The organism is Ruegeria sp. AU67 (genome assembly GCF_900312795.1).
Classification (GTDB): domain Bacteria; phylum Pseudomonadota; class Alphaproteobacteria; order Rhodobacterales; family Rhodobacteraceae; genus Ruegeria; species Ruegeria atlantica.
This window is the reverse complement of the sequence record NZ_OMPH01000026.1, coordinates 1-115,343: the sequence shown is the minus strand read 5'-3', so window position 1 is coordinate 115,343 and position 115,343 is coordinate 1. Positions and strand designations below refer to the sequence as shown.

The following is a 115,343-nucleotide window of genomic DNA, read 5'->3' as shown; positions in this document are numbered from 1 at the left end:
CCCGAAGTCTTTGGAAAAGCGCTGGAATACCTGACCTGACAAGTCGTTTAGGCTGGGGCAACCTGACATTTGGGCGTATGACGCCAGGGGATTGAGTCGTGCAGATCGCAGACATTGGAAACGTTCAAATCCACTATCGGGTCGATGGTGATCCAGACGGCGCGCCGATTGTGTTTGCCAATTCATTGGGAACCGACCTGCGGCTGTGGGACGATTTGCTGCCGCACCTGCCTGCCGGGCTGCGCATCATCCGATTTGATAAGCGCGGGCACGGCCTGTCCTCTCGACCACCGGCACCTTATTCGATGGGCGCCCTCGTGCGCGATACGGAAGGTCTGCTTGATTTCCTGGAGGTGCGCGATTGCGTGTTTGTCGGCCTTTCAATCGGCGGGTTGATCGGGCAAGGACTGGCCGTAAAACGTCTGGATCAGGTTCGCGCCTTGGTGCTGTCCAACACGGCAGCCAAGATCGGTATTCCTTCGATCTGGCAGGACCGCATGGACGCGGTACAAAAGGGCGGGATCGAAGCCCTAGCGGATGCCACCATGGAGCGCTGGTTTTCAAAGGCGTTTCGCGCATCACCCGAGCATCTGATTTGGCGTAACATGATGGTGCGCCAGCCAGTGGATGGCTATCTGGGCTGCTGCGCGGCAATCTCTGGCACAGACTTCTACACCCCCACCAGTGGCCTACGCCTGCCGACCCTTGGCATCGCCGGCAGCGAGGACGGATCGACCCCACCGGATCTTGTGCGGGAAACCGTTGACTTGATCCCCGGCTCTCGGTTCGAGCTGATGCGACGCGCTGGGCACTTGCCTTGTGTGGAACAGCCGGCAGAATACGCGGCATTGCTGCACAGCTTTCTGACGGAAATCGGACATGTTTGAAGGAGCCTTGGTTTGGCCGATCTTCTGTTAGTCCATGGGTCCTGCCACGGTGCCTGGTGTTGGCGCGACCTTATCCCGGCGTTGGAAGCGCTGGGGCATGAGGTACGTGCCATTGACCTGCCCAGCCACGGATCGGATCCGACGCCCGTTGCCGATGTGACGCTGGACAGCTGTCGCGACACAATTTTGGGTGCGACCTCGCCCAATACAATCATTGTCGGTCATTCCTGGGGTGGCTACCCGATCAGTGCCGCAGCCGAAGCCGCACCGGAGGCCATGCGCGCCCTTGTCTACCTTGCCGCCTACGTCCCGCAGGATGGTCTTTCGATGGTTGAAATGCGCAAACGATCACCCCGGCAGACAATCCATGATGCGGTCGAAAAATCAACCGACGGCCTTTCGTATACGGTTGTACCAAGCAAGGTGCATGACCTGTTTTACCACGACTGCCCACCGGAAACTGTGCCATTCGCGTTTGCGCGGCTTTGCCCGCAAGCCATCGCACCACAGGACACCCCCTTGCCCCTGACCGGCAAATTCGACCGTGTTCCCAGGGCCTACATCCGGACTACCGATGACCGGACGATCCCGACCGAATACCAGGAACAAATGAGCCGCAGCGCCCCCGAAGCGATGCGGCATACGATTGGCACGTCGCATTCCCCATTCTTTGCACAACCGCAAAAACTGGCTGAATTGTTGGACAAAATCGCAAAAGACCTGCCAGGGTCACAAGTCTGAGCGCATCCCTTTCAACCCGCATCGTCTGCGGATAAGGTCCGCCCAAATTATCATCCTTGCGGTTCAAATGCGTCTTCCCTTTTTCTTCGTCCTTCTCACGGTCATGATCGACGCCATGGGCATCGGCCTTGTCCTGCCTATCATGCCGGAACTGATCGTCGAGGTTCAGGGCGGCACATTGGCGACAGCTGCGATCTGGGGTGGCATCCTCAGCACCGCGTTTGCCGCCATGCAATTTGTGTTCGGACCGGTTCTGGGTAACCTTTCGGATGCTTACGGGCGACGGGTGGTATTGCTGGTCTCGCTGTTCGTCATGTCACTGGACTATGTTGTCATGGCGCTTGCGGGCAGCATCTGGTTGCTGTTGGCCGGACGCATCGTCGGAGGCATTACGGCTGCCACGCATGCAACGGCGGCGGCCTTCATGGCGGATGTGTCGAAACCCCACGAAAAGGCTGCAAACTTTGGCCTATTGGGCGCAGCATTTGGCGTCGGGTTTGTCTTTGGCCCAGTACTTGGAGGGCTGCTGAGCGAATATGGCACACGTGCACCGTTTTGGGCTGCGGCGGGTTTGTCTGCCCTGGCCTTCGTCATCGGTGTATGTGTCATGCCCGAGACGGTCACCGACAAGACGCGCCGGGCCTTCAGCCTGAGGCGGGCAAACCCAGTGAACTCGTTGCGCGCGATTGCCGCGTTGCCCGGGATCCGGCCGATGCTGTGGGTCTATCTCCTGTACTCAATATCGATCTATGTCTACCCGGCAATTTGGGCGTATTTCACAACCGAACGGTTCGGCTGGTCACCACAAATGATCGGCCTGTCACTAGGCGTCTACGGGATCGGCATGGCGGCCGTTCAGGGCGGCCTGATCCGTCCCGCAACCAAGTATTTGGGGGAACGCGTCACAATCATCTACGGCATGGGGTTCGAGCTGTTTAGCTTTTTTCTTCTGGCCTTCCTGACCAATGGGATCATTGCCTTGATGCTGATCCCGATCACCGCCATCGGAGCGGTTGTGACCCCTGCCCTGCAGGCCCTGATGTCGCGCAAGACGCCCGACTCGCAACAGGGTGAACTGCAGGGTGTACTGACATCCTTGCACGCTTTGTCGATGGTCATCGCACCGTTGCTCATGACCAGCGTGTTCGCCCAGTTCATCAAGCCCGACGCGGCGATCTACTTGCCGGGCGCACCATTCCTCTTGGCATTCGTCATGATGGTGATCTGTCTTCTTGTGTTTTCCCGTTCACGTGGGGTCATGGCATAACTACGACATCCCTTTGACGGATTCTGCCTTGCAGTGCCCCCATAAGCGCGCCACCGTGGCGCAAAGCGAGAGAGGGACAGCATGCAAACCATCAAAGCCGCCGTTTGCCGGGCGTTCGGCGAACCTCTGGTCATCGAAGACATTCAAATCGCACCGCCCAAGTCAGATGAGGTCGAGGTGACGTTGGATGCAGTGGCAATTTGCCATTCGGACATATCATTTGCTGGTGGTGCGTGGGGCGGACACCTTCCTGCCGTCTACGGGCACGAGGCTGCGGGCATTATCACAGCGGTCGGAGACTCGGCAGGTGAATTTCAGGTCGGGGACCCGGTTGTCGTTACCCTGATCCGGGCATGTGGCTCGTGCCCATCTTGCGCGGGGGGGAAACCAACTGTCTGCGAAACGCCTTATGACAAGGTCAACGGGCCGTTGCGCACAGCAGATGGCGGACCACTGGAGCAGGCAATGGCCTGCGGAGCTTTTGCAGAAAAAGTTGTGGTAAGCCACCGGCAGATTGTCAAAATACCACAGACGTTGCCCAAAGACGTTGCCAGCCTGCTGTCCTGCGGTGTGATCACGGGCGTCGGCGCCGCCGTCAATGCCGCCGGGCTGCGGCCCGGTCAGGATGTGGTGGTGATCGGTGCTGGAGGTGTCGGGCTGAACGCAATTCAGGGCGCCCGCATCGCCGGTGCACGCCGCATTGTGGCCGTGGATATGACCGAAGAGAAGCTGGCCATTGCCAAGGAATTTGGCGCGACTCACGGCGTTTTGGCCGATCAGAAAGCGCCCTGGAAGGCCGCCTACAAGGCGCTTGGGGGTCGCGGCGCAGATGCCGTTTTGATCACCGTCGGCGCGATTCCTGCCTACGACCAAGCCCCTCGTTATTTGGGTCCGGGTGGTAAGGCGGTAATGATCGGAATGCCCCACTCAGGGGATATGGCAAGCTACGAGCCGGTAGTTCTGGCGGCGCTGGGTCAGGGTTTGATCGGATCAAAAATGGGCGATGTTGTCATCCAGCGGGATATTCCGTGGATGATCGACCTTTATGATCAGGGACGCCTGAAACTGGATGAACTGATCTCGGGCCGGTGGTCGCTGTCGCAGATCAACGAAGCGATCGAGGACACCAAAACCGGATCCGCCAAGCGTAACGTGATCGTTTTCGACAGGGATTAACCCGGCAGGGCAGGAGACCACCTGATGAAACTGCAAGACCTCGACATCATTGTCACCGCCCCTCCTGCGCCCGGATGGGGCGGGCGGTATTGGATCCTGGTCAAAGTCACGACCGATACTGGGATCACGGGCTGGGGGGAATGCTATGCATCCTCGGTTGGCCCCGAGGCGATGCGCCATGTCATTCGGGACGTGTTTGAACGGCACATGCTGGGAGAGAACCCCGAAAACATCGAGCTGATGTTCCGCCGAGCATACTCCAGCGGGTTTACCCAGCGTCCCGATCTGACGGTCATGGGCGCGTTTTCCGGACTGGAAATCGCCTGCTGGGACATCCTGGGCAAGGATCGCGATCGCCCGGTCTACGCCTTGCTGGGCGGATTGGTGAACGAACGCATAAGGGCCTACACCTATCTGTATCCCCTGCCCCAACATAATCTGAACGATTTCTGGACGTCGCCTGAACAAGCGGGCGAATGTGCCGCCGAAATGGTCCGGCGCGGGTTCACAGCCGTCAAGTTCGACCCCGCCGGGCCTTACACTGTTCGGGGCGGGCACATGCCTGCGATGTCCGATATCTCGATGTCTATTGCGTTCTGCAAAGCGATCCGAGAGACCGTGGGCGACAAAGCCGACCTGCTGTTCGGCACCCACGGGCAATTCAACACCGCGGGCGCAATCCGGTTGGGTCAGGCGCTTGAACCCTATTCACCGCTTTGGTACGAGGAGCCGACCCCCCCGGACATGATCGAAGACATGGCCCGCGTCGCGCGAAACGTTCGGATCCCGGTCGCAACCGGTGAACGGATGACGACCAAGGCCGAATTCTCTGCCGTTTTGCGAGCTGGGGCGGCGGAGATCCTGCAACCCGCGCTGGGGCGTGCCGGCGGCATTTGGGAGATGAAGAAAGTGGCCGCCATCGCCGAGGTCTTCAACGCCCAGATGGCCCCACATTTGTACGCGGGTCCGGTTGAATGGGCCGCGAATATCCATCTAGCCGCGTCCATCCCCAACCTGCTGCTGCTTGAGACCATAGACACGGCGTTTCACGATCAACTCATCAACAGCTCCTTGCAGGTTGAGGCGGGATTTGTCCCTGCGCCGACCGCACCCGGCCTTGGTATCGAGGTGAACGAAGATCTTGCACGGGCGCACCCTTTCAACGGTGACGGCCTGCATCTGCAGATGCAGGAAGAGCCCTGTGATTACGTGAACGGAAACGCCTTTCAAGGTGGTGCCCCTGCAACCGAGGGGTGACAACCCAATAGGTCTTGGGGCACATTGACCCAACCAATAGGTGTTAAACAGGCCACGCGTGACACTCGAAGACGACCAAACCGAACAAACCGAAGCTGCGCTATCTGAAATGAAAGAAAGCGCGGCTCGGGCCTCTGCGTTTCTGAAAACGCTCGCGCATGAGGGTCGGTTGATGATCTTGTGCCATCTGGCCGACGGCGAAAAATCCGTGGGTGAGTTGGAGGCCTTGTTGCGTATCCGTCAGGCTGCAGTCAGTCAGATGCTGGCGCGCCTACGCGCTGAAAACATTGTTGCAACGCGCAGGGACGGAAAGTCCATCTATTACTCGCTGAACAACGACGGCGCGGCGCAGGTGATCGCTGTTCTTTACGATATGTTCTGCAGCCCCGACAGCGAATAACGCTTAGTTCGATACATAGCCCGCGATCACTTGCAACAGTTTGAACGCGGTTGCGGCGTCGTTTTCGACCACGGCCAGGAATTCTTCTTCACCAATACGCAGGCACGACAGTTCCGTTTCGGCGATCATGCTCAGCGCCCGAGGTTCCTTTCGGATCAGGCCCAACTCTCCGACCAGGGCACCGGGGCCGACCGTGGCAATCAACTGATCCACTCCGTCGGTTTGCGGAAGGTACAACCCGGCTTCCCCGTCCAGCACCACATAGGCACCGTCGGTTGGCTGATCGTCCTTAAGGAAAACAACCTCTCCTGCTTTGGCATCGAACCAGCGCGCGCCAAAGGCCAGCAGGCGCAGCTGTCGGCGGTCCAGCCCGGAAAACAGCGGTGTCTGTTCCAGCGCGCGCAGCTTGCGCGAGAGGTCAGCTGAGGCGGCACTGTCTTCTTCCACGTCCGCAGGTCCTTCATCCGAGACGACCCGACCTTGCCTGATTTCTACATACATGTCGAACACGCTCGGGTTTTCGAACTGGTCGTTCAGGTAGATCACTGTGGTATCCGGCAGCAGAGCGCGTAGATTTTTGTACACGGCGACTTTCGAGGCCATGTCATAACTGGCCAACGCGTCCTCAAGGATCAGAATATCCGGTTTCTTGATCGTCGCGCGCGTAAAGGACAGAGGTTCAGCAAAGACCGCTGGCAGGTTTTGGCCGCCAAGCGCCACCGGCACGTCATAGATCAGCTCAACTACCAACGGGCGCGCACCATTTTCGTTCAATACGTCCACGATCAGTTTGCGCGCCTCGTCCGAACGGGCGCCGCCGATCTGACTGACCTTTCCAAACAGGGCGTTCTCCAGAACTGTCAATCCGGGCGCGAATTTCGTTTTGTCCAAGGGCACAAATACATCCAGCAACCGCTCCAGCAGCTTTTCGGAATGGCTATGCCGCAGCTCAAGAATTCGGTCCTTTAGATCATCTGTAAACGCCGGGCCAATCTGTTCTGCCGATATCACGAACGGAACGGCCAGCAGGTTTGCCAGCTGTTCATCATTCAGCCCCGATACGCCCTCGTTCCGGGTCTTTTCGACCAGCTCGACCGCAGCCTCGTACGTTTGCGCCTCTAGTCCCAGTTTGCGAAACAGCGGGTGATCGGTGCCGTCCAGGCCAAAAATCTGGCGCAGCATTTCAATCACATCGCGTGTCAGGCTGACCAGTGTCTCGTCCAAACCAAATTCGCGCAACTGCTCAAGGAACACGGTCTGCTGCGCCAAAAGCTCTTGTGTGACGGGGACTTTGGGGGTGGCGAACAACAAGTTCTCCGCAACCGGCAAGGCAGGGTTATAGCGATTGCGGTCAAAGATCAGGGCCTGTTGCTCTAGCCCTGTTGCTTTCACCGCATCCTGAACCAAAGGTCGCAGTTCGACCAGTTTGTCGGCCAGCTCGGGATGCTCGGCGGCATCGAAGACCTGTTCGGCCCCGCGCAAAAACAGCGCCGCGCCGGAACCCATCCCGTCAATCAGTTTCAACCACCAGTCGCGCACCTCTTCAGCGCTGTCTAATCCCGCAGTCGTCGGGTCCAGCCAGTTTGCCTTGAAGGGGTCTGGGCTATTGCCGGCCCGCAACGTCTCATCATATCCGGGGTCGTTTGTTTCGGATGTCTGTGGCTTGAACCGCATCGGCATCATGACGTTGTCGCCCAGCGTACCTTGGAACATTACGGGTCGTGATGAAGCATACCCAATACGGGCGGCCACGACGCTTTGATGCAGCTCTGACAAACGGATTTCACCGATCCGAACCCGGCCCGAGCTGGGCAGAATTTCCCGCGTCAGCAACTCTGCCATAGCGCGGCGATCTTCTTCGCTGGGGGCAGCGATCCCGATGATTTTCCCGCTGGGAAAGGACAGGTCCAAATCATCCAGAACCTGGTTACCGTCCATATCGCGGACCGAGACATGGTCGAGCACGATGTCATCGTTCAGCCTTGGCGTGGCATCGGGTTCGCCATCGAACAGTTTTTCGTCATGCATTCCGGAAGGTGCAAATCGTTCCGTCACCACGTCCCAGCGCAGCGACATGTCCTGTGTCTGGTTATAATAGGTTAGCAGTTCCTTCCACGGTGAGCTGAGATCTTTATACGCAGCCAGGGCCGCAACCAGTGCACCAAGCGAAACCGAACCCTGCAGGACCAGAAGACCGCCAACCAAATAGAACAGGAACGGCGTCATCTGCGAGATGAAGTTGTTTATGAATTTCATAAAGAACTTCTTCTGGTAGATCTCGAACCGGATACCAAAAAGTCGCCCCAGCTGCTCAGACACCATCGCCCGGCGGTATCGCCACCCACCATTGGCACGCAACGTAGACGCGCCCGCCGCGTTCTCGCCGATTTGGGCGGCCAGTAGGCGAACCTCCTGAATGCGTTTTTTGTTCAGAAGGTTGATCTGACGCTGCAGTTTCGGAATCAGCCAGGCTTGCAGAGGGATCAACGCGACTGCCGCCAGCCCAAACCAGAAGCTTTGCAGAAAAAGGAAGGACAGGATGGTGATCATCTGACCCGCCTGCAAAACCGGTTGGCTGATCGCGTCCCCCATGAGCCCGCCCATCGGCTCGCTTTCGGCGGTGACCATCGACACCAGCTCACCTTGGCTGACGCGTTCGAAATAGGGTTGCGGGAAACGCAACGCGCGGCTGATCAGCACGTACCGGAAGCGGCGCAACATACGCTCGCTCAGCACGCCTTTCATTGTGTTGATGCGCATTTTCATCAGGCCATGCGCCAGCACCGCGATCAGAAACGCGATACACAGAATGATGAGGAATGTTGTCTGAGGCAGGCTATAACCCCAGACATCTACAACCGGGCTGGCCGCGCCAATCGCATCGTTGATGATGCGTTTGGGCAATTCGAGCGTCAGATAAAGTAGTGGAAACAACGTCGAGGTCACGGCCAGCAGAATCAACTGGTCGCGTTTTGAGTATTTCCAAATAAACTGGAAAATTGAACGTTCTATGGAACCTGCCCCTACTAAGGATCACCGAAACGATCTTGACGAAAGTGTCGTAAACCCAACACTCTGAATTTACCTTAGTCCAGCCAAAAGAGGCAAATAGTTTCCAATTTGATCAGTTAATTGCCGAGTGTGAACAAGTTCATTTGCGCAACCACAGATTAGTGCCTAGACTCCGTCTGGGACGATATCGGGAGGACTCATTTGACTGCCAGTATAGGCGCAGTGCTATTGATGCTCTGCTTGTTGCAGATCAAACATATGTTTGCGGATTTTTTTCTCCAGACTCCGAAAATGTTGGCAGGGCGCGGTGAGTATTTTCACGTGGGCCGTGCGCAGCATGCGGGCGTGCATGTCATGGGGTCAGTGATTGTCTTTTTAATTTTTGGCGCGCCGTGGTCGTTTATTTTGATCATTGCTGCACTGGAATGGATTGTTCACTTCAATATTGATTTCGCCAAAGCCAGCTATTCGGACAAAAAACAACTGATGCCGACGCAAGCCGCGTTTTGGCGGGCTGCGGGTCTGGACCAGTGTTTGCACAACCTGACTTACATCGCCATGGTCTGGGCCTGGGCTGAATTCGCGACCTGATCAGCGATTGCTTCAGGCGACGTATTCCAGGGATTGCGGACAATACGCGTCCAGCCACATTCGATCCAAATGGTCTATTCTAGCGGCGTCGAAACGTTCTTCTTCCTCCCAATAGCGACCAGACGAAACGAAGTAATTCAACTGTGCCTCTGCCTGCAGTGCCGCTTGCATACCCTTTGTCGAAAGCAGCCTGTCAGGCATTAGGGTGTCAGTCGTCACCGAAGGAAAGACCAGCCGGCTTTCACCCTGCGACAGTCGAACCACGCGGCAGTTCTGCGCGGCACCGAACAAAGCCAACCGGGCGGATTTTGCCTCGAGCGATCGCAGCGTCACATCAGCGCGCAAAGGGTCGGCTGCTCCGTTGCCGTAAAAATGGGTCTTGCCGGAATTCGGGTAAATCATGTCACAGCCAAAAAAGGCCAAGACGGCTGGCTGAAGCGCGGCCAAGGCCCAGTAACCAGCCGTAAACGCCATCGTGCCACCGGCATAGACAAATCCGCCAAACTTGTTTTGATGCGGAACGTATTCATCCGCCTCGACGATGCTTTGGCTGCGGACCAGTTCGTCCGGGCGATTGCAGATAGGGAAGTCCTCGGGATGGATGAGGAAATCCCAATCGTCGCGGATACGCCAGGCGTTGTTGATTGCAACGATGTGGGTAAACGGATCCCGCGACCACTCCCGAGCTGCAGCGGCGGCCGGTGCACTTCCAAGAATCAAAACGCGATGCGTCGGTTCGGCCATTCTGGGCCCTGCCCTTTTCCAATTCCCCGAAAGGATAGGGCGATTTTTTTCTTTAACTACCCCAGTACAGAAAAACTGCTTTCTTCGTTGATCGGGCGCTTGCGGGAATAGAACCCGACATCAATGCTCCGCCCGATATAGGGAAGTTCATATTGCAGCGGCTGCGCATCGTGATCCGCGCCGCCTTCACAATACGCGATCAGGGCCGTCATCATCTTGCCTGCGATCGGCGCGTTCTTGTACTGGTTCCCACTGGTCCCGCAGGCCATGTAAAACCCCGGCAGGCTGGATTTGTCATAGATCGGAATCCAGTCTGTGGATGCGTCATACAGGTCCACAACTCCGCGCGTTTTGGACGGGATGCCAAGACTTGGGACGCGCTGCGCGTATCGCATGGCCTGCGTTGTCCACTGGTCGGTGAAATCGTGGTTGTAATCCACATCATCCTCACACCACTGATGCGGGTCACATTCCGGATCTTCCGAGCCAACCAGAATGTGGTTGCCGTGTTCGGGCCGGCAGTAGCAGGCAATATCGCTGTCCGAGACAATCGTTCCATCGTTTTCGAAATCAAACCCCTCGGGTGCGGGGACGTGCACAACCTCTTGCCTCAACGGGCGGGTTTCGATCGTCATATCATCTAGGACACCCGCCATCTTGTTGATGATCGCCGAGCCGGGGCCCGCGACGTTCACAACGACTTTTGCGTGAATTTCTTCGCCCGAGGCAAGTTTAACACCCGAAACCCGACCGTCGCTGGACAATATCTCGACCACTTCGGCACCAGTGCGCACTTCTGCGCCATGCAGCTTGGCAGCATCCATCAAGTTCTGCGCGGACAAAGCCGGGTCGGTGACGTATCCCGCCTGCGGCCAGAAAACACCGCCCTGCATCTTGCGCCCGTTCGGATGCCCGAATTCCGGATCATCCATCCGGCGCGCCGGTGCGAAACTGTCCTGCGAGTAGATCGGCAAGCGCTCACCGACTTTGTCTGATGACCATTCTTCGAACGGGCAATCCAGATCGGCGCTGTTCTTCATGTGCTTTTCTAGCAAGCCATTGGCATCGGTCTTCATCACCAGACAGCCGGTTTCGCGGAATTGCGCCAGATTTGCATCCTCGGGCAGGCCGAGGTAGTCCGCCCAATCGCGCCAATAGTGGTAACCTTCCCACGCAAACGCCGTTCCATCGAAGGTCGAATAATGCATCCGAATAATCGCACATGACCCCGCGGTCGAACCGTGGCCAACCTGACTGTTTCGGTCCAGCGACAGGGTTTTCCAGCCTGCTTTGGCCATTTCAAAGGCGATGGCTGCGCCGATCACACCTGTTCCGATGATGATTGCGTCAGGTTGACTCATGAGGCTTCTCCCTTCCAATAGCGCATTGAATAGGCGCTGAATTCTTCGACTTCTTCGGTCTTGGGCTCAACCCCGGTGAAGACATAAAGGTAATGCGGAACCATTGCGATCCGCGTGGACATTGGCTCGTTCAGCTGTGCCAGATCATAACCGATCTGCATATAGTACAGCACGCGGGCACGCGTTTCGGCCTCGACTTCGGAATAGCCATAGCGCGCGAACATGGCGTGAAGCGCTTCGAGCCTGCGCGCATCCGATTGATCAAGCGCCCGGCGCACTTTGCCTGATTTGCGCGCCCAATCCCGGACGGCAAAATCCAACGCGGTATCGAACAGTTCAGTATTCACCACGCAACGATGCACGTTGCAAACGGCTGCGGTTATCGTATCCGCCGGGGCATTGGCCTGCGCGACCAAAGCCGCCGTATTCGTCGCATGCCAGCGCGCCAGCAGGGCATCCAAAAGCTCTTGCCGGGATTTGAAGTACCAATAGAAGGACGACCGCGACACAGCCATTCGTTCAGCCAGGTTCAGGACCTTGATCTGATCTACACCGTCCGAGATCAGGACATCCATAGCCACGTTCAGCCAGTCGTCACGCGTGACCTTGATATTGCCGACCAAAGGCTCGGCTTCGGGGTCGTCCCTGTGCAGGATAGGTTTCGTATTCATTCAACTCTCCGGCGGTGCGCCGCCTTCAGCGGTACGACGCGCGATAAAGTCCTGCAAGGCTCCGATACGGTCACTGTCACATGAAGGCGCTTTGAAGTCAGACAGAATACTCTTCCAAACCGCGGTCGCGCGATGATTGGCATCCATCGATCCGCGCTCTGTCCAGGTTCCGAAATTTGCGTAATCGTGCAAATGCGGTTCATAGAATTCGGTGTTGTACCGCTCCATCGTCTGGCTTGAGGCAAAGAAGTGCCCGCTGGGTTCGACTTCGCTCAGGGCGGTGTCGAAACCGATCTCGGCTGTACCTGCCTGCGCCCCTGCACAAAGCTCGGCCACCATGTTCAGGACCTCGGCGTCACAGATCATTTTCTCAAAAGAAACGGTTAAGCCACCCTCCAGCCAACCGGCCGAGTGAATGATTACCGTCGCCCCTGCCATCAGACAGCCCCAAAGACCAAACTGGTTTTCATTCGCTGCTTGAACATCGTTGATGTTCGACGCTGATCCGGCAGCCGACCGCCAAGGTAGGCCCAGATGCCGGGCCAATTGACCTGCGGCAAGCGAAGCCTGGAAATGTGAGGGTGTTCCAAATGCGGGCGCACCCGATTTCATATCCACGTTGCTGGTGAACGTGCCATAACACACCGGCGCACCCGGCTTGGTCAGCTGTGTCAGCGTCAGCGCCGCCAACGCCTCAGCATGTGAAAGTGTGATTGCGCCGGCCACGGTGATCGGGGCCATCGCGCCCATCAGAGTAAACGGCGTGATGATCGACATCTGTCCGTTGCGGGCGAAATCTATCAGCCCTTGCGCCATCGGTATGTCTAGCGTGCGCGGGCTGTTCGTATTGATGATCGTGTAGCAGTGTGCGCCCGCCTGAAACTCATCATCCGACAGCCCCCGCGCGATGGACAGCATTTCAAAGCAATCCATCACCTGCGGCGTCCCGCGTGAGAAAAAGAACGGGAACTTGTCGGTCAACTCCATCTGGGCCTGCGTCGTGAAGTAGTGGCGCAGGTTGGTTGGCACGTCCTGCGGTTCGACCTGAGGCGAGATCATCTGGAACACATCAAAATGGTGCGTCAGCTTGAGGAACTCCAGATAGTCCTGTCCAGTGGCCGGGCGGCGGCCGCGTTCAAGGTCCGTCGCGTTCGGTGCCCCTGCCCCCGGTTGAAACACCAGGCTGCCCAGTTCAAGGGTGAAGTCTCTGTGTCGCGCGCCTGCATGGCACGCAATCGACTTTGGTGCTGATGCGACGGCGGCTTCAACAATGTCGCGGCCGATGAAGACCATCTCGGCATCTTCATCCACCCGCGCGCCCGCTTTCGCAAAGAAACGCCGGGCTTCCGGAAGCAGGCATTTGACGCCCAACTCCTGAAGTGTTCGCGAGGCCGTTTCGTGCATATTTGCAATCTGGTCAGCCGGGAACACCTCCATCAACGGGAAGGGATTCTTCAACTGGCGATAATTCACGTCCCGACTGGGCGCAGAGGCGGCCTCGGCGCTTCGCCCGCGCCGTCGTCGCCCACGTTCGGATGTTTGTCCGATCATGCTTAGCCCCTCATCGCTTTGCCCTGCGGGTCGTAAGGTGAAGGCGCGACAACCCTCGCGGGCATCTCGACACCAACCACATGGACCGAAAGCTCTGTTCCGGGCGCGGCCTTGTCGCGATTGACCAGGGCCATTGCCAAAGACTTGCCGGTGTAGTGACCGTATCCGCCGGATGTCACAAAGCCGACACGCTCACCGCCAGCCCAAACGGGTTCATAACCGCTTGCATCCGCATCATCGGCGTCCACTTCCAGTGTCACCTGTATCTGCGCCGGACCGTTTCCGTCGCGCTCGGCCACAGCGGCCTCCTTGCCGACAAAATTCTTGTCCCAATCGATCCATCGATCCATGCCTGTCATTCCCGGCGTGTAAAGCTGCGTGAACTCTGCCGACCAGATGCCAAAACTCTTTTCAAGCCGCGTTGACAGCATCGCGTTGAAACCGCATTCGCGAATACCCTCATCCGCGCCAGCCTCCAACAGCATCCGCCGCAGTTTGATGTGATCGCCATAGCGGCAGTTGATCTCATACCCTTTCTCGCCGGTCACAGACATGCGGGCAACACGCGCGCGCACCAACCCGATGTCAAAATCTCTACAGCCCATGAATTTCAGACCCGAGATGTCCTGTTCAGCCAACTTTTCGACCACGGCTTGCGACTTGGGACCAACCACTGCAAACCCGCAATATTCCTCGCCCAGATCCTGTACATTAACGCCGTCAATCATGTGATCGTCAAACCAGCGCATGTGCCACGCCCGCAAGTAGTAGCTGCCCATGATCCACCAGGTTCCGTCGCCCCAGTTGAGCACCGTAAGATCTCCTTTGAGCCGCCCGTTCTCACCCAACATCGGCGCCAGCTTCGCCCGACCTGGCGCGGGCAGTTTTGAGGCCATGACTTTGTCCAGCCAAACCTCAGCATTCGGGCCACTCACCTCAAACCGTGAGAATCCCGAGATATCCATCAAGCCGACGCCTTCGCGGATTACCTTGCATTCGTCAGCTACGATATCGTGCGCATTCGACCGCTTGAGCGTCGGTGTTTCCTCGAACCCTTTCGGTGCAAAATACAGCGGCACTTCAAGATCCCAGCTGACGCCCCATTTGCAACCCGCATCCGTCATCGCGTCATGCGCTGGGGCCATTTTTAGCGGCCGCCCCGCGGGCAGTTGCTCGTTCGGGTAGGTCATTACAAAGCGGCGGGAATAAAACTGGCCCGTGGTTTCACGGATATACCGCTTGTTCTGCGCAAAATCGCCAAAGCGCGCCACGTCCATCGGCCAAGCATCCGCCTCGGGCTCGCCATGGATCATCCATTCAGCCAGCGTCTTGCCGACACCACCGCCCTGCAGAAAGCCTGCCATGACAGCACAGGCTGACCAATACCCGCGCTTGCCGGGAACCGGGCCGACCAGCGGGTTTCCGTCAGGCGCAAAGGTGAAAGCACCGTTTACCCATGTCTTGATGCCTACGTTCTGGATCGACGGATAGCGTTCAAAGCCAAGCGTCAGCTCATTCTCGATCCGGTCGAGCTGTTCCTGAAACAGCTCCTCACCATAATTCCATGGCGCACCGTCCATGGCCCAGTGTTCGTGATCGACTTCATAAATTCCGACCAGAACGCCTTTCTGATCTTGCCGCATATAGGTGAATCCTTCGAGGTCGACGGTCATCGGCATTTCGAATTCGGCTTCAGCGACCTCGGGGACTGTGTCGGTGATCAGGTAGTGGTGTTTCAGAGGAGACACCGGCAACTCCACCCCCGCCATACGCCCTACTTGCTTGGCCCAAAGGCCAGCGGCGTTAACCACGTGTTCACAAGTGATCGTGCCCTTGTCAGTGATGACCTGCCAGCCATCGTCGGTTTGGATCAGTTCTTCGACCTTGGTTTCTTCGTAATACTCTGCGCCCCTCTTTTTTGCCGCTGTCGCATAGGCCTGAACCGTGCCAGTCGTGTCGATATAGCCCTCGCGGTCCGCCCACATGGCCCCCAAAACGCCGTCGGTGGACATGATTGGGCAACGCCTTTGCGCCTCCTCCGGGCTCAGCAATTCGCAGTCATCAATGCCGATAGACTGGAAAATGCGATAATTCGCCTGCAACCACTCCCATCGCTCTGGCGTACCGGCCAATGTCAGACCACCGGTCATGTGCAACCCGATATTCTGACCAGACTCCTTTTCAATCTCGCTGAGCAGATCAATTGTATAGGCCTGTAGCGACGCCATGTTCGGATCGGCGTTTAGCGCGTGAATGCCCCCCGCTGCGTGCCAGGATGACCCCGAGGCCAGCCGCCGCCGTTCCAGCATAACCACATCTGTCCAGCCAAACTTGGCCAGATGATACAGAACCGAGGCGCCCACGACGCCGCCCCCGATGACCACAACGCGATACTGAGAATTCATCCTTCGCTCCCCTGCATGTCTCACGAGGGACGCTAGAGGCACTGTTCACATCTGTCTAGACATTTCTGTACAGTTCTGCGCCTACCAAGAAACCGCCTTGGTGCGGCAGTTTTCAAAGTTGTGCGCTGGGACGGGAAGCGATCTTATCAAACCACGCTAAAGTGGCTGTGTTTTCTTGCGGAATTCGCTTTTTGATCACGCGGGCAAAGTCAACGAAGACAAAGGTGGAAATGTCAGCCAGAGTGAAATCTGAACCTGCGATAAACGCGCTTTCGCTCAGTCGCTGTTCCAGAAGCGAAAAGAAATGGTCAACGCGCGTTGAACCGCGCTGCGCCAGTTCCGGGATTTGCGCGTGATTCACTGGGCCCGGAATTGCCCTGTCGGCAAAGGCTGGATGGGTATTGCGCAACGCCTCGGCTACGGGCATGCCGCCTTGCTGTTCGACAATGCTGTTCCACATCAGAACCTGCCCCTTTTCATCCGGAGTGCGGCCCATCAAAGGTGGCTCAGGAAACCGCGCCTCAAGATAGGCGGCGATCCCGAGATTCTCGGTTAGCGTGCTGCCCTCATCCGTCACCAACACGGGGACACTTGCGTTCGGGTTCACCGCGCGAAAGTCGTCGCTGAGTTGCTCGCCTTTGCCGATCGAGATTTCTCGGGTTTCGATATCCAAACCCTTTTCGGCAATGAACATGCGCGCGCGCCGCGGGTTGGGCGCCGTGGAACAATCATAAAAAAGCATCAGGTTCTCCCACCCTGTCAGCGGCGATAAATGAAACAGCGCCCCTCGACGGCCCCTTCAGGAAGGGAAACTTCGGTCAAGGTATCGAAATACATCCGGTCGCTGGACACCATCAAACCACCCTCGGCCAATAGCGGCTCAATCAGCGGTGAAACAAATCTGGCGAAGTCGTCGTTCTTTTTGCGGTTGTGGCCGCCCAGATCCGCGTGGATCAGACTGGCTGTGGCTCCGAACCGATCCACCGAGGCCGGTAGTGTTTCGCGCACATCCCCCAAAATCACCCGATCTTCGGGCGGCGTGGAATCCGGATGCGACGCCACGGCGCGCTCGAACACATAAACAGGTCGACCTGAGATATACTGCACCATGTGATGATAGGTGCGCCCATTGCCCAACCCCAGTTCGAACACTGGCCCAGGCATTCCTTTGGTTTCAGAGATGGCGAAATCCAGACAGGCCCGTTGGGACACCATACGGTCGATGAACAGATCCAGGCGGCTTTGGTTGTCGGGCACGGGGAAATCTCTCCTTGATATCAGTCAGCTCATGATTTGGGGCCGACACCACATGTGATGACAAATCCTCAAGGATTTGTGTAGGTAAATTGGCCTAAGTTTCACATTTTCGCGACAATTCGGCCCAAGAACGGGTTTGACTACACAGGCACAACCGCGCGAGACTAAGTCAAAAAACACAGGGAGTTGAATACGCCGATGTCGAACCACGGACGAACGGGTGGAAAACCCGCATGACTGCGTTGTTGTCCGTCAGAGACCTCAGCATCGGTTTTGGTGCGGGCGACTCAGTTGTCAAAGGTGTCAACTTTGATGTCGAGGCCGGGCAAACATTGGCTCTGGTTGGTGAATCCGGATCGGGAAAAACCATCTCGTGCCGGGCGGCCTTGCGCATTCTTCCACGTGCCGCGCAAATTCGCAGTGGAACGATTACCCTGAACGATTCGAAAGGCTTCGAGGATCTGACCAAGATCAGCGAGCGACAGATGCGTGACATTCGCGGCAATCGAATTTCGATGATTTTTCAGGAACCGATGCGATCGCTGTCCCCGTTGCACAAGATCGGCAATCAGGTCAGCGAGGTCTTGTGGCTGCATCGGAGCGCGTCCGAGGCGCAAGCTCGCAAAGAGGTCCTGACCCAATTCGAACGCGTGGGCTTTGCCGATCCGCAGCGCGCCTATGATTCTTACCCGTTCGAGTTGTCGGGCGGCATGCGCCAGCGCGCCATGATTGCGATGGCCATGGTTTCCAAGCCAGAACTGCTGATCGCGGACGAGCCGACGACCGCGTTGGACGTTACGACACAAGCGCAAGTGCTTGGTCTGATCAAAGAACTACAGCGCGAGACAGGAATGGCCCTGATCCTTGTGACGCACGATCTTGGTGTGGTTGCAAATATGGCAGAACAGGTCGTTGTCATGCACAAGGGTCGCGTGATGGAGGCAGGGGCAGCCGCCCCGATCCTAAGCGCCCCGGCGCACCCCTACACACAACAATTATTCAACGCGGCCCCTGCAATTCCCGACGAAGATTCGGTCGGGCTGCCTATGCCGGATGATGACCTCATTCTACAGATGAAGGGGGTGTCCAAGACCTACACTATGCGGTCCAGCAGGGGCTGGCAGGGGGACAAGCTGATCCATGCCTGCCGAGGTGTGGATCTGAAATTGGCCCGCGGCAAAACACTGGCAATCGTCGGCGAAAGTGGCTCGGGCAAAACAACGGCAGCGCGGATCGCCCTTGGCGCGGAACTGCCCGATCCGGGTGGCGAGGTTCTGTTTCGTACCGCTCCGGGCGAAGACCCGATCACTGTGCACCACATGAACCGCTCTCAGCGCACGGCCTTTCAACGAAAGGCGCAGATGGTGTTTCAGGACCCGTACAGCTCGCTCAGTCCGCGGATGCGCATTCAAGACGCGCTGACTGAGCCTTTGGAAATCCACTCCATTGGTTCGACCGCCGAACAGCGGGACAAAGCGGTCGAGATGCTGCAGCGTGTGGGACTGAATGGTGATATGCTCAAACGCTATCCACACGCCTTTTCCGGCGGACAACGGCAACGCCTGTCGATTGCGCGGGCAATGATGCTGGACCCTCAATTGATTGTCTGTGACGAGCCGACATCGGCACTGGATGTATCGGTTCAGGAACAGATCCTGACCTTGCTGGAAAACCTACAGGACCGGTTGAACCTGTCCTACCTGTTCATTTCTCACGACCTTGCGGTTGTGGCGCGCATTGCCGACGAAGTGGCCGTGATGCGCCGGGGTCTTGTCGTCGAACAGGCTCCGCCCGAGACGTTGTTTTACAACCCCCGACACCCTTACACCAAGGCGCTGATTGCCGCCCAACCAGAACCCGACATCAACCGGCCCATCGACCTTAAACTGGTTGCGTTGGGCGCTGGTTCACCAGACAGTTGGGATGACACCTTCCGATTTACGGACTCCGTGATACCCTCACTGGTAGAGATGGAGCCCGGCCATAAGGTACGATGCCATGTTTAAAACCACTCGCCCGCTTATTCTGGCTGCCACGTTGGCCGCCACTTTGGTCCTGCCCGCCACGGCAGGAACACCGACCCCTCAGGAAAGCGAATTCTGGAAAGCCGAGGTCAGCGCCGGGAACCTGCCGCCGGTCACAGAGCGCCTGCCAGCCGAACCTCTGATCGTGGATTTGGCAGCCAAAGGCCGCGAGTTTGGTGCCCCTGGCGGCACGCTTCGCACAATGGTGACCCGGTCAAAAGACATCCGCCAGATGGTCGTTTACGGGTATGCGCGATTGGTTGGGTTTGACGAAAACTACGAAATCGTCCCTGATCTGCTGGAGTCCTATGAAAACGAAGGTAATCGAAAGTTCACACTGCATCTGCGTGACGGGCACAAGTGGTCCGATGGATCACCGTTCACATCCGAAGACTTTCGTTATTGGTGGGAAGACGTTGCCAACAATGAAATGCTCAGCCCGTCTGGCCCACCTGATTTCCTGATTGTTGAAGGAAAAACGCCAACCGTGACCTACCCGGATGAGACAACTATTGTCTTTGAGTGGGAAGACCCAAATCCAGATTTTCTGCAATCGCTGGCCCAAGCGCGCCCGCCGTTCATCTACCGGCCGTCTGAATTCCTCAAACAGTATCACGAGAAATTCGCAGATGCCGAAGACCTCGCCTTTCAGGTCGAAGACGCGCGGGTTAAAAGCTGGGCGGCGCTGCACAACAAGCTGGATAACCTCTACAAGTTCGACAACCACGAATTGCCGACGCTGCAGCCTTGGCTGAATGCAAGTTCGGGCAAGAAGATCCGCCACAATTTCGTTCGCAACCCATATTACCACCGCATCGATTCCAACGGCGTTCAGTTGCCCTATATCGATGTCGTCGAGATGGAAATCGTCGCCGCAGGCTTGGTTGCGGCCAAGACCAATGCTGGCGAAACTGATCTGCAGGGGCGCGGTCTGGCATTTCGCGATGCATCTATCCTGAAAAAGGGCGAAGCCGGCGGGGACTACAAAACTCTGCTGTGGAAGACCGGTGTCGCATCGCAAATCGCGATCTACCCGAACCTGAACTACTCGGATGAAGTTTGGCGCGACGTTCTGCGCGATGTTCGTGTTCGCCGGGCGCTGTCCCTGGCCATCGACCGCAAAACCATCAATCAAGCGCTCTATTTCAAACTGGCCCATCCCGGTGCGATGTCCGTTTTACCCGCGTCTCCGTTCTATGACGAGGAAAACGCAAAAGCCTGGGCGCAGTATGACGTTCAGATGGCCAACGCCCTCCTGGACGAAGCTGGCCTGGCCGAGCGCGATAAAAACGGCATTCGCCTGCTGCCGGATGGGCGCCCGATGGAACTGATCATCGAAACCGCAGGAGAGCGGCAAGAGGTTGAGAACGCGCTTCAGATCGTCACCGATACATGGCGTGAAATTGGTGTGGACCTGATCATGCGCCCACTGGACCGGGACATTTTGCGCAACCGCGTTTTTGCTGGCAACACCATGGCCTCAGTTTGGTTCGGTTGGGATGACGGTATCCCGCAGGCGCACACTTCCCCTGCTTATTTGGCACCTACGGATCAGGTGTTTCTGGCCTGGCCCAAATGGGGACAATTTTACCAAACCGGCGGCGATGTTGGTGAAGCGCCTGACATGCCTGAGGCTGAACGTCTAATGCAGCTGGCCCATGATTGGGAGGTTGCTACCACCGACGAAGAGCGTTCGGCAGTCTGGTCAGAAATGCTGAGCATCCACGCTGATCAGCTTTTCGCCATCGGAATTCTGAACGGCGCACCGCAGCCCATCGTAGTGTCCAACCGTCTGCGCAACGTGCCCGAGCAAGGCATGTGGGCGTGGGAGCCCGGCGCACATTTTGGCATTCACCGCCCCGACGAATTCTTTTTCGCCGACTAATCAGGAGCAGCTAAATGGTAATGCTGCGCTATGCGGTGTATCGCTTTTTCACGATGCTGCTGACTTTGCTGGTGGTGTCGGTTCTGATCTTCGTGATCATCAACCTGCCACCCGGCGATTATCTGAGCAATCAGATCGCGGAATTGCAGGCCTCGGGCCAATCTGCCGGGGTCGCCAAGGCTGAATTCCTGCGCGCGGAATACGCCCTGGATCGCCCTATATGGGAACAGTACCTAGTCTGGATGGGCTTCTGGCCCGGACCGCACGGGTTTGAGGGCCTTCTTCAGGGCAATTACGGCTGGTCTTTTGAATTCGACCGCCCCGTGGCCGAGATCGTCGGCGATACCCTATGGCTGACTGTTGTGGTCAACCTGGCCGCTATCCTATTCGTTTATGCCGTTGCCCTACCGCTGGGCGTCCTCGCCGCAGCAAAATCGCGAACCTGGATTGACTATACGTCGGCCTTTGTTGGCTATCTTGGTTTGGCGACGCCCAACTTCCTGCTGGCACTGATCCTGTTCTATTACGGACACCGCTACTTCAACCTGCCCATCGGCGGCCTGATGGACCCATCCTTCGAAGGTCAGCCGATGAGCTGGGAAAAGCTGAAGTCCATTCTTGTCCACCTAATCGTACCGACTTTCGTCATTGGCACATCTGGCGCCTCTGCCATGATGCAGCGTCTGCGTGCGAACATGCTGGATGAACTGGGCAAACCTTATGTGGAAACGGCCATTGCCAAGGGTATGGCACCATCGCGAATGCTGACAAAGTACCCGCTGCGCGTGGCGTTCAACCCATTTGTTGCAGATATCGGGAACTTGCTGCCGTCGATGGTATCCGGATCGGTACTGGTCTCAGTCGTGCTTGGTCTGCAAACCATCGGCCCGACCTTGCTGACCGCACTCAAGACCCAGGACCAATTTCTGTCTGCCTTCATTCTGATGTTCGTGGCCTTGCTGACCCTGATCGGCACCATGATCTCTGATATCTTGCTGGTCATGCTGGACCCGCGCATTCGGTACGAGGGGCGTGAAGCGTGACCAAACACACCGACGGTCGCTTTGTCGACGATGCACCTTTCGACGCAGATGCCGCCCTGCAACAGTTAGAGCGCGCAGATCTGGACGCACCCAACTGGGTTCTGGTCTGGCGCAAGTTCAAAACCCATAAGCTGGGCTTGATTTCAGGCGTTTTCCTACTGTTCTGCTACCTGATGCTGCCCTTCGCTGGATTCATCGCCCCCTATGGCCCGAATGAACGAAACGGCGAACACCTTTACGCCCCACCGCAAAGCATCAATTGGTTCCACGATGGCTCCTTCATTGGCCCGTATGTCTATCCGATCGTGGCCGAAGCTGATCTTGAGACCTTTCAATGGAAATTTGTGCCCGACACGGAAGACCCTCGCCCGATCCGCTTTTTCTGCGAGGGGACCGAGTACAGGCTTGCAGGTCTTATAAAATCAGACACCCACCTGTTCTGCGCGCCAGAGGGCGCAACGCTGTTCCTATGGGGATCCGATCGTCTGGGCCGCGATGTGTTCAGCCGCATTCTATATGGCGCGCAGCTGTCGCTAACTGTCGGCCTGATCGGCATTTCGGTTTCGTTCACCCTTGGCATCTTTTTTGGATCAATCGCCGGGTATTTCGGCGGCAAAATCGATTGGGTCATCAACCGCGTGATCGAGGTCTTGCGCTCGCTACCTGAACTGCCGCTCTGGCTTGCCCTATCGGCGGCGGTGCCCTCAAACTGGAGCCCGGTTGCTGTTTTCTTCATCATCTCGATCATCCTCGGGATTCTCGATTGGCCCGGCCTCGCCCGTTCGGTACGCGCGAAATTCCTGTCCCTAAGGGAAGAGGAATACGTCCGCGCCGCCGAGATGATGGGCGCAAGCTCGGGTCGTGTCATTCGCAAGCACCTGCTGCCGAACTTCATGTCTCACCTGATCGCCTCGGCCACATTGTCGATACCGGCCATGATCCTCGGGGAAACCGCGCTCAGCTTCCTGGGCCTTGGCTTGCGGGCCCCGGCCGTCAGCTGGGGTGTAATGCTGAACGACGCGCAGAACCTGGCCTCGATCGAGATCTACCCCTGGACGGCAATCCCGATGCTGCCGATCATTGTTATTGTGCTGGCCTTCAATTTCCTGGGTGACGGGCTGCGTGACAGTCTGGATCCATACCAGCAATGAGCTTGATTTCAGCCCTTCCTGCAACCGACGGATACCGCAAAACGGGCACCGGGGCTTGGTCCAGCGTCTACGCGGTATCTGAACTGGCGACAGCAACCTTTGGCGCGGTGGGTCAGGAACTGGCTCGTCTGATGACGGCGCTGAACCTGTCGCCCAGTGCGCCGGATGTGTCTGTGGATCACCGGCTGGCCTCGCTTTGGTATCAATATTCCTTCAAGCCCAATGGTTGGGAGATGCCTAGTCTCTGGGATGCGGTCGCGGGGGATTACCAAACTGCGGATGGTTGGATCAGGCTGCACACCAACCTGCCCCGCCACCGGGCGGCGGCACTAAATGTTCTTGAAGTCAAAGCAGATCGGGACGCGGTCTCTCAGGCGGTCCGGCGATGGTCCGCCAGCGAGCTGGAATCGGCAATCGTGGCCCAGGGTGGCGTTTCCGCAGCCATGCGCAGCCGAGCAGTGTGGTTAGAGCATCCGCAAGGTCGGGCCGTGTCCCGCGATCCACTGATCGGTTGGCATAGCCCGCGACAGATCAAACTACGAGATCGATCCGAGGCCACGGCTGAGCGCCCTTTGGCAGGGCTGCGCGTCCTCGACCTGACGCGCGTGCTGGCTGGGCCGGTTTCAACGCGAACCCTCGCCGGTTTTGGTGCTGACGTTCTGCGTGTCGACCCGCCCGGTTGGGACGAGCCCGGTGTCATACCCGACATCTCTTTGGGTAAATCCTGCACTTACCTCGATCTGAAATCGCCGTCAGGTTTGGAAAAGCTACAAGAGTTATTTTCTCAGGCCGATGTGTTCGTCCACGGGTATCGCCCCGGTGCTTTGGATGCGCTCGGCCTGACCAGGGCCAAGCGCGATGAATTGGCCCCAAACCGGGTCGAAGTCACATTGGACGCTTATGGCTGGCAAGGCCCATGGGCCGCGCGGCGCGGGTTCGACAGCCTCGTTCAGATGAGCGCGGGTATAGCGGATGCAGGCCGTGACTGGGCAAATGCGGATAAACCAACACCATTGCCGGTTCAGGCGCTGGATCATGCAACCGGCTATCTGATGGCCGCCGCTGTGCTATCCGCCTTGGCCGAGGCCACCTCGGGGAATGCGATCATGCTGGGCCAGCTTTCTCTCGCGCGCACGGCCGAGTTGTTGGCCATTCTCGGCAAGTCCGACACGAAAGAGGTCATCACCGGTGCCAGTCCGTCAGACTACAGCCAAGCTCTCGAAGAATCTGGCTGGGGCACCGGTCACCGCCTGAAACCTGCTCTGACGGTGGGCGCCGCCAAGATGTTCTGGGACAAGCCTGCACCTAAACTAGGCACGTCGGCTCCGGTCTGGCCCACGGCCATCACCTGAGCCAACCGCCGCGCGGTACGCGCGGCCCGGCCCAACGCTTTGGGTCACGTCTCGCCAGAGACGTTACCCAAAGGGGCGGGAGACCCCCTCAGCGATCATCTCCACCCGGGCCGATATCGTCCAAATAGTCCTCGTCAATCGCAGCCTGCACAGCACCAGTGACAGCCTCTCGCTGCTTCGGTGTCAGATCTTCCGGCTCCTTGCCCTCGGCCAACCGTACCGTGACTTCACGGTGCGCGAACTTGATGCCTTCGCGGGCGAACAATTCCCGGATGTCCTGATAGACTTTCTTGCGCACCAGCCATTGATCGCCCGGCTTGGTCATGAACTTGACCCGAATGATCATCGCAGAGTCCTGCATTTCGATCACGCCCTGCGACTTCAGCGGTTGGATAAAGTTGTCGCCAATCACCGGATCATTCAGCAACTGTTGACCCAACTTCTTGATCAGCTTGCGCACCTTCTCGACATCGGTGTCATACGTCACCCGTAACGGCAGTTTCATGATCACCCAGTCGCGGGAATAGTTGGTTAGAACCTTGATCTCACCAAAGGGGATGGTGTTCAGCGCGCCGAGATGGTGACGCAGTTGGAACGACCGGACCGAGATCTTTTCTACCGTTCCCTTAACGTCGCCGATGTCGATGTATTCGCCCTTGCGGAACGCGTCATCCATCAGGAAGAACGCCCCCGAAAAGATATCGCGGACCAATGTCTGCGATCCAAAGCCCACGGCCAGGCCCACGACACCAGCACCCGCGAATAGCGGACTGACATTGATACCCAATTCCATCAGGGCAATCAGCGCTATGGTCACAACAACTACGGCCAGAATGGCCCCGCGGAACAAAGGCAACAATGTTGCAAGGCGGCTTTGCCCACCTTCTCCGCCTTCATCGCCCAGCTCAGCCTCACCACCGCCGTCGTCAATCTCCTGCGCGATCTTCGAGTCGATCCCGATGCGGAAAAAATGGAACAGGATATAGCCCATGAAGAGGATCACCATCACATCCAGCGCCCGCTCGATCGGCAAGTCCTCGCTCCAGCTGGCATCCGGATTCCAGATGACCACCAGCGCATATAGACCGACAACAAAAGCCAGAATACCGGCAACCCGCCGCGCCAGATCTTCGTAGGTCAGGATCGAGTGCTTGCGCATCTCGGCCTGCGGCGTTTCGATCGCTTCAACCTCGGCATCCGCCTCATCACCATCGGCATTCATCGCGTCCAGCTGGTTGTTGCGATTGAAATACCGTTCCAGAAGATAATTCATGGCCCCATAGGCAACCACGACCGACATGAAGATGGCATAGCTGCTGGCTACGATCGGGATCGAGTTTTGATTTTCCAGCACCAGGTCGACGGCCAGTTTGAACCAGCTGAACACCATGTACAGGATCAGCACCGGCGCCCATGCGAACGAGATCAGGCGCAGAATCCACGACACCTGATCCGGAGTTCGCCCGCCGCGAATAGCGTTCGAAATGGCGCGGGCATTGAACAGGATCATCAGGACATTGCCGATCGCGCCAAACATGGTCAGGCCGCCGTAGACCAAGGCGTAGACGTTATAGTTCAGCCCAAAATCAGCTACCCAAGTGGCAAAAAGCACCACGGTAATGTCGTAGGTCGCCAGCGCCGAAGCCCAAATGTACAGGCGTTTGGCGTCACGATCCGAGAAAGGTGGCAAGCGATATTGGCTCAGATACGGGGATAGAACCATGCGCCACAGATCAGACACGGTACGCGACAGGAAGAAGGCGGTAAAAATTGCTGTGACCGTGAACTGGATCGAGATGTCCTCAGCCTCGCCGAAAAACACAAAACCGACGATAAGCGCCATCACCATGGCAAAAATCGTGGCGCCTATCCCCATAAGGAACCGGAACACCAAAAACGGCATCTTCTCGCGATAGCCTTGTGGATCTTCCTTGGATCGCGCGACGACGATTCGCTTTGCGATACGCTTGCCGTAGATTTCAATCGACAACCATCGTCCGATCAAAAGGAAGAGAACATTCCAGAACAAGACCTCGACATAGGTCTGTATTCGGCCATCCGGGCTGGTCTGACGCAGGATGTATTGCACCTCGAAGATCGAATAAGGCAGCGCCTGAAGCCGTGAGTTCATCGAGTCGCGAAATCTGGAAAACCGCTCCTGCGCTTTCATAAGCTGCGAACCGTCGCCCATCGGATCCCCGGGTGCAGCCTCGGGGGTGACACTGTTTTGCTGGCCGGAAGACACGATTTGCCCGGCGCTGTCGATGACGATCACACTGGCCCCAGCTTCGGTCGCGGAGCGGATCGCCGTAGCCAGATCGCTGTCGCTGGCTGTTTCCGAGCTGCTGCCCCCGGCTGAGGGATACCCCGGTATGAGAGAGGTCTGCGCAACTGCACCGGTGACCAGCGCCAGAGTAAGGGACCAGATTACAAACGTTAATCCAGCCAGCAATGTTCGTGTCATCGGATATTTTTCCAGTTCGCCATTCGTAACACAGGTTATCGAAGCCCGGTGGCGGGTTCAAATATTCAACCCCCGCAGCCTCAACATCGTATCAAGCCGTGTTCCCCGCACCATGCTATGAACAGAAGTGTTTGCAACCCGGAAAAAACTGAATATGACCAACCTGACGCTGTCATCATGACGGATGGGCAGGAAATTTGATATAGAACAGGGCGCAGATGCGAAACCCACGGCTAAAATCGAAACAAGCCGGTAACGACTGGTGGGATCAGTGATTTTGCACGCGGCAAAAAAAATATATACGATACGGGTGCAAGCGCGCGGAGTTGCACCAGAACACTGAATTGGGCAAAGGCATGAGCCTAGGAAGACAAAACGATACAACCGGCCGTGCGCCGCGCATATTGTTCTACAGCCACGATACGTTCGGGTTGGGCCACCTGCGCCGATCCCGTGCACTGGCTGGTGCGATGACGCAGGCTGACCCATCGGCATCGGCGCTGATCCTGACCGGGTCACCCGTGGCCGGGCGGTTCACCTTTCCGCGTCGCGTCGACCACGTGCGTTTGCCAGGTGTGACCAAACGCGCCGATGGATCTTATGCATCCCAGACAATTGGAATGGGCATCGAGGAAGTGACTGAGTTGCGGGCGGGTCTGATCCAGACGGCGGTTCAGCAATTCGATCCTGACGTCCTTATCGTCGACAAGGAACCAACCGGTTTCCGCAGCGAGCTGTTGCCCACCCTGGAAAATTTGCTGCGGTCCCGCCGCACCAAAATGGTCCTGGGCCTGCGTGACGTTTTGGATGAACCCGAAGTGTTGGCCGCCGAGTGGGAGCGGAAAGAAGCCATTGCAGCAACCGAAAGGTTCTACGACGAAATCTGGGTGTACGGGCTGCGCTCGATCTATGATCCGACCGAGGGTCTGCCGCTCAGCCCTGCCACGCAGTCGCGCATCCATTGGACTGGTTATTTGCGCCGTGATCTTGGGCCGATAGGCGATCCGCCGGAACAACCTTACATCCTGATAACGCCGGGCGGCGGCGGTGACGGCAAAGCCATGGTGAACCAGGTTTTGTGCGCCTATGAAAAAGATCCCAACCTGTCACCGCGCGCTGTCCTTGTCTACGGCCCCTTCCTGTCGGGCGAGCTGCGCGACGATTTCGAAACCCGCGTTGCTGCGCTGAATGGTCGGGTCACGGCTGTTGGCTTTGAATCGCAGATCGAAACGCTGTTTGCCGGCGCTGCAGGTGTGGTCTGCATGGGCGGTTACAATACGTTCTGCGAGGTGCTCTCGTTCGACAAACGCGCCGTCATCGTTCCACGCACGACACCGCGGCTGGAACAGTGGATCCGCGCCTCACGCGCCGAAGGTCTGGGACTTGTCAGAATGCTGGACGAAAACCGTGACGGGTTAACGGCGGACGCGATGATTGAGGCTATTCGCAATCTGCCCGATCAGCCCTTGCCTTCTCAGGCAATCCGCGACGGCCTGCTGGATGGTCTGGACTATGTCACAAGCCGCGTGGACGCGCTGCTTGGTGGGGAACGGGAACGAGCCACCGGATGACTTCAGGAAAACCCAAGCTCGCGGTGCTGGTCAAAGGATGGCCGCGCCTTTCCGAGACGTTTATCGCACAGGAACTGGTCGCCTTGCAGGACGCAGGCCACAGCTTTGACATCTGGTCCCTGCGCCACCCGACCGACATCAAACGCCACCCGCTGCATGAGCGGTTTAAGGGGCAGGTCCACTACCTGCCCGAGTACCTGTGCGAAGAACCTGATCGCGTCTGGGCCGCGCGCCACATCGCGCAGACCCTGCCCGGCTATACCGAGGCTTATAAGGTCTGGCGCTCTGATCTGCGGCGCGACCCGACACAGAACCGCATCCGGCGTTTCGGGCAGGCCTGTGTTCTGGCCGCCGAGTTGCCCGGGGAAACGCAGGTGATGTATGCGCATTTCATGCACACGCCGTCGTCGGTCGCACGCTACGCCGCCATCATGCGCGGCCTGCCCTGGAGCTTTTCGGCACACGCCAAAGACATCTGGACGTCACCCGATTGGGAGAAAGCCGAAAAACTGCAGGCCAGCACGCATGGGGCCGCTTTTGGCGCAACCTGTACTGCCATTGGGGCGGAACACTTGCGCAGTTTGGCCGATGATCCGGCGCGGGTCGATCTGATCTATCATGGCTTGGACCTGAACCGTTTTCCCGACCCACCGACCCGCGCAGCTCGGGCACCGGATGGGCGGTTTCACATGCTCTCAGTCGGTCGTCTGGTCGAGAAAAAGGGCTTTGATCGCCTGATCGATGCGTTCGCCACGCTACCCAATTCGCTGGACTGGCACTGGACACATATTGGTGGCGGTGCGCTTGGTGATGCGCTGCGCGAACGGGCTGAGGCCCAAGGTATCGCGGACCGGATCACCTGGAAGGGCGCCTGTGACCAGCCCGAAGTGATCGAGGCGATGCGCGGCTCTGATCTGTTCGTGTTGCCCAGCCGGATCGCGGCTGACGGAGATCGCGACGGGTTGCCAAATGTTCTGATGGAGGCTGCGTCTCAACTGTTGCCGATCCTGTCGACACCGGTTTCCGCCATTCCGGAATTCATAAAAACCGGAACGCATGGCGTTTTGTCCGACGACAACCCGTCCGCACTTGCCAGCGCGATCACCGAAATGGCCGCCGCTCCAGAGCGTACTGCATCTATGGCCAACGCTGCCTATTCCCGCCTGATTGCCGAGTTCCGCATGGACCCCGGCATTGCCCTGTTGTCCAAACGGCTCAGCGCATTGGGCGCGGGCAAAGACTGATGGCCCGCGTCGCCTTTTTCTCACCGATGAAATCTCCGGACAGCCCGGTGCCATCGGGTGACAGGGAAATGGCGCGCAATCTGATCAGGGCGATCGGGGCGCAGGGCGACGAGGTCGATCTCGTATCGGACTTGCGCATTTACGACAAAACGGGCGATCCGGCGGTTCAACAACGTCTCTGTTCTGACGCCGATGCCGAAGCCCGGCGACTGATCGCGGACATGACCCACGACACGGATTTGTGGGTGACGTATCACAACTACTACAAGGCCCCCGATCTGCTGGGCCCTAAAGTGTGCGCCGCTCGGGGCATCCCCTATGTGCAATTGGAAAGTACCCGTGCGACCAGCAGGTTACGCGACCCATGGTCCGGCTTTGCGCAAGCCGCACATGATGCCTGCGACGCGGCGAACGTCATTTTTTACCACACGGCCAACGATCTAATCACGCTGGAACGTGAAAAATTCGAGGATCAGCGTCTGGTCGAATTGCCGCCCTTTTTGCCAATCTCGAGCCTGCCGCCCGCTTCCTCATGTGACGGGCCGATGCTGACGGTGGGAATGATGCGGCATGGTGACAAACTGGCGTCGTACCAACTGCTGGCGCAGGCGCTGTCGCATTTGAACGGGGATTGGGCTTTGGATATTGCAGGGGATGGACCTGCGCGGGCTGAGATCGAAGACCTTATGACACCGTTTGGCTCCAAGGTCCGGTTTCTGGGGCAACTGGATCGTGACGCCCTGCAAAACTTATACGCAAATGCGTCCATCTTGGTGTGGCCCGGCGTGAATGAGGCATTTGGCATGATTTACCTTGAGGCTCAGGCCAGCGGAGTTCCGGTTGTTGCGCAGAACAGGCCCGGTGTCCGCGATGTTCTGGCGCCGGCCGACTACCCCGAGGTCGAAGCAGGACCCGAAGCGCTTGCCGCCAGGCTACAGACGCTGCTTGGAGACCCTGCCCTGCGCCGTTCGCTTGGTACGACAGCCCGGGAATACGTGTCCAACCGCCACCTGATGCCCGCAGCAACCGAACGGTTCTGGCAGGCTGCGCGGCCTTTGATCGGAGGCACCGCATGAGCCAACTTGCTCTTTTGCGCCACGGCCACACCCATTGGAACCGCGCTGGCCGTATTCAGGGCCGCAGTGACATTCCGCTGGACGATGACGCGCGCACCGAACTGGCCGGATATGAATTGCCCGAGCCGTGGAACAAGGCAGCGCTCTGGTCCAGCCCCCTGCAGCGCGCCAGCGAAACCGCCGCATTGGTCGCGGGGCGGGAGCCTATGGTGTCTGAAGCCCTGACCGAGATGAACTGGGGCGATTGGGAGGGCAAGCGCGGCGTTGACCTGATTGCAGACGCAGACAGCGGATATCGCCATATCGAGGATTGGGGCTGGAACTATTGCCCGCCGAACGGCGAAAGCCCGGCGGAAGTCCGGGCGCGATTGCAACCCTGGCTGGACGGATTGCAGGGCGACACCGTCGCCGTGTGTCACATCGGGATCATGCGCGTCATTCTGGCCTCGGCCTGGGGATGGGACTTTGCCGGCACCGCCCCGTTCAAGATCAAACGCAACCGCCTTTATGTCATTGATCTGGATAATTTTCAGCCGCAACCCGAACCGGTTCGCCTGTTGCGACAAGGCCCCCGCGAATGAAGGTCATGATTGTTGTCACCCACCTGTTGGGCACCGGGCACCTGAGCCGCGCGTTGACGCTGGGCCGGGCCTTTGTCGCGGATGGGCATGATACCTTTGTGGTCTCTGGTGGGATGCCTGCTCCTCAATTGGACACGACCGGAATGACGTTGTTGGGACTGCCCCCTTTGCGCTCGGATGGCACTGATTTCACCCGTCTTTTGACACAAGCCGGAACGGTAGCGGATGGGGGGTATTTCGCGGCGCGCAAGACTGCTCTGGTTGAAGCAATTCGCAGCTTTGCACCGGATGTTCTGATCACCGAGCTTTATCCGTTTGGCCGCCGGTCCCTGGCAGGTGAGTTTTCAGCCGCGCTGGAGGCCGCCCGTGACATACGCCCGCGCCCGATAATTCTGGGATCGATCCGGGACATTCTGGCACCGCCGTCAAAACCCTCAAAGGCAGAGCGGGCGGAGCAGATTATTGCAGAGCATTACGACGGCATCCTTGTCCATTCGGACCAGAGCGTTGTGCCGTTGAACGTCAGTTGGCCTGTGTCCGAGCAGCTGGAGGGTCGCCTGTTTTACACGGGTTTCGTGGCTCCACTAGCCCCAACACCGCACGAGGATGCAACCGGCAAAGGCGAAGTGCTTGTCAGCGCAGGCGGCGGTTCGGTTGGGCAACCGATCTTTCACGCGGCCATCGAGGCCGCCCGAAAGATGTCCAACAGGCACTGGCGCCTGTTGGTCGGCGGACAGGATGCAAAGGCACGCATTACCGAATTGCGGAAGCAAGTGGCGGATGCCCCTGTCACTTTGGAACAAGTGCGGCCCGATTTTCGCCAGATGCTGCCCCACGTGGCGGCTTCGGTCAGCATGTGCGGCTACAATACAGCATTGGATATTCTGCAAGCAGGAACCCCTGCCGTGTTCATTCCATTTGATGATGGCAATGAGGTCGAGCAGAGCCTCCGCGCCCGCACCCTTGCGGAAATGCCCGCCATAGATGTCATCCCAAGCAAAGAATTGAACGGAGATCTACTGGCCCAGGCCGTGGGCCGCGTGATTTCATCGGAAACTCGTCCGGTCTCAGATCAGGGGTTCGATGGCGCAGCGCAATCCGTACGCATCGCCAAGGGTCTTTTGGAGCGCCGCGGATGAGTGTTGACTGGCGCAGTTTGACGGATGAGCTGGATATCTGGCTTCAACAAGGACTGTCACTGCCTTTGTGGTGGCGCGACGATGATGCGGTTTCCACAACGCCGCAGCTTGATCGCTTGACCGCGATGTCAGACCACCTTGGGGTGCCCGTTCATCTGGCGATCATCCCTCGCGATGCCCAAGATCTGCTGATCGAATATGTAACTTCCCGTCCAAACCTAATCCCGGTCGTGCACGGTTGGGCCCATCAGAACCACGCACCACCGGATGAAAAGAAATCCGAGTTCCGCCTGCACCGGCCCATGGACGATATTACTGGGGATATCGGTTCAGGGATATCGCGGCTGCGCACCCTGTTTGCAGATCGATTGTGCCCGATGTTCGTGCCGCCATGGAACCGCATAGCGCCAGAGGTGGTGCAGGAATTGCCCGCAGCGGGGTATCGCATCTTATCGACCGCCACGCCACGGTCCAGCCGGCAGGCAGCGCCTGGATTGGCCCAGATCAACACGCATCTGGATCCAATCGACTGGCGCGGATCACGCAGGCTGGCCGACCCGGACATGTTGATCGCGAAAACCACTCAGCTGCTGCAAGATCGCCGCGAGGGTCGCGCAGACAACGCCGAACCCTTTGGCATCTTGACCCACCATCTGGTTCATGATGAGGACATCTGGGCCTTTACCCACGACCTGCTGAACCGGCTGCTGAACGGTCCGGGCTTTGTCTGGTCAGCCCCCCAAACCGATTGAAAACGGAGATCTGAATGAGCCGACTGGATTCCATGCTGCGCCGCCTGACCGCACAACGTGACGGTTTGAATTGGGCTGTCGATCAAATCTCAGACACTGCGGGCGACGTGCTGGATATGGGCCTTGGAAACGGGCGCACTTATGATCACCTGCGGGAAATTCTGCCGGATCGAAGGATCTGGGTCATGGACCGCGTGCTGCAGTGCCATCCCTCAAGCACACCGCCAGCAGAGGATTTTTTGCAGGGTGAGGCCGAGCCGATGCTGCAGAAGCTGGCAGAAGGTGGACCCAGGATCGCTTTCGGTCACTACGATTTCGGGCGGGGAGTCAAGGAAGAGGACGTTGCCGAAGCCGCGCGCCTCAGCCCACTGATTGCGCAGGTGATGTTGCCCGGCGGACTGTTGATCTCGGGCCAACCGCTTGTCGGCTTTCAGCAGATCAGCGGCCCGGACACCATCGCACCGGACCGTTACTTGTTCTACAGGGCCTGATCAGGCCACGCGCCGTCCGCGCGACCAAACGCCATTCAACGCAGGGGTGCCTTCGCGCATCCGGAACCGGATGACGTCCGCCCGCGCGCCCGCCCGTAGCTCACCACGATCATCCAGCCCAACGACCTCTGCCGGTGTCTTTGTCACGGTTTTCAATCCGCGGGCAAAATCACCCCACATCTCGCCCAGTTTCACAGCAGACAGCAACAATGCGGATGGCACATAGTCCGAGGACAGTATGTCGAGATGGCCCAGCTGCGCCAGTTCATGCGCAGCGACATTGCCGGAATGCGACCCGCCCCGGATCACATTGGGTGCGCCCATCATCACCTTGATACCATGATCATGACAGGACTGCGCAGCCTCGACCGTAGTCGGGAACTCGGCAAGGGTGATCCCGTGACCGGCCGATACGCGCACCTGTTCGTCCGTCGTGTCATCATGGCTGGCCAGCATCGCACCAAACCGTTTGGCCGCTTTTACCGTCTCAACCTCGTGCAGATCACCATAGCGGTCGCGCATCGCCTTAAGGTCGGCCACGTGTTGCAGAAATCCATCTCCCTCAAGCCCCAGTTTGCCTTTCAGATACGCTTCCAGTTTCGACAAATCGCGGAACTGCCGTTGTCCGGGCGTGTGGTCCATGAGTGAGACCAGACCAACACGGTCTTCGGGCCCAAATTCGTTTAATTCTTCGGCCAGGGTTTCCGAGCAGACCTCGGCCCGCAGATGCAGAAAATGGCTGATCTTCAGCGCATCCTGTTCCCGCAACTGCCACAGCTCACGCGACAGACCGCGCGCATATTTGACATAGCGTTGCCCGGACGGGATCGAGCCTATCCGCATCGCGTCGAATACGGTCGTGATCCCGGTACTGGCCAGTTCGGCATCATGGGCCAAAATAGCGGCTGCATGAGGCCAGTCGACCTTGGGTCGCGGCTGAATGTGGCGCTCAAGGTTGTCGGTGTGAAGTTCGACCAGACCAGGGCAGACATAATCCCCTTCGCAGTCAATTGCGCCAGCGGGAACAGCCGGGCCGGTCGCGACCTCAGAAATCGTATCCCCCACAATCCGAAGGCTGCCCAAGACCGTCTTATCGGGAAGAACAAGCGTGGCATTGGCAAGTATCATTTCTTCTGTCATCTGAACTTCACAAGGTTTGAGCTATTTGGAAGGCCACGCATAGGAGGCCAATGTGACATTCACGCGATACGCGATCTATTTTGCGCCACCGGCCCAGGCCGAATGGACAATCTTTGCGACCCAATGGTTGGGCTGGGACATGGAAGCCGAAACTGAAGTTGCGCATCCTGTCATTGACGGCGTGGACGTCGCAGCCGCGACCGATGTTCCGCGCAAATATGGTCTTCACGCGACGTTGAAGCCGCCGTTTCGCCTGAACAAGGGGCAATCTCTGACCAACTTGCAAGATGCCTGCAAACGGATTGCCGGAACGCAACCGCCCGTCACGCTGGACGGGTTCGAGATCGCCCGGCTGGGTCGTTTTCTGGCCCTGCGGCCGGTAGGTAATACCGACGCGCTGAACGCGCTTGCAGCGGCTTGCGTCCGCGAGCCTGACAGCTTCCGCGCCCCCGCGCCCGCCGCGGAACTGGACCGCCGACGTGCCTCGGGCCTGACGCCGGAACAGGACGCCAACCTGCTGCGTTGGGGTTACCCTTACGTGATGGACACGTTCCGCTTTCACATCACCCTCAGCGGAAAACTGGACAAACCCACGCTGAAAACCGTGCAGGTCGCATTGGAGAACCATCTGGTCCCCCTGCTGCCCGCCCCCTGTCAGATCAAGGATTTGGCGCTTATGGGCGAAGCCGAAGATGGGAGGTTTCATCTGATCCATCGCTACGCCCTTTCCGGTTGAAGCCCGGCAAGGATCGCATCAATCGTGATTTCCAGCGGCCCGGAATTATCTACTTCGATCACACGGTTCAGTCCGTCGGGCAAGGGCATACCAGCCCGTCCCAGACGACGCACCTGATCAGAGGCGCTTTCCCGCCCGCGTACAGAGAGGCGCTGCGCCAACACCTCAGGGTCCGCTGTCAGCGAAATCACGATCAGGTCGCCAAAAACCACCTGCGCGTTCAACAAAACCGAACGGGACAGATTGACCAACAGCGCATTCGCCGTTTGCCGTTGGTCTTCGATTTCAATCGGGATGCCGTAGTGCAGCCCATGCGCGCTCCAGTGCAACGCAAAGGCTCCGTCCAGCACCATCTGCTCGAAGATTTCAATCGACACGCGATCAAAATCTTCGCCTTCTTCGCCTTCGGGGCGGGTTATCACCCGGCGAACCCGCAGGATACCTGACGACGCCGCGACCAACGCCTCCATGACGCTGTCTTTGCCGACACCTGACGGACCAACAACGGCTATGACCGGCGCAAGGCTCACGCGACCATCCCCGGGGTGAATTCAGACACGTTGATCTCGCGATCACAGACCCAGTTGCGCGCTTCGATATCGTGGAAAATGCCAACAATCGCCGCGCCGCGTTCTTTGGCCTCTTCGATCAAAGACAGCACCGTTTCGCGATTTTGCGCATCCAGTGAGGCAGTCGGTTCGTCCAACAGCATCGCAGGGTAATCATGCGCAAATCCACGTGCGATGTTCACCCGCTGCTGCTCACCGCCCGAAAAAGTGGTCGGGCTCAGGCTCCACAGTCTTTCGGGAATGTTCAACCGCCGCAACAAATCCGCCGCCTTGTCCAGCGCCGCTTGCTTGTCGCAGCCAACGGCCAACAGTGGCTCGGCCACCACCTCAACCGTCGGAACCCTGGGGACCAAGCGCAGGAACTGACTGACATAGCCAAGCGTCTCACGCCGCAAAGCCAGAATTTCGCGCGGTTCGGCCTTGGCAACGTCCAGATCACCGACAAGAACCTGTCCTGATGCGGCCAGATAATTCCCATAGATCACCCGCATCAGCGTTGATTTCCCTGCCCCCGAGGCTCCGGTCAGGGCGACGCATTCACCTGCGGCGACTTTCAGCGATGCACCCTGCATTACCGGAATTACGGCACTACCCTGATTGTGCAGGGTAAAACTCTTGCTGACATTGATAAGCTCAATCATAGCACTTCATCTTTTTCCAAATACTCAAACCTGCAGAACGCTGGACACGAGCAACTGCGTGTAGGCATGTTGCGGATCGTCCAGAACCTGATCGGTCAACCCGGCCTCAACCACTTGACCGCTTTTCATCACCATCAGTCGATCCGCCAGCAGGCGTACGACGGCGAGGTCATGGGTGACGATGATCGCGCTCAACCCCATCTCACGCACCAACCCGCGCAGCAGATCCAGCAGGCGCGCCTGAACGGAAACATCCAGCCCGCCCGTTGGTTCATCCATGAACACGAGGCGCGGCCCCGTGACCAGATTGCGGGCAATCTGCAATCGCTGCTGCATCCCGCCAGAAAAGGCCGACGGACGGTCATCCACACGAGATTCCTCAATCTCAACCCGGCCCAGCCAGTCGATCGCACGGTCCCGGATGTCGCCATAGTGACGATCCCCCACCGCCATCAGACGCTCACCAATATTGCCGCCAGCACTGACCGACATCCGCAGGCCATCGCGCGCATGCTGATGTACAAAGGCCCAGTCCGTACGGCTCAGCATCCGACGTTCCGGTTCGGACATGGTGACCGTATCCACTGGACCATCAGCGCGTGTTTCAAAAATCACCTGCCCTGCATCGGGTTCCAGATGACCGGCCATGCAATTCAACAGCGTCGACTTGCCCGATCCGCTTTCACCCACGATCCCCATTACTTCTCCAGGGAAGAGATCAAAACTCACATCCGAGCACCCAATCCGCGCGCCGTAGCGCTTTTCGATGCCTTTGACCTGCAATAGGGGGGTCATGCCGCATTCTCCTCGGCCAGTCGGCCAACATGGCCCGCCTCGCGGCGAGACCGGCAATAATCGGTGTCGGAACAGACGAACATCCGGTTGCCTGCATCATCCATGATCACTTCGTCGAGATAGCTATCCTCTGCCCCACAAAGATCGCATGGGTGATCGGCTTTGGTGGCCTCAAACGGGTAATCCTCGAAATCCAGACTGACGACCTTGGTATGCGGCGGAACCGCGTAAATCCGCTGTTCACGTCCCGCACCAAACAGCTGGATCGCGTCCATCTCAAGTTTTGGGTTGTCGAATTTCGGGATTGGCGACGGGTCCATCACATAGCGGTCCGACACTTTCACCGGATAGGCATATGCGGTCGAGATCGCGCCGTGCTGGCTGATGTCCTCGTACAGCTTCACATGCATTAGCCCATATTCTTCAAGGCTGTGCATCTTGCGCGTCTCGGTCTCACGCGGTTCCAGAAAGCGCAGAGGTTCCGGGATCGGCACCTGATAAACGATGATCTGGTCCTTGCGCAGCTTCGCCTCGGGGATGCGGTGGCGGGTCTGGATGACTGTGGCCTTTTCGGTTTCCTCGGTCGTTTCCACACCTGCCGTGTTCTCAAAGAACTTGCGGATCGACACAGCATTGGTGGTGTCATCGGCACCTTGATCGATCACTTTAAACGTGTCCTCGGGCGTCAATGTAGCGGCTGAAACCTGCACTCCACCGGTGCCCCAGCCATATGGCATCGGCATTTCACGGCTGGCAAAAGGGACCTGGTAACCGGGCACGGCCAGACCTTTCAGAATGGCGCGCCGGATCATTCGCTTGGTTTGTTCGTCCAAATATGCGAAGTTATACTCATTCATTTTGATGTATCACTTTGTTTTTGGTGTTTTTGTGGACGTATTTCTGTTGGGCGCATTGTTATTGGCGCTATTGATGTATCTTTTCTTTCACTCTCGTCATGCGAAGCGACGACGTCGTGCGCAAAAGCGGGATCCAAATGGCGAATGGAGTTCGGTTGGCGCGCGCACGGACTCGCCACCCGGTAGAAAACTGCGACGCCAATAAGGCGGGTTGGTATATCCCGCAGCTTGGCTTGCCGCCACGCATATGCGGGCGCTATCCAGTTCATTGATGCCCCCTTTCCCTTGGTTCGACTTTCATTCCGCAGCCTCTTTCGGCTTCATCCGTTCTTCGGCTTCGCGTCGTAGTTTGCGAACCAGTTCCAACTCGGACTGGAAATCCACGTAGTGCGGCAGCTTGATATGCTCGAGGAAACCCGTCGCTTGAATGTTATCCGCATGGCTGAGGACAAATTCCTCGTCTTGCGCGGGTGCGCCCAGATTATCTTCGCCCAACTCTTCCCATCGTAGTGCGCGGTCCACCAAAGCCATCGCGATGGATTTCCGTTCAGACTGACCAAACACCAAACCATAGCCACGGGTGAATTGCGGGGGTTCCGTCTTGGAACCTTTGAACTGGTTCACCGTCTCGCATTCGGTAAATTCGATTTCGCCGATGTCGATGGCGAAACCCAGTTCCGGGATGTCCATTTCCACTGCGACCTTACCGATCCGCAACTCACCGACGAATGCGTGGTTACGGGCGTAACCGCGTTGCGTTGAATAGGCCATGCCCAGTACAAACCCCTCATCCCCGCGGGTCAGGGATTGCAGACGCAGGGGCCGGTTCGACGGAAACTCCATCGGTTCGCGCGTCAGATCACCCGGGGTGGTGTCACTGGCGGGTTCATCCTGAATGATGTCCTCGCCCTTCAGGAACTCAGTGATATGCGGCGTCGCCTCGGCGCGGGGTTGCGCCGTAGGCGCAGCCGGAACCTCACCTTCTGCGGCCAGTTTGAAGTCCAGCAAGCGGTGTGTGTAATCAAAGGTTGGCCCCAGTACCTGCCCGCCCGGCGCATCCTTGAACGTGGCCGAAATCCGGCGATCACACGCCATCTCATCAGTCTTAACCGGTTTCGAATAGCCAAATCGCGGCAATGTCGTTCGGTAGGCTCGGATCAGAAAGATCGCTTCGATCAAATCACCGCGCGACTGCTTGATGGCCAGGGCCGCCAAATCGGGGTCGTACAAGGACCCCTCGGCCATCACCCGATTGACCGCCAGACCCAGCTGTTCCCGGATTTGGGCGATGCTCAGTTCGTCAATGTCGGTTGCGCCGCGTCTTTCTTCCGCCAACCAGGCATGTGCGTTTTCGATGGCCGTCTCGCCACCCTTGACTGCAACATACATTGCCTAGGCCTCCACACTGATTTGGGTACTGCGAGGCAGGGCCGCCACCCGGTCGCCGCAGGTAAAAAAGAAGTCACATCCAAGCGGGTACAAAGCCGCGTTGGCCTGCAATGCCTGGGCATCCGGCAAGGATAGCCGCGCAGTGTCTTTGATCCCCGGACCACTTAGAATAGCACCTGCTTGTTGCAGCGCGTCACATTCAACAATCAAGGTGGCCGAGCGATCCGGGTATTCTGCGGTACCGATTCGAAATGATCCCAGTGGGCTGAGCTCGGCCCAACTCCCTACGGCGAAATCTGCTACAGCAGCCTGTGAAATGGGCGCACCTGTGTGAAAGGTCAGCCACTCGCGCACCCCATCGGTGTTGAACGCGCCCGCCAGATGGATCTTTGTCTCGGGGTCACACAAAGTCAGCAGCAAGGTTCCCGCTGCGATCGACAGGGGCTTTGGCGGTTGCGCACCCTTCAGGTCACGGATTTCTCCGGGCTGGGCCATCACGGTCATGGCGGCGCGGAATGCATGCGCGGCCTGGACCGGTGCATTCTGAAAACCCCCAGAAAATTGGGTCTGTGCCGTCATGTGTCCTCTCCCCTTACCATGGTGAAAAACTCAACCTTCGTCGCTGCGGCTTTGGAGGCGCGATCTGTTCTGGCGGACTGCATCTGACCCTTGAGCGGCGCGATCACTTGGTCATGAACCGCACCCGCAGCCGAGGTCTGCATCAAGGCATCAATCAACGCGGCCGCCTGGGCCTTGGGCTTGGACCGGCCCTGCACGTATCCATGCCCAACCGTTCCGTCCTGCAGCACCAGAGAACACCGCGTAACGGTCATTTCGCCAATGTTGAACCGAGCGCCAGTGCCGCCAGTGCGCCCGCGCACCATTACACCTCCCACTTCGGGGCTGCGAAGCCATTCAAAGTTCGGGCGTGCCGCGTACTTGTCCCAAAGGGGCATCAGCGCGCTTTCAGGCGCACGCGCCAGCAGGCCCATCCAGTCCTGTCGCGTTGCTTTAGAATTATATGTTTGATCTGTCATCAAAGCCTCTTGGCCAGGTTGTCTACGTGATCTATACAACTAGACAAATACTACATCCCGCTGCTGTAGCTGGCAATCCGCAACCTTGTGAAGATTTGATGACATGAGAAAAACACCTGTCTGGAAAAGCATCGCTTTGAACCTGACATCCGACATTGCAGAAGGTCGGTACAACACCGGCGACCGGCTGCCGACCGAGGCACAACTGGCGGCAAAACACGGGGTCAACCGCCATACGGTACGGCGCGCGTTGTCGGATCTGGCGGACCAAGGTCTGGTGCATGCCCGTCGCGGCGCCGGTGTCTTTGTCGCAGCCCGTCCGACCGATTATGCCATCGGCAAGCGCGTCCGATACCACAAGAGCATCTCGGCCAGCGGTAAGATTCCTGGCAAAAAGATACTTACGCTCACAACGCGCGCCGCAGATGAAACAGAAGCAGAGGCCCTGGAGATCGCTTCCGGCGACCAGGTACACGTATATGACGGACTGTCTCTGGCGGATGGGCAGCCAATCGGGCTGTTCCAAAGTGTCTTTCCCGCGGACCGCTTGCCCGGCATTCTTGAGGCGCTATCCGAGACAGAATCGGTAACGAAGGCTTTGCAGCACTGCGGTGTTAAAGATTACACCCGCATCTCAACACGCCTGAATGCGCGCGCGGCGACGGCAACACAGGCCCTGCACCTGCGACTGACAGAAGGTGCGCCTGTTCTGTATTCCGTCGGCATAAACGCAGATCCCAATGGTCTGCCGGTTGAATTTGGGCGAACCGTATTTGCCGGAGATCAGGTCACCCTGACCCTGAACGAGGACTAGGCCACTGCAACCCTCCCGCCCGTCTCGGCCTCCTAAACGGAAGTCACATCCCGTTGGGCATTGTTCCAATCCCGCAAGGGTAGGTCCTTCATGCATTCGGCGACGTCGTTGTCGCGACGGTTGGCGCGTCAGCTCATGCTGGGTTCCAGATGGTGCTGACACAGGAACGTCAGCCATTTACGGCTGGTGAACCGGGAGCCTTAAACTGAGTGGGCGGTGACCTTGCTTGCGGGCTAAAGGTTTTGGAAAAGTACCATGCCGATCTCGATCTGGTCCTTGACCAAAACACAAGGACAGCCAATCGTGTGATCAAGCTCATTCAATTGGATGAGGCTCAGGCCCGATCCGAAGTTGGATCTCTGCGCGACACCTAAGAGGCCATCGAGGCCTTTCTGAAACGCCACCTGAGCGATGAGGAAGACCTTGCGGTTCCAATCATCCTGCACCACCGCCTAAGAGGATAAGGCCACGCATGACCGACCATTCCAAACAGGAAGATCAGGCCCATGCCTCAGAACGCCGCGCACGAGGAGAGTTCGTGCGCGGCGTCAGTGGATTCCGACATGCTATCGGCGATCCAGAGTTCCCGGCTGAACCGGGGCGCTATCACCTGTTTGTTGCGCTGAATTGCCCGTGGTGTCATCGGGTGACGCTGGCACGCAATGTGTTGGGTTTGCAGGACAGCATTTCGATGGATGTGGCCTTTCCCAATCGCACCACAGAATACGACCCAGAGGGTCCGAACAACTGGCAGTTCGCCCCCGAGCTTGTTGCTTCGGCAACTGGGGCGATGTTGCCTGAATGCACACTGGAAACCGCAACGGGACAAGGTTTCAGGTTGGTTCGCGAAATCTACCGGGCTGAAGGCTCAGAAGAACGTTCAGTTCCGATCCTGTATGACAAAATAGCCGGCCGTATCGTCAACAATGAAAGCGCCGAGATCATTCGAATGCTGAATGGCAATGCGGCGCTGCTGGGCAGCTCCTGCAATGAAGCCAACCGGCCCAACCTCTACCCGGATGATCCTGCGATCCGGGCTGAAATTGACGAACTGAACGTGCAAATCTACGTCGCAATCAACAACGGGGCATACAAGGCCGGGTTCTCGTCTGATCAAAACGTCTATGCCGCCAGTTTCGGGACTTACTTCAAAACATTGGCCCAGTTGGAAGACCGCTTGGCCAGCGATGGCAGACCTTTTCTGACCGGGGACCGATTTACAGAAGCCGATCTGCGCCTTTTCCCGACGCTCTACCGCCACGACCCGGTTTACTACCTGCGCATGAAGCTAAATGGCGCCAAGATCCTTGATTACCCGCACCTCTGGCGCTGGCTTTGTCGCGTCCATGACCTGCCCGGGGTGGCGAAAAGCAGTTCATTGGATCACTGTCGGCAAGGGTATTTCGGCCGAAGCTGGAACGGTGTCATTCCCGCAGGCCCATTCGTGCCGATGACGTACCCAAAAGCTTATGGCCATCCTGAACTGGCGATTCAGCACGGGGCTTCGTCGGTCATTCCCAAGACAAATGTTTAAAGCGCCGAAGCAGCGAACTTGGTATAAACTGGCACGAATTTTTCCAACCAAGAGAGGGATATTGCCATGGGAATTCGGCAGACTGAGGGACGCAAACGGCTTTATGATAGTGTTCTCGACACCGTAGGTGACACACCCTGTATCCGGATCAACAGGATCGCCCCATCACATGTCTCGGTCTATGTGAAATTCGAGGCTTTCAATCCCGCGGGTTCGGTCAAGGACCGTCTCGCGCTGAACATTATCGAGGCGGCGGAACGTGACGGGCGGCTGAAACCCGGTCAAACCGTCGTCGAGGCCACATCCGGCAACACCGGGATCGGCCTTGCGATGGTTTGTGCTGCCAAAGGGTATCCCCTGGTGTTGACCATGGCCGACAGCTTTTCGGTCGAGCGCCGCAAGCTGATGCGCTTTCTGGGGGCAAAGGTCGTGCTGACGCCGCGGGCGCAAAAGGGCTTTGGCATGTATGTCAAAGCCAAGGAACTGGCCGAACAGAATAGATGGTTTCTGGCCAGCCAGTTCGAGACGTCGGCAAATGCCGACATCCACGAGAACACAACTGCCCGAGAAATCATGGCAGATTTCGAAGGTGAGCGGCTGGACTACTGGGTCACCGGTTATGGCACCGGCGGGACCGTTTCCGGTGTCGCACGCGTTCTTCGTGCAGAGCGCCCCGGCACGAAAATTATCCTAACAGAACCCGCCAACGCGGCGATTGTGTCATCGGGTTATACAAACGCCCGCAACGAGGGTCACCAACCCACGGAAAGCCATCCGAATTTTGAACCTCACCCCATTCAGGGCTGGACCCCAGACTTTATCCCATGGGTTCTGCAAGAGGCGATCGACAAAGATTACTATGATGAATTGTTCCCTGTCCCCGGTGCCGAGGGGATTGAATGGTCCAGACGGCTGGCGTCGGAAGAAGGGATTTTTACGGGAATATCTGGTGGCTCGACGCTTGCTGTTGCTATGAAAGTGGCCGAGCAAGCGCCACAGGGATCCGTTTTTCTGGTAATGTTGCCAGACACGGGCGAGCGCTATCTCTCCACACCACTTTTCGACGGGATCGAAGAAGATATGACCGAAGACGAGCGCGTGATTTCGATGTCGACACCTTCGGCACAGATGGCCGCTGAATAGGCAAAGCACACTTCATCTGGACGCTTCTATGACTATGGCATTCGGGACGGTCTGCGCCCTGAATGCGCTTTTCGCAGCGCGCTCACAACCTTCGGAACACGCAGGTCAGTCTATAGTTGAATCCGCGCAAAAAGTCGTCATCCGAATGAATTCTCATCGTTAAATCAATTGTATATGTCGGGACGTTTCGCCGATTTTCGGGTTTGTAGCTTGACTCGACAACCCTCCCTTTGTGCATGATGGACGAATAAGCATCGTATTTTAGCTGCTTTTTCGAACGGTCTAAGTTCTCAGGAGGCGGACGATGGAAACAATTGTTAACGGCATTAACTCTATTCTTTGGAACTACGTCCTGATCTACGGGTTGCTCGGCGTCGGCATATTTTTCACCATTCGTCTGGGTGCGCTGCAGTTTCTACATTTCGGCGAGATGATCCGCGTCCTTACCTCGTCCAAATCCACTGACAAACGCGGAATTACACCGTTTCAGGCACTGACCGTTAGTCTGGCGTCACGCGTTGGCACCGGAAATCTGGCCGGTGTCGCCGTGGCTTTGACCCTGGGTGGCCCCGGCGCAATTTTCTGGATGTGGATCGTAGCCTTGGTCGGGATGGCCACGGCTTATTCCGAAAGCACTCTTGCGCAACTTTACAAGGTCACGTCTTCGAACGGGCGGTTCCGTGGCGGTCCTGCTTTTTACATGGCCAATGCCCTGAACGCGCCCTGGGCCGGGGTGATCTTTTCGATCTGCCTGATCGTCAGTTTCGGCCTGGTTTTTGTCGCCGTCCAATCCAACTCAATCGCTGAGGCGTTCGAAGGCGCGTTCGGGTTGAACAAATTGATTGCTGGTCTGGCGCTGGCGGCTGCCGCTGCTGTGGTCATCTTTGGCGGCATCCGAACCATTGCGCGATTTGCCGAAATCGTCGTGCCGCTCATGGCTGGGCTTTACCTGTTGCTGGCCTGTGTCGTCGTTGTTCTGAACCTTCCACAGGTGCCTGCAATGCTGTGGTCTATCGTTGCAGGGGCTTTTGGCCTTCAGGAAGCCGCAGGCGGCGTCACAGGTGGCGTGATGGCAGCAGCGCTCAATGGTATCAAGCGCGGGTTGTTTTCAAACGAAGCAGGCATGGGCTCGGCCCCCAATATTGCGGCTGTTGCCACACCGGCTCCGCACCACCCGTCGAGCCAGGGTTTGGTTCAGGCGTTTGGCTGTTTCGTGGATACGATACTGGTCGCCACCGCGACAGCATTGCTGATCCTGCTGTCTGGCGCCATCGAACCGGACGGGGCCACCGGTATGCGTCTAACTCAGGATGCGGCAGCGGTCCATCTGGGTGAGATCGGCCGCCATTTTATCGCAATCGCAATCGTGTTTTTTGGTTTTACGTCGATATTGGGCAATTACTCATACGCAGAAAACGCCATGACGTTTCTGAAGCTGGAAGGCAAAGTGCCTATCTACATCTTGCGCCTGGGTTGTCTTGCCATGGTCGTCTGGGGCGCGGTGCAAGCGGTCAGCACAGTGTTCAATTTTGCAGATGCAGCCATGGGCGTCATGGCAACCATCAACCTGGTCGCCATCGTGCTGCTGTCGGGCACGGTGTACAAACTGACCGTGGACTATTTCACACAGCGCAGACAGAATCTTGAGCCCCGCTTTGTGGCAAGCAAATTCCCTGAATTTGACAAAGGCGTAGATCACTCGGTCTGGACGGAGGAGGCACATGCCGAGCCCCAGCGTGATTGAAACCGGCGAATTGCAGGTCATTCTGGATGACATCGCCGATCGCGTGGCCGGCATGTCCGACCGCGGGAAGGTCGCCCAGTATATTCCCGAACTTGCCAGTGTTGACCTGAACCAGTTCGGCATCGCTGTCGCGCCCATTGACGGCGCGCCTGTTTCGGCCGGAAATGCGGACACGCTGTTTTCCATTCAAAGCATTTCCAAGGTTTTTTCCCTGACAGAGGCCCTGCAACATGTGGGCGCAACCCTTTGGCAACGTGTGGGGCGCGAACCTTCGGGCGATCCGTTTAATTCAATCGTCCAGCTCGAACATGAACGTGGAATTCCCAGAAACCCGTTTATTAACCCCGGCGCCATTGTCGTGGCCGACGTTCTGCTAGAAGACCGAAGCTCTGATGAGGCGGTCAACGATGTACTGAACCTTTGCCGGACGCTCGCAGAGGATGCGTCCATTCAAGTGGATAAAGCCGTTGCAGACTCCGAGATGCGGACAGGGTCCAGAAACAGGGCACTTGCGCATTTCATGAAAGCCGAGGGAAACCTAAAAGCGCCGGTCGAAGATGTTCTGTCGCTGTATTTCCGCCAATGCAGCATCGCCATGTCGTGTCGTCAGTTGGCGGTTGCGGGCCGCTATTTGGCCGCCGCAGGCCAGAACCCTGCAGACGGTTCAACCGTTCTGTCCGCGCAGCGCGCCCGCAGAGTGACTGCGCTGATGATGATGTGTGGATCTTATGACGCCTCGGGCGAGTTTGCATTCCGCGTTGGACTTCCCGCCAAAAGCGGTGTCGGAGGCGGCATCCTGTGTATCGTTCCTGGCGTCGCAGCGGTCACAGCATGGAGCCCGGGACTGGACGCAAAAGGCAACTCTCATTTGGCAAGCGTTGCATTTCAGGAACTGGTCCGCGCGACCGGATGGTCGGTGTTTGGGCCAAGTGTTTGATTGCCGAAACACACGGTTCACTCACGCCGCTTCTCTTGTACATTTCGCGTGGTTTTGGTCAACCTTCTGGGGTTCCTCCTGTCAGCCGCTAAGACACGTGGCATACGGCCGGCGTGTGACGGACTTTCCCAAGAAATCTAGTGGTTACCTCCACCCGGCTTTTGCGGCGTAGCGTTTCAACAGCAAATATAATAATGTTTCAATATGACAAACAGCCTGCGCCGTGGAGTCGGTATTCTGAAGGGGAGATTGGAATGAAATTGCAGTGTGTTTTTGTGTTGTCGATGGGCTTTGCTGCCTTATCGGCTGAAGCGCAGGAAAACCCAATTCAACACGATGCGGAATTCTATATCCTTCAAGCACAGCTTGGATCGCAATGGGCCCAAGATGACGCAGCCGTTGACCAAGCATTAGCTGCGTTTCGGGAAAGTAACGGTGGAAACCCTCCAAATATCGTCAGTGTGCTGATCGATGACTTGGGCTTTGGGGATATGGGCATCCCAGAGCTGAATGCAGTACGCGGGTATGAAACACCGAACATTAATGACTTCTCGGATCAGGCCATGCGGATGGTTCGGATGTACACCGAACCATCGTGCACGCCGACGCGCGTGGCACAAATGACCGGACGCCTGCCTGTCCGTATGGGTATGGGGAACACACAAGTTGATATTGCCGGAGAAGGCCTGCCGGGTGGCGAAATTACACTCGCTGAAGTGCTTAAGCAGGCCGGCTACTCCACGAGTCATGTTGGCAAATGGCATATGGGTGACATTTCAGAAAGCTGGGCAATGAATCAGGGGTTTGACTATGCCCAGCATGCGATTCATCAGCAGGGGCAGTTAACCATATTCCACGATGACGCGATTAAGGAGCAGGTTTCCGTAGCCATCAACGATTATGACGACAAGTATACTGTCGACAAGTGGTTCCGCCCCGACGCCTCGGCCATGATGACCGTGATTGAAGGCGAGGCCGGGGGTCCCATCCGCGAAATTAGGATGAAACCCGGCGAACGTTGGAACGCGGCCAAGTATGACGAGATGAACCAAGCCTTCCAAGACAAGACCATGCAAGAACTAGAGCGCTTGGCTGGTGGCGAGGATCAGTTCTTCCTGCAATACTGGCCGATGATCCCACTGGACAACACACGGACCGGCCGGACCGGACCAAAAAGCGCAAATGGCGGCCTTTATGTCGACAAAATGCAGCTACTTGACCAATGGCTTGGAGATCTCTTTGCCAAGATTGACGAGCTTGGATTGGCTGAGAACACCATCGTTATTGTAATGGGCGACAACGGCCATTTTACCAAATATTCACCGCAATCTGGGTTCACACCGATGATCTTCCGTGGCGGCAAGGCCGACACCACTGAAGGTGGCGTACGAGTTGACGCCTTTATCCGATGGCCCGGCATGATCGAAGCGGACGGGCTGCTCAACAGTATCATCCACGTCTCGGACCTTTATACCACCTTGTCGCGCTTTGCCGGTGCTGATGAGTTCATACCGCGCGACCGCCTGATTGACGGAGTGGATCAATCCGCTGCGCTACTTTTCGACGATGAATCCAAATCGCGTCGCGATCACGTGATCATCTATTCGGACAAAAAACCCGAGGCGATCGTCAAGGATCAGCTCAAACTCATCTTGCCGCCTCCGGGCAAGAACCCGATCGCGGCCAAGTTCTTTGACCTCTATCGAGATACTCGTGAAGAATTTTCAGTCTCGACCGAGGTTGGCGCATGGGGCGGCCAGGAATTTGTGCGCATCTTGGGTCGTCACATGGCACGAAAGGAAAAATTCCCGGATGTGCCTCCAGCATATGGCGCGCCCTACGAGGGGATCGAAAACACCCGCCCCGAAACCCAGCTAGCCGTCGACGCGTTTCTCATAAAACGCGCGGCACCACAGCAATAATCCCTGACCGCCCGCAGTTTTCCCGCAGGCGGCCTATTGGAACCCGAAAATAGGATAACCATATGGCAGGAAACATCATTTTCGCTCTGGGTTTAGTCGTTTCACTGGGTATCGGGCTCGTCTATTTCCGCGATCTTGGCGACATTTCGCAAATGGTGCTTAAGGTTAAACGCAAAAACATGATCCGGTTTATCCGGCACGAATACCGCCTGATCGCAGTGGGGTTGAGCGGATTTGCCATCGCTACGCTTGCGCATTTCATTCTGGGCGGCGGCCCGTTCTGGCTGTGGCTGGTCGCGACGCTACTGGTTCTTGTTCTGTATGGATTTCCCTATGTGTGGGTCCATCTGGGGCTGAGGAATCAACTCAACAATGCGGCCTTCTTTCCTATTGCCGAGGCGCAAAAATTCATCGGTCCAACCGCGCCGGTCATCGTTATTGAAAACAACGGCCATGCCCGGGCGCATCCCGATGCGCAAATCATGCGACCCCATTTGGCCGGCAATGCTGACGGGCTGGGTGGCGAAGATATCGTCATGACCTTTTGCGCGATGGCCAACCTTGGGCAAGGCTATGCCCCTCGCATCGAAGGCAACCGGCTGGATCTTGAAGTGCTGGCCCAACATGGCAACAACCTGATCCTGCGGGACAACGAAACCGGGGAACCCATCCAGCAGATCTATGGGTTTCGCGAGGCGGATCGCGATACTGGCGCGGATGGCCCCGCCTGCCCTGTTCGCCCCGAAGCAAAGATGCAGCCCTGGCCCACGTATCGGATGACGTTCCGCGGATTTCAAAAAGCGTTTCCCGATGGTGAGGTGTTTTTGAACACGCCCTCGCCGAACCCGTTTTTGCGGCTGCTGGATATGGTGACGGAAATTACGTTTGGCTGGGGGATCGCGCGCCAGCATCAGGAAGATGCGCCTGTCATGGACAACATGGACAGTGCGGACAATCGGCTTCCGAACAAGACCTATGTTTGGGGGATCACGATCGGCAATGATGCCGCCTGCTGGACCGATGATTTCGTGGTCGAGAATGACTGGATCGTAAACGCAAATGTCGGTGGGCGAGACGTGGTTGTCAGTCTGGACCCAAAGTACGAAAGCCTTGGCGTTTGGTACAATGACAAAGGCCAGCCCATCACCCGCTGCGATTTCTGGGGAATGTCGGATCAGGGAAAACTACAACGCGTCGAGACCCTGCGAGCCGGTGTTTTCTGGCATGTCTGGTCCGAGTTCTTTCCGGAAACCGATATCAACCGCATCGGTGCGCGCGTACAACAGTCTGGCGAAGCCGCTGAATGAGTGAGCAATCAGATCAGATTGCCAAATTGGTACAAACGGAGGATCAAAATGGTCTTTAAGAGGGTAATAACAACCGCTGCGTGGGCCGTGGCGACCTGGATTCCAATTACAACTGCCGCTGTGGCGCAGCAGTCCGATTGGTCCTATGAGGCAACAATATACCTGTTCATGCCTGAAACGGAGGTTACGCAGGAAACAGCCCGCGGCACCGTTGATGGAACGCTGAGTTTCTCTGACGCGCTAAAAAATCTCGATCTGGCGTTCATGGGCGTCTTTGGTGCATCGAACGGGCGCTGGTCACTGTTGGCCGACTACAACTATGTGGACGTCTCTTTCAGCAATGACACGCCCGGTCCGGCAAGTTCTGGTCTTGAAACCTCTCTCACAACGCAATTTTTCAGCGGTTATGTTGGGTACCGGGCTTATACTACAGATACGTCCTACGTGGACTTGGTCGGCGGTTTCCGCTGGTTTCGGACGCAGACCGATTTCACTGTCCTTCCTGGAGCAGCCCCGGGCCGGTCCGTCAGTGTCGATGAAAGCTGGACAGACCCGGTCATCGGCGTTCGAGCCCGCGTCGCTTTCAACGACAGGTGGTCTGGCACTGGCTTTTTTGATTACGGCGGCTTCAGCAGCGACAGCGAAACATGGCAGGTCTTGCTGACTGCGGATTATGAAATCAACGACAGGTGGGTGATCCGCGGCGGTTATCGCTATATCTCTTTCGATCACGAGATTGACGGCAACGATTTCACGTTCGAACAGTCCGGCCCCATGATTGGTGCGACTTATCGATTCTGAGGGGCTCTTTTAGCCCTTCAAACCTTACCCTATCCAAAGTCACTTAAACGACGGGGTGATCATGACCGCGTAATTGTCGGCCAGCATGGCGGCGTCTTCGCGGTTGAATTTGACTGATGAGAGCTTTCGCAGGTCGACTTGCGTGGGCCCGTCAAATAGCTTTGCAACATCGACGTTCATGTGCAGGTCCACATCGCCTTCAACAGCGATATCCGGTGGCAACTGGATATCGACCTCGCGCGCGTTTTCCGAAAACCCAACGTGATAGACCAACGGCGAGACTTCTTCACCAATGCGCAGCGTTCCTTCCATCACGACGAATTTATAGCCGACCTCCCAATTCCATGCCATTTGACTGTTGGGATCAAGATCCCCGCGCGCTTGGATCGAGCCATTGGCTTCTGGGTCTACGCCGATCATGAAGCGGATGTGTTCAATGCTGCCCAGAGGAATGTCGATCAGCCTGATCGAATGGGTTGTTTCCGGATTGTCGAACCGGAGCAGATGATAGCTGTCAGGCTGAGCAAAAAGTGCCCCACCCTGCGAGAGGGTCAGGTTGCTGAGGTGGAGCCGAAAGTCACGAACCCTGAACGTGCCGGGCCCGCCGGGGTTTTCGTACAAGAACTCATTAAATACCAACGGATCGTCACCCATCTTCGCGTGAAAGGTCAAAGTGATCGACGTGGTGCGCTGAGGACCAAGAACAAAGAACAGCGCTCCGCTAACGACCAACAGTATCGCAAGCCCCGTCATCCAAATACGCATCAGCTGTCTCCTCCGAAAGGATTGGAAAACTGTGTGTTTGTCAGAAAACCCTCATCCGTCAGCGTGTGCAAGAACGCGATGATGGACTGCACCTCACCGGGCGTCATCCGCAGGCCCACAGTGTTTTGCCCGGCCTCTGGCACGTTGTCGGCCTCAAGGATCAAAGGGCTGAGCGTATCGCTGACGACAATCCCGTCATTGTAGTGATCCATGACCTCTTCCAATGTCTCGAACCGACCATCATGCATGTAGGGCGCGGTTACGGCGATGTTGCGCAGTGTCGGCACTTTGAAGAAGCCCTTGTGCGCCGGATTGCCGGTCACGGCCATCAGGCCATCCGGCAGGTCGTCATCGGAATCCAGCCCATTGTTTGAGAACCCATCAAATGCGTCCCGAAACCCGGAAGTCAAAAACTGGCTGTGGCAGTCGATGCAGTTCCCACCACGCAATGAAACCTTGGTGTCCGGATGCGCCATGAATAGTTTGCGGCCATGTTCTTCCTGCGCGGTCAAACGCACTTCGCCACGCAGAAACCTGTCGTATTTTGACTCTGACGAAATCAACATTCGAATGAAGGTCGACAACGCCCGGGCCACGTTTTCGGCGCTGATCTCTCCGTATGCCTTGCGGAACATCCGTCGATAGTCGCGGGATGCCTGCAATTCTGTGACAAGCTCTCCTAGGTCCTGATCCATCTCGTCCGGGTGTTGAATCGGCATCAAAGCCTGCTCTTCCAACGACGTTGCGCGACCGTCCCAGAAGAACCGCTCTTGGCCCCAAAGAAGGTTGATCAAACTCATGGAGCTGAACTCCAGCTCTCCGCCAGACAATGCGGGCGACTTTGCCAGACCATCAGTGAAGGCAAGAGCCTGCATATGGCATGTCGCGCAGGACACCTGATTGTTGCCGGACAGGATCGGGTCGTAGAACAGGTGGCGCCCAAGGGCAAAGGCCTCTTCTGTCAGCGGGTTGTCCGGGGGCACAGCAAAACGTCCAAATACGAAGGGCGCCGAGAAGCCAGAAATCGGCGTTGCCGTGGGCCCGCGTGCGCGGTCCCAGAAGACCCACGCCGTCGCCGCGATCACCACGGCGACGGCCGCTGTCAAAAACACCCGAAGCATAACGCCCCCAGAGCATTAATGGTGGTGCACAAAACCCGAACCAAACAGCCCTTCAACGTTGTCCACGCCTTTGTTGTAGCGCTCCTTGAAATTGACCTCGGCGATACGTTCGCCGGTCTCAAGATCATGGATCGTGATCGTGTGTGCGTTCAGGTCGGCAATAAAATCCACATCCGTTGGGTCGTCATCAGCGGCGTTGCCCAGATTGAGCAGGTTATTTTGAACGGCGATCAGGTCTCGGCCCGAAGCGGACGTGAAAAAGATCATGTGATGTGCACCCGGATCGGCAACGATGTCCGGCCCGCTGGACACAAGCTCGGGCAGTGCGGCCATTTCATAGCGCTTCACAACACCCGGTAATCCATGAGAGATGAACAGTTCATCTTCAGTGCCATAGAACTCGAGCGGAACAGCGGTTTCATTGGCCACGCCACTATATATGACTTCGGCTTCTCCAAAGGTTTTGGAACCGGCGTCATAGGGGATTTTCCAGGTCTCGAATCCGAACATCGTATTGGCCAGAATGGCTGGTTCAATGTCGGCATGCATGTCAGGTCGTGCGAACAGCACCTCGACAGGTGACGACGGAAAATCCAACGGCTTTTCGTTTTCGACCACGATGTTTTGGATGGGTTCAAGCGTGTTGAGGTCTATGATCGTCAACACATTTCCAACGCCAGTCGTCATATCGGGATGTATCGTCGAGGTGACCACCATGCGGTCGTCGAACGCAGATATCCCGTGTGGGTACATGATATATGGCTCACCCTCGCCGACTTGGCTTTTGCGTGCTTCGATAATTTTGACCACCTCGTTGGTCTGAGTGTCGAAAACACCAACCGAGCCGCCATCATCGCCTCCAGTGCCACCCATGAAGGTCACGAACATATACTCCTGCCCCTTCGACGTGGCCCACATGATGTCCTCGCCAACAATCTGCCCTTGGGTATCCAGACAGGTAAAGCCCTCAATCACCGGCGTTCCGCTGGAATCGCGGGACAGTCCAATTTCAGCCAGGCTGCAGGACGGGTCCAACCCGGTCGAATAGAGACGCCCGTTCGGGCTGTAGTAGAGGTGATGCAATGGATGCTGAATATCGGGCTGCTCAACTTCACTCAGTAGCTCTCCGAACTGATCAGACTCCGGATCCAGCTCGACAATCGCGATGCTGTGATTTGTATCCAACGTCGGCAGACCGCGCAGCAGAACCATGCCCTGACTTTCCTCACGGGTCTGAGACTGCGCCGGCGTTAGGCCAACCATCAACAGCCCGGCACCGATAAGTACACTCTGCGCAAGCAATTTGAATTTCATAATTTTCCCCCTTGCGATGAAACTTCTAAAAATGTTTTTGAAATTCACTTTACGTAGCGTCATATCACATTCAGGAAACTGCATCAAATTGGGGTGCAATCGACCAAAGAAACGCCGCCCCGAACGGGACGGCGTAAGCTGAATACCTGCAGGTCGACTTCTTTAGGACGCTTGGACGGCCTTCATAAAGCGGTCGCGGATCACAACCGGGTCCATCGTGATTACCGGCATCTTGGCATTGCCGCTTTCGCACTTGCTGACGATGATTGTCATTTGGCCGCTGTCGAGCGCTGCCTGTAATGCGGCCCCGGTGTCCTCGGCCTGACACTCGACCACATTCTCGCAACCACAGGCCTGCGCCACAGCCGCCAGCGATGTCTTTTTGCCCGCGTAAGTCGGCTGATCCCCGGTCGACCCATAAGATCCGTTATCGACAATCAGCAAGATGTAATTGTCAGCCACGTTGTTGGCGATGGTCGGCAAGGTGCCGAGGTTGGTCAGGATGGATCCGTCACCGTCGATTGTGATGACCGGCTTTGGCTGAGACAAGGCAAGACCCAGGCCGATGCTTGAGGCCAACCCCATAGTGCCCAGCATGTAGAAATTGGTGGGCTGGTCGTCGATGGCGTGCAGCTCTTGACTGGGGATGCCGATATTGCAGACAACCAGTTGATCTCGCAGGATCGGGGCGATTTCTTTCAGGATTTCAGAACGGATCATTGGTCGCCATAGCCTCCCCAGAAATTGGCGTCGGTCAGAATGGCGACCGGCTTGTTGCACATGAAAGTGTATTTCAGGATCGCATCCAGCTCCTCGACATCTGCCTGATGATGGAAGTGGTAGGTCGGGATGTTCATCTGTGCCAGAAGCGCCTTGGTATGCACCGCCATCTCGACCTGGCAGGCGACGGGCTCGCGCAGCTCTCCACGATATGAGATCAGCATGGGCAATGGCATGCGGTAGTACTGGATCAACGTTGCCAACGTGTTGATGGTTACGCCGATGGCAGTGTTCTGCATGATGATCGCGGGGCGTTTGCTGCCCATCCAGGCACCAGCACACAGGCCCATGCCTTCATCCTCTTTGTTCGACGGAATGTGAAAGATGTCTTCACGCGCGTCAATTTCGTCGATAACGCCTGCCAATTGCTTGCACGGAACCGTGGTGACGAATGAGATGTCGTTGGCCACCAGATCGTCGGTGATCTTTTTGTCTATGTTCATGTCCGATATGTAAGTCCTGTATGGGCGCTATAGGCGCGATTGACGGGTTAAAGCCTGCGGTGCACATGCACGGCGCAAGGCGCATGACGGACGACACGCGAGGCGGTCGATCCCAGAAAATAGTCGCTGACGCCCGGTTCGTGGGAACCGATGACGATGCAGTCAAATTTGTTTTGTGTCGCAAAGTCGATCACCGTGCGAGCCGTGTGACCTTTGACAATCTCGGCCTGAACACCTTCAAGCCCCGAAACTTTTTCCCGCAACAAGGTGCGTGCCGCGCGAAAGCCTTCGGCGACGACATCCTTGTCGAGATAGGCACTGACAGAGCCCTGAGGCATCTCGTAGACATGCAGGGCCACGATCTCGGCCCCTTCTGCCGACAAGGCTTTGGCAATTTCCAAAGTGTGCGGCGAAATCCCATGATCCAGCGCCATTGGGACGAGAATTTTTTTATACATGAATACCTCCGTTTCTGCCTGGACTAGACCCAGGGTGCGAGGATGATCTTAGGTGCGGCCACAGCACCTTTCCGCAAATCGTGAAAGGCGTCGGCAGCTTCAGACAAGGCCCGTTCCTGTATCCAGTTCAACGGGCCCAAACGCCCATCGAAAATCGCCTGCGCGGTTTTTCTGAAATCCTCGGCAGTATAAGTATAGGTGCCGATAAACGTGATCTCCTGCAAGGTCATACGACGTATATCCAAACCGCCAGCATCCTCACCCAACCCAACATGCACGATAACGCCGCCCGGCTGAACGTGATGGGAAGCGGCAGCACGGGTCGCAGAATACCCCACTGCGTCAACAACCAGTGAGAACGTATCATCCGTGGCTTCAACCACATTGAAAGAGCCCAAACTCTGTAAATAGGCGCGCCGCATATCATTCGGTTCGATGATGACAATATCGTCAACGCCGGCTGCTGCCAGTGCCAAAGCTGCCGCCACACCAATCGCGCCGCCGCCAATCACCAACGCATCACGCGCCATTCCCTGATGCAGCGCCTCAAGGCCCAAACGAACCGCATGCCAGCTAACCGCCAATGGCTCAGCCAAAGCGGCCTGCTGAAATGATACGTGGTCCGGCACCTCAACCAGATTTGCATCTGGCATGGCCACATATTGGGCAAAAGCCCCTTCACGCGGTGGCATCGAGATGATCTGCCGGCTGGGGCATAGGTTTTCCCGACCTACCTCACACGCCGGGCAGACACCGCAGTTGACCAAAGGATTGATCGTTACGCGCGTACCGTCGCGTGGACCTCCAACAATCGTCCCTGCGGCCTCGTGACCCAGAATAAGCGGTGCAGGTCGACGCGCGTCGTGACCCAAATAGGCGTGCATATCCGAGCCGCAAATCCCGACGGCCTCGACCCGGATCAATTGCTCACCTATGTCGGGCGCAGCATCTGGTACGTCCTCATAGGCCAAATGCTCAACACCCTGATAAACAATCGCTTTCATTTCGCTGTAAACCCTCCGTCGACCATCAAAACTTGCCCTGTGACGTAGTCGGACGCCCGTGAGCTCAGGAACAGGATCGGCCCATCGATATCCTCCATCTGCCCGTTCCGGTTCATGCAGGTTTGCGCCGCGTTACGATTTGCCCGGTCGGGGTCATCGAAAACGGCCTGCGTTAGCTCGGTCGGGAAAAACCCCGGCCCGATGGCGTTTGCAGTGATGCCGTCAGTGGACCAAGCCTCGGCCATGGCCCGCGTCAGTTGACCTACCCCAGCCTTGCTGGCTCCGTATGCAACACCGCCCGGGAAAGCACGCGTGGTCTGGAGCGAGGCGAAATTCACGATCCGCCCCCACCCCCGAGCTTTCATCGCAGGCACCAATGCCTGGCTTAGGAAGAACGGGGCGCTCAGGTTCAGCTCAAGCGTCTTGTCCCAGCCTTCGGCGGTCACGTCATCGGCCACTTCGCGCGTGTTGATGCCCGCCGCATGTACAATGATGTCCGGCGCGCCAAAACTAGCTGAGACCTCTTCGGTGAGCGATGCCATGCGCGACCGATCGGCCACGTCGGCAACAACTGTGGCCACGCTGTCGCCCCCTTCAGCTTGCAAATCTGCCAGTGCTTCCGGTCGACGGGCGACACCAACGACGCACGCACCCGCTGAGGCCAACACAATCGCCGCACGACGCCCAAGGCCCGCGCTTGCGCCGGTCACGCAAGCGACACGCCCGGTCAGATCGAACAACGCGCGTGGATCATTCATCGGCGGTCAGGTTAAACTGTTCGTCAGGGAAGTATTTGGCAAGGCGCACGTCTGCAGCCCGCGCATGCCCTTCCATGCCTTCCAGCCGGGAAATACGAGCGGTCGCCTCGGCAATGGATTTCGAGCCTTCGCGTGTAGCGCGCTGCCATGTGACGATCTTCATGTACTTGTGTACGCTCAAGCCGCCAGTGTAGCTGGCCGCGCCGGATGTCGGCAGAACGTGGTTCGTACCAGTCGCCTTGTCACCGTAGGACACTGTGGTTTCTTCACCCAGGAACAGCGATCCATAGCAGGTCAACCGACCCAGCCACCAATCCAGGTCCTCGGCCTGAACGGTCAGGTGTTCGGGCGCATAGTCGTCCGAACAGGCCGCCATTTCTTCACGATCTGAACAGACGATGACTTCGGCATAATCGCGCCACGCAGCAAAGGCGTTTTCCCGGTTGAGTTCAGGCAGATCCTCGATCAGTGCTGGCACCAGCTCCATGACTTTTTGCGCTAGGTCCCGGTCATCCGTCACCAACCAAACCGGAGAATTGTACCCGTGTTCCGCCTGGCTCACCAAATCGGTGGCAACTACATGCGCATCTGCGGAACCGTCCGCAAGGATCAGGCTGTCCGTCGGCCCGGCAATCATGTCGATGCCAACTTTGCCATAGAGAATACGTTTAGCCTCGGCCACAAACTGATTGCCTGGGCCCACAAGAATATTTGCGCTCGGCAGGCCGAACAAACCATAGGTCATGGCGGCCACGCCCTGAACGCCGCCCATGGCCAGAATGCTGTCTGCACCGCAGATATGCGCTGCATAGACAATCGCAGGCGCCACGCCTTCACCCGGACGTGGCGGCGAACAGGCTGTGATGTGGCGGCACCCGGCAACCTTTGCCGTAGTGACCGTCATGATCGCGCTGGCAATATGGCTATAGCGTCCGCCGGGCACATAGCAGCCAGCCGCGTCCACAGGGATGGCCTTTTGGCCAGCGACGAAGCCCGGGACAATTTCCATCTCAACGTCAGACACCGTGGATTTCTGCGTTTCAGCAAACCGGCGAACGTTGTCGTGAGCAAACCGAATATCCGCCTTGAGCCTTTCGGGGACAAGCGCGCAGGCGGCCTCGATCTCATCGGCGGTCATCAACACGTTGCCGTCAAACTTGTCGAACTTGACCGCATATTCCAGCGCTTTGGCATCCCCGCCAGCCTCAATGTCGGCAAGGATTGTCTTCACTGTATCATGCACTTCCGTGGCATGAGATTGAGCCGTCAGGGTCGCCTTTTTCAGATAGTCGCGAGGCATTTTCAGTAGGTCCTATTGGTAGATTTCAGGAAGCAAAGTGGTCGAAACCGCCGGAACGTAAGCAATCAGAAGAACTACGATCAGCATTGTTAATACGAATGGAATAGCACGGGCCGCAATCTTCAGAATGGACTCACCCGTAATGCCAGATACGACGAACAGGTTCAGGCCAAGTGGAGGCGTGATAAACCCGACACCCAGCGCGGTAATCATCATGATGCAGAACTGAATTTCGTTCATTCCGATGTTATCGGCCAACGGTTTAAGGATCGGGGCGAGTATCACGATGTTGGGGGTCGTTTCCATAACGCAGCCCGCAGCAATCAGGATACCGATCATCAGCAGGATCAGCAGGTACGGATCGTCGGTCAGCGACGTGATCGAGGCGACGAACCCTTGCGGCACGCCCATGATCGCCAGCGCCTCGGCCAAGGGGGCCGAAAAGGCAATGATCGGCAGGATCACCCCGTTCACCTTGGCTGAGCTGACCAACATCGACGGAAAGTCGGCCAGTGTCAGGGTGCGCATGATGAAACCCATGATGATGGTGACAACCACGGCAGTAGCGCCCGCCTCGGTTGGGGTCAGGCGACCCGAGAAGATGCCGTAGAAGATAATCCCGGGCACAATAAAGGCGTACCAGCCGGATTTCAGGGCCTTGCCCAAATTGGCCAGCCACTCGCCCATCGTCATCATGCCGCCACCCTCATAAGCGTAAAGACGGTTCATGATGATGTTGGTGATCAGGATCGAAACCAGAATCGCCAGACCGGGAATCAGGGCAGCCAGGAACAGGGTCGACGCGGAAATCCCCAGCACCAAACCGATGATGATGTAGGCAATCGACGGTGGGATCAGGATGCCGGTACAGGCCCCGGCCGCGACCAAAGCGCAGGCGTAGGGGCGCGGATATCCACTTTCGACCAGCCGGTTGATGGTCATGCGACCGACAGCGGCCGCGCCAGCGGCATCCGAACCCGAAATGGCGGCGAACATGCCGCAAACCAGAACGGTGGCCGAGCCAAACCCGCCTTTGGCGAAGCAAGTCAGCGCCTCAGCCACATCCAGGAATTTACGTGACAAACCGGTACGGACCAGCACGTCACCTGTCAGGATAAACAGCGGCACGGCGGTCAGGGCAAAGGCGTCGATCCCGGTAAACAGGCTCTCGCCCACCAGGCTCAGCGGTAGATCGCCCGACATGACCAACATCACGATGGCAGCAGAACCAATCGCCGCCCAAACCGGAACAGCCATGGCGATCAGAACAACGAACAGAATGACAGGCAGGTAGAAATCCCAGCCCAGTTCTACGGTTTGATTGAGAGTGTTCCAGAGCATCTCAAATCCCCTCAGTCAAACAGCTTGTCACCTTCGAAGACGGGCGTGCCGTCGCGAAGGGATTTGATGTCACGCATAAAAGATTGGATCAGGCGCCAGATCATCAGCGCAAATCCGGTCGGCACCGCCATCAGGAACCAGACTTTGGACACCCGGAGGCCGTCAGTCACTGACCCGAACTTGGCTGAGACGTGAACCGCCTCATATGACCAATAAAGCGCGATCACAGCGACGGCGAACATCACAAGATCGCCAAAGATGTACAGCAGGGCCTTGGGACGCGGCCCGAGGTAATGCATGACGACATCAATCCGGATATGCGCCCGCTCTTTGACCGCCGCCGCAGCACCGATCCAGGCCAGATAGATGAAGGAATATCGGACGATTTCTTCTCCCCAGATCGAGGAATAAGCGAATATCTCGCGCCGCAGAACCTCGATGGCCATGGTGATGACCAGCATCACGTAGAACACCAGCAGCAGCCAGCGCTCGGCGTTGCGATCAATATTTCGGAGTAAGGTCATCGTGTTCCCTCGGCGACAGAACAGTCAGGCACGGCCTTCTGTTTCGGGCCCTTTCAGGCCTGACTGCTGTTGAGTGATTGCGGACGTCAAAAAGACGCCCGCCGGTTTAGGTCATGCGTCGTGGACGTAGTACTTGCCCTGCGTCCCGGCCGCCTCGACAAGTTTCTCAAAGGCGTCCATCGACCCCGCCAGCTCTGTCTTAAACGGATCCCAATCGGCGTTTTGGTAGCCGCCGACACTTTCCCATTCAGCCAGTTGATCCGCGTTGAGCGAATGGAATTCCACTCCGGCCTTGTTCAGTTCGGCCATGGCAAAGGCACGGGCCGAGGGAACTTTGGAAAGGTTCTGATGGCTGGTCATTTCCGAACCCCACATGATGCCTTCCTGAACGTCCGGCGGCATCGAATTGAACCATTCGAGGTTGCACGAATAGACCTGACTGTCCGGAACGGCCTGCGTAAAGGTAACGTGGCTGAGGATGTCCTTGAAGCCAAACACATACAGCGCTCCGACCGACGGATCGAGCGCATCCGCGACACCCTGTTTGATCGCCGAGGGGGTTTCACCCCAAGCAACAGGTGTCGGGTTCGCGCCGACCATACGATAATATTGCTGCAGCATTTTTGAGCCGGGCACGCGGAACTTCACGCCGCTCATGTCACCCGGCGTGATGATGGCATTACCACCCTGACGCACGGCAACGACGCGCGGGTCGATCACCACATAGAACAGGGCCTTGAACCCGGCGGCCTCGACTTTCGGGTGAACTTCGTTCTGCCATGTGTCGGAATGCACAAGGTTGGTGAACCGCTGGTTCGAACCGCACAGATACGGCATGTTGATAAGGTCAACGGTCGACGCGAATGGTGCGAAGTTGGACAGCGAATGCTGCGCTGCCTGAATGGTTCCGCCCTGCACCTTCTGCACCAAAGCACCACCGGCACCCAGCTGACCACCAGGCGCAAGCTTGACGTACACTTTGCCGTTTGTTGCGTTTTGGATATTTTCTTTCAGGTCAAGCTGCATGATCGGATAGCTGCGCGAAGCGCCTAACACGTATGCGGTTGCGACCGTCATGACATGGTCCGCTGCCTTTTCACGCTCACTTTCTTCTTTGGCTGTCTGCGCCACGGCCTCGGACGACCAAAGGACGCCGCCTGCACCTGCGACCAGCGCTGCAGTGAATGACCCACTGGCGCTCAGCTTCAGGAAATTACGGCGTTCGACGGACGCCAGTTCATTTCTATCATTTTTCATTAAGTGCCCTCCCAAGCAAAAAATCAGCCATCGCTTTTTGCGTCGCGAGCGGCTTCCTTTTTTAGAATTGCGACAACGAACAGGATCGACGCCGCGAACAGAACCAACATCTCTCCGACATCACCAAGAAAGGCGCTGTTTGCAAAAGCCCCCAGCGCCACGTTCGCAAAATAGATGGCAAACACGAGTGCGGACGTAGCAAGAAACATCTCTTGGACTCCCCTTTCAGATTCGGTCCAACGTCATTTGTAAGCGCTTACATACAAAATGCAAGCGCTTACATAATTACTTCCCTCTCACCGCAGTTGAGTTTAGAGTTATCAGCAAAAGCAAATTGCGAGTTTGGAAATGGCGAAACCCCGGTCGGTGCCGACACTGGATGATGTGGCAAAAATGGCAGGTGTTTCGACGGCCACTGTGTCGCGTTGCCTCAACAGTCCGGACCGGGTGGTCGAAGCGACCCGTGAACGCGTGCAGTCCGCAGTTGATGCGCTAGGGTACACGCCAAACTTTGCAGCCCGCGTAATGGCCGCCAAGCGGTCGTTCACCATCGGCGCGATCATTCCAACCATGGAAAACGCGATTTTTGCCCGGGGCCTTCAGGCCTTTCAGGAGGAACTGCACCAGCGCGGCTATACGCTTTTGGTTTCAAGTTCGGCCTACAAACCGGAAATCGAAGAAGAGCAAATCCGGACCTTGATTGCGCGTGGGGCCGACGGGTTGTTGCTGATCGGGCATGACCGCGATCCCGAGATCTATGACTTTCTGGACCAGCGGAATATTCCCGCTTTGGTCGCCTGGTCTTATCTGCCAGACTCCAAACTGCCTTCAGTAGGCTTTGACAATCGCGCGGCGATGTTCGACCTCGCCAGTCACATTATTGGGTTGGGGCACACTCGGATCGGCGTGATCTCGGCTCGCGTTGACGGAAATGACCGCGCCCGTCTCAGGGTTCAGGGCATCCGAGAAGCAGTCGCTGATCGTGGGCTTGTGGCCAACAATCTGACCGTTATCGAAACGTCGTATGAAATCGAAAACGGTGCCAAAGCCTTTAGCGACCTGATGAACGCCGCCACGCCGCCGACAGCAATCCTGTGTGGTAATGACGTGTTAGCCGTTGGTGCTTTGCGACAGGCGCAGAAAATGGGGCTCGATGTACCCGGCGATGTTTCGATCACGGGCTTCGATGATATCGAACTGGCCCGGATCGTCTCCCCGGCTCTGACCACAGTGCATGTCCCTCACCGTGAAATGGGGCATAAAGCAGCCCTGCAATTGATTGAGATGGTCGAAAACCAAACCGCAGGGACTGGCGAACAACTGGCGACGAGAATTGTAAATCGACCGTCGCTTGGCAAGCCCGCGTCGGGCTAAGCCGCCTCCCCCTCCATCGTGCAGAAGTCGTTTTTCAACCAAGGATGCTTGGCGCACATTGGGCGCGTAAAATGTTGCCGGATCAGTTTCACCATAACTTTCTGGATCAATTCCGAGGTCGTCACGGGATACACTTCGGTCGTGAACAGCGACACGGTTCGCACGAAGTTTCTGCCGGGAAACGGCATTGCTTTGACGCTGTTATGGAACCGCTGAGTCCGATGAAAACAGGCGGCCGTTGTGATCGCCCAACCGCTACCCTGGGCCACCAAACCGATGATCGACTGGTTGCATTCCAGTTCGAACCTGTTCGGCAAGCTGAACTTGCTACGCGCCAGCTGGATCTCGATTTGCTTCCCGATCACGTAGTCCCGAGAATATCGCAACAGGGGTAGATCCGCGTCCGGGTGAAACAACTCTTCGGGCGACCCTTCAAAACTGTTGGGAAGCACCACCAAAAACGGGTCGCGCATCAATGGGTACTCGATCAACCCTTCGGTTCGTCCCGGTGGTCGGGTGGCAACGCCCACATCCAGTTTGTGTTCCTGTAGTTTGGAGAGGATTTCGTGGCTGGGACGCGTATAGTGACGAAAATTGCAACGCGGCAATGCCTGCGCCAGAAACCGGACCATATCCGGCGCGATCTGGTTGTCGAAATCGTCAATAAGCGCCAATCGCAAGTCGGTCGCGTGTTGCCAGTTGCCCGTTCGGATTTCGGCCTCGCCCCGCTTTAGAACAGTCAAACCGTCGCGGACGTACCGCGCAAAGACCTCGCCCGCGGGTGTCAGGCCCATGGGTCTGCGCCCATGATCGACCAGCTCGATACCAAGCGTGTTCTCCAAGCTGCGCAGGTGGTTCGAGACTGTGCTGATCGACAGACCCGTTTCGGACGCGACCTGTTGGATCGATCCGGATTTGGCGATCAATTGGAAGATTTCCAACCATCTCAGGCTCAGCGATTTGGACATGGGTGCCAATCATTGTTTCGATTTGCTCGAAACTAGCCAAGCAAAGATTTAACCGCACGGCAATGCTGAATTTGACTTTGGGTTCAGGCTTACGCCTTCATCCGGTCAAAGCCCGGGTCATATGGGCATGGTGGAATGACCGTTGCGTGCACCCTCTGTCCGCAACTGTCCAATTCCATTTCGGAGCCTATATCCGTGCAGACGGGATCGACAAATGCATGCGCCAGGTTCAGCCCGGTGCGGTGCCCCCATTCGCCTGACGTGACGGTGCCGACCACCTGATCCCCCTGCATCAAGGACGCTCCGGGATGTGCAGGACCCAGGGTCGAGGAGACCTGAAGTGCGGCAAGCTTTTTGCGAGGACCTTCTGATTGCCGCTTCATCAACGCGTCGCGCCCGACAAAATCACCCTTATTCAATCGGACGAACTTGCCCAATCCGGTTTCAAACGGATCGAACTCGGTGATCAGGTCTGCTTTCCAATGAAGAAAGCTCTTCTCCATCCGCATCGATTCAACGGCCCGCGCTCCGAACAGTTTCAACCCGTGCGTCTCACCTGCTTGCCGTAACGCCAGATAGGCCGCGTAGAGCGACGCGTTGGGCACGTGTATCTCATAAGCCAATTCACCGGAAAAGCTGAGGTTCATGACCGTAGCCGGGGCGATGCCAACAAAGCACTCGCGCACATTGAGCCATGGGAAAACCTTGGCCGACCAATCACCGCGCGCGCAGGCCGACAAGACGTCTCGCGCCTTCGGGCCAGCGAGCACCAATATGGTTTGGTCATTTGTCAAACTGCGCAAATGAACGTCTTCATCGCTTCGCATGTGCTGGCGTAGCCAATCCATGTCATGAAATTCGCTTGCTGCGGCTGAGCCATACCAGACGCGTGCCTCCCCCCGGTCGCTGGCCGGTAGATTGGCGACAGTAGCCTCTGCTTTGATCATACCATGATGGTTCAGCAGGTATCCTAGCCCAACACGCGCCTCGCGCCGGGTCACAAGCCCACAGAACATCCGGTCCAGAAAAGCATGCCGGTCGTTTCCAGTGATTTCGATCCGATTGAACCCGTTCACCTCGGCCAGTCCAACACCCGATTGCACATTCCGAACCTCAGCGGCGACCACGTCAAATGTTTCGTCAAAACCGAAACTATGCGTCGGCGTGAACTCCGGCGAAGGTTTGACATAATCCACCCTCTCCCACCCATTGACCACGGTAAACTCGGCCCCTTCTACCGTCAGCACCGGCGTCAGAGGTGTGGTCTTGGCGGGACGCCCTGCTGGGCGATGTTCATGGGGAAAGTGGAACCGGAATTCGTTTTGATAATCTTCGATGGCCTTGAGCGCGGTCAATTCGACATTTGCATGACCAGTGAACCGCCGGGGGTCAAGGCACCACGTATCGTAACACGCCTCACCATGCACAATTTGCTGGGCGAGCAACCACCCATGCCCGCCACCTTCGCCCAGCCCCGCACGAAGACCAATGATGCAAAACGCGTTGCGTTTTCCGGGGATAGGCCCAACCAGCGGCGCCCCGTCGATTGTATAGGTAATCGGCCCGTTTACGACCGTGTGAATGCCGGCCTCCATCAATGCTGGCATCCGCGCGAATGCGCCTTCCAACACGTCTGTCACACGATCCAGATCGTCGGGACAAAGCGCGTTTACAAAGTTCGGATCAATCCTATCCATACCCCAGGTCTTGCAGTCCTGCTCATAAAACCCAAGCAAGAGACCGTTCTTTTCCTGTCGGCAATAATAGTCGCTGATCGGGCAGCGCAGCAGAGGCATCCGATGGCCCGCATCGCGGATTGCAGAGATTTCTTCGGTCAGGAAATACTGGTGCTCCATCGAAGACACCGGATGATGGACACCCATCATTGCACCGACCTCGTTGACCCGATAACCACAGGCATTGACCACGATATCACAGTCGATATCGCCATGTTCGGTCTGCACAGTCCAAGTGTCATCGCCGTGCTGCACCAACCCTGTAACCGGCGTATTCCGATAGACTTCGGCACCGGCCTTCCGAGCCCGTCGCGCCAAAGCCTGACAGAGTTGAGCCGGGTCGATATCGCCATCCAGCGGATCCCACAGCCCACCAATCAGATTGTCGGTCGAAATCAGAGGGTGGCGTCGGGCGCATTCGTCGGCATCGATCACCTCAAAATGCACATCCATGCCACGCGCCATGGATGCGAAGTGGTGGTAACCCTGCATCTGGCCTTCGGTGTTGGCCAGGCGCATCCCACCGTCCCCATGGTGATAATTGATCGGGTATTCCGGATCGTCGGCCAGTTCTTTGTACAGGCGGATCGAATGAGATTTCAGCCCCACCATCGTCTGGTTCATGCCAAAGTTCGTCACCTGCGCGGCCGAATGCCACGTCGTGCCAGAGGTTAGTTCGTTCCGTTCGACCAGAACCACATCGGTCCACCCCTCTTGCGTCAGATGATACAGGGTGGAGCACCCCGCTATTCCACCACCGATCACAACGACTTTGGTACGCGACTTCATTGGCTTTGCTCCGTAAGATTTCGTCCAAGTCTTGCGGAAGAAAAGGCTGAGGCGACAACTGCGCAAATGCGGGTGCAGGAAAATCGAAACTGCGATTGCGGATTCTGAAAAAGGCAATTCGCCTTTGATGCCGGGATGTTCCGCCCCTTACGGTGCAGGAAAGTGATAAAAAGGAATTGGACCGGATGTCATCAGAGGGTTCTAAACGCAGCGGCCGAAAAGCCCGGCATGCCCAGCGAGCAGCCAAACCGGTCGTAGACCCCTGCCCACCCGGCCAGAAGGGCGGCGCTTATAAACCTCTGAGCCAACGCGAGATCGAACAGATATACGATACAGCACTGCAGCTGTTGGAACGTTTGGGCATGGGAAACGTGCCAGACAGATTAGCGGCAGACCTCAAAGCCGCAGGTGCGCAGGCGGGTCAGCAAGACCGGTTGCTGTTCCCGCGTGAAATGGTTCAGCGCGCAATCGATACAGCCCCCAAAAGTTTCGTGCTCCATGGCCGGGACGAAAACCGCTCGATCGAGGTTGGCGGCGACCGCGTGTATTTCGGCACGGGTGGCGCCGCCGTTCAAACGCTGGACATCGATAGCGGCCTTTATCGCCCCTCTACCTTGGCGGATTTGCACGACTTCACCCGATTGCAGGACACGCTGGCCAATGTCAGCTGGTTCACCCGATGCTGCGTGGCCACAGATGTACCTGATGTATTCGATCTGGACGTCAACACCGCCTATGCGCTGGTGCGCAATACGACCAAACCAGTGGCAACATCATTTACCCTAGCCGAACATGTCGGCCCCATTGTCGAGATACTGGATATCCTCGCCGGAGGGCCGGGTGAATTCGCCAAACGTCCCTTTCTGAAAGCTCATATCAGCCCAGTGATTTCGCCACTGCGGTATGGGGAGGATGCGGTTGATGTCGTCTACGAATGCGTCGCCCACAACATTCCCATGTCGTGCATCACGGCCGCGCAGGCCGGTGCCACAGCCCCGGCGACTTTGGCCGGGTTTTTGGCGCAATCGCTGGCCGAGACATTGGCCAGCCTTGTCATGGTCTACGCGATCAGACCCGGATTTCCGATGGTGTTTTCCAATTGGCCTTTCATCGTAGACCTCAGGACCGGGTCTTTTGCCGGCGGCAGCGGAGAGACGGCTGTTTTGAACGCGGCCTCGGCGCAGCTCACGAACTGGTTAGGTTTGCCCTCGGGCGTAGCCGCCTCCATGACCGATGCAAAGGCTGTCGACGCGCAGTACGGCGTTGAAAAAGGCATGACATCGCTTGCCGCGGCACTGGCTGGGGGGAACCTGATCTATGAAAGCTCGGGAATGACCGCATCCTTGTTAGGCGCAAGTTTCGAGGGGTTTGTTCTGGACAACGAAATGCACTCACACACTTATCGGGCGCTGCGCGGGATTGAGGTGAGTGAGGAAAACCTGGGTTTTGACGCCATCTGCCATTCTGTTCTGGGTGACGGGCATTTTTTGGGAAGTGAACAAACCTATGCGGCGATGGAGCGGGATTACTTTTACCCCGAACTCGCCGATCGACAGGAGCCCCGCACGTGGCAAAACGATGGTGCCAAAGACGCATGGTCATCTGCCCGGCATCACGCCAAGGAAGTTCTGGCCAGCCATCACCCAGAATATTTGAGCGCCGAACAGGATGCCGAAATCCGGAAACGTTTCCGCATTCTGATATAAAAACCACAGAGCATTCCCAACACTTTATTGGGCCGCTAGGGTCCAATGGGAATTGCGCGAAGGATAAGGCCATGACCGATTCATTTTTTCAGCCGGTATCGGCGATGGAGTTGGCCCGGTTTGCCGGCATCCCCTCGTTCATGCGTTTGCCCAGCCTGGACCTGGATCACGAACGGATTTTGGATGTTCAGGTCGGTCTCATCGGCATCCCGTGGGATGGCGGCACTACCAATCGCCCCGGCGCGCGGCATGGTCCGCGACAATTGCGGGACTATTCCACGATGATCCGCGCGATGAACCCGGTCACAGGCGTCGCGCCGTTCTCAATGGTCAATTGCGCCGATCTTGGCGACGTTGCGCCCAATCCGGTTGATATCGAAGATACTCTGAACCGGGTTACGGATTTCTACTCAACCCTACAGGCAAAAGGCATTGTTCCGCTCACCGCTGGCGGGGACCACCTGACCACCCTGCCCGTTTTGCGTGCGCTTGCCGCCGCAGGCCCCGTCGGCCTGATCCAGTTCGATAGTCACACAGACCTGTTCGACAGCTATTTTGGGGGCCATAAGTTCACCCACGGCACTCCGTTTCGGCGCGCGGTAGAAGAAGGACTGGTCGACCCCAAACGCTTTGTTCAGGTTGGCATCCGGGGCACTGCGTACAACACCGAAGACATCGAATGGGGCGAGGCACAGGGTATTCGCATCATCCGTATCGAGGAACTGTTTGATCGGGGCATCGACGACGTGATGGCCGAGGTGCGCAGTATCGTTGGGCAAGCACCAACTTATTGCACCTATGACATTGATTTTGTTGACCCAACCTACGCCCCTGGCACCGGAACGCCCGAGATCGGCGGACCAAACAGTTTTCAGGCGCAGCAGGTCATCCGCCAGATGTCTGGTGTGAACCTGATTGGCGCTGATCTGGTCGAAGTATCGCCCCCATTCGATCCGAACGGAGGCACCGCGTGGCTGGGCATTTCGCTGATGTTCGAACTGCTCTGCGTTTTGGCGCAGGCCGTGGACGCACGGCGCTAGCTGGCGTTTTCGGCGATCATCGAGATCATTTCGAACATCACCGCAGCTGCCGTTAGCGCGGTGATGTTGTTCGCGCTGTCCTTGGTTGGCATCATGCAAACGACGTCCCCGCCCACAATGTTCAACCCGCGCGCGGCACGCAGAATGCCGACAGCCTCGTCAATATCGAAACCCTTCTCGCCCGGTTCCAGATTGGACACGGCAGGCGCGACAGTGGGATCAAGGCAATCCAGATCGAACGTGATATAGACCGGGCGGTCGCCCAGAATTTCTTTGGTCTGAGCCACGACGTCTTCCAGCCCGCGCTGGCGAAATTCACGCATGGTGACGATGTTGTAGCCATAGTCGTAGGACGGCTGCAGCCAGTCCAAGCTTCGCGGATGGCCCCTAAGTCCGATTTGCATGGATCGCGTGGGGTCGACCTGCCCCTGATCCGCCAGATACGCGCCCCAATGGGCCGCTGATTTCTTCGCCCCCAGGAAATGATCGACCTTGGTGAACACGTCCGTATGCGCGTCCAGATGCAGAAAGCTGACAGGCTCTCCACCAGCCAGTTTACCGCGACCCAGCGCTTGCACGATCCCGCCAGTGATGGAGTGGTCGCCGCCAATCGACACCGGGCGCGCACCGGCTGTATCGATGTCTTTGTAAAAAGCCGTAATCCGTTCGATGCAGTCTTCGTTATCGTTTGCCCGCGGAAATGGAACGTCGCCTACATCTGCAATCTTCGCACAATTCCACGGATCAATTTCAAACACCGAATGTACCCGCCGCTGTACGGCCGAGACATGCCGCAAAGCACGCGGGCCCAAATGCTGATCCCGCTCGGTTGTGCCGTTGCCTGCCGAATGCGGCACTCCGACCAAAGCGATGTCCTGCCCTTCGGGACCTTGATTGGGGCACCGAAATAGGGTCGGTATCCCCCACCAATATAGATTGTCCATCATAGACTGTTCGTAACGGTCGGTCATCTGCGTCTCCGATGAAAGAAAAACACCCCCGATGTGAACCGGGGGCGTTTGCGTTCAGAGTTTCTCGTCTTCTCGGCGGAAGGCACCTTGAACGATACGGTCCATGACCATGGCCAGGAACAGGATGGCGAACCCACCCAGCAGACCCGGACCTTTGGCAGCGTATTGCAGCGCCTCAAGGATTTCCTTGCCTAGACCTCCACCGCCGATCAGCGAGATAATCACCACCATCGACAAGCACATCAGAATGGTCTGGTTCACGCCGGTCATGATCGACGGCAGAGCAAGCGGGATCTCAACATCCTTGAGCAACTGCCATTTCGAGGCGCCAAAGGCGACGGCAGCCTCTTTGATGCTTTCCGGAACCCCGCGCATCCCCAGCGCGGTCAAGCGAATGACCGGCGGCATACCAAAGATGATCGTCGCCAGAATGCCCGGCGGGTTACCAGTGCCAAAGAAAGCGATGATTGGGATCAGGTAGACAAACGCCGGCAATGTCTGCATCAGGTCCAACACTGGCTCGGCCGCCCGGTAGGCGCGCTTGGATTTGCCGAACCAGATCCCCAGCGGTATGCCAAAAACCACGCACAACAGCACCGCCGCGCCCACCAACGCCACCGTTTCCATTGCAACGTCCCAGTACCCCAGCAGCGCGATATAGGCCAACGAGGACGCGGTGAAGATTGCCACCCTTGGCCCTGCCGCGCGCCACGCGGTCACACAGATCACCAACATCACAACCGGCCACGGGGAACCGATCAATGCCACCGTCAACGCATCCAGAACAGAACGCACACCCGCCACGATACCGTCGAATACATCCCCGCCGGCTGCGGCGGCCGCATCTATCTGCGCCTCCATCCAGCTTGCCAAGTTTGAGAACAACGTTCCGTTGCCTTCCCCCAATATCATCGCGGAGACTTCCTGCTCGGGGAATGCATCTAACAATGGGAGTGAGGCATTGACGGTGAATTTGTACACGATCAGCGGACCAATTGCGGCCACCAAAACAGCACCCAGAACGGTGTTGCGGGTCGAGCGGCCGCTTTCGGTGCTGGCAGGATCTGTCCGCCAATTCGAGTACTGCTTTTCGTACACGCGGTCCGCATAAAAACCTTGCGCAAGCTTGAAAACCAACAACATCAACAGGCCTGTAACCATGATGCCAAACGCCTCAGACTGGGCGGACGCCGCTTTCTCAAAACTGGCATCTGCGGCCTTCTGGATATTCGCCGCCAGCTTGTTGAACCGGTCAATGTCCGCCTTTTCGGTGGCTGCGGTCGCACGTTCCAATAGCTCGTTCGCGCGAATCTGCTGACGTTCGGCCCGTTCGGCCAGATCAGCGCCGGGGTTGCCCCAGGCACCGCGACCGATCTGAACCCACGCGATGATTTCCAGGATCAGGAAAGTCCAGAACATCCCCCAGATCGCGCGGGACGCAGACCAGAATGGTCCCAAAACAGCCGCCCAGATGTTGAAGGTATTGGGAATACCGCTGGTCGCGTCATGGATTTTGTGAAACGCGTTGACGTAGTAGTCGCCGTTTGGCCCGGTAAATTCGTGGATCGAGCGGTCCAGCGCCTCGCGATCGACTTCGATATCCGAGGCGGCCGTGACTTTTACTTCCGTGGTTGCATCAGTCATTTTTGCCCCCCTGAATTCCGCGCAGCAACCGCGGTTTTGTGACCACGCCTACATCAGCGCCAGCATCGGTGATGATGACCGGCAAGTCCGTATTGACGGCAAGGTCAATTAACTGGTCCAAATCCGCCCCTTCATCCGCGCGCGGCGCGCCATCGGCCGGGCCAGAGTAACTTTCGATCGGCTCCATGATTGAATGCGCCTTGACCAGTTTCAGCTTGGAAATGCCCTGCACGAACTCTCGAACATAGTCGTCTGCAGGGTTCATGACGATATCTTCCGGCGTACCGATCTGCACAATAACACCGTCCTTCATAATCGCGATGCGGTGACCTATGCGAATGGCCTCGTCCAGATCGTGCGTGATGAACAGCGTCGTCTTTTTCAATTGCGCCACCAGTGCCTTGAACTGGTCCTGCAATTGCAGGCGGATCAGCGGATCAAGGGCTGAAAACGGCTCATCCATCAGCAGGATCTCGGGGTCCGAGGCCAGCGCGCGGGCAATCCCAACACGTTGCTGCATGCCGCCCGACAATTCTTTGGGCAGGCGGTCTTCGTAGCCTGTCAGGTCTACCAACCCTAATGCGTGATCCGAAACCGCCCAGCGTTTCGATTTCGACACTTTGCGGATTTCCAGCGGGTAGGCGACATTATCGCGAACCGAGCGGTGCGGCATCAGTGCCATGTGCTGAAACACCATCCCGATTTGCATGGCCCGAATGCGACGCAGCTCGGCCTCGGAAATCTTGGAGACATCCTGCCCCAGAATTTCGATCTTTCCGGCGGTCGGTTCGATCAGGCGATTGACGTGTCGTACCAGCGTAGATTTGCCAGAGCCTGACAGGCCCATGATGCAGAAAATCTCGCCCCTTGGCACTTCGAAGGACGCGCCCTGCACGCCAACAACACAATTGAATCTTTCCAGAACTTCAGGCTTTCCGATGCCTTCATTCCGGACGGCTTCCATGGCTTCTTCGGCTTTTGCGCCAAAGATTTTCCAGACATCCGTCAGTTTAACGACTGTTTCGGTCATTTTTGTCCCTTTGGTGCAAAACAGGCCGCCGGGGCTGTCCCGACGGCCTGCCAGAGTTTCAATTCCGGTGGGCGTCAATCAATTTGACATCCAGCCCAGAACGGCATCTTCGTTCGCACCGACCCATTCCTCGGCATAAGCCAAAGGCTCTTGGCCTTCGATCACCAATGCAAAGGTCATCGCCGAAACCGTGTCCGTATCCAGTTTCATGTTGGACAGCATAGTCGCCACTTCCGGATATTCTTCCTCAAGCGACTTTGCGAAGTGCAAATGCAGGTAGGCAAGATCCCAGGCAACGCCGGCTTCGGATTTTTCCAGCCAGTCCGGGTCATCTGTGGGCTGCAGCACGTTCCACTTGGCTGCGTCGTACGCCGGTTCTTCCAAGATCTGCATGTCATGCAGGGCAAACACATAGTGCGGCGTGTAGCAGAACCCAACCCACGGCTCGCCAGCCTTGATTGCATTGTCGAGATTCGCGTAAGCCACTGTCTCGTCAATTTCTGTCAGTTCAAAAACTTGGTCATAACCGTAGGATTTGGCCCTAATTTTTTCGATGTTGGTCGACGCCCATCCCGGCGCACCGATCCATAGCTCACCCTGCCCGTCACCGTTGCTGTCGAACAGCGCGGCGTTGTCGGGATTTGTCAGGTCTTCAATGGACGTAATGCCATGTGCTTCGGCGGTTGCCTTGTCGACGCACATACCCTGAAAGGCTTCAACTCCGTTTGCGTTGAACGTAACCGTACCCTTATCTTTTACGTAGGTATCATGCAGGTTTTGCTGGTTGGGCATCCAAACTTCGGGGTGTACGTGCATGGCACCGGAGTCCATCGCCTCGAACACAATCGGGTTGGTGCCGTTCTGAAGTTCAACCTCAAGACCGAGGTTCTGTTCGATCGCGACCTTCAAAATATGTGCCGTCGCATTTACCGAAGGCCAGTTCGGCACGCCGATCACGATATCAGCAGCAAGGGCGGGTCCAGCGATCACAGCGGATGCGCCTCCCAGTAACGTGGCTAATTTTTTCATTTGTGTCTCCATGTTGGACGTCTGCGGCGCTGTTTTTCTATGCCCGAGGGCCGTGGTGCACCGTGCAAACAAAGTCGGAAAGCCGATGCTTTCCCATTTTTGGGTCAGCCGCACGATGCGCCGACCCGGCAAGAAAAATTGAAACATGGTGACGCGTCACCCATCAAGCGTTACGTCCAAGAAGCACTCAAATTCGATATTATCATAGAAATGTTTCGGCTTTGTCGAAAATTGGCCGTGAATTCGTACTCTGCCATCAGGCAGCGCCCAGTTCCAGAATGTAAGCGACCGCCTCTTCGGTCAGATGCTTGAACCGCGCATGTTCACTGACATAGAGGCAGACCTGGCGCTGATCGGGCAAATCCGCAATTTCGCGAAACGCCGTCGCCTCGGGCATGAAATTGGCGACCGATTGCGGCAACACCGTTACCCAATCCCCGGTCTTGACCATTGTGATAAGGGAATGGGTGTTGTGAACAGTAACATCCGCCTGCGCTTCGGATGCCCGGAACTTGGGCGATTGAATCAGATCGCACAGCGCGTTTCGTATAAACGGAAGTGTCAGGACTTCGTCAATTGTTGGCGTATTTGGCTGTCGTATCAAACGGTGATCAGAGGCGCATACCAGCCCAAACCTGTCTTCGAACAACGGAAGCGACCGAACTCCGTTCAGCGCGTGCTGACCTGAGGCGATGCCAATATCCGCTTTACCCTCAACCAGTGCGTCCAATACCTGCTGAGTATCTGTGTCGCGCAATTCGACTTTTACTCCGGGAAAGCGTTCTGTGACATAGGCCAGAACCTTAGGAAAAATCAGCGCCGCAACCGATGGAACAGACGCGATGCGCAGCAACCCGTGCTCTGCTTTTGCTGCGGCCATGATATCTAAGACGGCCTGATCGAATTGGCGGACTTGTTTCAATGCCACTTCGAAAACCTGTAACCCCAGCGGGGACAACTGGTTTTTGCGCTCTCCCTCAAAGAGCTTTTTACCCAGATGATCCTCAAATTGCTTGAGGGTCATCGAGACCGCCGACTGGGTTCGACCCAACCGGTCGGCCGCCTCGATCAGGTTGCCAGTTTGAGCGACGGTGCAAAAACACCGCAGGGTCTCGATCTTGATCGCCAAGCTTCACCTTTTTTGAAGTTTACTCAATTTATTTGAGTTTGACTGATATCTACTCAAAAAGCCATTCTGCGCCAGACCAATTTTCATGACTCTGGGGCGCATCGTGACAAAACTGAATCTGATTGCTGGCGAATGGCTGGCGGGTGAGACCGAAATTGAAAACCGCAATCCTTCGGATCTGAGCGATCTGGTTGGCATGTTTGCTCAGGCCAGCGCCGATCAGCTTGAGGCTACTTTGGATCAGGCTCGCGTTGCGCAAGCCGAATGGGAAGCTTACCTGCCCGAGCGCAAACAGACTGTCCTGATGAACATCGGCAACGAACTGATGTCACGCGCCGAAGAACTGGGAACTCTGTTGGCCCGCGAAGAGGGCAAGCCGTTGGCCGAGGGCAAAGGCGAGGTTTATCGCGCTGGTCAATTCTTCACCTATTACGCCGCCGAATGCCTGCGCCAGATCGGCGAGAACGCCGACAGCGTACGTCCCGGCGTCGAGATTGACGTACGCCGCGAAGCCGTAGGCGTCGTAGCCATCATCAGCCCGTGGAACTTTCCGACTGCGACCGCGTCATGGAAGATTGCTCCGGCGCTGTGCTATGGCAACGCCGTTGTCTGGAAGCCCGCGAATATCACGCCGGCCTCTGCCGTAGCCCTGACTGAAATCATCGAACGGCAGGACATCCCCAAGGGTCTGTTCAGCCTTGTCATGGGGTCGGGCCGCTCGATCGGTCAGCGTTTGGTTGAAAGCCCCAAGGTCAACGCGATTTCCTTCACCGGTTCCGTTCCGGTTGGCAAAGGCATCGCCGCCGCCGCCATTCAGAACCTGACCAAAGTTCAGATGGAAATGGGATCAAAAAACGCGCTGGCCGTCATGGACGACGCCGATCTGGATCTGGCAGTGACGCTGGCACTGGGCGGAGCCTTTGGCGGAACAGGTCAGAAATGTACCGCGTCCTCGCGGCTTGTGGTTCATGCCGGTGTGCATGATGCGTTTGTCGAAAAGCTTGTGGCAGGTGCCCAGGCGATAAAAGTTGGCCACGCCCTGGAAGAAGGCGTTCAGATAGGGCCGGTCGTCAGCGAACAACAGCTGGGCGAAAACCTCGCCTATGTCGATCTGGGCAAATCCGAAGGCGCAGAACTGGCCTGCGGTGGTCAGCGACTTGAGATGCCGCATGACGGGTTCTACATGTCCCCCGGCGTGTTCCTGAACACCAACAACGATATGCGGATCAACCGCGAAGAGATGTTCGCGCCGCTGACAAGCGTCATCAAAGTCGGCAGCTATGACGAAGCGCTGAGCGTGGTGAACGCAACCAACTTTGGACTGACTTCGGGCATCGTGACGCAAAGCCTTGCGCGCGCGACCCACTTCCGCCGCAACGCGCGCACTGGTGTTGTGACCGTCAACCTGCCCACTGCAGGAACCGATTACCACGTGCCTTTCGGCGGACGCGGCGACAGCTCGTACGGCCCACGCGAGCAGGGCAAGGCAGCGGCGGAGTTCTACACCACGGTCAAAACTGCATACATCAGCGCCGGGACCCCGGTCTGATGCGCATCGACGGGCTGCAATACGCCAACTGGTCGGAGAAAATCTTCCGCCAACTGCGCGAAGGGGGCGTGGACGCGATCCACGTCACCATCTCGTATCACGAGAACTTCCGCGAAACGGTTCTGAACTTTGAAAAGTGGAACCGCTGGTTTGAGCAATTTCCAGACCTGATCATGAAGGGCCGCTGGGCCAGCGATATCGACATCGCCCGGGAAACCGGGCGGACGGCTGTGTTCTTTGGCTTCCAGAACCCCTCGCCCATCGAAGATGATATCGGGCTGGTGGAAATCCTGCACGATCTGGGCGCGCGGTTCATGCAGCTGACCTATAACAACCAGTCTCTTCTGGCGACCGGTTGTTACGAGGCCGAAGACACCGGCATCACCCGTATGGGCAAACAGGTTATCAAAGAGATGAACCGTGTAGGCCTTGTCGTCGACATGAGCCATTCGGCGGATCGCTCGACCATCGAGGCCGCCGAGCTGTCCGAACGTCCCATCGCCATCACCCACGCCAACCCGCACGAATGGTCCCCGGCCCTGCGCAACAAGCGTGATGCGGTGATCCGGGCAGTGACCGAAAACGGTGGGATGCTGGGCTTTTCGGTCTACCCTCATCATCTGAAAGACAAATCCGACTGCACGCTGGAGAGTTTTTGCGAGATGATCGCCCGTACGGCCGAAAAATACGGTGCACAACATCTGGGGATCGGCACCGACTTGTGTCAGGATCAACCCGACAGCATTGTCGAGTGGATGCGCGTTGGTCGCTGGACCAAGGAAATCGACTATGGCGAAGGTTCCGCCAGCAATCCCGGCTTTCCGCCGATGCCCGGCTGGTTCGAGGACAATCGCGACTTTGGCAATATCGAAACCGGGCTGCGCAACGTTGGCATGAACGCCGAAGAAGTCTCGGGCATCATGGGCGGCAACTGGTTCCGCTTTTTCGATCAGAACTTTGGACCAAAAACCGCATGAACCACTTCAGTACTGATATCCCACGACGCGATCCCAAGCAGGTTATGCGCCTGTCGCGGCTGGGGTCGTTGCATCAGTGCAGACTCAGCTTCATGCGGCAACTGACCCGGCGTATGGCGCGTGAGAACTGGGCCTTTACGCGCCCTGTTTTTGAGATCGACGAAAACGGCGTCGGCCACGCTGTCTACACGGCGCAAGGTCCGGATCGCGCCTATTCGCTGGTTGCGTTTGCCCATGACCTGCCGCCCGAACAACGGTCAGACCGGGTGATCGCCGAGGCGTGGGACGCCACTTTCGCATTATTCGATGGCATCCCAACGGAGCAGGACATCCAACGCCTGTCAGAAAACGTTCCTTTGCAAGAGGCAGGGCGCGTAAGCGAAAGTGAGCTGTCACTGTCCCGCGCCAACCGCTCCGTGCGTTTGTGGAAACACGTGGTCGACAGGCTGGCTGCCGGACATCAGCCCGACTTGGAGCAAATCCATAAAGTTGGCTACCTGATGCGGACGACGGCCGTTTACGGATCGGGCAAGTTCGGCGCCGCAGATCGCGAGAAGATAGCGAACCGGCCAGAACTGCACGCACCGTTTCAGGCGGAAATGCTGTCGGTCTACCTGACGCGAACATTTGTCCGCGATCTGGTGCAACATATGGCCCTCGCCAAGGGCGGTATGCAGACGGCGGATCTGGACCCCGAGATTGCGCAGTGGCTGGGCATCGGTAACTCTACCGGCCTTGGCATGGCTCCGTTCATCGTGAACCACCCGGTGCTGTTCAACAATTGGATTATGACGCGCGAGGAAGCTTTGGCACGGGTGCGATCCCTGCAAACAGCGTCTGAGGATGAAGCCCGACACTTTCGTGAAATCTACGATCGCAGCAAACTGTCCATGTCGTGGTGGCGATCAGAACATCCGGTCCAGATTGAGAAGCTTGCGTCGCTGAATGCAGATCTAACAGCCATTTCCGGCTATCTGGACGAAAATGACCTGACGCAGGACCACCCGTGGGACAGGCTGATCCGCTGGTCCGAAACCACACTTGGCGAAGAAGGGCAGGAACTGCTCGCCTCACTTGTTCTGGAACCCTATGGCGATCTGGTGGACGGCCTGACCGGCTGTATGGCTGACGGGAATGCGCAAGCACAGGTTATCAACGGGGGCATGACCGTCGATCAGGTCCGCACCGCGATTCAGGACCGCTTTGGTTGGGCGTTGGATTTGGAATGGTCGGCAGAGGCAAACTGCGCGCGCGCCTGGTACGTATCTGAAGAAAAACTGGAACCACGCTTGGGTGAACGGTTCGAGGAACCAATTGCCGAATACGAACAGCCCCTTGCCCCGGCCAGAGACGCCGCGCTGGCTTTCGCGGACCTTGAGAAATGGCAGGACGACAGGTCGATAGCCGAGTTCCTACTGCGCCATCCTGAACACCGTCACACGATCCGGCGTGCGCAGATCGGCCTTGTCGCGCCATATGGCGAGCTTCGCGACAACACGATCAGCGCTGGGGTCATGCCCATCGATATGCTCCGAGCCAAGTTATCCTTTTTTGGTGCTACGCATTTTGACCCACGCTCGGACCGCTGGGTGCGTATCTGCATGTACGCTGGCGCCCCCTACCCCGAAGATCTGAATGCCAAAACCGCAGATCTGTGGGTTTATCCGGAGCTTTCCCAATGAACGTCTCGCTGAATGAGGTCGAAGCCACCGCAAAGCGTGCGACCCGAGGAGCTGGATATAGCTGGGGACTTGCTGAGGAAGCCGCGAAAGCAACGCGCTGGCTGTGCGCGCACGGGCAAAACGGTACCGGTGCTTTGGCTCAGCTGCTGCAACTTGATTTGGCGGGTACACCAAAGACACACGCCCCGTCCGATCTGAGCGGCGAATGGCAGAGCGAAAACCAGCTGTGCCCATTGGTGACCGGCGCATTATTGTCCGATTGTGCCCACCGCCTGAATTCATCCCCGATAGCAATAAGAAACGTAGCCGTACCCGCACTGCTGCTTCCATTTGCGGCCAATGCCGCACGCTTTCTAGCGACCTGCGTGAGCGTAGATTATGACCACGCACTAGCGGAAACCGACGGTTTTGACTTGTCCCTGGACGCCCCGATCCCGGACCGGGCACATCAGGTATCTGTGCACCTTGGCGGCCAACTTACGGCCCCCGCCCCGCATCGAACACGGGCCGAGCCCGATCCGACCGATTGGGGCATACTAGACCGGTTCGCCCACCGAACATACGCCCCCGCCACCGAGGAATCCCGCCTGCGCGGGGCCGGAGCGGGCTTATCCGACAACGATTGAAGAGGCCCCAATGATTGAAACCCGTACACTGACCCTTGAGCAGATCGAAGATCTCGCCTTTCGTGCGCTTGTCGCCGCAGGAACCGCTGAAGCCAACGCCCGGCCATTGGCCGTTGCGACGGCTGCAACCGAGGCGGATGGGGTTGCCAGCCACGGGCTGGCCTACATCCCGATATATTGCGAGCACGTGCAATGTGGGAAAGTGGACGGAACGGCCCAACCGGAACTGTCGCGCCCGCGCCCCGGCGCAGTGAATGTGGACGCAGCAACCGGCTTTGCCCATTCCGCAATTGATATGGGTTTTGAGGCCCTTATCCCAGCTGCACGCGAACAGGGGATCGCGGCACTGTCGATCCGCAACAGCTATAATTGCGGTGTCCTTGGCTACCATACGTACCGTTTGGCGCAGGCAGGATTGGTGGGTTTGGGGTTCACCAACGCTCCGGCCTCGATCGCGCCTTCGGGCGGTGCGAAACCCGTCGTCGGAACCAACCCTTTCTCGATCGCGGCACCGGGCGCGGACGGCCAGCCTGCCCTACTGATCGACCAAAGCGCCAGCACGATTGCCAAAAGCGAGGTCATGAAACACGCGCGCGAAGGCAAACCGATCCCGGTTGGCTGGGCACTGGACGCAGATGGCAATCCGACCACGGACCCGAATGTTGGCCTGAAGGGGTCGATGGCACCGTCAGGTGGTTACAAGGGTGTGGGTGTTGCCTTACTGACCGAGATCATGGCCGCAGCGTTGACCGGAGCGGCCCTTGGCATTAACGCCTCGCCCTTTTCCGGCACCGCCGGTGGGCCGCCCAAGACCGGGCAGTTCTTCATTGCGATAGACCCGACCGCCACCTCTGGCGATGCGTTTACTTCGGGGATCAGCGAGTTGGTCGGCGCAATCCGCGCACAGAACGGAGCGCATCTGCCCGGCGATGGGCGCGGCGGCAAGCGCAGGGAGGCACAGACCGATGGTGTTGCCGTCAATGCGGCCACGCTGGATAAGATTGAGGCAATCATAGCCTAGCTATTCTGCCTAGGCCTGTCAGGTCGCCAGCGAACGGGTCGTTTGTCTGGCGACACATTCCAAATCACAGCGGATGCTGAAATGCTTTGGGTCATCCGACGTGATGAAATCGGTGAATTTCTCACCGGCCAGTGCTCCGATGTTTTCTGCGGGAATGCGGATGGTTGTAAGGCCGGGTTCGACGTCCGCTGAGCCTTTGAAATCCCCGATACCAATTATCGACAGATCATCGGGAACGCTTAATCCAAGTTTTTGGGCAGCAAACAGCGCCCCCTGCGCAATGACGTCATTGCCGCACAGCAATGCCGTCGGACGTTTCGGCGTCGTCAAAAGGGCCAGGGCCGCCTGCTTTGCCTGAGAAACACTATATGGCGCTTGGGTTTCATGCTCATCTGGTACGGAAACCCCCCGTTCGCCCAACGCATCATGCACAGCGGAAAGGCGGTGTTGCGCGCGGTCGTTCCCCTGAGTTTCGGGAAAGATCAGCCCGATATCACGATGCCCCAGATCTAGCAGGTGTTCGGCCGCCAATCGTCCGGCCAGATGGTTGTCCGCACCCACGCAAGGCAGGGGTGATTCCTCTGAGTGGTTCCAGATTGCCAATGCGGGTATCTTTTGCTGCGTGATTAAGCGGTTGGTGGCATCGGAATGTTCCAACCCGACCAGCGCCACACCGTCCACGCGATGTTCAAGAAACTTGCGAACCATCGCGTATTCCCGATCCAGGTCATACCCATGCGACGCCAGCAACAGGCTAAACCCCTCTTTGTCGATCGAATCCGAAAAGGCCTGAATGACCTCGGAAAAAATGGCGTGGTTGATTGTGGGCACGACAAGGCCAATTGTTCCCGACCGTTTCCCATGCATCGTTTGGGCCGCGCGGTTGCGGATGTATCCCAAGCGCTGCACCGCTTTGTTGATCTTTCTGCGAGTCGCCGGGTTGACCAGATCGGGGTGATTGAAGGTACGTGAAACCGTCGACGGCGACACCTTTGCAGCCTTTGCAACAGCTACAATATCCACCTTACCCTTTTGAAAGTTAGCCATAATTTTACCCTACCCGGTCAAATTTATGAAAACATTTGCAATACTATTTTCATCCCCTAACCTGATTTGTCAACAAAGGTAAAAGTGCGAACGGACGGGTTGGGAGGCCCAGGATGGAATTCATTTACTACTTCGGAGATGTGTTCACGCCGATGTCGTTCCTGCTGCTTTTGGGCGGCACGATCGGAGGGCTGATTCTGGGCGCGACTCCCGGCCTGTCACCAACGATGGCGGTGGCCCTGTTGATCCCGTTCACCTTCCAACTTGAGGCCGCGCAAGGCCTGATCCTGCTGGGGGCGGCCTATACATCGACTGTAGCTGGCGGAGCGGTCAGTGCCATCTTGCTGAAGATCCCTGGCGCTCCGGCGAATATCGCCACCACTCTGGATGGCCACACCATGGCCCAAAAAGGCGAAGGTGCCCGCGCCTTGCAGCTGTCTTTTCTGGCGTCGGCCGTGGGCGGAATCTTTGGCGTTCTGCTGTTGATCTTCCTGACGCCCGTTTTGGCGCAATGGGCGCTTGCCTTTGGACCATCGCACCTGTTTTGGCTGGCCATTCTAGGCGTGACGGTCATTGGCACGCTGGACTCGGCCTCAGTGGTCAAGGGTTTGCTTTCGGGCTGTATTGGGTTGTGGCTGGCGACCATCGGGTTCGACGACATCATGGGTGCACAACGCTTTATCTTTCACCCCGCACTGGGCGGCGGCATCAACATCATCGCCGCGTTGATTGGTTTGTTTGCGATACCTCAGGTGTTGACCATGTTTGCCAAAGGGCGGCACAACACAGGCGCCGAAGTGATCGAAGTGCAACGCCACTCGATCCTGGCGGCGTTCAGGGAACTGTTCAGCCGCACCCGAGCGCTGAGCATCGGAACGCTGACAGGTTCGATCATCGGCCTGATCCCTGGCGTCGGTGGACAGATCGCGGGCCTTGTCGCTTATGACCAGACCAAGAAGTTTTCGTCCGAAAAGGACAAATTCGGCACGGGACATTCCGAGGGCGTGATTGCCGCGGAGTCTGCCAACAACGCGATGGTTGGACCCTCGCTTGTTCCACTGCTGACGCTGTCCATCCCCGGCAGCCCGACCGCCGCTGTGCTGTTGGGCGGGTTGCTGATCCACGGGATTTTCCCGGGATCGGATTTGTTCGATAACCATCCGGACGTGGCGTGGACCTTCATCAACTCGATGCTGATCGGGCAGGTGCTGATGTGTATCTTCGGCCTCTATGTCGCGGGTCTCGCCGCACGCGTCGCACAGGTTCCGCAATCGGTTATGGCCGCCATCGTTCTGGCCCTTTCGGTCTTTGGCGCATACTCGGTTCAGGGTTCGATGGGCGACGTCTACGTGATGGCGTGCCTCGGCATCGGCATGTTCTTTTTGGAACGCTTTGGTTTCTCGGCTGCACCGTTGGTACTGGGCCTGATCCTCGGACCAATCGCCGAGGCCAACTTCATCCAGGGTGGAATGATCGCTGACGCGACCGTCGGCAAGGCTTCGTACTTCATGACCGGTGGATTGAACCTGTTCCTGATCGCAGTGGTACTGGCCTCGATCGCCTATTCGGTTTGGATGGAACTGCGCAGCCACCGCTACACAACCAAAGAGGAGGCGCAGGCATGAACCGCTCACAGCACGTATTCGGATCAGGTCTGGTCTTTGCAGTTGGCCTGTGGGTCGCATGGGTCAGTTACACGCAACAACCCGCCGAGGCATTTCTGTTCCCACGCCTGATCGCAACGGTCTTTGTGGTTCTGGCCGGATGGACATTTGGCAAAGCGGTTATGGGTCTGTCCAAGGTCGGAAACGGCGTGACGCGGACGATGTTCCTGAACATGCTGCCGGGTCTGATCATCACGCTGATCTACGTATTTTGGGCGGCGAAGACGCTGGGGTTCTACACCGCAACAACCATCGCCTTTTTTACCCTTTTGTCGATCTACGACCCCGCCCCCCATTCCGAGGTCAAAACCTGGATCAAACGCGGGATCATCACGGCGGTCTTTGTGGCCGTGATGTACGGGCTCTTTGCCATGCTTTTGAACGTCTACACACCAAGAGAAATTCTGTTCTGAACACGCAAATGCGCGGATGAACCAACTTAGGGAGGAAACGCAAAATGAAACGATTGATTGCAGGGGCAGCAATGGCTCTGACGGGCCTGACAGGCGCGGCAATGGCCGAGGAGTACCCGGAACGGCCGATCATGATGATGGTCAGTTACGGAGCCGGAGGCGCGACCGATTTTCAGGCACGGATCGTCACCATGACCTCGGGCAACGAGGATGCGCTGGGGATGCCCATCGCCATCATCAACAAGCCTGGTGCCGGTGGGCGCGTTGGCTGGAACTGGTTCGCAACTCAGGCCGATCCAGATGGCTATACGCTGGGTGCGTACAACGTTCCTCATTTCATCGCCCAGTCGATCAAGGGTGGCGTCGAATATTCGACCGACAGCTTTGAACCCATCGCGAACTGGGGCGCAGACCCGGCCGTGTTCGTGGTTGGCGCCGACAGTGAGTTCAACTCGATGGATGATGTTGTCGCCTATGCCAAGGAAAACCCGGGCAAGCTGACGGTATCTGGCGCGGGCCTTTTTGTGGGCCACCACATCGCGGCGTTGCAGATCGACAAGGCAGCCGGGACCAAGATGGCCTACATCCCGACCAAAGGTGGCGGAGCAGCAGCCATGAAGGCCGTCATCGCTGGTGAAGTCATGGGCGGCATCAACAACCTGTCCGATGCGTTCCGTGCGCAAGAGGCGGGCAATGTGAAGATTCTCGGCGTCGCTGATCTTGAACGCAACGCGTTCCTGCCGGATGTTCCGACGATGCTGGAACAGGGGTTGGACGTGGACAACTCCTCGGTCAATTTCAGGGGTGTAATGGTGCCCAAGGGAACGCCTCCTGAGGTGATTGAAAAATTGGCCGCGACCGTGCCCGAGATGTTCGCCAATTCTCGTGTTTCCAAGAAGATGGAAGCGGGTGGCTCGCCCATGCACATCATGACACGTGACGAAGTGATCGAGATGTGGGCGCAGCGCCAGCAGACGCTGAACGAATTGCTGGCTGGTCTTTAACCGACCCAAATCGGGGCGGGTAGAACCCGTCCCGGACAACCAATCGAGGACCAAAATGAACGCTCCAAACGACATAGCCCCCGAAATCGCCGAAGTGGACCGGATCGTGGCACATGCGCGCAAGGCTCAGGCTGCCTATGAGGCTAAAGGCAGTCAGGCGCTCTATGACAAGGCGGCGCTGGCGGCAGGCTGGGCGATCATGGAACCCGCGCGCAATCAGGCGCTGGCAGAACTGGCGGTTGAAACCACCGGGCTGGGCAATGTCCCCGATAAGATCACCAAAAACCACCGCAAAACTCTGGGTCTTCTGCGCGACATTGCCGAGGCAAAGACATATGGGGTCATCAGCGACGATCCTGAAACAGGCATCACGGAAATCGCCCGTGCGATCGGCGTCGTAGGCGCGGTCGTTCCCTCAACCAATCCGGCCGCTACACCGGCCAACAACATCATTAATGCTCTCAAGGGTGGCAATGCTATCGTCGTCGCCCCCTCGCCCAAGGGCGTCGCATCCTGTGAGATGCTGCTAAGTTTCATCCACACCGAGTTTGACAAGCTGGGGCTGGATCGGAACCTGGTCCAGATGATCCCCGCACCGGGATCAAAGGCCAAAACACAACGGCTGATGGAGACCTCGGATCGGGTGATCTGCACCGGCAGTCAGAACAACGTCCACCGGGCCCAGTCCTGCGGCACACCGGCCGTCGCGGTCGGCGCGGGCAATGTCATCGTGATTGTCGATGAAACCGCCGATCTGTCGGCGGCCGCGGCCAAGATCACAGCGTCAAAGTGTTTTGATAATGCGACTTCGTGCTCGTCCGAGAACGCGGTTGTGGTGGTGGACGCAGTCTATGACGACTTCGTCGCAGCAATGGCGGCCGAAGGCGGTGCGCTGGTCCCTGCTTCCGATGCCGCAGGGATCATTGCACGTCTCTGGCCGGACGGGCACCTCAACCGATCGGCGATCGCTCAGGATGCCGGCAAGATGCTTGATGCGTTGGGGATGGCAGACAAAGCACCCGACGGCACGAAGTTTCTGGCAGTAGAGACCGATGGGATCGGTCCCGATCATCCTCTGTCTGGGGAGAAGCTGAGCCGCGTTTTGGCGCTGTACCGGGCGTCGGACTATGCGGCTGCCAAGGCCACTGCAGCGCGTGTCCTAGCCCATCAGGGGGCCGGACATTCGGTTGGCATTCACACCAGCGACGACGCGCGCGCTGTTGAGTTGGGCCGAGAGTTACCCACCTGCCGGGTTATCGTGAACCAGGCGCATACCTTTGCAACAGGCGGCAGCTTTAACAACGGAATGCCCTTTTCCCTGTCCATGGGATGCGGCAGCTGGGGCGGAAACTCTATCGATACGAACCTGCATTGGCGACACTTCGTCCAGACCACCAAAATTGTGCGTGAAATAGCCCCACGCGAACCCGCGCTCGAGGACGTATTCGGCGCGTATTGGAGGGAGGCTGGCCAATGATGGAACCGCCCATAGGAACGGTCCGCGATTGGCTGGACCTAAGAGCCGATCAGGGCGGAACCGGGTTTGTTTTTCCCGATGGCGCACAGGATTTGAGCTGGGCTGAATTGCGCGGTTCGGCCAAAAACGTCGCAGGCATGCTAACCCGCCTTGGGGCGCAAAAAGGCGAAAGCGTCGCCCTTATCTATCCTAATTGCCGCGAGGCGCTTGTCACCTTGTTCGGCGTTCTCTATGGCGGATTCCGGGCAACAATGATCAATCTCGTCGCTGGCGACAGTGCCGTGGCTTATGCCCTTGAACACAGCGGCGCGCGCTTTGCCTTCGTGCACCCGGATCAAGCCGAGTTGTTCGGCCGAACTGCCGACCCTGCCGTGACCACACCTTTGCAGATCGTCGATGCTGGTGACGCAGATAACGAGCTTTATGACCTGACGCCCGATGATCATGCCCTTCTCATGTACACCTCAGGCACAACCGGCAGACCAAAGGGCGTTGTTCATACCCATTCCAGCCTTTTGGCAGGCGGCTGGACCACCGCCGTCGCACATGAACTGACCGACACGGATCGCGGTTTCTGTGTCCTGCCGATCTATCACATTAACGGTCTTTGCGTGACCGTGATGGGAACGCTCGTCTCGGGCGGGTCACTGGCTATGTGCGAACGGTTTTCGGCCAGCCGGTTCTGGGACAATCTTGGAAAAACTGAGGCAACTTGGTTTTCGGTAGTCCCGACCATCATCTCTCATCTGCTGCAATCCGACACCAACCCGGACAGCCAAACCCGTCAGCGGTTGCGGTTCGGGCGCTCTGCCTCATCCGCGCTGGCACCGGACGTACAACGGGCTTTCGAAGAACGGTTCGACGTTCCCATCGTCGAAACCATGGGCCTCACCGAAACCGCCGCGCAGATCCTTTCGAACCCACTTCCGCCAGGTGTGCGCAAGATCGGCTCACCAGGTGTTGCCTATGGAAACGACGCCGCGATCCGGGATGCGAACCAACAGCCCGTCCCACACGGAACCGAGGGTGAGCTGGTCATACGCGGACCAAATGTGATGCTTGAATACCTTAAGGATCCGGATGCGACCGCAGGCACGTTTACTGCCGATGGATGGCTTCGCACCGGCGATCTGGCGCGCATGGATGAGGATGGATACGTCTATGTCACGGGCCGCTTGAAAGAGCTGATCATCAAGGGCGGCGAGAACATCGCCCCACGTGAAATCGACGAGGCGCTTTATTCCCACCCCGACGTTGTCGAAGCCGCAGCCTTTGCACGCCCCTGCCGCAGCTATGGCGAAACCGTCGAGGCCGCTGTCAAAATCCGGGAAGGGTCCGAACTGACCTCGCTGACTCTTTTAGAAATTTGTGAGACCAAGCTGGGTCGGTTCAAATCCCCTGACGAGGTTCACATTCTGCGCGATCTGCCAAAGGGGCCATCGGGTAAGATTCAGCGCAACCGGATACTCGAAATCGTTGACGATCAGGGCTGAGTACCAGCAGGACTATTCCCGCTGGCGCGCAGCCGGGGCCGACCCGGTGCATTGAACGACGCTAAGTCTTGCGCCGTTTCGGCAAGGCGTCTCCACCTTTTCCCGGTTTCGCAATCGTAGTACGGGTGCGGTTTTTCTTGCTGCTGGGTTTTCCCTTGGGCGGCGGTGGGCCTTTGGTGGGTTTACCGCCGGGCTTTACGCTCGCGTCTTTAGTTTTGCCGGCAGGTGCTTTATGGGACTTCTTCTTTGCGCTTGTTGCCGTGAATTTGGCATCCGCATCACCCGTTGTGCCGGTCCCTGACGAGTCCTTGCGCTGTACCGAGCCAGAATCTTTGAATCGGGTTGGTTTGGAACGCTGTTCCGCAGGTTTTTTGGGCTTGCGATCTTCGGGCTTAGGTTTGCGGTTACGGGGCGTCGGGGCATCGTTCCAATCGACCGGGGTTGTATCCCCTTTGCGCGGACGCGGTTTACCCTTGGGTGGGCGGTTGGACTTTGGACGCTCAAACGCTGGCACGTCAGGCGCGCCATCCAAGCGCACAACGTCTTTCGAACCTTCGATTTTCATACCCGGTCCAACAGCCGCCAGAAAGCCCGCAACACTGACTTCGCGGATCTCGACGTAAGACACATCATCGGCAATCCGGATCGCACCGATATCGTCTTTGGTCAGATCACCGGCCTTGCAGATCATCGGCAGCAAATGGCGCGGCGAGGCATTTTGGTTGCGACCTTCAGACAAGGAAAACCAAACGCTCGGACCAAAGGCGGCCCGGGGTTTCGGGCGGTCCGCCGTCACAGGGGCCAACTCTTCCGGCGCTGAGTGGCGCAATTTATACTGACGGAGATACGCTGCCGCAATTTGTTCAGGGGTAAATTTTTCAACCAGGTGCTGAACCGCACCCTGTTCGCTTTCGGTAACTTCGACTTGCCAGTCATCCGAGGCGAGCATCCGCGCCTGATCCCGTTCGTTCACCTCATCCGAAGACGGGGCGACGCCCCAATCCGCCGTGAGTTTTGCGAACTTCAGAATACGCTCTGCCTTTTTCCGCGATGACGGTTCGACCACCAGGGCACTGACGCCCTTTCGCCCTGCCCGGCCCGTGCGCCCAGAGCGATGCAATAGCGTCTCGTGACTGTTGGGCAGCTCGGCATGGATCACTAGATCGAGGTTCGGCAAATCAATTCCGCGCGCCGCGACATCTGTCGCCACACACACCCTCGCACGTCCATCGCGCATCGACTGCAACGCGTTAGAGCGTTCACTCTGCGTCAGCTCACCGGACAGTGCCACCACAGAAAACCCGCGGTTTGAAAGCCGCGTGGTCAGTCGTGACACCATCGCGCGGGTGTTACAGAAAACGATGGCATTGGGAGCTTCGTAATACCGCAATGCATTGATGATCGCGTTATCCCCGTCCCGCGGCGCCACCATCATCGCACGATATTCGATATCGGCATGTTGGGTTTTCTCGCTGACAGTGCTCACCCGCTCGGCATCGCGCTGATAGCGCGTTGCCAGGCTAGCAATGGCGCGTGGGACCGTAGCCGAGAACAGCAACGTTTGCCGGTCTGCCGGGGTTTCATCCAGGATGAACTCAAGATCCTCGCGAAATCCAAGGTCCAGCATTTCATCTGCTTCGTCCAGAACCACAGCCCGGATCGCGGTCAGATCAATGGAACCACGCATGATATGATCGCGCAGGCGACCCGGCGTTGCGACAACAATATGCGCCCCACGCGCCAAAGCCCGGCGTTCATCACGCATATCCATGCCACCGACGCACGAGGCCAGAAACGCGCCCGCAACAGAGTATAGCCAGCTCAGCTCGCGCTTGACCTGCATGGCCAGTTCCCGCGTTGGCGCAACCACCAAAGCCAACGGCGCGCCGGACGCCCCGAACGTCTCATCTTCGCCCAGCAATTGCGGTGCAATTGCCAACCCAAACCCGATGGTTTTTCCCGATCCGGTTTGCGCCGACACCAACATATCGCGCCCTTCCAGCTCAGGCTGTGTCACGGCCTGCTGGACTTGTGTCAAAGTATCGTAACCCTTGCGGGCAAGCGCATCTGCGATGGTCTGTTTCACGGTGGTGTTCTTTGTATCAGCCGGGGGATACGTGCCTTGCGGTATTGCAATCAGCGCATCTTCCAAGGTTAAAGACCGCCTCTTAACGGGAGTCGCTGGCAATGTATAGCCGTGTCTTTTGTGGTGACCGAAGTAAAAAACCGCCGGTCACGAGGGTGTATTTTGATGAACTGGTCTGCGGCTTCAGCCAACTGTCAAAAGCCGATGCGAAACCAATACTTTATCAGTTAAAGTGGTGCCCGGGGGCGGAGGTTCTGTTCCTCCTACAGGCACTTCTTCAGCTGGTGTCTCCAGCAAAACAAGGGGTATGCGAGGTCGTGTGCTGCTGTCAACAGGCACCAAATGGTCTACGCAGTGGTCTACGGTGGCCTTCAGAACCCTTTAGCTGCCCCTAAAGCCCCGTTGCGGTTCCCGCGGGGCCGTACTCACACCGACACCTCCAGCGCCCCCTCACGCACCCCTGTGACCGCTCTAGGCCACCCGTGGTGCACTCATGGTTCAATGGGAGACCACCCCGGGAGGGGGGAAGACCCGAAGGGGACGTATGGGGAAAGGCGCAGAGATTTTTCTGGGAGAAACGAAGGGGGCGAGGGGTGCGTGCATTAGATAACTTGGCGGGGTGTAACCGGTGCATCGTCTCGTCGTCGGGATTGCTTCTTATCGTTAATTCTGAAACTCAAGCAAATCGTTGATAACAATAATAAAGAGTATTCCAGCCTCCTAATGAGAAGAAAACGCCGATTTGCGAAAACCAGCAGGGATATCGACACTATGGCCACAAGCGACAAGAATTCGAAAACTGCCAAGCCAAAGGCTCGTAAGAATTGCCAACACTGTAGGACGAAATACACCCCATTCCGCGCGACGTCTAAGTACTGTTCCGACAGCTGCCGAGTTCTGGCCTGCAATCAGCGCAAAGTAGAAGCTGCTGATAGAGCCACAAAATACGAAGACAGTATGCAACGCTCTCTCCGGTGGCACCGCAAGCAGGAACACCTGCTGCACCTAAGTGAAGATGAACTCAAGATACACATCGAAGCTAAGTGGAAAGCACGAGAAGAGAGAAATCAAAAAAGAAAGGCTGTGGCGAAGGAACGTTACGCGGATCGAAATTCTCTAAGGAATACGGAAATCATGCGCCGAAGAATGCAGTCAGAAGTTGAGAAACAGAAGCAACTACTTCAAGTGCACCACAATGCCTACCAAAAACAGGATACTGATGTCAGCGGGGTTTCAAAAAACCCAATGATCGAGACAAAGCGCAAGAGAGTAGTTGTCTCTAAACCAAGTTGAACAAAGTCAGGCGAGTAGACCAACGTGCTTTTCTTTGTACGCGGTCACAACAACAATAGCGTAGTCGAGACCAATACAGGTCCCAATAGTTGATGCGAAGATGGCAAGAGTGAAAGACAACATTCTTGAAACATCACCCCTTCGCGCATCCAAACAAAAAGTAACGAACTTAACGAGTAAGGACCAGAAACGGTCCACTGTTTATGCTCATTCTTGAGCAATCTGCAGTGTCCTGTGTACACGGTTCAACTGCAGAACTCCTCCTTACAGAACTACCCTAGTCCTTTAAGGATGGCCTCCTTGGGGGGCGGCTAATCTATTGTATTGCAATGGATTTATAACCCTCCCACCTCCAACTGCCGTGTTTTTGGATAATGAAAATACGACAACCTTATCCCAATAACTGCGGAACAAGCCCTTACAGGCACTTCTGCTCCAATAGGAAATACTGATATGACTAACGTCACTGTCATCGACACCATCATGGGTGCCGGTAAAACTTCTTACATCATCGAATATATGAACCGAGCTTACGTAGATGGACTGTTCAACGCTCCTGACCGTCGCTTCATCTACGTGACGCCTCTCTTGGATGAAGTTGAGCGGGTGAAAGACGCTTGCCCCGATCTCGGTTTTAAAGACCCAAAGCCGATACATGGTCGGAAGTTCTATGGTCTTCAAAAGCTCATCGACGACCGCGAGAACATCGCCACCACACATGAACTGTTCAAGCTGATCACTCAAGAGACCCGCGAGTCACTCATGAAAGCCAACTACACACTCGTCATCGATGAAGTGCTGACATGTTGTGATTTCTTCGATGGTTTAAGCAAGCATGATCAAGACGACTTGTTCACGACAGGTAAGGTGTATGTCGAAGAGGCTACGAACCGTCTTCGCTGGAACCATGATGAGCATGGAAACTATGTCGGAAAGTTCTCTCCGATCAAGCACCTCTGCGACAATGGCAACTTGGCTGTCTATGCGGATGGCAACCGGGGTAAACGTGTATTGATCTGGCAGTTCCCGACGGAGTTTCTTGAGTGCTTCGGTGAGGTCTTTGTCCTGACCTACCTCTTCCAAGGATCACCCATGCGGTCATATTTGGAGGCAGAGGGCGTGTCCTTTGATCTTAAGGCAGTATCCGGGTCTCGCACTTACGGTTACTCTCTCGTGTATTGGCTGGATCCGACGAAGATGACGCAAAGGCAAAGATCAGGGAGTTGGTCACAATCTATGAAGGCAAAGGCAACGACATCGGCACTCCAAAAGGTCGGGAGCAGCCGTTGTCTTCCTCTTGGTTCAAACGTGCAGACACAGCCACATTAAGTAAGCTGAGAGGGAACACTGTGACATTCTTCAAGAACCATGCCGAAACCCGCGCTGGGGAAAATGCATGGACTACCTTTAAGGACCATCGAACAAAGCTGAAAGGCGAGGGCTTCTCGGGAAAAGGATGCTGGACACCTCTGAACACTAAGGCAACCAACGCCTTCGCTCACAAGCGGTCTATGGCGTATCTGGCCAACAGGTTCTCGCTTCCAATTCTGAGGAACTTCTTCGCTGATCGCGGGATCGACATGAATGACGACATCTACGCGATCTCTGAGATGGTACAGGTGATCTGGCGCACAACAATTAGGAACGATGAACCTGTGATGTTGTACATACCCAGTGAAAGGATGAGAGGTCTATTCAGGCTGTGGCTAGAAACAGACAGCACGGCTGAGCTCATCGAAGCACTTCAACCGGAGACTACAAAACTTGCTGCTTAACAACGTGGCTCTCGCCTGAACAGCGGGAGCCTTTTCTAGCTTAGTGGGCGCGTATGTGTTTGCGTTCCTACCTTTTTTGATCTTACCGTGCTTAAAGATCCAAGATATCAATACAGATGTAAGCTGGTCCATAGAATGGCTTCTGGGTCGCACCGACAATGAATTTAAGAAAATAGCTTCGGCGCCTACCGGTGAAACCTAAGGTGATCCTCTGGGAGGGCTCTGGGAAGGTGATTGACATCTGAACCAAATGCATTCGCCGCATCACAAAATTTCCACATTATGACCCACGCAGTGACACCATAACGCGGAAACAATCAACTCATGGTGGAAGCAATATTTGCCCATTCGCGGGGGCAATTTAGGAGGCGTGATGAAGAAATTACTTTTGGCGGTCGTACTCTGCCTGGCAACGCCAGCCATCGCCGAGGTTCCGAGATACAATGCCAAAGAGTATTGCCAACAAGTCGCGACGGTGAGCGGCGGTTCCGCCATGATCTTGAACGGCTGCATGGACATGGAACAACAGTCCTACAACACACTTAAGCCCATTTGGTCGCGCATTCCCGCTCAGTCGAGAAACTACTGTGATGACGTGGCACGGGTTACAGGCGGGTCATACAATATCCTGCAAGGCTGCATAGAAATGGAAGCAGACGCTTCGAACCTCACGCGGACTTTCAAGTACTGATGCGCCTACTGATACCCATCGCACTTTGCGCTGCATCGCCCGCGCACGCCGACTTCATTGACACAACGTGGGCCGTGGTCGGTTTCGAAGGCGAGAAGCTTGGTCCATGAGCATGATGGAGGCTGTAGGGCGGTCTCAGTCGTTCAATCGAGGCTTTGCGGACGGGGTTTTCTTTACCTGTAACGGTGGCCTTTCAGCAACTTACAACGTCTATGAAAATGACGCGTTCTTCCAGAACCCGGAGTTCGAACTGTTCTTGCCCTATCGAGAAGGTATGGAATTGAGTTCAGAGCGACTGTTTGTGCACCGGATTTCGTGCACATCGAACGGTTTCAGCGCGATCTACCCTTTCATGACAAATGAAGCTCGCAAATCCGCGTGGTACCTGTTTGAAGGTGGGGTTTTCTCGCTCTTCGCGCCTTAAGGAGAATAAATATGGTCGATGCAATTGCTTGGGTGCTGGCTCTCGGAACGATGTTCCTCATGGTCTATATCCCATACAGAATACTGCGGTGGATGTGGCGTGGGCTAAGGGGGACGCATGTCGCTGATGCGCCCAAAGTTGCAACCTATCAGGACAAAATAGACGCCGCCCGGCAAGAGTTGATTACCGTCCCTTCCGACGACCTTAAGGAAGGAACGATGGCTGCGTCCATGCCGGTCCTTGATCCAACGCACTATGGCTATAGGCCGGTGGCGAAGGAGAGCTTGGTTGCTGTCCAAGACGATGTGACCAAGATGGAGTTCAAGAGCACAGGCAACTTCGGCGCGGTGGGCGGTTCCGTCTCAATACCTATTGCGAAGGGCGTTCGCTTCCGTGTCGGAGGCGGCAACGTAAAGAGGCATAAAGAATGGCAAGGCACATCGCATGGTCGGTTGTTGTTGACGGATAAGGCGTTCGTCTTTGAAGGCGATCAAAAGAACGAGCGTATCACATGGGGGCAGGTCGCGGACATTGAATTTCTGACGGATGGTTTCCAAGTTGCCAAGAGAACGGGACCGCCGCGAACGTTTGCAGTCAGTAACCCTGATCCTAAGTTCGCAGCCGTGTTGGATTTGATGCTGGACCGTGTGGGCTAACGCGAGCTTTGTTTTTAAGATTGATTCTGGTTGTAGCTCCCTCGGCCTTCTTCGCTTTGGTCACATCCGCAAAATCGAACACGGTTAGGTGAATGGAATCGGGCATCGCAAAGGCCGCTATCCATCGCGATCCAGTCATTCGACAAAAAGAGTCAGATGACCGCTCTGAGCCCTTAGCTGCCGATTGAGATCGGCCCTCGCGAATGCTTCTCTAGGTGGTGAAGCAGACTTCGGGTATCTGATCTGGGAGGGTTAGCCTTCTCATTTTGGCTTTCCAGTGTTTTAGTCAGCTTCGAGCCATTCTGGAGCAGTCTATGACGAGAAAAAGAACCGCCCTTTCTTTGTTAGTTATGTCGGTGGCAATCCCAATACCGACAACCTCAATGGCGAACCAGTGCGAGAGCGCCAGTTTTTCACCCATGCCTGACGTTGCTCTTATGATCGTCGCCCTTGAAGAAACGCCGAAACCACACTGCCGGGTCGTTGGAGTCATCGGTACCGAAACAGAGTTCGAGCTGCTTCTGCCAGATGACTGGAACGGAAAGTTCATAATGGGCGGTAGCGGAGGTTTTGCAGGAAACTTTGACAACGCGGCCGAGGGGTACTGGGGGGTTGTCGAAAAGGGATGGGCGACTGTTTCGACCGACACCGGGCACAAGGGAAACAACGTGAGCGCTGTTTGGGCGCTCAACAATCTCGAACGGCAGGTGTCGTTCGGGTTTCAAGCAGTGCACCGAACAGCGGTAATGGCTAAGGCGTTGATTTCAGAATATTACGGGTCCGAAAGCCAACGCGACCTCTTCTTTGGGTGCTCCCGTGGCGGCGGACAGGCATTGATGGCAGCACTGCGGTCACCTGATGTGTTCGACGGCATTTACGCCGGGGCCCCGGCCTATTCCTGGACCAAGGAAATGGCTGGCCGGTGGACCCACGACGCCCAGATAATGTATCCCGATCCGAACCAGATCATGACGCCAGTGATAGATGCCGATGCCCTTGCCGTCCTTTGGGGTGCGATCATGGATCATTGTGATGCACTGGACGGGCTTGAAGACGGGATTCTGAATGATCCAAGACAGTGTGACTTCGATGTCTCGACACTGACCTGCGGTGAAGGTCAAACCAATCAATGCCTCAGCCTGAAACAGGTAGCAGCAGCCAAAGCCATATACGGCGACGCGGAATTCGGCGGCTTCGTCTGGCCTGGGACGCCAATGGGAGCGGAATTGCCGGGCAGTCCGCTTGGCTGGGCGACCTGGATCACCGGAGGCTACGTGGATGGCGCCGACATCGATTTCCATCCGGGCTCGGAGGAGAGTGCGTTTGAAAGCCCAAAGATCCCGAACGCGCGTTGGGGATTTGCGACGGAGTTGATGAAATACTTCTTCTACGGCAACCCGGACTGGACCTACGAAGGTTACGATTTCTCAGATTTCGCGCACCAAGCGGCACGCCTCAGTCCGACAATCGACGCGGACAATCCAGACCTTTCTGAATTCCGGGCCAACGGCGGCAAACTCATCATCGACAACGGTTGGATGGACAGTTCGCTCACAGCCTACGGCACAATCGCCTACTACGAGAGCGTGCTGGAATTCGACCCAAACGCCCTTGATGACGTGCGGTTGTTTGTCCGTCCCGGCGTCACTCATTGTCGTGGCGGTCCTGGTCCGGACGGCACCGACTATATTGCTGCGCTGGAAGACTGGCTGGACACGGGCGTGGCACCCGACCAGCTTGACGCGCCCTACGCCTCGCCTGCGCCGGGTCGCCCCCCCACCGGACAAGGCGGACGGATCATCTGCGCCCACCCTGGTGTCGTGACCTACAATGGCAGCGGTGCCCCGAACGACCCGATGAGCTTCAGTTGCCGAGTTCCGCAATAGGCATTTAACTGGCAGGCTCAAAATGCACCGTTATCGTGTCAGAAGCCCGCTGCCCACATTTGGGATGAACATCTTTGACGAATGAGTTCTCCGCGAGATTGCTGACACTGCGATCGCTCTTTCTGGCGATGGCATCGGTGCAGCTTGTGACCGCCGCGTCGGGGACTCTGGTGGCGCTATACTTCGCCGAAACCGGCGCGTCACAGGAAGTTGCAGCACTCGCTCCGGCAGCTTACTCGCTCGGGTTCCTTATCGGGTGTTTCTACATCGCAGGGTGGATAACCAAGGTCGGCCACATCCGCTCCTTCGCCGCAGGCGCGGCCATCTGCATCGGCTCGACCCTGACCTTCGCGCTCAGCGAGCCCGTTCCGGTTCTGCTGTTCGTCAGGTTCGCGACCGGTGTTGCTACAGCCGGACTGTTCGCTCTGGGCGACGCGTGGATCAGCGTCTCTGCCGAGAAGGCCAGTCGCGGGCGGCTTCTGGCGGTTTATGCGACGGTGCTCGGCGTGATGTCCGTCGGCAGCCAGCTTATGATCCAAGTTTTGCCCGAAGACCTCAACGAAGCCTTCATCGTGGTTTCGCTGCTCTATTGCGTTGCAATTGTCGTGCTGACCGCCGCGCGATCTGACCCTCCTACCGTCCAGTCCAGCGCCAATGTGCGGATTCGCGGGTTGTTCAAGGACTCGCCCACTGCGTGGGTCGGAGCATTTACGGTCGGAATGGTCGCAACGACATTGCTCAACGTTACGCCCTACAGAGCCGCCACTTTCGGGATCAGCACCAAGGAGATCGCTCTCCTAATCGGTGCACTGTATTTCGGACGGGTTCTCTTCATGTACCCGCTCGGGTGGGCATCCGACCGCTACGACCGGCGGGTCATCATTCTTATCAACGGAGTAATCGCCTCAGCCCTGCTTTTATATTTCTCGATAGTTGGCAGCGGTGACGGGTCGGCCTATCATGCGATTTTCGGAACAATCCGGCATTCGGTATTCCTCGGCCTCATGTTGATCCTGGGCGGAGCCTTGCTGACAATGTATTCGCTTCTCGTCGCACACGCGATGGACCGAACGCCCCCCGTCTATGTCGCTGCAGCCTCGGTGACGATGCTTTTTGTCACGACTGCCGGAGGTATTGCAGGCCCGTTAGTTGCCAGCCTTGTTTCAGCGGTCTTCGAGGATTCTGCGTTGCACTGGGTGCTGTTCCTCATGATGGCTGGCTTCACGGTGTTCGTGAGCGTCAGATTCTCAAAACGCGACGCCTCTTCGCCAGCCGAGAAGACCAGTCACGTCGTGGCGGGAACGACCAGTACCGAGGTTGCGCCAGACAACAAAAGGTAGGGGAAGATACGTGTCGCATGGGGAAGGAAACGGGCTGCTCTTGGATTGGCCGATAGCGCTGATTTGGCTAACGTTGGGCATCGGTCAACTTGCAGCTCTACTTTAAGCAGACCTTGTTTGAGTCGCTTTGCAACTTGCGAGCAGAATGAACGTCTAATGCATCCGGCGCATTAACATCGCTTAGAGTGCTCGCTTTGTCCGGATAGCTGTCTTTCACGCCAAATGCAGCGAATGTCTACTTCGAGCCCAAAGCAGTCAATCGTTCGACTTTTCCGAAATACTTAAAAAAATGCACTGCATATCAAAAACGGGTGTAGCCTCACTTGTGTAGTTAGGGGAGAACGCTAATGCAAACAAAGGACCCGGCAAATTCAGCAAGGTACGCTCAGCGCTTAATTGTCTCTAGTTCCACGTTGGGTGCCTTGGCTTATTTGCTATTGCCGGGCCACGCATACGCCCAAAGCTCACAGGCCTGCGTAGAATTGGGCGCTCCCCGGATAGAGTATTCATCAGGTTCTGAAACCACTCTTGCAAATCAAAGTATCTCAACGACCGAGCGAACATGCCTTCCGATCCCAAACGGGCCCATAACAGGGCTAACGATTGGGAACTCTACTATAACGTCTTCTGGTGAAATTGAGTTGTATGTCCCAGGACAGAACTTGGTTCCCAGTAACGCCTCGGTATTGACGCTGCTGAATGTGGACGTCGCAGCGGGCAGTGGGGATTTTGTTTCTCGAGAAGCGCTGGCTACGAACATAAACGGCAAGCTAAGAGTAAACCTCATAGGAACATCCATAGGTTCAGGTCGTTCCATGACGTTTGCGCCCTTCAACGGCGCCAACATCGACCCTACAGAAATGTATTTTCAATCCGACCGCCCGTTAACCTACGACAACCTAACGGTCATGGGAGCTACCGAAGTCGTTTTCGGTGCGTACTTCATCCAAACAAGGATTGTTGATGCGTCCGATTTCACACTGACGAATAGTTCGATTTCTTCAACCAGTGACCTGGCGATAGCAGCAGGCACGACTGTTCGGCTTGATGCAGCAAGTAGTTTGAACACCGTAAACTTTGAGAATTTTGGCACGTTGGCCGGTACGGGAACCGTGAACGCGTTCAACTTCACAGTTAAGAACGGCGGGGTGCTTTCCCCGGGCTTTTCAATTGGTACACTTAATAACAGTGGCGGAATCGCCTTTGAATCTGGGTCAAAGCTCTTAAGTGAAGTCGATCCGACTGCCGGGCAGAAAGCGGACTTGGTGTCATCTAGTGGGCCGGTGACAGGAATTAACAGCGCCACAATCCAAGTAGAGGCTGCTCAGCCCGGTCTGACTGCGCAAGACTATGCGGCCGGCAACAATTACACGGTTCTTCAAGCCTCGAGTATTGATGGGGACTCACCGACGCTCGTTGCAGGTGGATCTCTGCCAGCTTTGTCCAATCTGACGATAGCCAATACGCCCACCGCAGATGGTCAGGTCGACATTGCATTCACTGCACAACCAGTCTCAAGCTTACCGCAGAACCCGGCGGTTACCAGTTCGCCAAACGCCAGCAACCTCGCTGGAGCGGTTGCTAATACCACAAACACATCACCGGGGACGGGGCTCAGTAGCGGTTCAACAATTGGTGCCGCTGTCAATACGCTCACCAATTCAGGTCTGGCTGGGTTTAATCGCGTGCATGCGGAACCCTATTCCTCCAACCTGACTATTGGGCTTGAGCAACTAGACCTGATAACAAACACGGTTCTGAGCCATGCTGACTGCCGCAAATATCAAGCAGTTGGTTTCAACAATCAAAACAGACCCGTCGCATCAGGTGGCATCGACACGGTCCACAGCCCTAGTGACGCAATCGACTGCTCTGATCGGCGCTGGTGGATCGACACGGCCTATTTGAGCGGGGACGTTGATGGAAGTAACGGCCTCGGGACATTCGACTATTCGCTCGGCACTATTTTGGTCGGCGCGGATGTCTTCAGTTCGGAAAGAGGGGTCGTTGGCGTGTACGCAGGATTCGGGACATCCTCCATGGATGAGCACGATCAAGTTGATCAGGACTTTTCGACCGACAGCTATCACGCGGGCGTCTACGGGCGTACAACGACCGGAACGTGGGAGTTCTCCGGGCTAATCGGTTACATGTTCGGTGAAACTGACGCCAAGCGGAATAACCCATCTGTAGATGGGTTTACGGGAGGCGAGGCAAAGTCGGATTTGGACCAAGAAGGCATTCACGCCGGTATCCAGGCACGGAAGCTGTTTAATCTGGACAGTGGCGCAAGAGTTTCCACGGTTTTCGGGCTAAACTACGGGCGCATCCAACAAGGCACTGGAACAGAAACCGGAGGCGGCGATTTCAACTATTCAATTGAAAAAGCGGATGCAGAGTCTTTGGTCGCCTCGATTGGCGTCGACTATCAACGGGACTTTTTGAGTGACAATGGTGTGCTAACCCCAATTGCCTTTGCTCGCTACGAGTACGACTTTTTTGCCAACAAGGATGGTGAGCATGAAGTCACGGTTACAAGCCCGGTATTTGGGACATTTACACAGGTCGGGCAAAACCGAGGAGCCAACGGCTTCGTTCTCGGGTTGGGGCTAGGGTATCAAATATCCGAGCAAGCCAGACTAACAGCAGGATACGGCTATTCGGTACGTTCAAATGGTCAAGAACATGGTTTGGGGGCAAATCTTAGTGTTCGATTCTGATTTCGTGACACAGTTGTTTCTTTTTTGACATCATACACGTTGACCACAGTTGTTGCGGCAATCATCGATGAGCCCTGTGGACGTCAGCTTTGTCCGCAACTCGGTCATAGCCGGGATTTCGGCGAACGTCCGGTGTTGGTAAAAATCTGCCGTTGAAGTCCTGACCTGTTTATAGGTCCAGAGCCTAAGGGGCACGGATATTGGGAAATTCCGGTTCTGGGGACATGTTTGACCTCACGAACTCTTCTCAAGGTTGCTCGTCGCCCCCTTCGTTTCTCCCAGAAAAATCTCTGCGCCTTTCCCTATACGTCCCCTTCGGGTCTTCCCCCCTCCCGGGGTGGTCTCCCATTGAACCATGAGTGCACCACGGGTGGCCTAGAGCGGTCACAGGGGTGCGTGAGGGGGCGCTGGAGGTGTCGGTGTGAGTACGGCCCCGCGGGAACCGCAACGGGGCTTTAGGGGCAGCTAAAGGGTTCTGAAGGCCACCGTAGACCACTGCGTAGACCATTTGGTGCCTGTTGACAGCAGCACACGACCTCGCATACCCCTTGTTTTGCTGGAGACACCAGCTGAAGAAGTGCCTGTAGGAGGTACAGAACCTCCGCCCCCGGGCACCATCCCTTCAGCTATCCCATTGGTATCAATCCAGCTTTTAGCAACTGCTTGGAGCCGTAGACCATGTCGGCTCACGTGACTGCCTTCATCCACTTCTGGAGAACCTCAAGCGGGTACCCTGAGCCATAGCCGTGGTCTACACCGTCCGTTCGCCAGCCCCCGATCTGATCAACAATGTCGGCGGGACGCTCAACCGCCCTGAGGCGATCCCGCATTGAATGGCGGAAGCTGTGCATAGTGCATCCTGCTGGCGTGTACTCTTTCATCCATTTGTTCAATGCGGCACTGGCAGCGTTCGCGTTTGTTGTCTCCGTCTTGTTGTATCGTGGGAAGGCGAACTCTGACGGACCGTCCTGAGCGAGGATACGCTGCGCCGCCCAACGCGCCTGACCTTCAAGTGGCACTTCGCGCTCGCTGCCTTTGGTCTTCAGACGCCGCCACGAATGGTGACGAACACAAACAACGAGAGACCCATCTTTCTTGGTGACGATGTCTTCCTTGCTCAACCCTGCAGCTTCGGCGAGACGCATTCCAGTGTCCGAGACCAGCGCAACAAGCCAACGGAGGTCGTCGTCGATCTCTCGACATTTCGATTGGACGGCTTCAAGCTTGTCAGCAGGGATTGGGCTACGGTCGGATACACCCGCCGTACGGTCATAGTAGACCCCAGCGAAGGGATTGTTCAGCGTCAGACCCTGCTCACTCGCTGCAAAGTTCGTGACGGCTCGTAGTGTGCCAAAGACCCGGGTCAAACTGCTACCTGCCAAGCCTTGTGCAATCAGTGCATCACGGAACTTGTTTGCGTCAGCTTTGGAGTAGACATCGAGGTGCTTGTCACCGCAGGCATCGATTACGTAGCCACACGCTCGCTCAGCGGCTCGGTGGAACGTGACCGGACGGCCCTTGCCCTTCTGCTCAAGGTATATCGCCACGGCCTCTGACAACAAAACAAATGAAGACAAACTTACATGTGAAACAGAAGAAGACCCTATCGCACCTGTAGCTCCCATCCTCAGCATGTGCTTTCCCGGCAGCTGCACATCTTGTGATCTGAGGTGGAACCAGTAGTCATCGAGCTGGTCTGCTGCCTTTCTGGCACGAGCTTCAGCGATCTTTCCTGACCGTGTACGCAGCGAGTAAGCGATCCGTGGCGACGAATAGTGGCGAAGCAGCTCTTTCGGGATGCGACGACTGAAGTAGAAAACTCCATCTTTTACGAAGGTGAACGTGGGCGAAATGGTCTCCGACATGGTCTACGGCTCCAAGCAGTTGCTAAAAGCTGGATTGATACCAATGGGATAGCTGAAGGGATGGTGCCCGGGGGCGGAATCGAACCACCGACACGAGGATTTTCAATCCACTGCTCTACCCCTGAGCTACCCGGGCACGGGAACGGCGTTTGCCGTTGGGTGGAGGCCTTCTATGACTTGCCACTGGCAGTGTCCAGAGGCTTTTTCACATTTTTTCAATGTGGACGTTGTTGCTCTGCTTCGGGATCGGAAACTTCGGTTTCAACGTCCTCTTCCCGCTGCGATGGAACCGCGTAGGACCCGTTCAGCCACTTGGCCAGATCAATATCAGCACACCGTTTCGAACAGAATGGTCGAAACTCGGTTACAGACTTTTCTGCGCAGATCGGGCAGCTCATTTCAGCACTTCCGACAACGGGATACGACCGCGTTTGCGCTGTAGCTCGTAGTGGCCAAGAGGGGTCCAGCCTGCCAGCGTGGTTTCGACCGAATCTGCCTTCAACGCAGCGCGCAGAGAGGCTTCGAACCCACGGCGATCCTTTTTTGGCATTGGTGCTAGGTCCAGAGTGATTTGCCCCCCAAGACCGCGAACGCGCAAGGCACGGGCAAGCCCCTTGGCACAGGCGAAATTGACCTTGGTTCCGGCTGCCATCGACGTGTCGGACCCGGTGTTGACATCCACAGCGACCAAGGCCCGGGTGGGCTGAATATATAGATACCCGCCTCCGGGCAGTGGCTCGGAAATACCACGCGCCACGTCCAATGCATCCAATACGCCATGCGTTTCGAAACTGCCCGGCTGTGTCACAACCTCAGCTGGGTCAGTCCAGTCGCGCCAGGCCAGAACATGGGGTCCGTCACCTTCCAGCAGCAGCTCGGGCTCAGTTCCCGGATCGTTCAAAACCTGATCCGCATGGGCCAGCATCGCACCGATATCTTCGGCGATTTCAGCCGCACCTTCGCCCTCACAACAGGACCGCAGGATCAGGCCATGGCTGCTGCCCTCCATGCTCTCATGAGCGATCTCAAGAAGGCGGTCACGCTCATCTTCGTCGTGGATGGAACGTGAGATATTCAAACCGGGCGCATCAGGCGTGACGATCGCATAGCGGCTTTTGAACAGAACCCGATCAGTCACTGGCAGTGCCTTACCGGGTTCAGCATAGCCCGTCACCTGAACCAACATCAGTGCACCGGGTGCGAGCCCTTTGACCTGTCGCAAGAAAGCCGGACCGTCAGGCGTGGTCAGGAACATGCCGCCCTGCCCTTTGACCGGTCGGTCGGCACGGGCGCGGTAAATCGTGCCCGGCGCGGGCGCGTCCGCTGCAATCAGGAAATCGTCCAACTGACCGTCGACCATAAGGGCGGCAGCTTCGCGGTTTTCGATGTGATCCAGAACGATGGTTCGACCCTTCATGACACCTCACGATACAGGGGATAGCCGATGCCTTGCAAAAGCGCGGCGGTCTCGGACAGGGGGAGCCCCACGATGCCGGTAAACGAACCAGAAATCCAAGGGATGAAAGCCCCGGCAGGGCCTTGAATGGCGTAAGCGCCTGCTTTGCCCTGCCAGTCTCCGGTCGCCAGGTAAGCGTTGATTTCGACGTCTGACAGGCGTTTGACCTTGACCTGAGACACCACATCACGTTGCAGAACTCGGTCCCCGCGCCGTACAGCGACCGAGGTGATTACGCGGTGCCGTCGACCGGACAAAGCATGCAGGAATTCAGCCGCCTGGCCCGCGTCTTCCGGTTTTCCCAGAATACGGCGACCCAGTGCGACAGTGGTATCCGCACAAAGAGTTACATCGTCGCCATCGGCCTGTACCGCCTGCACTTTTGCCCGCGTAATGCGATTGCAATATGGCACCGGCAGCTCACCTTTCAGCGGCGTTTCATCAATGTCGGGTGCACGGATGGCATCGGGCTGCACGCCAAGCTGGGCCAACAGGTCCAGCCGCCTTGGGCTGCCCGATCCTAAGATAAACGCCATTGCGGCAGGCGTTACTTGAAGCGGTAGTTGATCCGACCCTTGGTCAGATCATAGGGGGTCATCTCGACCTGAACTTTGTCGCCGGCCAGAACACGGATGCGGTTCTTGCGCATCTTGCCTGCCGTATGTGCGATGATCTCATGGCCGTTTTCCAGCTCGACCCGAAACGTCGCATTAGGCAGGAGTTCCTTCACGACACCGGGAAATTCGAGCGTATCTTCCTTGGCCATGTTGTCTCCACATTTAAGTTGCACCCGCAGAATCTGCGGGGATGTGCGCTTAAATGAGCCTATTTTGGCCCTATTTCAAGGGCGGAATCACCTATAGGGCGGATATTGTGACCGAATCGACTCGGGGTGATTGCTCATCCCAATGAGTTCGGTTGAGGACATGGCCATCGGAACGCACACAGGCGATGGCCGACATGTCGACTTCAGCATAAGTCCAGCCGGGTTGGTTCAGGGTGTCTTCGGCCAGCACTCCGGTCGCGGGAAAGCCCTTGTCCGGTGGACCAAATATACCGCCAGTGCCGGTGTTCAGATCAACGGCTTCGGACCAATCATTAGCGCCCACCAGGGACGACATCACCGTAACGCATTGATTTTCCAATGCTCTGGACATCGCGCCGATACGCACCCGCCAATAGCCTGACAACGCCTCGGTGCAGGATGGGACAAGGATAAGGTCTGCCTCGCTGAGAGCACGACCCAACAGCGGGAACTCACTATCGTAACAGATCAGCACCCCGATTTTGCCCAGCGCAGTATCGAACAGTTTCAGTGGGCCGCCAGGGGCAATATCCCACGACTCGCGTTCGAACCGGGTCATGATCTGTTTGTCCTGATGGTCCTGTTTGCCATCTGGCGCATAGAATGCAGCCCGGTTCACAGGTCGACCAGGGCCATCCACAACCGGGGCCGATGCGCCCAAAATGTACGTCTTGTACTCCTGCGCGAGGCGCCGGTGCAGATTTCGCACATCCGCCATCCGATCCGAGACCGCGTGGATCGACCGCTCCAGATCACCCGCCACCTCGGCCCCGTCGAGCGTAGACAGCTCCATCGCGCCATATTCAGGAAAAACCAGCAGGTCCGCCCCCTGCCCCGCGGCGTCTGAGACCCAGCGGTCCAGCTTGTCTTCATACTGCGCCCAGCTGTCGAGCCAATCGAGGTTATAGGCGGCAGTAGCGACTTTCATGGGCTATCCTTGCGGTCCAAACTCGGGCGAATTTAAGTGTGAGTTCGCGGTCTGTATAGCCCCATCCTGTCAACATGTGTATTGAATGAACAACTCCACTGTGGGCTCAGTGCCGACTTCTTTTTCAAGCGCAACATCCATCACAACGAGTGCATATGCGTCTTCCAGTTCAGCCATTGGGTTAACAACGGCACAGGGAACTGGCAAAATCTTGCGGGAGAATTGGCAAGCCCCTTTTCATTTTCGGCCAAATCATCGTAGAACCCCGTTAGTCTTCGAACCGGCAATGAAGCGTCTTGGAATACAGCACCTACAAAACAAATACGATTTGGCCGCGCCTGTCCGGCACCGCCCGAACCGCGATTGCGGTGGGTGTTTTTTGTCTTGTCTCCGCCTGCTCCGAGCGTCCAACCGATGCAGACCTCAATCCGGAACGTCAGTCAATGGCTTTGCGGGAGGTCGCGCAAAAGCAAGCCCGGGGGCAAAGGGTGTGGTGCGTTCCCTACGCACGGAACCTCAGCGGCATCCAAATTCGTGGCAACGCCAAGGATTGGTGGGGAAGGGCGCGCAGTACATTTGAACGCGGCAATGAACCAGCTGTCGGTGCTGTGATGTCGTTTCGGGCAACCCGCGGAATGCCCCTGGGTCATGTGGCTGTCGTGTCGGATATTGTCACGGACCGGGAAGTTATTGTGAATCACGCCAACTGGCACCGAAACAAGGTATCGTTGAAAATGGGCGTCAGGGACGTATCCAAACACAATGATTGGACCTTGGTCCGTGTTGAAACCCAACCGGGCCGGTATGGCAATTTCTACCCAGTGAACGGGTTTATCTATCCGAAATATGACGGGTAGCTCAGTTTCTCTTCGCGTCCACCGCGAGGCATCGGAATGCGCCAAGAGCGTTTCCTGCTTCGGCCGTGAATCGCGGGCACTTACCGTTTGCGCGGGGATGCAGAACGTCGATATCGTCCACAGAGAACAGAAAACTATCTATAAAGCCCGCATCCAAAACTGCAGTCGCTTTGCTGTTTCGCCCTCTTCGCCAACATCCTTCCAAGAAAACTGCGCGATCACACCACGCAGCGGTTCGTATCCACGCGCGTGCCAGAAGGCATCCAGGGGGCGATAGTTTTCCGGACGCATCGGGTGATCAACAGGGCGCTGCACGCTGCAAAAGGCGCATTTTCTGAAGCCCAGCTTGCGTGCGTGTTCCTCGCGAAGGTCAAAGAACTTATGGCCAACTCCCTGCCCTCGATAATCCGATAAAAGGACAGACTCGGCGCAATAGAAGACTTCGTTCAGATCCAGACCAGAGCCATCAAAGGCGGCAGCGAAATCATCAGCGTGGTCGGTCAGTGGGGCACCGGTCGAAGCGCCTATCAGGCGGTCTCTATCAAATGCCCCGACCACGATAGCCTTATCGCTGTCCCGGTAGGACTGAAGGTACTTCCGCTCGTATTTGATGTCGCCGTCATACAGATACGGCCACGCCCGAAACACCTGGATCCGCAAACGCGCCACATCATCCAAGGCATCTGTCAGCGCCGCCCCGGTCAGGGGACGAACAGCTGTAACCTCAGCCATTCGAGACCTGCTTGGTCCAGTCAGCGAGGTTGTAGAACGTGGTGACGCGGGTAATTTTGTCGTCTTTCAAGTCAAAGAACGACCCGGCGGGCAAGCGATAGGTCTGACCGCGGGCTTCGGGCAAACCCTCATCCGTTTGCAGATAGGAACCGTTCACAGTGAACTCTGCCGCAGCACGAGTACCGCCTGCGGCCTCGAACACCACGATATCCGTTAGGTGTTCCTTGTAGCAGCGGTTCATATGGGCGCAAAAGGCCGTGAATTTTTCCTTACCGGTGCGGATCTGGCCTTCGTTCACGTGATGCGCCACATCATCGGACAGGCAGGCCAGCATGCCGTCGACGTCACCGGCGTTGAAAGCGTCGAAATAGGTTTTGACGGTCTGGTTCATGGTCACTCCGTAGGTTCGCCCCAGCGGCCCTTCAGATGCTGAATGATCTGGTCGCGGGTCTGTCGGTAGTGAATTAACTTGTCTGCGCGGCTTTCGCCCAGTCCGGTAGGGTCCATTATTGGCCAATAATCGACATCCAAGTGAAAAATGCGCGTCAATTCCAGAGCCTGGCGTTGACTGGCCGGCGACAACGCAACGATCAGGTCGAACGAGCTTAGGTCGTCGCCCCATTCCTGCATTTCATCAAACGAGCGTGACCGGTGACGGGACAGTTCAACGCCGACTTCTTGGCAAACCGCGATGCAGAACCCGTCAATCTCAAGGTCATTTCGCACACCGGCGGATTGTACGTAGGTGCCGGTGCCGTAGAACTTTTTCATGAGCCCTTCGGCCATAGGGGACCGAACCGCGTTATGGTCGCAACAAAACAGGACCGACTGCGGCAAAGGCTTCACGCGTCAGCCCCCGAAATGCAGCACGCAGATCAGCGTGAACAAACGGCGTGCGGTATCGGTGTCGATGTCAGCCTTACCTTCAAGACGTTCTTGCAAAACGCGGCTGCCTTCGTTGTGGATGCCGCGACGGGCCATGTCGATGGTTTCGATCTGGCTGGGCGGCAGGGTCTTTACCGCGTTGAAATAGCTTTCGCAGATCTGAAAGTAATCTTTGACCACCTGGCGAAACGGCCCCAGTGACAGATGAAACTCTGCCGCCTTTTCCTCAGCCTCTGTGGCGATGTCGAAGACCAGCCGTTTGTCGCGGATCGATAGCTGCACACGGTACGGTCCGTCGGGCACGACACGGTCATCGCGTACAGGCAGCGCAAAGCTGTTTTCTTCCAGTAAATCATAGATCGCAACCTTACGCTCCTGCTCGATTTCGGGGGTCGGCGGTGGCAGGTTTCGGTCATCTAGTTCGATGTGCGAGATACGAGTCATAATGCGTGGTCCGTTCAGGTCGGGACAGACTTATCGCAATTAAAAATGATGAACAACGCAAGAGCAGATCAAATCGGATGCTCCGCAGGGTCGATTTGATGGTTTTTCAGAAGCTGATCGATCAGAGAGCCTTCATTAAAGCTCTTTACGCCTGAAAACATCCGACGGAACCATGATCCATAAAAGTGGATCGACATCTTGTCCTGCCACTCGAGAAAATCCAGCTTTGAGATATCTGGGTCGTTCCACAAAGCACGGAAGCGCGGCGGAATTGAATACAATTCGGTTCGCGGCGTTGCCATCGAATTCTCGTCGCTTTTAGAGACATAGTAATACAGCATTGGAGGCCCCAGGCTAAACAGGGGCAAACTCCAATACGTGGATTTTCCAAAGATACGCAGGTAGGCTTGTTGCTGATCTTCCGGCCACCAGGGCGGAACAAGATCGCTTTCGAATGCAAATTCGCACATCTGCTTTAACGCTAGGCTTCCAGATGGAAAGGCCAGAACGCCATTCATCAACCGTTGTTTGTTACGGTTCCCTTGCGGGAACAGGTAGCCCTGGTTCGTCTCGAACGGTCTGTTCGCATAGGCATCGGCATCCACCCAGATATAGTCCGTATCCTGCATAAGTTTCAGGCGGAACAGATCCGCATGAACGGCAACGGATCGGGTGATTGGATCACGGTAAATCTCGGACGTATCAAAAATTTCGCGTGCGTCGCGCGCCTCAATGTAGTCCGGAATATCCTCTAGGTCGCCATAGTGGTAGACGATCGGCTTCTGGTCCACATCCGCGAAGGATTTCAGGCACAAATGCTCCAGAAAACTAAACCGCTTGCCGATCCAGAGTGTTGCCACGCGTTCCAAGTCTGGCTCCTATTTGTCAGGTCCTTCGGTAAAGGCGCCGTTGAACAACAGGTTGTTTCAAGCCCCTACCTAGATAATCCGTGCAGGTTCGCGGCGGGTGTGACCCTTAGGCCATAAGGATTTAGCCGTTCAGACGCTTCAACCGCGCCGTTACTGAAAGTCCATGCGCCTCGAGGCTTTCGGATTGCGCCAGTTGCTCAGCTGCGGGTCCAATCGCACGCAGGGCTTCTGGTGTCATCCGGCTGAGTGTTGTGCGCTTGAGGAAGTCCATCACACTGAGACCAGAGGAGAAACGGGCCGAACGAGCCGTCGGCAGCACGTGATTGGGGCCGCCAACATAGTCACCTATGGCCTCGGGCGTGTACTGGCCCAGGAAGATCGCGCCGGCGTGGACAGTCTTCGCGCTCAGCGCCACGGGATCCGTCACGCACAGCTCAAGGTGCTCGGGCGCGATGCGGTTCGACAGTGCCGCCGCCTCGTCCAAATCACGCACGGTGATGATCGCGCCGAAATCACGCCAACTGGCCCCTGCGATGGCGCGGCGCTGCAGGGTTTCCAGGCGTTTGTCGACAGCTTTGGCGACGGCCTGTCCAAACCCGGCGTCATTTGTAATCAGAATCGACTGCGCGCTTTCGTCATGTTCTGCCTGGCTAAGTAGATCCAGCGCGATCCAGTCGGGATCATTATCCTTGTCGGCAATCACCAAAATCTCGGACGGACCGGCAATCATGTCGATGCCAACCTTCCCGAATACGCGGCGCTTGGCGGCGGCTACAAATGCGTTGCCCGGACCCGTGATCTTGTCGACCGCTGCAATTGTGTCGGTGCCATAGGCCAGTGCGGCAATCGCCTGTGCCCCGCCAATACGATAGATCGTGTCCACACCGGAAAGCTGCGCCGCCAGCAGGACCAACGGGTTCACTTGCCCGTCCGGTGTCGGCACGGCAATGGCCAGACGCTCAACCCCAGCGACCTTCGCGGGGATTGCGTTCATCAGCACGGAAGACGGGTACGATGCCAGCCCGCCGGGCACGTAGAGACCGGCAGCCGACACAGCAGACCAACGCCAACCCAGCATTGCGCCCGACGAATCTGTCCACTCGTGATCCTCTGGCAACTGCTTTTCGTGATAGGATCTGATGCGCTCAGCGGCCAATTCCAAAGCAGCCCGATCTTCGGACGAGACCTGATCCACAGCCTCGGTGATCTGTTCAGCGCTGAAGGCCATTGTTTCGGACGTCAGCTCCAGTCGGTCAAACTTGGCGGTCAGCTCGATCACCGCCGCATCGCCACGTTTCCGCACGTCATCGATAATCCCGGCGACAACGGCGTCCACATCCGGGCTGTCCTCGCGCTTGGCGGACAATAGTGTTTTGAAGGCGGTCTCGAATTCAGACGACGTCGTGTCGAGGAAAACAGGCATGTTCTGGCACTCCGGAGCGTTTGATCGGGACATACCGCCCAGATGGGCCGGCCTCAACCCTCAGTCCTGTAGGTGCAACGATTTGCGCATACTCAGACAGGACACGTCATTGCGCTGACTGCATCCTCTGGTGGCTTCCCAGCCGTGCCGCACATAGAAACCCTGTGCCGTTTGGGTGGCTTCAAGCTGCCCCTCGGCACAGCCAAAGTCGATAAGTTCTTGCTCAAGCGCCTTCAACAAAGCGCCGCCAATACCCCAACCAATGTGATCTGGATCGATATACAAAAGCGTGATTTCTCCAGCTTCGGTCAGCCCACCGACTGCCGCAGTCTGCCCGTTATTCTCGGCAAGCCAGATTTGTACGCCGTTCCTGATCCAGCCCCTGATCGTCGCCGGATCCTTGTTTGCGGTCCATTGTGCGATCACCTTAGGATCATCCTGATGGTCCGCCGTGCAAAGCTCGGTAATTGACCGGACCAGAACACGGCTCAGATCGAACACGTCGAAAACGGTCGCACGACGCAGCACCAGACCTTGGGGGGGGGCCGGTGAATGCCTGCGCTATGCCGCGCTTATTCCGGATGGTGCGGTGCCTGACCGGATGGGGCCTGATACGGCCGGGTCACGTCCTTGAGGGTGACATCCAGCGCCTCGACCGACAAGCGGATCGTACCGTCCCCCGCCAGTGTCAGCATGATCTGCCCGGCACCGTCTTCGCCCGCTTCGAAATCAATCGACAGCAGGGACATCACCATTTCCTTGTCGCCGCGTTCGACCCCTTGGCTCGCCACAGACAGCACTGAATCGAAAACCAGAACCGACTGCACCCGTTCAAACGGGCGGTCGCGGCGGGCGGCGGCATCTTTGTCTTCCCAGCGGAACCGGTTCAGCAACAGGCCAAAGCGACGCTCAGAGGGCCGCCACGTCATCTCGGTGATTGGGAAAATCGCATCCTGCGCCAGGGTTGAGATCACCTGAAGGTCATCGGCGTCCTCGGCCCCCAGATTCAGTGGGGCCTCACGTCCGTCTTCGAAACTTGCATCTGTCATTGGCCTTTGATCCGTTCAATCTTTGCGCCCACGCCTTCCAGCTTACGCACCACATGTTCATATCCGCGGTCCAGATGATAGACCCGACTGACGGTCGTTTCCCCTTCAGCCGCCATTCCGGCCAGAATCAACGAGACTGAGGCCCGCAAATCCGTCGCCATCACCGGCGCTCCCTTCAGACGTTCAACCCCGGTCACGGTCGCCGTGCCACCGTGCACTTCAATATTCGCGCCCATGCGCACCAATTCCGGGGCATGCATGAAGCGGTTCTCAAAGATACGTTCTTCTAGAACCGAGGTACCTTCGGCCGTGCACATCAGCGCCATCATCTGCGCCTGCAAATCCGTCGGGAAGCCGGGAAACGGCTCGGTCACAACGTCCACAGCGTTAACACGGCCGTTCTTACGGGCAACCTTCAGGCCATTTGGGGTTTCTTCGACATGCACTCCTGCCGCATCCAGCTTGGCCGCAAAAGATTCGACCAAAGCCATCCGACCACCCAACAACTCAACTTCACCGCCGCACATGGCCGGGGCCAACATATATGTGCCCAGTTCGATCCGGTCGGTCACCACCTGATGCGTTGCACCATGCAGGCGATCAACGCCCTGAATCTCGATGGTCGAGGTCCCCTCACCCGAAATTTGCGCACCCATCTTGCGTAGGCACTCAACCAGGTCAACAATCTCAGGCTCACGCGCGGCGTTCTTCAGAACGGTCGTGCCTTTGGCCAGCGTGGCGGCCATAACGATGTTCTCAGTTGCGCCCACCGAGGCAAAGCGCATCTCATGCACTGCGCCTTTCAGCCCACCCGGGGCTTTGGCGTGCAAGTAACCGTCTTTAAGCTCGATCTCGGCGCCCAGCGCCTCAAGACCTTCGACATGCAGGTCCATCGGCCGCGCACCGATGGCACACCCCCCCGGCAACGACACAACGGCCTGTCCAAAACGCGCCAGCAAAGGACCCAGCACCAGATTGGACGCCCGCATCTTGCGCACGATCTCATAATCCGCTGTCTGACTGGTCAGATCATGGCTGGACATCGCCAGCACCTGACCATCCTGCAACGAGGACACCTCGGCCCCGAGCGATTGCAACAGCGCAGTCATTGTCTTGATGTCACTCAGTCGCGGCGCATTGGTCAGCGTCAGCGGTTCTTCGCTGAGCAACGTTGCGGGCATCAGCGTCAGGCATGCGTTCTTGGCCCCCGCAATCGGTATCTGACCGTTCAGCGGCCCGTTGCCCGTTACCAAAATCGAATCCATCTGCTCTTATCCCTCGTCCTTGCCGGTCTTGTCCTCGGATGCCGCCCGCGCTTTGGCCTGCGCCTTGCGCCGCGCCATATTCGCCTTAAGCGCGGCCTTAAGCCGTTCTTCGCGCGCGTCCCCGGATTTACCGTCTTTTTTAGGTGAATTTTTATCTGCCATTGTCTTTCTCTACAGGAGACGAAAAAAACCGTCCAGACACCCTTGCGCCGCGTTTCGTTTGAGTCTAATCACCCGCCCACAGCGCTGCTGTAGCTCAGAGGTAGAGCACTCCCTTGGTAAGGGAGAGGTCGAGAGTTCAATTCTCTCCAGCAGCACCATGATTTCCTTATATTCGTCAAAAACTTATGCCGAACCAACGGCTTGCGCTTGCAGACTCCTACACAGGAGTCCTACACAGTGACCCTTACCATGCCTACACCAGTCAAAGACAAAAAGAGCAGAATCTACTACGTCAGGGTGCGCGTTCCAGCGGACCTTAAGGGAATCGTTGGCCGCGCTGAGGTGTCAAAGTCACTCCGCACGAGAGACCCAGCAGTCGCCAAGGAGCGATTTGCGGCTGAGTACGCCAAAATTCAAAAGCGGTGGGCTTCCCTTCGGGCAAAGCCTGAACCCCTCCCATTGAAAAAGATCGTCGCACTTTCGGCGCGCGTGTATTTCCGCCTTATGGAAGTATTGGAAAATGAACCGGGAGAGCCTGAGATTTGGCACCGCGTTCTGGAACTGAGCCAACAGGCGGAGGCTGCTGAGGGCGGGTTAGAAAAATGGTATGGAGATGCCACTGACGAGATATTGGCAGAAGAAGGAATTGCTGTAGACGAACCGACGCGCGCTCGTTTGCTACGCGAAGTCCATAGGTCTTGGACGCAGGCAGCTAGGTTCTGGACCCATTAATTTGGTTGTCGCCCTCTCGGTTGCGTGATTCAAGCGCCTGAGTTTCAGGGGTATATCATGAGCAACCTATTCTGGCTGACGGACGAACAGATGGCACGTCTTCAGCC

At 57.0% G+C, this 115,343-nt stretch carries 109 protein-coding genes and 2 tRNA genes (1 of these 111 running past the window's edge); 55 read left to right on the top strand and 56 right to left on the bottom strand.

Annotated elements, in window-relative coordinates; all coding sequences use genetic code 11:
• The 7 genes from DK510_RS13535 to DK510_RS13505 all read left to right on the top strand — a co-directional run.
• Positions 1–39: the 3' end of a threonine/serine dehydratase gene (locus DK510_RS13535; RefSeq protein ID WP_109312546.1), read on the top strand. Its footprint begins 936 nt before the window's first position; 39 of the gene's 975 nt are visible here — the last part of the coding sequence; the start codon falls outside the window, past its left edge; its stop codon occupies positions 37–39.
• A 59-nt stretch (positions 40–98) separates the two neighbouring features.
• Entirely contained in the window at positions 99–887 is a 789-nt protein-coding gene (pcaD, locus tag DK510_RS13530) for a 3-oxoadipate enol-lactonase (RefSeq protein WP_109312545.1), read from the top strand.
• A 12-nt stretch (positions 888–899) separates the two neighbouring features.
• Positions 900–1,628, top strand: a complete 729-nt coding sequence (locus tag DK510_RS13525; RefSeq protein ID WP_109312544.1) for an alpha/beta fold hydrolase — start codon at positions 900–902, stop codon at positions 1,626–1,628.
• Positions 1,629–1,695: 67 nt separating this feature from the next.
• Positions 1,696–2,895: a TCR/Tet family MFS transporter gene (locus tag DK510_RS13520; RefSeq protein WP_058273145.1), complete on the top strand. Its 1,200-nt coding sequence runs from the start codon at positions 1,696–1,698 to the stop codon at positions 2,893–2,895.
• Positions 2,896–2,976: 81 nt separating this feature from the next.
• Positions 2,977–4,071: a Zn-dependent alcohol dehydrogenase gene (locus tag DK510_RS13515; RefSeq protein WP_109312543.1), complete on the top strand. Its 1,095-nt coding sequence runs from the start codon at positions 2,977–2,979 to the stop codon at positions 4,069–4,071.
• A 24-nt stretch (positions 4,072–4,095) separates the two neighbouring features.
• Positions 4,096–5,328, top strand: a complete 1,233-nt coding sequence (locus tag DK510_RS13510; RefSeq protein WP_109312542.1) for a mandelate racemase/muconate lactonizing enzyme family protein — start codon at positions 4,096–4,098, stop codon at positions 5,326–5,328.
• A 109-nt stretch (positions 5,329–5,437) separates the two neighbouring features.
• The gene (locus DK510_RS13505; protein ID WP_058273231.1) at positions 5,438–5,728 is read left to right on the top strand and encodes a helix-turn-helix transcriptional regulator; all 291 of its coding nucleotides are present in this window, start codon (positions 5,438–5,440) and stop codon (positions 5,726–5,728) included.
• 3 nt (positions 5,729–5,731) lie between these two features.
• On the opposite strand, the gene DK510_RS13500 is transcribed toward DK510_RS13505, so the two are convergent.
• Positions 5,732–8,728 (bottom strand): cyclic nucleotide-binding domain-containing protein, encoded by a 2,997-nt coding sequence (locus tag DK510_RS13500; RefSeq protein WP_200833244.1) that lies wholly within the window; start codon positions 8,726–8,728, stop codon positions 5,732–5,734.
• A gap of 243 nt (positions 8,729–8,971) precedes the next feature.
• Between DK510_RS13500 and DK510_RS13495 the strand changes: the two genes are divergently transcribed.
• Positions 8,972–9,331, top strand: coding sequence for a DUF3307 domain-containing protein (locus DK510_RS13495; RefSeq protein ID WP_370246362.1), 360 nt, complete (start codon positions 8,972–8,974; stop codon positions 9,329–9,331).
• Between the two features lie 12 nt (positions 9,332–9,343).
• On the opposite strand, the gene DK510_RS13490 is transcribed toward DK510_RS13495, so the two are convergent.
• The 7 genes from DK510_RS13490 to DK510_RS13460 all read right to left on the bottom strand — a co-directional run bounded on the left by DK510_RS13490 (position 9,344) and on the right by DK510_RS13460 (position 17,320).
• Entirely contained in the window at positions 9,344–10,075 is a 732-nt protein-coding gene (locus DK510_RS13490; protein WP_109312539.1) for a hypothetical protein, read from the bottom strand.
• 56 nt (positions 10,076–10,131) lie between these two features.
• On the bottom strand, positions 10,132–11,436 hold the full coding sequence (locus DK510_RS13485; protein WP_109312538.1) for an FAD-binding oxidoreductase: 1,305 nt from the start codon (positions 11,434–11,436) through the stop codon (positions 10,132–10,134).
• Positions 11,433–12,107, bottom strand: coding sequence for a TetR/AcrR family transcriptional regulator (locus DK510_RS13480; protein ID WP_109312537.1), 675 nt, complete (start codon positions 12,105–12,107; stop codon positions 11,433–11,435). Before DK510_RS13480 ends, DK510_RS13485 begins: the two co-directional genes overlap by 4 nt.
• The gene (locus DK510_RS13475) at positions 12,108–13,658 is read right to left on the bottom strand and encodes a trimethylamine methyltransferase family protein (protein ID WP_109312536.1); all 1,551 of its coding nucleotides are present in this window, start codon (positions 13,656–13,658) and stop codon (positions 12,108–12,110) included.
• Positions 13,659–13,660: 2 nt separating this feature from the next.
• Positions 13,661–16,063: an FAD-dependent oxidoreductase gene (locus DK510_RS13470; RefSeq protein WP_109312535.1), complete on the bottom strand. Its 2,403-nt coding sequence runs from the start codon at positions 16,061–16,063 to the stop codon at positions 13,661–13,663.
• A 112-nt stretch (positions 16,064–16,175) separates the two neighbouring features.
• The gene (locus DK510_RS13465) at positions 16,176–16,805 is read right to left on the bottom strand and encodes a glutathione S-transferase family protein (protein ID WP_109312534.1); all 630 of its coding nucleotides are present in this window, start codon (positions 16,803–16,805) and stop codon (positions 16,176–16,178) included.
• 17 nt (positions 16,806–16,822) lie between these two features.
• Positions 16,823–17,320, bottom strand: coding sequence for a class I SAM-dependent methyltransferase (locus tag DK510_RS13460; protein WP_109312533.1), 498 nt, complete (start codon positions 17,318–17,320; stop codon positions 16,823–16,825).
• 233 nt (positions 17,321–17,553) lie between these two features.
• Here DK510_RS13460 and DK510_RS13455 point away from each other — a divergent pair, with 233 nt between their 5' ends.
• Genes DK510_RS13455 through DK510_RS13435 form a run of 5 tightly spaced genes read left to right on the top strand, consistent with a single transcriptional unit; the run spans position 17,554 to position 24,775 of the window.
• On the top strand, positions 17,554–19,326 hold the full coding sequence (locus tag DK510_RS13455; protein WP_109312532.1) for an ABC transporter ATP-binding protein: 1,773 nt from the start codon (positions 17,554–17,556) through the stop codon (positions 19,324–19,326).
• On the top strand, positions 19,319–21,229 hold the full coding sequence (locus DK510_RS13450; RefSeq protein WP_109312531.1) for an ABC transporter substrate-binding protein: 1,911 nt from the start codon (positions 19,319–19,321) through the stop codon (positions 21,227–21,229). The genes DK510_RS13455 and DK510_RS13450 overlap by 8 nt, the downstream gene beginning before the upstream one ends.
• Before the next feature lie 14 nt (positions 21,230–21,243).
• Positions 21,244–22,272 carry an ABC transporter permease gene (locus tag DK510_RS13445; RefSeq protein WP_108860926.1) on the top strand — a complete coding sequence of 343 codons (1,029 nt, stop codon included), beginning with the start codon at positions 21,244–21,246 and terminating at the stop codon, positions 22,270–22,272.
• Positions 22,269–23,423 (top strand): ABC transporter permease, encoded by a 1,155-nt coding sequence (locus tag DK510_RS13440; protein WP_109312530.1) that lies wholly within the window; start codon positions 22,269–22,271, stop codon positions 23,421–23,423. The genes DK510_RS13445 and DK510_RS13440 overlap by 4 nt, the downstream gene beginning before the upstream one ends.
• The gene (locus tag DK510_RS13435) at positions 23,420–24,775 is read left to right on the top strand and encodes a CoA transferase (protein ID WP_109312529.1); all 1,356 of its coding nucleotides are present in this window, start codon (positions 23,420–23,422) and stop codon (positions 24,773–24,775) included. The genes DK510_RS13440 and DK510_RS13435 overlap by 4 nt, the downstream gene beginning before the upstream one ends.
• Positions 24,776–24,863: 88 nt before the next feature.
• Here DK510_RS13435 and DK510_RS13430 read toward each other — a convergent pair whose 3' ends face one another.
• Entirely contained in the window at positions 24,864–27,239 is a 2,376-nt protein-coding gene (locus tag DK510_RS13430) for a mechanosensitive ion channel domain-containing protein (RefSeq protein ID WP_109312528.1), read from the bottom strand.
• Between the two features lie 356 nt (positions 27,240–27,595).
• Between DK510_RS13430 and DK510_RS13425 the strand changes: the two genes are divergently transcribed.
• The 7 genes from DK510_RS13425 to DK510_RS13395 are packed head-to-tail and all read left to right on the top strand — an operon-like array spanning position 27,596 to position 34,093.
• Entirely contained in the window at positions 27,596–28,810 is a 1,215-nt protein-coding gene (locus DK510_RS13425) for a glycosyltransferase family protein (RefSeq protein ID WP_109312527.1), read from the top strand.
• The gene (locus tag DK510_RS13420; protein WP_109312526.1) at positions 28,807–30,054 is read left to right on the top strand and encodes a glycosyltransferase family 4 protein; all 1,248 of its coding nucleotides are present in this window, start codon (positions 28,807–28,809) and stop codon (positions 30,052–30,054) included. The genes DK510_RS13425 and DK510_RS13420 overlap by 4 nt, the downstream gene beginning before the upstream one ends.
• Positions 30,054–31,130 carry a glycosyltransferase family 4 protein gene (locus DK510_RS13415; protein ID WP_109312525.1) on the top strand — a complete coding sequence of 359 codons (1,077 nt, stop codon included), beginning with the start codon at positions 30,054–30,056 and terminating at the stop codon, positions 31,128–31,130. The genes DK510_RS13420 and DK510_RS13415 overlap by 1 nt, the downstream gene beginning before the upstream one ends.
• On the top strand, positions 31,127–31,711 hold the full coding sequence (locus tag DK510_RS13410; protein ID WP_109312524.1) for a histidine phosphatase family protein: 585 nt from the start codon (positions 31,127–31,129) through the stop codon (positions 31,709–31,711). Before DK510_RS13415 ends, DK510_RS13410 begins: the two co-directional genes overlap by 4 nt.
• Complete coding sequence (locus tag DK510_RS13405; protein WP_109312523.1) at positions 31,708–32,850, top strand: glycosyltransferase family protein; 1,143 nt, start codon at positions 31,708–31,710, stop codon at positions 32,848–32,850. Before DK510_RS13410 ends, DK510_RS13405 begins: the two co-directional genes overlap by 4 nt.
• The gene (locus DK510_RS13400; RefSeq protein WP_109312522.1) at positions 32,847–33,602 is read left to right on the top strand and encodes a polysaccharide deacetylase family protein; all 756 of its coding nucleotides are present in this window, start codon (positions 32,847–32,849) and stop codon (positions 33,600–33,602) included. The genes DK510_RS13405 and DK510_RS13400 overlap by 4 nt, the downstream gene beginning before the upstream one ends.
• 14 nt (positions 33,603–33,616) lie before the next feature.
• On the top strand, positions 33,617–34,093 hold the full coding sequence (locus DK510_RS13395) for a class I SAM-dependent methyltransferase (protein WP_109312521.1): 477 nt from the start codon (positions 33,617–33,619) through the stop codon (positions 34,091–34,093).
• Here DK510_RS13395 and DK510_RS13390 read toward each other — a convergent pair whose 3' ends face one another.
• On the bottom strand, positions 34,094–35,233 hold the full coding sequence (locus tag DK510_RS13390) for an alpha-D-ribose 1-methylphosphonate 5-triphosphate diphosphatase (RefSeq protein ID WP_109312520.1): 1,140 nt from the start codon (positions 35,231–35,233) through the stop codon (positions 34,094–34,096). It abuts the gene before it with no gap.
• Positions 35,234–35,285: 52 nt separating this feature from the next.
• Here DK510_RS13390 and DK510_RS13385 point away from each other — a divergent pair, with 52 nt between their 5' ends.
• Positions 35,286–35,969: a DUF1045 domain-containing protein gene (locus DK510_RS13385; protein WP_109312519.1), complete on the top strand. Its 684-nt coding sequence runs from the start codon at positions 35,286–35,288 to the stop codon at positions 35,967–35,969.
• Here the strand turns inward: DK510_RS13385 and DK510_RS13380 are convergent.
• The 7 genes from DK510_RS13380 to phnG form a co-directional block, all read right to left on the bottom strand.
• Positions 35,951–36,499, bottom strand: coding sequence for an AAA family ATPase (locus DK510_RS13380; protein WP_109312518.1), 549 nt, complete (start codon positions 36,497–36,499; stop codon positions 35,951–35,953). The two genes, DK510_RS13385 and DK510_RS13380, sit on opposite strands and share 19 nt — an antisense overlap.
• Positions 36,496–37,179, bottom strand: a complete 684-nt coding sequence (gene phnL, locus DK510_RS13375; protein WP_109312517.1) for a phosphonate C-P lyase system protein PhnL — start codon at positions 37,177–37,179, stop codon at positions 36,496–36,498. The genes DK510_RS13380 and phnL overlap by 4 nt, the downstream gene beginning before the upstream one ends.
• A 24-nt stretch (positions 37,180–37,203) precedes the next feature.
• Positions 37,204–37,974: a phosphonate C-P lyase system protein PhnK gene (gene phnK, locus DK510_RS13370; protein WP_109312516.1), complete on the bottom strand. Its 771-nt coding sequence runs from the start codon at positions 37,972–37,974 to the stop codon at positions 37,204–37,206.
• On the bottom strand, positions 37,971–38,831 hold the full coding sequence (locus tag DK510_RS13365; protein WP_109312515.1) for an alpha-D-ribose 1-methylphosphonate 5-phosphate C-P-lyase PhnJ: 861 nt from the start codon (positions 38,829–38,831) through the stop codon (positions 37,971–37,973). The genes phnK and DK510_RS13365 overlap by 4 nt, the downstream gene beginning before the upstream one ends.
• Positions 38,832–39,128: 297 nt before the next feature.
• Positions 39,129–40,220, bottom strand: coding sequence for a carbon-phosphorus lyase complex subunit PhnI (locus DK510_RS13360; RefSeq protein ID WP_109312514.1), 1,092 nt, complete (start codon positions 40,218–40,220; stop codon positions 39,129–39,131).
• Positions 40,221–40,223: 3 nt separating this feature from the next.
• Complete coding sequence (phnH, locus tag DK510_RS13355) at positions 40,224–40,799, bottom strand: phosphonate C-P lyase system protein PhnH (RefSeq protein WP_109312513.1); 576 nt, start codon at positions 40,797–40,799, stop codon at positions 40,224–40,226.
• Positions 40,796–41,257 (bottom strand): phosphonate C-P lyase system protein PhnG, encoded by a 462-nt coding sequence (phnG, locus tag DK510_RS13350; RefSeq protein WP_109312512.1) that lies wholly within the window; start codon positions 41,255–41,257, stop codon positions 40,796–40,798. Before phnG ends, phnH begins: the two co-directional genes overlap by 4 nt.
• A 103-nt stretch (positions 41,258–41,360) precedes the next feature.
• On the opposite strand from phnG, the gene phnF reads away from it, so the two are divergent.
• The 9 genes from phnF to DK510_RS13305 all read left to right on the top strand — a co-directional run bounded on the left by phnF (position 41,361) and on the right by DK510_RS13305 (position 51,459).
• Entirely contained in the window at positions 41,361–42,071 is a 711-nt protein-coding gene (phnF, locus tag DK510_RS13345) for a phosphonate metabolism transcriptional regulator PhnF (RefSeq protein ID WP_109312511.1), read from the top strand.
• A 209-nt stretch (positions 42,072–42,280) separates the two neighbouring features.
• Positions 42,281–42,445, top strand: a complete 165-nt coding sequence (locus tag DK510_RS22990; RefSeq protein WP_200833241.1) for a hypothetical protein — start codon at positions 42,281–42,283, stop codon at positions 42,443–42,445.
• Positions 42,446–42,543: 98 nt separating this feature from the next.
• The gene (locus DK510_RS13335) at positions 42,544–43,605 is read left to right on the top strand and encodes a glutathione S-transferase C-terminal domain-containing protein (protein WP_109312510.1); all 1,062 of its coding nucleotides are present in this window, start codon (positions 42,544–42,546) and stop codon (positions 43,603–43,605) included.
• Between the two features lie 66 nt (positions 43,606–43,671).
• Positions 43,672–44,748, top strand: a complete 1,077-nt coding sequence (locus tag DK510_RS13330) for a PLP-dependent cysteine synthase family protein (protein ID WP_109312509.1) — start codon at positions 43,672–43,674, stop codon at positions 44,746–44,748.
• A gap of 304 nt (positions 44,749–45,052) precedes the next feature.
• Positions 45,053–46,492 carry a sodium:alanine symporter family protein gene (locus DK510_RS13325; protein WP_109312508.1) on the top strand — a complete coding sequence of 480 codons (1,440 nt, stop codon included), beginning with the start codon at positions 45,053–45,055 and terminating at the stop codon, positions 46,490–46,492.
• Positions 46,470–47,429: a glutaminase gene (locus DK510_RS13320; protein ID WP_109312507.1), complete on the top strand. Its 960-nt coding sequence runs from the start codon at positions 46,470–46,472 to the stop codon at positions 47,427–47,429. Before DK510_RS13325 ends, DK510_RS13320 begins: the two co-directional genes overlap by 23 nt.
• A 254-nt stretch (positions 47,430–47,683) precedes the next feature.
• On the top strand, positions 47,684–49,351 hold the full coding sequence (locus DK510_RS13315) for a sulfatase-like hydrolase/transferase (RefSeq protein ID WP_109312506.1): 1,668 nt from the start codon (positions 47,684–47,686) through the stop codon (positions 49,349–49,351).
• A gap of 62 nt (positions 49,352–49,413) precedes the next feature.
• The gene (locus tag DK510_RS13310; RefSeq protein ID WP_109312505.1) at positions 49,414–50,658 is read left to right on the top strand and encodes a DUF3179 domain-containing (seleno)protein; all 1,245 of its coding nucleotides are present in this window, start codon (positions 49,414–49,416) and stop codon (positions 50,656–50,658) included.
• Positions 50,659–50,706: 48 nt separating this feature from the next.
• Complete coding sequence (locus DK510_RS13305; protein ID WP_234999078.1) at positions 50,707–51,459, top strand: outer membrane protein; 753 nt, start codon at positions 50,707–50,709, stop codon at positions 51,457–51,459.
• 39 nt (positions 51,460–51,498) lie between these two features.
• Here DK510_RS13305 and DK510_RS13300 read toward each other — a convergent pair whose 3' ends face one another.
• From DK510_RS13300 to DK510_RS13240, 13 genes are all read right to left on the bottom strand, one after another.
• Positions 51,499–52,224 (bottom strand): MbnP family protein, encoded by a 726-nt coding sequence (locus tag DK510_RS13300; RefSeq protein ID WP_109312504.1) that lies wholly within the window; start codon positions 52,222–52,224, stop codon positions 51,499–51,501.
• Positions 52,224–53,345, bottom strand: coding sequence for a cytochrome-c peroxidase (locus tag DK510_RS13295; protein ID WP_109312503.1), 1,122 nt, complete (start codon positions 53,343–53,345; stop codon positions 52,224–52,226). Before DK510_RS13295 ends, DK510_RS13300 begins: the two co-directional genes overlap by 1 nt.
• A gap of 15 nt (positions 53,346–53,360) precedes the next feature.
• Positions 53,361–54,659, bottom strand: coding sequence for a hypothetical protein (locus DK510_RS13290; protein WP_109312502.1), 1,299 nt, complete (start codon positions 54,657–54,659; stop codon positions 53,361–53,363).
• 162 nt (positions 54,660–54,821) lie between these two features.
• Positions 54,822–55,379, bottom strand: coding sequence for a sulfopyruvate decarboxylase subunit beta (gene comE / locus DK510_RS13285; protein WP_109312501.1), 558 nt, complete (start codon positions 55,377–55,379; stop codon positions 54,822–54,824).
• Entirely contained in the window at positions 55,376–55,882 is a 507-nt protein-coding gene (locus tag DK510_RS13280) for a sulfopyruvate decarboxylase subunit alpha (RefSeq protein WP_109312500.1), read from the bottom strand. The genes comE and DK510_RS13280 overlap by 4 nt, the downstream gene beginning before the upstream one ends.
• Positions 55,883–55,929: 47 nt before the next feature.
• The gene (locus DK510_RS13275; protein ID WP_108860897.1) at positions 55,930–56,340 is read right to left on the bottom strand and encodes a universal stress protein; all 411 of its coding nucleotides are present in this window, start codon (positions 56,338–56,340) and stop codon (positions 55,930–55,932) included.
• Positions 56,341–56,363: 23 nt separating this feature from the next.
• Positions 56,364–57,344 carry a zinc-binding dehydrogenase gene (locus DK510_RS13270; RefSeq protein WP_109312499.1) on the bottom strand — a complete coding sequence of 327 codons (981 nt, stop codon included), beginning with the start codon at positions 57,342–57,344 and terminating at the stop codon, positions 56,364–56,366.
• Entirely contained in the window at positions 57,341–58,102 is a 762-nt protein-coding gene (locus DK510_RS13265) for an SDR family NAD(P)-dependent oxidoreductase (protein WP_109312498.1), read from the bottom strand. Before DK510_RS13265 ends, DK510_RS13270 begins: the two co-directional genes overlap by 4 nt.
• A complete protein-coding gene (hisD, locus tag DK510_RS13260; protein WP_109312497.1) occupies positions 58,095–59,402 on the bottom strand; it encodes a histidinol dehydrogenase in 1,308 nt (435 codons plus the stop codon). Before hisD (DK510_RS13260) ends, DK510_RS13265 begins: the two co-directional genes overlap by 8 nt.
• A 12-nt stretch (positions 59,403–59,414) precedes the next feature.
• Complete coding sequence (locus DK510_RS13255) at positions 59,415–60,743, bottom strand: TRAP transporter large permease (protein ID WP_108860893.1); 1,329 nt, start codon at positions 60,741–60,743, stop codon at positions 59,415–59,417.
• Positions 60,744–60,754: 11 nt separating this feature from the next.
• Positions 60,755–61,267: a TRAP transporter small permease gene (locus DK510_RS13250; RefSeq protein WP_058275420.1), complete on the bottom strand. Its 513-nt coding sequence runs from the start codon at positions 61,265–61,267 to the stop codon at positions 60,755–60,757.
• Positions 61,268–61,378: 111 nt separating this feature from the next.
• Positions 61,379–62,524, bottom strand: a complete 1,146-nt coding sequence (locus DK510_RS13245; protein ID WP_058275419.1) for a TRAP transporter substrate-binding protein — start codon at positions 62,522–62,524, stop codon at positions 61,379–61,381.
• A gap of 23 nt (positions 62,525–62,547) precedes the next feature.
• Complete coding sequence (locus DK510_RS13240; protein ID WP_109312496.1) at positions 62,548–62,733, bottom strand: hypothetical protein; 186 nt, start codon at positions 62,731–62,733, stop codon at positions 62,548–62,550.
• 139 nt (positions 62,734–62,872) lie between these two features.
• Here DK510_RS13240 and DK510_RS13235 point away from each other — a divergent pair, with 139 nt between their 5' ends.
• Complete coding sequence (locus tag DK510_RS13235; protein WP_109312495.1) at positions 62,873–63,898, top strand: LacI family DNA-binding transcriptional regulator; 1,026 nt, start codon at positions 62,873–62,875, stop codon at positions 63,896–63,898.
• Here DK510_RS13235 and DK510_RS13230 read toward each other — a convergent pair.
• Entirely contained in the window at positions 63,895–64,866 is a 972-nt protein-coding gene (locus DK510_RS13230) for a LysR family transcriptional regulator (protein ID WP_109312494.1), read from the bottom strand. The genes DK510_RS13235 and DK510_RS13230 overlap by 4 nt on opposite strands.
• An 89-nt stretch (positions 64,867–64,955) precedes the next feature.
• The gene (locus tag DK510_RS13225) at positions 64,956–67,391 is read right to left on the bottom strand and encodes an FAD-dependent oxidoreductase (protein ID WP_109312493.1); all 2,436 of its coding nucleotides are present in this window, start codon (positions 67,389–67,391) and stop codon (positions 64,956–64,958) included.
• Between the two features lie 185 nt (positions 67,392–67,576).
• On the opposite strand from DK510_RS13225, the gene DK510_RS13220 reads away from it, so the two are divergent.
• Both DK510_RS13220 and DK510_RS13215 read left to right on the top strand, forming a co-directional pair.
• Positions 67,577–69,097, top strand: a complete 1,521-nt coding sequence (locus DK510_RS13220) for a trimethylamine methyltransferase family protein (RefSeq protein ID WP_109312492.1) — start codon at positions 67,577–67,579, stop codon at positions 69,095–69,097.
• A gap of 71 nt (positions 69,098–69,168) precedes the next feature.
• Positions 69,169–70,137 carry an agmatinase gene (locus DK510_RS13215; RefSeq protein WP_109312491.1) on the top strand — a complete coding sequence of 323 codons (969 nt, stop codon included), beginning with the start codon at positions 69,169–69,171 and terminating at the stop codon, positions 70,135–70,137.
• Here DK510_RS13215 and DK510_RS13210 read toward each other — a convergent pair.
• From DK510_RS13210 to DK510_RS13190, 5 genes are all read right to left on the bottom strand, one after another.
• Positions 70,134–71,108 (bottom strand): arginase family protein, encoded by a 975-nt coding sequence (locus tag DK510_RS13210; RefSeq protein ID WP_109312490.1) that lies wholly within the window; start codon positions 71,106–71,108, stop codon positions 70,134–70,136. The genes DK510_RS13215 and DK510_RS13210 overlap by 4 nt on opposite strands.
• Before the next feature lie 54 nt (positions 71,109–71,162).
• On the bottom strand, positions 71,163–72,752 hold the full coding sequence (locus DK510_RS13205; RefSeq protein ID WP_109312489.1) for a proline/glycine betaine ABC transporter permease: 1,590 nt from the start codon (positions 72,750–72,752) through the stop codon (positions 71,163–71,165).
• Positions 72,745–73,782 carry a glycine betaine/L-proline ABC transporter ATP-binding protein gene (locus tag DK510_RS13200; RefSeq protein ID WP_109312618.1) on the bottom strand — a complete coding sequence of 346 codons (1,038 nt, stop codon included), beginning with the start codon at positions 73,780–73,782 and terminating at the stop codon, positions 72,745–72,747. The genes DK510_RS13205 and DK510_RS13200 overlap by 8 nt, the downstream gene beginning before the upstream one ends.
• Before the next feature lie 78 nt (positions 73,783–73,860).
• Positions 73,861–74,811, bottom strand: a complete 951-nt coding sequence (locus DK510_RS13195) for a glycine betaine ABC transporter substrate-binding protein (RefSeq protein ID WP_109312617.1) — start codon at positions 74,809–74,811, stop codon at positions 73,861–73,863.
• Positions 74,812–75,067: 256 nt separating this feature from the next.
• Positions 75,068–75,940 (bottom strand): LysR family transcriptional regulator, encoded by an 873-nt coding sequence (locus DK510_RS13190; protein ID WP_109312488.1) that lies wholly within the window; start codon positions 75,938–75,940, stop codon positions 75,068–75,070.
• An 85-nt stretch (positions 75,941–76,025) separates the two neighbouring features.
• Between DK510_RS13190 and DK510_RS13185 the strand changes: the two genes are divergently transcribed.
• From DK510_RS13185 to DK510_RS13165, 5 genes are read left to right on the top strand one after another with little or no spacing between them, the layout of a single operon-like run.
• Entirely contained in the window at positions 76,026–77,489 is a 1,464-nt protein-coding gene (locus tag DK510_RS13185; protein ID WP_370246297.1) for an aldehyde dehydrogenase family protein, read from the top strand.
• The gene (locus DK510_RS13180; RefSeq protein WP_109312487.1) at positions 77,489–78,466 is read left to right on the top strand and encodes a membrane dipeptidase; all 978 of its coding nucleotides are present in this window, start codon (positions 77,489–77,491) and stop codon (positions 78,464–78,466) included. Before DK510_RS13185 ends, DK510_RS13180 begins: the two co-directional genes overlap by 1 nt.
• Entirely contained in the window at positions 78,463–80,148 is a 1,686-nt protein-coding gene (locus DK510_RS13175) for a hypothetical protein (protein WP_109312486.1), read from the top strand. Before DK510_RS13180 ends, DK510_RS13175 begins: the two co-directional genes overlap by 4 nt.
• The gene (locus tag DK510_RS13170) at positions 80,145–80,774 is read left to right on the top strand and encodes a DUF3726 domain-containing protein (protein ID WP_109312485.1); all 630 of its coding nucleotides are present in this window, start codon (positions 80,145–80,147) and stop codon (positions 80,772–80,774) included. Before DK510_RS13175 ends, DK510_RS13170 begins: the two co-directional genes overlap by 4 nt.
• Before the next feature lie 10 nt (positions 80,775–80,784).
• Positions 80,785–81,795 (top strand): Ldh family oxidoreductase, encoded by a 1,011-nt coding sequence (locus tag DK510_RS13165; protein WP_109312484.1) that lies wholly within the window; start codon positions 80,785–80,787, stop codon positions 81,793–81,795.
• 18 nt (positions 81,796–81,813) lie between these two features.
• Here the strand turns inward: DK510_RS13165 and DK510_RS13160 are convergent, their stop codons facing one another.
• Positions 81,814–82,842, bottom strand: coding sequence for a LacI family DNA-binding transcriptional regulator (locus DK510_RS13160; protein WP_109312483.1), 1,029 nt, complete (start codon positions 82,840–82,842; stop codon positions 81,814–81,816).
• Positions 82,843–82,955: 113 nt separating this feature from the next.
• On the opposite strand from DK510_RS13160, the gene DK510_RS13155 reads away from it, so the two are divergent.
• Genes DK510_RS13155 through DK510_RS13135 form a run of 5 tightly spaced genes read left to right on the top strand, consistent with a single transcriptional unit; the run spans position 82,956 to position 88,893 of the window.
• A complete protein-coding gene (locus tag DK510_RS13155; RefSeq protein ID WP_109312482.1) occupies positions 82,956–84,467 on the top strand; it encodes a tripartite tricarboxylate transporter permease in 1,512 nt (503 codons plus the stop codon).
• Positions 84,464–84,919, top strand: a complete 456-nt coding sequence (locus tag DK510_RS13150; protein ID WP_109312481.1) for a tripartite tricarboxylate transporter TctB family protein — start codon at positions 84,464–84,466, stop codon at positions 84,917–84,919. Before DK510_RS13155 ends, DK510_RS13150 begins: the two co-directional genes overlap by 4 nt.
• 44 nt (positions 84,920–84,963) lie before the next feature.
• On the top strand, positions 84,964–85,923 hold the full coding sequence (locus DK510_RS13145; protein ID WP_109312480.1) for a tripartite tricarboxylate transporter substrate binding protein: 960 nt from the start codon (positions 84,964–84,966) through the stop codon (positions 85,921–85,923).
• A 55-nt stretch (positions 85,924–85,978) separates the two neighbouring features.
• Positions 85,979–87,400 (top strand): aldehyde dehydrogenase family protein, encoded by a 1,422-nt coding sequence (locus tag DK510_RS13140; protein ID WP_109312479.1) that lies wholly within the window; start codon positions 85,979–85,981, stop codon positions 87,398–87,400.
• The gene (locus DK510_RS13135; RefSeq protein ID WP_109312478.1) at positions 87,397–88,893 is read left to right on the top strand and encodes an AMP-binding protein; all 1,497 of its coding nucleotides are present in this window, start codon (positions 87,397–87,399) and stop codon (positions 88,891–88,893) included. Before DK510_RS13140 ends, DK510_RS13135 begins: the two co-directional genes overlap by 4 nt.
• Before the next feature lie 61 nt (positions 88,894–88,954).
• Here DK510_RS13135 and DK510_RS13130 read toward each other — a convergent pair whose 3' ends face one another.
• Positions 88,955–90,979, bottom strand: a complete 2,025-nt coding sequence (locus tag DK510_RS13130) for a DEAD/DEAH box helicase (RefSeq protein WP_109312615.1) — start codon at positions 90,977–90,979, stop codon at positions 88,955–88,957.
• Positions 90,980–91,750: 771 nt separating this feature from the next.
• On the opposite strand from DK510_RS13130, the gene DK510_RS13125 reads away from it, so the two are divergent.
• The 9 genes from DK510_RS13125 (at position 91,751) to DK510_RS13085 (ending at position 101,764) form a co-directional block, all read left to right on the top strand.
• Positions 91,751–92,272, top strand: coding sequence for a hypothetical protein (locus DK510_RS13125; RefSeq protein ID WP_109312477.1), 522 nt, complete (start codon positions 91,751–91,753; stop codon positions 92,270–92,272).
• Between the two features lie 453 nt (positions 92,273–92,725).
• Positions 92,726–93,601: a hypothetical protein gene (locus tag DK510_RS13120; RefSeq protein ID WP_109312476.1), complete on the top strand. Its 876-nt coding sequence runs from the start codon at positions 92,726–92,728 to the stop codon at positions 93,599–93,601.
• Between the two features lie 20 nt (positions 93,602–93,621).
• Entirely contained in the window at positions 93,622–94,047 is a 426-nt protein-coding gene (locus DK510_RS13115; protein ID WP_109312475.1) for a hypothetical protein, read from the top strand.
• A 373-nt stretch (positions 94,048–94,420) separates the two neighbouring features.
• Positions 94,421–94,738, top strand: coding sequence for a hypothetical protein (locus DK510_RS13110; protein ID WP_109312474.1), 318 nt, complete (start codon positions 94,421–94,423; stop codon positions 94,736–94,738).
• 106 nt (positions 94,739–94,844) lie between these two features.
• Positions 94,845–95,162, top strand: a complete 318-nt coding sequence (locus DK510_RS13105) for a hypothetical protein (RefSeq protein ID WP_109312473.1) — start codon at positions 94,845–94,847, stop codon at positions 95,160–95,162.
• Between the two features lie 11 nt (positions 95,163–95,173).
• Positions 95,174–95,818, top strand: a complete 645-nt coding sequence (locus DK510_RS13100) for a hypothetical protein (RefSeq protein WP_109312472.1) — start codon at positions 95,174–95,176, stop codon at positions 95,816–95,818.
• A gap of 419 nt (positions 95,819–96,237) precedes the next feature.
• Positions 96,238–97,704, top strand: coding sequence for a tannase/feruloyl esterase family alpha/beta hydrolase (locus tag DK510_RS13095; protein ID WP_160116522.1), 1,467 nt, complete (start codon positions 96,238–96,240; stop codon positions 97,702–97,704).
• Between the two features lie 74 nt (positions 97,705–97,778).
• The gene (locus tag DK510_RS13090; protein ID WP_234999077.1) at positions 97,779–99,044 is read left to right on the top strand and encodes an MFS transporter; all 1,266 of its coding nucleotides are present in this window, start codon (positions 97,779–97,781) and stop codon (positions 99,042–99,044) included.
• Between the two features lie 662 nt (positions 99,045–99,706).
• The gene (locus tag DK510_RS13085; protein WP_234999076.1) at positions 99,707–101,764 is read left to right on the top strand and encodes an autotransporter outer membrane beta-barrel domain-containing protein; all 2,058 of its coding nucleotides are present in this window, start codon (positions 99,707–99,709) and stop codon (positions 101,762–101,764) included.
• Positions 101,765–102,450: 686 nt separating this feature from the next.
• On the opposite strand, the gene DK510_RS13080 is transcribed toward DK510_RS13085, so the two are convergent.
• The 7 genes from DK510_RS13080 to DK510_RS13050 all read right to left on the bottom strand — a co-directional run bounded on the left by DK510_RS13080 (position 102,451) and on the right by DK510_RS13050 (position 106,818).
• Positions 102,451–103,629 carry a DUF6538 domain-containing protein gene (locus tag DK510_RS13080; RefSeq protein WP_200833240.1) on the bottom strand — a complete coding sequence of 393 codons (1,179 nt, stop codon included), beginning with the start codon at positions 103,627–103,629 and terminating at the stop codon, positions 102,451–102,453.
• Positions 103,630–103,690: 61 nt separating this feature from the next.
• Positions 103,691–103,765: transfer RNA gene (locus DK510_RS13075), tRNA-Phe, on the bottom strand.
• A gap of 79 nt (positions 103,766–103,844) precedes the next feature.
• Positions 103,845–104,027, bottom strand: a complete 183-nt coding sequence (locus tag DK510_RS13070; protein ID WP_109312468.1) for a DNA gyrase inhibitor YacG — start codon at positions 104,025–104,027, stop codon at positions 103,845–103,847.
• Positions 104,024–105,046 (bottom strand): ribonuclease E/G, encoded by a 1,023-nt coding sequence (locus DK510_RS13065; RefSeq protein ID WP_109312467.1) that lies wholly within the window; start codon positions 105,044–105,046, stop codon positions 104,024–104,026. Before DK510_RS13065 ends, DK510_RS13070 begins: the two co-directional genes overlap by 4 nt.
• Positions 105,043–105,621, bottom strand: coding sequence for a nucleoside triphosphate pyrophosphatase (locus DK510_RS13060; protein ID WP_109312466.1), 579 nt, complete (start codon positions 105,619–105,621; stop codon positions 105,043–105,045). The genes DK510_RS13065 and DK510_RS13060 overlap by 4 nt, the downstream gene beginning before the upstream one ends.
• Positions 105,622–105,632: 11 nt before the next feature.
• Complete coding sequence (infA, locus tag DK510_RS13055; RefSeq protein WP_005978431.1) at positions 105,633–105,851, bottom strand: translation initiation factor IF-1; 219 nt, start codon at positions 105,849–105,851, stop codon at positions 105,633–105,635.
• A gap of 91 nt (positions 105,852–105,942) precedes the next feature.
• On the bottom strand, positions 105,943–106,818 hold the full coding sequence (locus tag DK510_RS13050) for a carbon-nitrogen hydrolase family protein (RefSeq protein WP_109312465.1): 876 nt from the start codon (positions 106,816–106,818) through the stop codon (positions 105,943–105,945).
• Between the two features lie 296 nt (positions 106,819–107,114).
• Here DK510_RS13050 and DK510_RS13045 point away from each other — a divergent pair, with 296 nt between their 5' ends.
• On the top strand, positions 107,115–107,675 hold the full coding sequence (locus DK510_RS13045) for a CHAP domain-containing protein (RefSeq protein WP_109312464.1): 561 nt from the start codon (positions 107,115–107,117) through the stop codon (positions 107,673–107,675).
• Between the two features lie 138 nt (positions 107,676–107,813).
• Here the strand turns inward: DK510_RS13045 and DK510_RS13040 are convergent, their stop codons facing one another.
• The 10 genes from DK510_RS13040 to DK510_RS22985 form a co-directional block, all read right to left on the bottom strand.
• Positions 107,814–108,407, bottom strand: a complete 594-nt coding sequence (locus DK510_RS13040; protein WP_109312463.1) for a GNAT family N-acetyltransferase — start codon at positions 108,405–108,407, stop codon at positions 107,814–107,816.
• A complete protein-coding gene (locus tag DK510_RS13035) occupies positions 108,400–108,798 on the bottom strand; it encodes a ketosteroid isomerase-related protein (RefSeq protein WP_058275394.1) in 399 nt (132 codons plus the stop codon). Before DK510_RS13035 ends, DK510_RS13040 begins: the two co-directional genes overlap by 8 nt.
• A gap of 2 nt (positions 108,799–108,800) precedes the next feature.
• On the bottom strand, positions 108,801–109,253 hold the full coding sequence (locus DK510_RS13030; RefSeq protein ID WP_058275393.1) for a low molecular weight phosphatase family protein: 453 nt from the start codon (positions 109,251–109,253) through the stop codon (positions 108,801–108,803).
• A gap of 3 nt (positions 109,254–109,256) precedes the next feature.
• On the bottom strand, positions 109,257–109,736 hold the full coding sequence (locus DK510_RS13025; RefSeq protein ID WP_058279383.1) for a UPF0262 family protein: 480 nt from the start codon (positions 109,734–109,736) through the stop codon (positions 109,257–109,259).
• A 68-nt stretch (positions 109,737–109,804) separates the two neighbouring features.
• Complete coding sequence (locus DK510_RS13020; protein ID WP_109312462.1) at positions 109,805–110,605, bottom strand: hypothetical protein; 801 nt, start codon at positions 110,603–110,605, stop codon at positions 109,805–109,807.
• A 121-nt stretch (positions 110,606–110,726) separates the two neighbouring features.
• A complete protein-coding gene (gene hisD, locus DK510_RS13015; protein ID WP_109312461.1) occupies positions 110,727–112,028 on the bottom strand; it encodes a histidinol dehydrogenase in 1,302 nt (433 codons plus the stop codon).
• A gap of 60 nt (positions 112,029–112,088) precedes the next feature.
• Positions 112,089–112,556: a GNAT family N-acetyltransferase gene (locus DK510_RS13010; protein WP_160116521.1), complete on the bottom strand. Its 468-nt coding sequence runs from the start codon at positions 112,554–112,556 to the stop codon at positions 112,089–112,091.
• Between the two features lie 44 nt (positions 112,557–112,600).
• Positions 112,601–113,077 carry a DUF2948 family protein gene (locus DK510_RS13005; protein WP_058275388.1) on the bottom strand — a complete coding sequence of 159 codons (477 nt, stop codon included), beginning with the start codon at positions 113,075–113,077 and terminating at the stop codon, positions 112,601–112,603.
• On the bottom strand, positions 113,074–114,342 hold the full coding sequence (murA, locus tag DK510_RS13000; protein WP_109312459.1) for a UDP-N-acetylglucosamine 1-carboxyvinyltransferase: 1,269 nt from the start codon (positions 114,340–114,342) through the stop codon (positions 113,074–113,076). The genes DK510_RS13005 and murA overlap by 4 nt, the downstream gene beginning before the upstream one ends.
• A gap of 6 nt (positions 114,343–114,348) precedes the next feature.
• The gene (locus tag DK510_RS22985) at positions 114,349–114,504 is read right to left on the bottom strand and encodes a hypothetical protein (RefSeq protein ID WP_199520031.1); all 156 of its coding nucleotides are present in this window, start codon (positions 114,502–114,504) and stop codon (positions 114,349–114,351) included.
• 83 nt (positions 114,505–114,587) lie between these two features.
• Here DK510_RS22985 and DK510_RS12995 point away from each other — a divergent pair.
• Positions 114,588–114,662, top strand: a tRNA-Thr gene (locus DK510_RS12995).
• 79 nt (positions 114,663–114,741) lie between these two features.
• Positions 114,742–115,236 carry a DUF6538 domain-containing protein gene (locus DK510_RS12990; RefSeq protein WP_160116520.1) on the top strand — a complete coding sequence of 165 codons (495 nt, stop codon included), beginning with the start codon at positions 114,742–114,744 and terminating at the stop codon, positions 115,234–115,236.
• Positions 115,237–115,343: the final 107 nt, after the last annotated feature.

Bases quoted from the DNA above. Each gene is read 5' to 3' on its own strand.
- DK510_RS13145 (WP_109312480.1), top strand. From the start codon at position 84,964: ATGAAACGATTGATTGCAGGGGCAGCAATGGCTCTGACGGGCCTGACA.
- phnH (WP_109312513.1), bottom strand. From the start codon at position 40,799: ATGACGGCACAGACCCAATTTTCTGGGGGTTTTCAGAATGCACCGGTC.
- DK510_RS13450 (WP_109312531.1), top strand. From the start codon at position 19,319: ATGTTTAAAACCACTCGCCCGCTTATTCTGGCTGCCACGTTGGCCGCC.
- hisD (WP_109312497.1), bottom strand. From the start codon at position 59,402: ATGCCTCGCGACTATCTGAAAAAGGCGACCCTGACGGCTCAATCTCAT.
- DK510_RS13125 (WP_109312477.1), top strand. From the start codon at position 91,751: ATGGCCACAAGCGACAAGAATTCGAAAACTGCCAAGCCAAAGGCTCGT.
- DK510_RS13175 (WP_109312486.1), top strand. From the start codon at position 78,463: ATGAACCACTTCAGTACTGATATCCCACGACGCGATCCCAAGCAGGTT.
- DK510_RS13470 (WP_109312535.1), bottom strand. From the start codon at position 16,063: ATGAATTCTCAGTATCGCGTTGTGGTCATCGGGGGCGGCGTCGTGGGC.
- DK510_RS13290 (WP_109312502.1), bottom strand. From the start codon at position 54,659: ATGAAATTCAAATTGCTTGCGCAGAGTGTACTTATCGGTGCCGGGCTG.
- DK510_RS13480 (WP_109312537.1), bottom strand. From the start codon at position 12,107: ATGAATACGAAACCTATCCTGCACAGGGACGACCCCGAAGCCGAGCCT.
- DK510_RS13255 (WP_108860893.1), bottom strand. From the start codon at position 60,743: ATGCTCTGGAACACTCTCAATCAAACCGTAGAACTGGGCTGGGATTTC.
- DK510_RS13485 (WP_109312538.1), bottom strand. From the start codon at position 11,436: ATGAGTCAACCTGACGCAATCATCATCGGAACAGGTGTGATCGGCGCA.
- DK510_RS13025 (WP_058279383.1), bottom strand. From the start codon at position 109,736: ATGACTCGTATCTCGCACATCGAACTAGATGACCGAAACCTGCCACCG.
- DK510_RS13240 (WP_109312496.1), bottom strand. From the start codon at position 62,733: ATGTTTCTTGCTACGTCCGCACTCGTGTTTGCCATCTATTTTGCGAAC.
- DK510_RS13185 (WP_370246297.1), top strand. From the start codon at position 76,026: ATGACTCTGGGGCGCATCGTGACAAAACTGAATCTGATTGCTGGCGAA.
- phnG (WP_109312512.1), bottom strand. From the start codon at position 41,257: ATGACAGATCAAACATATAATTCTAAAGCAACGCGACAGGACTGGATG.
- DK510_RS13065 (WP_109312467.1), bottom strand. From the start codon at position 105,046: ATGAAGGGTCGAACCATCGTTCTGGATCACATCGAAAACCGCGAAGCT.
- DK510_RS13330 (WP_109312509.1), top strand. From the start codon at position 43,672: ATGGGAATTCGGCAGACTGAGGGACGCAAACGGCTTTATGATAGTGTT.
- DK510_RS13050 (WP_109312465.1), bottom strand. From the start codon at position 106,818: ATGAAAGTCGCTACTGCCGCCTATAACCTCGATTGGCTCGACAGCTGG.
- DK510_RS13325 (WP_109312508.1), top strand. From the start codon at position 45,053: ATGGAAACAATTGTTAACGGCATTAACTCTATTCTTTGGAACTACGTC.
- DK510_RS13150 (WP_109312481.1), top strand. From the start codon at position 84,464: ATGAACCGCTCACAGCACGTATTCGGATCAGGTCTGGTCTTTGCAGTT.
- DK510_RS13400 (WP_109312522.1), top strand. From the start codon at position 32,847: ATGAGTGTTGACTGGCGCAGTTTGACGGATGAGCTGGATATCTGGCTT.
- comE (WP_109312501.1), bottom strand. From the start codon at position 55,379: ATGATCCGTTCTGAAATCCTGAAAGAAATCGCCCCGATCCTGCGAGAT.
- phnK (WP_109312516.1), bottom strand. From the start codon at position 37,974: ATGACCCCCCTATTGCAGGTCAAAGGCATCGAAAAGCGCTACGGCGCG.
- DK510_RS13275 (WP_108860897.1), bottom strand. From the start codon at position 56,340: ATGTATAAAAAAATTCTCGTCCCAATGGCGCTGGATCATGGGATTTCG.
- DK510_RS13230 (WP_109312494.1), bottom strand. From the start codon at position 64,866: ATGTCCAAATCGCTGAGCCTGAGATGGTTGGAAATCTTCCAATTGATC.
- DK510_RS13435 (WP_109312529.1), top strand. From the start codon at position 23,420: ATGAGCTTGATTTCAGCCCTTCCTGCAACCGACGGATACCGCAAAACG.
- phnF (WP_109312511.1), top strand. From the start codon at position 41,361: ATGAGAAAAACACCTGTCTGGAAAAGCATCGCTTTGAACCTGACATCC.
- DK510_RS13110 (WP_109312474.1), top strand. From the start codon at position 94,421: ATGAAGAAATTACTTTTGGCGGTCGTACTCTGCCTGGCAACGCCAGCC.
- DK510_RS13105 (WP_109312473.1), top strand. From the start codon at position 94,845: ATGAGCATGATGGAGGCTGTAGGGCGGTCTCAGTCGTTCAATCGAGGC.
- DK510_RS13225 (WP_109312493.1), bottom strand. From the start codon at position 67,391: ATGAAGTCGCGTACCAAAGTCGTTGTGATCGGTGGTGGAATAGCGGGG.
- DK510_RS13455 (WP_109312532.1), top strand. From the start codon at position 17,554: ATGACTGCGTTGTTGTCCGTCAGAGACCTCAGCATCGGTTTTGGTGCG.
- DK510_RS13390 (WP_109312520.1), bottom strand. From the start codon at position 35,233: ATGACAGAAGAAATGATACTTGCCAATGCCACGCTTGTTCTTCCCGAT.
- DK510_RS13305 (WP_234999078.1), top strand. From the start codon at position 50,707: ATGGTCTTTAAGAGGGTAATAACAACCGCTGCGTGGGCCGTGGCGACC.
- hisD (WP_109312461.1), bottom strand. From the start codon at position 112,028: ATGCCTGTTTTCCTCGACACGACGTCGTCTGAATTCGAGACCGCCTTC.
- DK510_RS13160 (WP_109312483.1), bottom strand. From the start codon at position 82,842: ATGGCTAACTTTCAAAAGGGTAAGGTGGATATTGTAGCTGTTGCAAAG.
- DK510_RS13320 (WP_109312507.1), top strand. From the start codon at position 46,470: ATGCCGAGCCCCAGCGTGATTGAAACCGGCGAATTGCAGGTCATTCTG.
- DK510_RS13200 (WP_109312618.1), bottom strand. From the start codon at position 73,782: ATGACCGAAACAGTCGTTAAACTGACGGATGTCTGGAAAATCTTTGGC.
- DK510_RS13235 (WP_109312495.1), top strand. From the start codon at position 62,873: ATGGCGAAACCCCGGTCGGTGCCGACACTGGATGATGTGGCAAAAATG.
- DK510_RS13310 (WP_109312505.1), top strand. From the start codon at position 49,414: ATGGCAGGAAACATCATTTTCGCTCTGGGTTTAGTCGTTTCACTGGGT.
- DK510_RS13100 (WP_109312472.1), top strand. From the start codon at position 95,174: ATGGTCGATGCAATTGCTTGGGTGCTGGCTCTCGGAACGATGTTCCTC.
- DK510_RS13215 (WP_109312491.1), top strand. From the start codon at position 69,169: ATGACCGATTCATTTTTTCAGCCGGTATCGGCGATGGAGTTGGCCCGG.
- DK510_RS13170 (WP_109312485.1), top strand. From the start codon at position 80,145: ATGAACGTCTCGCTGAATGAGGTCGAAGCCACCGCAAAGCGTGCGACC.
- DK510_RS13120 (WP_109312476.1), top strand. From the start codon at position 92,726: ATGACTAACGTCACTGTCATCGACACCATCATGGGTGCCGGTAAAACT.
- DK510_RS13410 (WP_109312524.1), top strand. From the start codon at position 31,127: ATGAGCCAACTTGCTCTTTTGCGCCACGGCCACACCCATTGGAACCGC.
- DK510_RS13335 (WP_109312510.1), top strand. From the start codon at position 42,544: ATGACCGACCATTCCAAACAGGAAGATCAGGCCCATGCCTCAGAACGC.
- DK510_RS13315 (WP_109312506.1), top strand. From the start codon at position 47,684: ATGAAATTGCAGTGTGTTTTTGTGTTGTCGATGGGCTTTGCTGCCTTA.
- DK510_RS13165 (WP_109312484.1), top strand. From the start codon at position 80,785: ATGATTGAAACCCGTACACTGACCCTTGAGCAGATCGAAGATCTCGCC.
- DK510_RS13280 (WP_109312500.1), bottom strand. From the start codon at position 55,882: ATGAACATAGACAAAAAGATCACCGACGATCTGGTGGCCAACGACATC.
- DK510_RS13080 (WP_200833240.1), bottom strand. From the start codon at position 103,629: ATGTCGGAGACCATTTCGCCCACGTTCACCTTCGTAAAAGATGGAGTT.
- DK510_RS13510 (WP_109312542.1), top strand. From the start codon at position 4,096: ATGAAACTGCAAGACCTCGACATCATTGTCACCGCCCCTCCTGCGCCC.
- DK510_RS13515 (WP_109312543.1), top strand. From the start codon at position 2,977: ATGCAAACCATCAAAGCCGCCGTTTGCCGGGCGTTCGGCGAACCTCTG.
- DK510_RS13205 (WP_109312489.1), bottom strand. From the start codon at position 72,752: ATGACTGATGCAACCACGGAAGTAAAAGTCACGGCCGCCTCGGATATC.
- DK510_RS13180 (WP_109312487.1), top strand. From the start codon at position 77,489: ATGCGCATCGACGGGCTGCAATACGCCAACTGGTCGGAGAAAATCTTC.
- DK510_RS13265 (WP_109312498.1), bottom strand. From the start codon at position 58,102: ATGAATGATCCACGCGCGTTGTTCGATCTGACCGGGCGTGTCGCTTGC.
- DK510_RS13490 (WP_109312539.1), bottom strand. From the start codon at position 10,075: ATGGCCGAACCGACGCATCGCGTTTTGATTCTTGGAAGTGCACCGGCC.
- DK510_RS13360 (WP_109312514.1), bottom strand. From the start codon at position 40,220: ATGTATGTTGCAGTCAAGGGTGGCGAGACGGCCATCGAAAACGCACAT.
- DK510_RS13250 (WP_058275420.1), bottom strand. From the start codon at position 61,267: ATGACCTTACTCCGAAATATTGATCGCAACGCCGAGCGCTGGCTGCTG.
- DK510_RS13430 (WP_109312528.1), bottom strand. From the start codon at position 27,239: ATGACACGAACATTGCTGGCTGGATTAACGTTTGTAATCTGGTCCCTT.
- infA (WP_005978431.1), bottom strand. From the start codon at position 105,851: ATGGCCAAGGAAGATACGCTCGAATTTCCCGGTGTCGTGAAGGAACTC.
- murA (WP_109312459.1), bottom strand. From the start codon at position 114,342: ATGGATTCGATTTTGGTAACGGGCAACGGGCCGCTGAACGGTCAGATA.
- DK510_RS13005 (WP_058275388.1), bottom strand. From the start codon at position 113,077: ATGACAGATGCAAGTTTCGAAGACGGACGTGAGGCCCCACTGAATCTG.
- DK510_RS13195 (WP_109312617.1), bottom strand. From the start codon at position 74,811: ATGAAAAAATTAGCCACGTTACTGGGAGGCGCATCCGCTGTGATCGCT.
- DK510_RS13040 (WP_109312463.1), bottom strand. From the start codon at position 108,407: ATGGCTGAGGTTACAGCTGTTCGTCCCCTGACCGGGGCGGCGCTGACA.
- DK510_RS13415 (WP_109312525.1), top strand. From the start codon at position 30,054: ATGGCCCGCGTCGCCTTTTTCTCACCGATGAAATCTCCGGACAGCCCG.
- DK510_RS13060 (WP_109312466.1), bottom strand. From the start codon at position 105,621: ATGGCGTTTATCTTAGGATCGGGCAGCCCAAGGCGGCTGGACCTGTTG.
- DK510_RS13210 (WP_109312490.1), bottom strand. From the start codon at position 71,108: ATGACCGACCGTTACGAACAGTCTATGATGGACAATCTATATTGGTGG.
- DK510_RS13495 (WP_370246362.1), top strand. From the start codon at position 8,972: ATGCTCTGCTTGTTGCAGATCAAACATATGTTTGCGGATTTTTTTCTC.
- DK510_RS13465 (WP_109312534.1), bottom strand. From the start codon at position 16,805: ATGCTTTTTTATGATTGTTCCACGGCGCCCAACCCGCGGCGCGCGCGC.
- DK510_RS13070 (WP_109312468.1), bottom strand. From the start codon at position 104,027: ATGAGCTGCCCGATCTGCGCAGAAAAGTCTGTAACCGAGTTTCGACCA.
- DK510_RS13300 (WP_109312504.1), bottom strand. From the start codon at position 52,224: ATGCGTATTTGGATGACGGGGCTTGCGATACTGTTGGTCGTTAGCGGA.
- DK510_RS13135 (WP_109312478.1), top strand. From the start codon at position 87,397: ATGATGGAACCGCCCATAGGAACGGTCCGCGATTGGCTGGACCTAAGA.
- DK510_RS13365 (WP_109312515.1), bottom strand. From the start codon at position 38,831: ATGAATGAGTATAACTTCGCATATTTGGACGAACAAACCAAGCGAATG.
- DK510_RS13405 (WP_109312523.1), top strand. From the start codon at position 31,708: ATGAAGGTCATGATTGTTGTCACCCACCTGTTGGGCACCGGGCACCTG.
- DK510_RS22985 (WP_199520031.1), bottom strand. From the start codon at position 114,504: ATGGCAGATAAAAATTCACCTAAAAAAGACGGTAAATCCGGGGACGCG.
- DK510_RS13420 (WP_109312526.1), top strand. From the start codon at position 28,807: ATGACTTCAGGAAAACCCAAGCTCGCGGTGCTGGTCAAAGGATGGCCG.
- DK510_RS13155 (WP_109312482.1), top strand. From the start codon at position 82,956: ATGGAATTCATTTACTACTTCGGAGATGTGTTCACGCCGATGTCGTTC.
- DK510_RS13270 (WP_109312499.1), bottom strand. From the start codon at position 57,344: ATGAAAGCGATTGTTTATCAGGGTGTTGAGCATTTGGCCTATGAGGAC.
- DK510_RS13295 (WP_109312503.1), bottom strand. From the start codon at position 53,345: ATGCTTCGGGTGTTTTTGACAGCGGCCGTCGCCGTGGTGATCGCGGCG.
- DK510_RS13475 (WP_109312536.1), bottom strand. From the start codon at position 13,658: ATGATCGGACAAACATCCGAACGTGGGCGACGACGGCGCGGGCGAAGC.
- DK510_RS13505 (WP_058273231.1), top strand. From the start codon at position 5,438: ATGAAAGAAAGCGCGGCTCGGGCCTCTGCGTTTCTGAAAACGCTCGCG.
- DK510_RS13095 (WP_160116522.1), top strand. From the start codon at position 96,238: ATGCCTGACGTTGCTCTTATGATCGTCGCCCTTGAAGAAACGCCGAAA.
- DK510_RS13220 (WP_109312492.1), top strand. From the start codon at position 67,577: ATGTCATCAGAGGGTTCTAAACGCAGCGGCCGAAAAGCCCGGCATGCC.
- DK510_RS13395 (WP_109312521.1), top strand. From the start codon at position 33,617: ATGAGCCGACTGGATTCCATGCTGCGCCGCCTGACCGCACAACGTGAC.
- phnL (WP_109312517.1), bottom strand. From the start codon at position 37,179: ATGATTGAGCTTATCAATGTCAGCAAGAGTTTTACCCTGCACAATCAG.
- DK510_RS13520 (WP_058273145.1), top strand. From the start codon at position 1,696: ATGCGTCTTCCCTTTTTCTTCGTCCTTCTCACGGTCATGATCGACGCC.
- DK510_RS13425 (WP_109312527.1), top strand. From the start codon at position 27,596: ATGAGCCTAGGAAGACAAAACGATACAACCGGCCGTGCGCCGCGCATA.
- DK510_RS13445 (WP_108860926.1), top strand. From the start codon at position 21,244: ATGGTAATGCTGCGCTATGCGGTGTATCGCTTTTTCACGATGCTGCTG.
- DK510_RS13140 (WP_109312479.1), top strand. From the start codon at position 85,979: ATGAACGCTCCAAACGACATAGCCCCCGAAATCGCCGAAGTGGACCGG.
- DK510_RS13035 (WP_058275394.1), bottom strand. From the start codon at position 108,798: ATGAACCAGACCGTCAAAACCTATTTCGACGCTTTCAACGCCGGTGAC.
- DK510_RS13245 (WP_058275419.1), bottom strand. From the start codon at position 62,524: ATGAAAAATGATAGAAATGAACTGGCGTCCGTCGAACGCCGTAATTTC.